General features: G+C 45.2%; 111 protein-coding genes (2 of these 111 only partly in view). 56 read left to right on the forward strand and 55 right to left on the reverse strand.

Annotated elements, in window-relative coordinates; translation table 11 throughout:
• The 4 genes from trxB to AZI86_RS08450 form a co-directional block, all read left to right on the forward strand.
• Nucleotides 1–473: the 3' portion of a thioredoxin-disulfide reductase gene (gene trxB, locus AZI86_RS08435; RefSeq protein WP_061834610.1), read on the forward strand. Its footprint begins 469 nt before the window's first position; the window shows 473 of its 942 coding nt (coding positions 470–942); the start codon falls outside the window, past its left edge; it ends in the stop codon at nucleotides 471–473.
• A gap of 34 nt (nucleotides 474–507) precedes the next feature.
• Nucleotides 508–1005, forward strand: coding sequence for a response regulator (locus tag AZI86_RS08440; protein WP_061834611.1), 498 nt, complete (start codon nucleotides 508–510; stop codon nucleotides 1003–1005).
• Between the two features lie 113 nt (nucleotides 1006–1118).
• Entirely contained in the window at nucleotides 1119–1865 is a 747-nt protein-coding gene (locus AZI86_RS08445) for a hypothetical protein (protein WP_061834612.1), read from the forward strand.
• Nucleotides 1852–3546, forward strand: coding sequence for a S8 family serine peptidase (locus AZI86_RS08450; RefSeq protein WP_081111819.1), 1695 nt, complete (start codon nucleotides 1852–1854; stop codon nucleotides 3544–3546). Before AZI86_RS08445 ends, AZI86_RS08450 begins: the two co-directional genes overlap by 14 nt.
• On the opposite strand, the gene AZI86_RS08455 is transcribed toward AZI86_RS08450, so the two are convergent.
• The 3 genes from AZI86_RS08455 to AZI86_RS08465 all read right to left on the reverse strand — a co-directional run bounded on the left by AZI86_RS08455 (nucleotide 3547) and on the right by AZI86_RS08465 (nucleotide 6402).
• Nucleotides 3547–4689, reverse strand: a complete 1143-nt coding sequence (locus tag AZI86_RS08455) for a hypothetical protein (protein WP_061834613.1) — start codon at nucleotides 4687–4689, stop codon at nucleotides 3547–3549.
• Between the two features lie 101 nt (nucleotides 4690–4790).
• Complete coding sequence (locus AZI86_RS08460) at nucleotides 4791–5666, reverse strand: PilZ domain-containing protein (RefSeq protein WP_061835118.1); 876 nt, start codon at nucleotides 5664–5666, stop codon at nucleotides 4791–4793.
• Between the two features lie 64 nt (nucleotides 5667–5730).
• On the reverse strand, nucleotides 5731–6402 hold the full coding sequence (locus AZI86_RS08465) for an HAD family hydrolase (RefSeq protein WP_061834614.1): 672 nt from the start codon (nucleotides 6400–6402) through the stop codon (nucleotides 5731–5733).
• A gap of 63 nt (nucleotides 6403–6465) precedes the next feature.
• Here AZI86_RS08465 and AZI86_RS08470 point away from each other — a divergent pair, with 63 nt between their 5' ends.
• On the forward strand, nucleotides 6466–7125 hold the full coding sequence (locus AZI86_RS08470) for an O-methyltransferase (RefSeq protein ID WP_061834615.1): 660 nt from the start codon (nucleotides 6466–6468) through the stop codon (nucleotides 7123–7125).
• Here the strand turns inward: AZI86_RS08470 and AZI86_RS08475 are convergent, their stop codons facing one another.
• From AZI86_RS08475 to AZI86_RS08515, 9 genes are all read right to left on the reverse strand, one after another.
• The gene (locus AZI86_RS08475; RefSeq protein ID WP_061834616.1) at nucleotides 7126–7920 is read right to left on the reverse strand and encodes a hypothetical protein; all 795 of its coding nucleotides are present in this window, start codon (nucleotides 7918–7920) and stop codon (nucleotides 7126–7128) included.
• A gap of 27 nt (nucleotides 7921–7947) precedes the next feature.
• Entirely contained in the window at nucleotides 7948–11148 is a 3201-nt protein-coding gene (locus tag AZI86_RS08480; RefSeq protein ID WP_061834617.1) for an error-prone DNA polymerase, read from the reverse strand.
• 17 nt (nucleotides 11149–11165) lie between these two features.
• Nucleotides 11166–12488, reverse strand: coding sequence for a hypothetical protein (locus AZI86_RS08485; protein ID WP_253715831.1), 1323 nt, complete (start codon nucleotides 12486–12488; stop codon nucleotides 11166–11168).
• Nucleotides 12436–13092 carry a recA protein gene (locus AZI86_RS08490; RefSeq protein WP_061834618.1) on the reverse strand — a complete coding sequence of 219 codons (657 nt, stop codon included), beginning with the start codon at nucleotides 13090–13092 and terminating at the stop codon, nucleotides 12436–12438. The genes AZI86_RS08485 and AZI86_RS08490 overlap by 53 nt, the downstream gene beginning before the upstream one ends.
• Before the next feature lie 521 nt (nucleotides 13093–13613).
• Nucleotides 13614–14108 carry a methylated-DNA--[protein]-cysteine S-methyltransferase gene (locus AZI86_RS08495; RefSeq protein ID WP_061834619.1) on the reverse strand — a complete coding sequence of 165 codons (495 nt, stop codon included), beginning with the start codon at nucleotides 14106–14108 and terminating at the stop codon, nucleotides 13614–13616.
• Nucleotides 14109–14165: 57 nt separating this feature from the next.
• Nucleotides 14166–14822, reverse strand: a complete 657-nt coding sequence (locus AZI86_RS08500; protein WP_061834620.1) for a methyltransferase domain-containing protein — start codon at nucleotides 14820–14822, stop codon at nucleotides 14166–14168.
• Complete coding sequence (locus AZI86_RS08505) at nucleotides 14819–15586, reverse strand: alpha/beta hydrolase (RefSeq protein WP_061834621.1); 768 nt, start codon at nucleotides 15584–15586, stop codon at nucleotides 14819–14821. Before AZI86_RS08505 ends, AZI86_RS08500 begins: the two co-directional genes overlap by 4 nt.
• Nucleotides 15587–15619: 33 nt before the next feature.
• Complete coding sequence (locus AZI86_RS08510) at nucleotides 15620–18430, reverse strand: pyruvate dehydrogenase (RefSeq protein ID WP_061834622.1); 2811 nt, start codon at nucleotides 18428–18430, stop codon at nucleotides 15620–15622.
• 192 nt (nucleotides 18431–18622) lie between these two features.
• The gene (locus AZI86_RS08515; RefSeq protein ID WP_061834623.1) at nucleotides 18623–19219 is read right to left on the reverse strand and encodes a hypothetical protein; all 597 of its coding nucleotides are present in this window, start codon (nucleotides 19217–19219) and stop codon (nucleotides 18623–18625) included.
• A gap of 111 nt (nucleotides 19220–19330) precedes the next feature.
• Here AZI86_RS08515 and AZI86_RS08520 point away from each other — a divergent pair, with 111 nt between their 5' ends.
• Nucleotides 19331–20137 carry a TIGR02147 family protein gene (locus AZI86_RS08520; RefSeq protein WP_061834624.1) on the forward strand — a complete coding sequence of 269 codons (807 nt, stop codon included), beginning with the start codon at nucleotides 19331–19333 and terminating at the stop codon, nucleotides 20135–20137.
• Here AZI86_RS08520 and AZI86_RS08525 read toward each other — a convergent pair.
• From AZI86_RS08525 to AZI86_RS08540, 4 genes are all read right to left on the reverse strand, one after another.
• Entirely contained in the window at nucleotides 20134–20910 is a 777-nt protein-coding gene (locus tag AZI86_RS08525) for a hypothetical protein (protein WP_061834625.1), read from the reverse strand. The two genes, AZI86_RS08520 and AZI86_RS08525, sit on opposite strands and share 4 nt — an antisense overlap.
• Nucleotides 20907–21272 (reverse strand): hypothetical protein, encoded by a 366-nt coding sequence (locus AZI86_RS08530; protein WP_061834626.1) that lies wholly within the window; start codon nucleotides 21270–21272, stop codon nucleotides 20907–20909. The genes AZI86_RS08525 and AZI86_RS08530 overlap by 4 nt, the downstream gene beginning before the upstream one ends.
• 12 nt (nucleotides 21273–21284) lie before the next feature.
• Nucleotides 21285–22511, reverse strand: coding sequence for a hypothetical protein (locus AZI86_RS08535; protein WP_157684662.1), 1227 nt, complete (start codon nucleotides 22509–22511; stop codon nucleotides 21285–21287).
• A gap of 262 nt (nucleotides 22512–22773) precedes the next feature.
• On the reverse strand, nucleotides 22774–24024 hold the full coding sequence (locus AZI86_RS08540; RefSeq protein ID WP_061834628.1) for an MFS transporter: 1251 nt from the start codon (nucleotides 24022–24024) through the stop codon (nucleotides 22774–22776).
• A 92-nt stretch (nucleotides 24025–24116) separates the two neighbouring features.
• Here AZI86_RS08540 and AZI86_RS08545 point away from each other — a divergent pair, with 92 nt between their 5' ends.
• Both AZI86_RS08545 and AZI86_RS19455 read left to right on the forward strand, forming a co-directional pair.
• The gene (locus tag AZI86_RS08545) at nucleotides 24117–26756 is read left to right on the forward strand and encodes an adenylate/guanylate cyclase domain-containing protein (protein WP_157684663.1); all 2640 of its coding nucleotides are present in this window, start codon (nucleotides 24117–24119) and stop codon (nucleotides 26754–26756) included.
• A 52-nt stretch (nucleotides 26757–26808) separates the two neighbouring features.
• On the forward strand, nucleotides 26809–29034 hold the full coding sequence (locus AZI86_RS19455; RefSeq protein WP_061834630.1) for a hypothetical protein: 2226 nt from the start codon (nucleotides 26809–26811) through the stop codon (nucleotides 29032–29034).
• Here the strand turns inward: AZI86_RS19455 and AZI86_RS08555 are convergent.
• The 3 genes from AZI86_RS08555 to AZI86_RS08565 all read right to left on the reverse strand — a co-directional run bounded on the left by AZI86_RS08555 (nucleotide 29031) and on the right by AZI86_RS08565 (nucleotide 32944).
• Nucleotides 29031–30917 (reverse strand): tetratricopeptide repeat protein, encoded by a 1887-nt coding sequence (locus AZI86_RS08555; protein ID WP_061834631.1) that lies wholly within the window; start codon nucleotides 30915–30917, stop codon nucleotides 29031–29033. The genes AZI86_RS19455 and AZI86_RS08555 overlap by 4 nt on opposite strands.
• A gap of 11 nt (nucleotides 30918–30928) precedes the next feature.
• The gene (locus AZI86_RS08560) at nucleotides 30929–31897 is read right to left on the reverse strand and encodes a FecR family protein (RefSeq protein WP_061834632.1); all 969 of its coding nucleotides are present in this window, start codon (nucleotides 31895–31897) and stop codon (nucleotides 30929–30931) included.
• A 90-nt stretch (nucleotides 31898–31987) separates the two neighbouring features.
• Complete coding sequence (locus AZI86_RS08565; protein WP_061834633.1) at nucleotides 31988–32944, reverse strand: energy transducer TonB family protein; 957 nt, start codon at nucleotides 32942–32944, stop codon at nucleotides 31988–31990.
• A 134-nt stretch (nucleotides 32945–33078) separates the two neighbouring features.
• On the opposite strand from AZI86_RS08565, the gene AZI86_RS08570 reads away from it, so the two are divergent.
• The 3 genes from AZI86_RS08570 (at nucleotide 33079) to AZI86_RS08580 (ending at nucleotide 35500) form a co-directional block, all read left to right on the forward strand.
• The gene (locus tag AZI86_RS08570; RefSeq protein ID WP_061834634.1) at nucleotides 33079–33804 is read left to right on the forward strand and encodes a Stp1/IreP family PP2C-type Ser/Thr phosphatase; all 726 of its coding nucleotides are present in this window, start codon (nucleotides 33079–33081) and stop codon (nucleotides 33802–33804) included.
• Nucleotides 33805–33834: 30 nt separating this feature from the next.
• Nucleotides 33835–34824: a M23 family metallopeptidase gene (locus AZI86_RS08575; protein ID WP_253715832.1), complete on the forward strand. Its 990-nt coding sequence runs from the start codon at nucleotides 33835–33837 to the stop codon at nucleotides 34822–34824.
• 76 nt (nucleotides 34825–34900) lie between these two features.
• Nucleotides 34901–35500 carry a hypothetical protein gene (locus AZI86_RS08580; protein ID WP_061834636.1) on the forward strand — a complete coding sequence of 200 codons (600 nt, stop codon included), beginning with the start codon at nucleotides 34901–34903 and terminating at the stop codon, nucleotides 35498–35500.
• 3 nt (nucleotides 35501–35503) lie between these two features.
• On the opposite strand, the gene AZI86_RS08585 is transcribed toward AZI86_RS08580, so the two are convergent.
• A complete protein-coding gene (locus AZI86_RS08585) occupies nucleotides 35504–37711 on the reverse strand; it encodes a hypothetical protein (protein ID WP_253715833.1) in 2208 nt (735 codons plus the stop codon).
• Nucleotides 37712–38064: 353 nt separating this feature from the next.
• On the opposite strand from AZI86_RS08585, the gene AZI86_RS08590 reads away from it, so the two are divergent.
• The 4 genes from AZI86_RS08590 to AZI86_RS08605 all read left to right on the forward strand — a co-directional run bounded on the left by AZI86_RS08590 (nucleotide 38065) and on the right by AZI86_RS08605 (nucleotide 41393).
• Entirely contained in the window at nucleotides 38065–38610 is a 546-nt protein-coding gene (locus AZI86_RS08590) for a hypothetical protein (protein ID WP_061834637.1), read from the forward strand.
• A 67-nt stretch (nucleotides 38611–38677) separates the two neighbouring features.
• Nucleotides 38678–39859: an acetyl-CoA C-acetyltransferase gene (locus AZI86_RS08595; RefSeq protein ID WP_061834638.1), complete on the forward strand. Its 1182-nt coding sequence runs from the start codon at nucleotides 38678–38680 to the stop codon at nucleotides 39857–39859.
• An 11-nt stretch (nucleotides 39860–39870) separates the two neighbouring features.
• Nucleotides 39871–40629, forward strand: a complete 759-nt coding sequence (locus AZI86_RS08600) for an SDR family oxidoreductase (RefSeq protein WP_061834639.1) — start codon at nucleotides 39871–39873, stop codon at nucleotides 40627–40629.
• 74 nt (nucleotides 40630–40703) lie between these two features.
• Nucleotides 40704–41393 (forward strand): class I SAM-dependent methyltransferase, encoded by a 690-nt coding sequence (locus AZI86_RS08605; protein ID WP_061834640.1) that lies wholly within the window; start codon nucleotides 40704–40706, stop codon nucleotides 41391–41393.
• On the opposite strand, the gene AZI86_RS08610 is transcribed toward AZI86_RS08605, so the two are convergent.
• Complete coding sequence (locus AZI86_RS08610; RefSeq protein ID WP_061834641.1) at nucleotides 41390–41743, reverse strand: MerR family transcriptional regulator; 354 nt, start codon at nucleotides 41741–41743, stop codon at nucleotides 41390–41392. The genes AZI86_RS08605 and AZI86_RS08610 overlap by 4 nt on opposite strands.
• Nucleotides 41744–41809: 66 nt before the next feature.
• On the opposite strand from AZI86_RS08610, the gene AZI86_RS08615 reads away from it, so the two are divergent.
• Entirely contained in the window at nucleotides 41810–42166 is a 357-nt protein-coding gene (locus AZI86_RS08615) for a GFA family protein (protein ID WP_061834642.1), read from the forward strand.
• An 81-nt stretch (nucleotides 42167–42247) separates the two neighbouring features.
• Here AZI86_RS08615 and AZI86_RS08620 read toward each other — a convergent pair whose 3' ends face one another.
• Entirely contained in the window at nucleotides 42248–44038 is a 1791-nt protein-coding gene (locus AZI86_RS08620) for a protein adenylyltransferase SelO family protein (RefSeq protein ID WP_061834643.1), read from the reverse strand.
• A 309-nt stretch (nucleotides 44039–44347) separates the two neighbouring features.
• Here AZI86_RS08620 and AZI86_RS08625 point away from each other — a divergent pair, with 309 nt between their 5' ends.
• Both AZI86_RS08625 and AZI86_RS08630 read left to right on the forward strand, forming a co-directional pair.
• Nucleotides 44348–44737, forward strand: a complete 390-nt coding sequence (locus tag AZI86_RS08625; protein ID WP_061834644.1) for a hypothetical protein — start codon at nucleotides 44348–44350, stop codon at nucleotides 44735–44737.
• Nucleotides 44738–44871: 134 nt separating this feature from the next.
• Complete coding sequence (locus AZI86_RS08630; RefSeq protein ID WP_061834645.1) at nucleotides 44872–45309, forward strand: hypothetical protein; 438 nt, start codon at nucleotides 44872–44874, stop codon at nucleotides 45307–45309.
• A 50-nt stretch (nucleotides 45310–45359) separates the two neighbouring features.
• On the opposite strand, the gene AZI86_RS08635 is transcribed toward AZI86_RS08630, so the two are convergent.
• Nucleotides 45360–46676, reverse strand: a complete 1317-nt coding sequence (locus AZI86_RS08635) for an HD domain-containing protein (protein ID WP_061834646.1) — start codon at nucleotides 46674–46676, stop codon at nucleotides 45360–45362.
• 268 nt (nucleotides 46677–46944) lie between these two features.
• Here AZI86_RS08635 and AZI86_RS08640 point away from each other — a divergent pair, with 268 nt between their 5' ends.
• The 3 genes from AZI86_RS08640 to AZI86_RS08650 all read left to right on the forward strand — a co-directional run bounded on the left by AZI86_RS08640 (nucleotide 46945) and on the right by AZI86_RS08650 (nucleotide 50494).
• On the forward strand, nucleotides 46945–47790 hold the full coding sequence (locus AZI86_RS08640; RefSeq protein ID WP_061834647.1) for a flagellin: 846 nt from the start codon (nucleotides 46945–46947) through the stop codon (nucleotides 47788–47790).
• Nucleotides 47791–48380: 590 nt separating this feature from the next.
• Entirely contained in the window at nucleotides 48381–49214 is an 834-nt protein-coding gene (locus AZI86_RS08645) for a flagellin (RefSeq protein ID WP_061834648.1), read from the forward strand.
• Between the two features lie 143 nt (nucleotides 49215–49357).
• On the forward strand, nucleotides 49358–50494 hold the full coding sequence (locus AZI86_RS08650) for a hypothetical protein (protein WP_061834649.1): 1137 nt from the start codon (nucleotides 49358–49360) through the stop codon (nucleotides 50492–50494).
• Here the strand turns inward: AZI86_RS08650 and AZI86_RS08655 are convergent.
• The 3 genes from AZI86_RS08655 to rnr are packed head-to-tail and all read right to left on the reverse strand — an operon-like array spanning nucleotide 50491 to nucleotide 55374.
• A complete protein-coding gene (locus AZI86_RS08655) occupies nucleotides 50491–51261 on the reverse strand; it encodes a LysR family transcriptional regulator (RefSeq protein WP_061834650.1) in 771 nt (256 codons plus the stop codon). The genes AZI86_RS08650 and AZI86_RS08655 overlap by 4 nt on opposite strands.
• Before the next feature lie 8 nt (nucleotides 51262–51269).
• A complete protein-coding gene (locus tag AZI86_RS08660) occupies nucleotides 51270–52871 on the reverse strand; it encodes an ABC1 kinase family protein (protein ID WP_253715835.1) in 1602 nt (533 codons plus the stop codon).
• Nucleotides 52819–55374 (reverse strand): ribonuclease R, encoded by a 2556-nt coding sequence (gene rnr, locus AZI86_RS08665; RefSeq protein WP_061834651.1) that lies wholly within the window; start codon nucleotides 55372–55374, stop codon nucleotides 52819–52821. The genes AZI86_RS08660 and rnr overlap by 53 nt, the downstream gene beginning before the upstream one ends.
• 653 nt (nucleotides 55375–56027) lie before the next feature.
• Between rnr and AZI86_RS08670 the strand changes: the two genes are divergently transcribed.
• Both AZI86_RS08670 and AZI86_RS08675 read left to right on the forward strand, forming a co-directional pair.
• The gene (locus AZI86_RS08670) at nucleotides 56028–57116 is read left to right on the forward strand and encodes a hypothetical protein (RefSeq protein ID WP_157684664.1); all 1089 of its coding nucleotides are present in this window, start codon (nucleotides 56028–56030) and stop codon (nucleotides 57114–57116) included.
• A 216-nt stretch (nucleotides 57117–57332) separates the two neighbouring features.
• Nucleotides 57333–57971 carry a response regulator transcription factor gene (locus AZI86_RS08675; protein WP_061834653.1) on the forward strand — a complete coding sequence of 213 codons (639 nt, stop codon included), beginning with the start codon at nucleotides 57333–57335 and terminating at the stop codon, nucleotides 57969–57971.
• Here AZI86_RS08675 and AZI86_RS19205 read toward each other — a convergent pair whose 3' ends face one another.
• On the reverse strand, nucleotides 57972–58142 hold the full coding sequence (locus AZI86_RS19205; RefSeq protein ID WP_157684665.1) for a hypothetical protein: 171 nt from the start codon (nucleotides 58140–58142) through the stop codon (nucleotides 57972–57974).
• 181 nt (nucleotides 58143–58323) lie between these two features.
• On the opposite strand from AZI86_RS19205, the gene AZI86_RS08680 reads away from it, so the two are divergent.
• Nucleotides 58324–59169 carry an EamA family transporter gene (locus AZI86_RS08680; protein WP_061834654.1) on the forward strand — a complete coding sequence of 282 codons (846 nt, stop codon included), beginning with the start codon at nucleotides 58324–58326 and terminating at the stop codon, nucleotides 59167–59169.
• A gap of 3 nt (nucleotides 59170–59172) precedes the next feature.
• On the opposite strand, the gene AZI86_RS08685 is transcribed toward AZI86_RS08680, so the two are convergent.
• From AZI86_RS08685 to AZI86_RS08705, 5 genes are read right to left on the reverse strand one after another with little or no spacing between them, the layout of a single operon-like run.
• On the reverse strand, nucleotides 59173–60246 hold the full coding sequence (locus AZI86_RS08685) for a hypothetical protein (protein ID WP_061834655.1): 1074 nt from the start codon (nucleotides 60244–60246) through the stop codon (nucleotides 59173–59175).
• Between the two features lie 18 nt (nucleotides 60247–60264).
• Nucleotides 60265–61143, reverse strand: coding sequence for an ABC transporter permease (locus AZI86_RS08690; protein WP_061834656.1), 879 nt, complete (start codon nucleotides 61141–61143; stop codon nucleotides 60265–60267).
• Complete coding sequence (locus AZI86_RS08695; protein WP_061834657.1) at nucleotides 61143–62171, reverse strand: ABC transporter permease; 1029 nt, start codon at nucleotides 62169–62171, stop codon at nucleotides 61143–61145. Before AZI86_RS08695 ends, AZI86_RS08690 begins: the two co-directional genes overlap by 1 nt.
• Complete coding sequence (locus tag AZI86_RS08700) at nucleotides 62168–63640, reverse strand: ABC transporter ATP-binding protein (RefSeq protein WP_061834658.1); 1473 nt, start codon at nucleotides 63638–63640, stop codon at nucleotides 62168–62170. The genes AZI86_RS08695 and AZI86_RS08700 overlap by 4 nt, the downstream gene beginning before the upstream one ends.
• 2 nt (nucleotides 63641–63642) lie before the next feature.
• Entirely contained in the window at nucleotides 63643–64593 is a 951-nt protein-coding gene (locus tag AZI86_RS08705) for a BMP family lipoprotein (RefSeq protein ID WP_061835122.1), read from the reverse strand.
• Nucleotides 64594–64880: 287 nt separating this feature from the next.
• On the opposite strand from AZI86_RS08705, the gene AZI86_RS08710 reads away from it, so the two are divergent.
• Nucleotides 64881–65597 (forward strand): Crp/Fnr family transcriptional regulator, encoded by a 717-nt coding sequence (locus AZI86_RS08710; RefSeq protein ID WP_061834659.1) that lies wholly within the window; start codon nucleotides 64881–64883, stop codon nucleotides 65595–65597.
• A gap of 85 nt (nucleotides 65598–65682) precedes the next feature.
• Here AZI86_RS08710 and AZI86_RS08715 read toward each other — a convergent pair whose 3' ends face one another.
• The 7 genes from AZI86_RS08715 to AZI86_RS08745 form a co-directional block, all read right to left on the reverse strand.
• Nucleotides 65683–66342 carry a hypothetical protein gene (locus tag AZI86_RS08715; RefSeq protein ID WP_061834660.1) on the reverse strand — a complete coding sequence of 220 codons (660 nt, stop codon included), beginning with the start codon at nucleotides 66340–66342 and terminating at the stop codon, nucleotides 65683–65685.
• 10 nt (nucleotides 66343–66352) lie between these two features.
• Complete coding sequence (locus tag AZI86_RS08720; protein WP_061834661.1) at nucleotides 66353–67357, reverse strand: serine hydrolase domain-containing protein; 1005 nt, start codon at nucleotides 67355–67357, stop codon at nucleotides 66353–66355.
• Nucleotides 67357–68199, reverse strand: a complete 843-nt coding sequence (locus tag AZI86_RS08725) for an HTTM domain-containing protein (protein WP_061834662.1) — start codon at nucleotides 68197–68199, stop codon at nucleotides 67357–67359. Before AZI86_RS08725 ends, AZI86_RS08720 begins: the two co-directional genes overlap by 1 nt.
• Nucleotides 68190–68738, reverse strand: a complete 549-nt coding sequence (locus AZI86_RS08730) for a DUF5819 family protein (RefSeq protein WP_061834663.1) — start codon at nucleotides 68736–68738, stop codon at nucleotides 68190–68192. Before AZI86_RS08730 ends, AZI86_RS08725 begins: the two co-directional genes overlap by 10 nt.
• Before the next feature lie 134 nt (nucleotides 68739–68872).
• A complete protein-coding gene (locus AZI86_RS08735) occupies nucleotides 68873–69466 on the reverse strand; it encodes a YceI family protein (RefSeq protein WP_061834664.1) in 594 nt (197 codons plus the stop codon).
• 124 nt (nucleotides 69467–69590) lie between these two features.
• A complete protein-coding gene (locus AZI86_RS08740; protein WP_061834665.1) occupies nucleotides 69591–71204 on the reverse strand; it encodes a S8 family serine peptidase in 1614 nt (537 codons plus the stop codon).
• Nucleotides 71205–71270: 66 nt separating this feature from the next.
• Complete coding sequence (locus tag AZI86_RS08745; protein WP_061834666.1) at nucleotides 71271–71675, reverse strand: hypothetical protein; 405 nt, start codon at nucleotides 71673–71675, stop codon at nucleotides 71271–71273.
• A 144-nt stretch (nucleotides 71676–71819) separates the two neighbouring features.
• Between AZI86_RS08745 and tsaA the strand changes: the two genes are divergently transcribed.
• From tsaA to AZI86_RS08760, 3 genes are all read left to right on the forward strand, one after another.
• On the forward strand, nucleotides 71820–72530 hold the full coding sequence (gene tsaA, locus AZI86_RS08750) for a tRNA (N6-threonylcarbamoyladenosine(37)-N6)-methyltransferase TrmO (protein ID WP_253715836.1): 711 nt from the start codon (nucleotides 71820–71822) through the stop codon (nucleotides 72528–72530).
• Between the two features lie 62 nt (nucleotides 72531–72592).
• Nucleotides 72593–73579 (forward strand): isopenicillin N synthase family dioxygenase, encoded by a 987-nt coding sequence (locus AZI86_RS08755; RefSeq protein ID WP_061834668.1) that lies wholly within the window; start codon nucleotides 72593–72595, stop codon nucleotides 73577–73579.
• Nucleotides 73580–73589: 10 nt separating this feature from the next.
• Nucleotides 73590–74345, forward strand: a complete 756-nt coding sequence (locus tag AZI86_RS08760) for a hypothetical protein (RefSeq protein WP_061834669.1) — start codon at nucleotides 73590–73592, stop codon at nucleotides 74343–74345.
• A gap of 1 nt (nucleotide 74346) precedes the next feature.
• Here the strand turns inward: AZI86_RS08760 and AZI86_RS08765 are convergent, their stop codons facing one another.
• Complete coding sequence (locus AZI86_RS08765; protein ID WP_061834670.1) at nucleotides 74347–74766, reverse strand: hypothetical protein; 420 nt, start codon at nucleotides 74764–74766, stop codon at nucleotides 74347–74349.
• Between the two features lie 98 nt (nucleotides 74767–74864).
• Complete coding sequence (locus tag AZI86_RS08770; RefSeq protein WP_061834671.1) at nucleotides 74865–76673, reverse strand: MutS family DNA mismatch repair protein; 1809 nt, start codon at nucleotides 76671–76673, stop codon at nucleotides 74865–74867.
• Between the two features lie 161 nt (nucleotides 76674–76834).
• Between AZI86_RS08770 and AZI86_RS08775 the strand changes: the two genes are divergently transcribed.
• Together AZI86_RS08775 and AZI86_RS08780 are read left to right on the forward strand one after the other, a co-directional pair.
• Nucleotides 76835–77437 carry a DUF4360 domain-containing protein gene (locus AZI86_RS08775; protein ID WP_061834672.1) on the forward strand — a complete coding sequence of 201 codons (603 nt, stop codon included), beginning with the start codon at nucleotides 76835–76837 and terminating at the stop codon, nucleotides 77435–77437.
• Nucleotides 77438–77447: 10 nt separating this feature from the next.
• Nucleotides 77448–78158 carry a DUF4360 domain-containing protein gene (locus AZI86_RS08780; protein WP_061834673.1) on the forward strand — a complete coding sequence of 237 codons (711 nt, stop codon included), beginning with the start codon at nucleotides 77448–77450 and terminating at the stop codon, nucleotides 78156–78158.
• Nucleotides 78159–78230: 72 nt separating this feature from the next.
• On the opposite strand, the gene AZI86_RS08785 is transcribed toward AZI86_RS08780, so the two are convergent.
• From AZI86_RS08785 to AZI86_RS08800, 4 genes are all read right to left on the reverse strand, one after another.
• Complete coding sequence (locus AZI86_RS08785) at nucleotides 78231–80909, reverse strand: valine--tRNA ligase (protein ID WP_061834674.1); 2679 nt, start codon at nucleotides 80907–80909, stop codon at nucleotides 78231–78233.
• 183 nt (nucleotides 80910–81092) lie between these two features.
• On the reverse strand, nucleotides 81093–82184 hold the full coding sequence (locus tag AZI86_RS08790) for a porin (RefSeq protein ID WP_061834675.1): 1092 nt from the start codon (nucleotides 82182–82184) through the stop codon (nucleotides 81093–81095).
• A gap of 134 nt (nucleotides 82185–82318) precedes the next feature.
• Entirely contained in the window at nucleotides 82319–82663 is a 345-nt protein-coding gene (locus AZI86_RS08795) for a hypothetical protein (protein WP_061834676.1), read from the reverse strand.
• Nucleotide 82664: 1 nt separating this feature from the next.
• Nucleotides 82665–83882 carry an MFS transporter gene (locus tag AZI86_RS08800; protein WP_061834677.1) on the reverse strand — a complete coding sequence of 406 codons (1218 nt, stop codon included), beginning with the start codon at nucleotides 83880–83882 and terminating at the stop codon, nucleotides 82665–82667.
• Nucleotides 83883–83917: 35 nt separating this feature from the next.
• Here AZI86_RS08800 and AZI86_RS08805 point away from each other — a divergent pair, with 35 nt between their 5' ends.
• On the forward strand, nucleotides 83918–85051 hold the full coding sequence (locus tag AZI86_RS08805) for a transporter (protein ID WP_253715837.1): 1134 nt from the start codon (nucleotides 83918–83920) through the stop codon (nucleotides 85049–85051).
• A gap of 121 nt (nucleotides 85052–85172) precedes the next feature.
• Nucleotides 85173–85625 carry a hypothetical protein gene (locus tag AZI86_RS08810; RefSeq protein ID WP_061834679.1) on the forward strand — a complete coding sequence of 151 codons (453 nt, stop codon included), beginning with the start codon at nucleotides 85173–85175 and terminating at the stop codon, nucleotides 85623–85625.
• Here AZI86_RS08810 and AZI86_RS08815 read toward each other — a convergent pair.
• The 6 genes from AZI86_RS08815 to AZI86_RS08840 form a co-directional block, all read right to left on the reverse strand.
• Nucleotides 85608–85892: a DUF167 domain-containing protein gene (locus AZI86_RS08815; RefSeq protein ID WP_061834680.1), complete on the reverse strand. Its 285-nt coding sequence runs from the start codon at nucleotides 85890–85892 to the stop codon at nucleotides 85608–85610. The two genes, AZI86_RS08810 and AZI86_RS08815, sit on opposite strands and share 18 nt — an antisense overlap.
• 20 nt (nucleotides 85893–85912) lie before the next feature.
• Complete coding sequence (locus tag AZI86_RS08820) at nucleotides 85913–86458, reverse strand: DivIVA domain-containing protein (protein ID WP_061834681.1); 546 nt, start codon at nucleotides 86456–86458, stop codon at nucleotides 85913–85915.
• Nucleotides 86459–86516: 58 nt separating this feature from the next.
• Nucleotides 86517–87344 (reverse strand): pyrroline-5-carboxylate reductase family protein, encoded by an 828-nt coding sequence (locus tag AZI86_RS08825; RefSeq protein ID WP_061834682.1) that lies wholly within the window; start codon nucleotides 87342–87344, stop codon nucleotides 86517–86519.
• 57 nt (nucleotides 87345–87401) lie between these two features.
• A complete protein-coding gene (locus AZI86_RS08830) occupies nucleotides 87402–88016 on the reverse strand; it encodes a YggS family pyridoxal phosphate-dependent enzyme (RefSeq protein WP_253715838.1) in 615 nt (204 codons plus the stop codon).
• Nucleotides 88017–88047: 31 nt separating this feature from the next.
• Nucleotides 88048–88899: a S1 family peptidase gene (locus tag AZI86_RS08835; protein WP_061834684.1), complete on the reverse strand. Its 852-nt coding sequence runs from the start codon at nucleotides 88897–88899 to the stop codon at nucleotides 88048–88050.
• A gap of 64 nt (nucleotides 88900–88963) precedes the next feature.
• A complete protein-coding gene (locus AZI86_RS08840; protein WP_061834685.1) occupies nucleotides 88964–89557 on the reverse strand; it encodes a Maf family protein in 594 nt (197 codons plus the stop codon).
• Nucleotides 89558–89585: 28 nt separating this feature from the next.
• Here AZI86_RS08840 and AZI86_RS08845 point away from each other — a divergent pair, with 28 nt between their 5' ends.
• Genes AZI86_RS08845 through AZI86_RS08870 form a run of 6 tightly spaced genes read left to right on the forward strand, consistent with a single transcriptional unit; the run spans nucleotide 89586 to nucleotide 96301 of the window.
• Nucleotides 89586–90494: a type II secretion system F family protein gene (locus tag AZI86_RS08845; protein WP_253715839.1), complete on the forward strand. Its 909-nt coding sequence runs from the start codon at nucleotides 89586–89588 to the stop codon at nucleotides 90492–90494.
• A gap of 13 nt (nucleotides 90495–90507) precedes the next feature.
• Entirely contained in the window at nucleotides 90508–90843 is a 336-nt protein-coding gene (locus AZI86_RS08850; protein ID WP_081111872.1) for a DUF192 domain-containing protein, read from the forward strand.
• A complete protein-coding gene (locus AZI86_RS08855; RefSeq protein WP_061834686.1) occupies nucleotides 90830–92491 on the forward strand; it encodes an FHA domain-containing protein in 1662 nt (553 codons plus the stop codon). Before AZI86_RS08850 ends, AZI86_RS08855 begins: the two co-directional genes overlap by 14 nt.
• A complete protein-coding gene (locus AZI86_RS08860; RefSeq protein WP_061834687.1) occupies nucleotides 92491–93600 on the forward strand; it encodes an FHA domain-containing protein in 1110 nt (369 codons plus the stop codon). Before AZI86_RS08855 ends, AZI86_RS08860 begins: the two co-directional genes overlap by 1 nt.
• On the forward strand, nucleotides 93600–95615 hold the full coding sequence (locus tag AZI86_RS08865) for an FHA domain-containing protein (protein WP_061834688.1): 2016 nt from the start codon (nucleotides 93600–93602) through the stop codon (nucleotides 95613–95615). Before AZI86_RS08860 ends, AZI86_RS08865 begins: the two co-directional genes overlap by 1 nt.
• Complete coding sequence (locus AZI86_RS08870) at nucleotides 95615–96301, forward strand: hypothetical protein (RefSeq protein WP_061834689.1); 687 nt, start codon at nucleotides 95615–95617, stop codon at nucleotides 96299–96301. The genes AZI86_RS08865 and AZI86_RS08870 overlap by 1 nt, the downstream gene beginning before the upstream one ends.
• Before the next feature lie 8 nt (nucleotides 96302–96309).
• Here AZI86_RS08870 and AZI86_RS08875 read toward each other — a convergent pair whose 3' ends face one another.
• The gene (locus AZI86_RS08875) at nucleotides 96310–98124 is read right to left on the reverse strand and encodes a sulfatase-like hydrolase/transferase (RefSeq protein ID WP_081111821.1); all 1815 of its coding nucleotides are present in this window, start codon (nucleotides 98122–98124) and stop codon (nucleotides 96310–96312) included.
• 78 nt (nucleotides 98125–98202) lie between these two features.
• On the opposite strand from AZI86_RS08875, the gene AZI86_RS08880 reads away from it, so the two are divergent.
• A complete protein-coding gene (locus tag AZI86_RS08880) occupies nucleotides 98203–98832 on the forward strand; it encodes a MotA/TolQ/ExbB proton channel family protein (RefSeq protein ID WP_061834690.1) in 630 nt (209 codons plus the stop codon).
• 2 nt (nucleotides 98833–98834) lie between these two features.
• Nucleotides 98835–99242, forward strand: coding sequence for an ExbD/TolR family protein (locus tag AZI86_RS08885; RefSeq protein WP_061834691.1), 408 nt, complete (start codon nucleotides 98835–98837; stop codon nucleotides 99240–99242).
• 30 nt (nucleotides 99243–99272) lie between these two features.
• On the opposite strand, the gene AZI86_RS19100 is transcribed toward AZI86_RS08885, so the two are convergent.
• On the reverse strand, nucleotides 99273–100361 hold the full coding sequence (locus tag AZI86_RS19100; RefSeq protein ID WP_061834692.1) for an immunoglobulin domain-containing protein: 1089 nt from the start codon (nucleotides 100359–100361) through the stop codon (nucleotides 99273–99275).
• Between the two features lie 129 nt (nucleotides 100362–100490).
• On the opposite strand from AZI86_RS19100, the gene AZI86_RS08895 reads away from it, so the two are divergent.
• From AZI86_RS08895 to AZI86_RS08920, 6 genes are all read left to right on the forward strand, one after another.
• Nucleotides 100491–100988: a hypothetical protein gene (locus AZI86_RS08895; protein WP_061834693.1), complete on the forward strand. Its 498-nt coding sequence runs from the start codon at nucleotides 100491–100493 to the stop codon at nucleotides 100986–100988.
• A gap of 143 nt (nucleotides 100989–101131) precedes the next feature.
• The gene (locus tag AZI86_RS08900) at nucleotides 101132–101797 is read left to right on the forward strand and encodes a diacylglycerol/polyprenol kinase family protein (RefSeq protein WP_061834694.1); all 666 of its coding nucleotides are present in this window, start codon (nucleotides 101132–101134) and stop codon (nucleotides 101795–101797) included.
• 10 nt (nucleotides 101798–101807) lie between these two features.
• Nucleotides 101808–102662, forward strand: coding sequence for a CDP-diacylglycerol--serine O-phosphatidyltransferase (gene pssA, locus AZI86_RS08905; protein WP_061834695.1), 855 nt, complete (start codon nucleotides 101808–101810; stop codon nucleotides 102660–102662).
• Nucleotides 102646–103653, forward strand: coding sequence for an aspartate-semialdehyde dehydrogenase (locus AZI86_RS08910; RefSeq protein WP_061834696.1), 1008 nt, complete (start codon nucleotides 102646–102648; stop codon nucleotides 103651–103653). The genes pssA and AZI86_RS08910 overlap by 17 nt, the downstream gene beginning before the upstream one ends.
• A 367-nt stretch (nucleotides 103654–104020) precedes the next feature.
• Nucleotides 104021–105370 carry a CFI-box-CTERM domain-containing protein gene (locus AZI86_RS08915; RefSeq protein ID WP_157684666.1) on the forward strand — a complete coding sequence of 450 codons (1350 nt, stop codon included), beginning with the start codon at nucleotides 104021–104023 and terminating at the stop codon, nucleotides 105368–105370.
• Entirely contained in the window at nucleotides 105367–106431 is a 1065-nt protein-coding gene (locus tag AZI86_RS08920) for a hypothetical protein (protein WP_061834698.1), read from the forward strand. Before AZI86_RS08915 ends, AZI86_RS08920 begins: the two co-directional genes overlap by 4 nt.
• Nucleotides 106432–106509: 78 nt before the next feature.
• Here AZI86_RS08920 and AZI86_RS08925 read toward each other — a convergent pair whose 3' ends face one another.
• The gene (locus tag AZI86_RS08925; RefSeq protein WP_061834699.1) at nucleotides 106510–106770 is read right to left on the reverse strand and encodes a hypothetical protein; all 261 of its coding nucleotides are present in this window, start codon (nucleotides 106768–106770) and stop codon (nucleotides 106510–106512) included.
• A gap of 154 nt (nucleotides 106771–106924) precedes the next feature.
• On the opposite strand from AZI86_RS08925, the gene AZI86_RS08930 reads away from it, so the two are divergent.
• The 9 genes from AZI86_RS08930 (at nucleotide 106925) to AZI86_RS08975 (ending at nucleotide 114015) form a co-directional block, all read left to right on the forward strand.
• Nucleotides 106925–107521, forward strand: coding sequence for a hypothetical protein (locus AZI86_RS08930; RefSeq protein ID WP_061834700.1), 597 nt, complete (start codon nucleotides 106925–106927; stop codon nucleotides 107519–107521).
• Nucleotides 107522–107548: 27 nt separating this feature from the next.
• Nucleotides 107549–108340: a tRNA pseudouridine(38-40) synthase TruA gene (truA, locus tag AZI86_RS08935; RefSeq protein ID WP_061834701.1), complete on the forward strand. Its 792-nt coding sequence runs from the start codon at nucleotides 107549–107551 to the stop codon at nucleotides 108338–108340.
• Nucleotides 108341–108451: 111 nt separating this feature from the next.
• Nucleotides 108452–108892 carry a 50S ribosomal protein L13 gene (gene rplM / locus AZI86_RS08940; protein WP_061834702.1) on the forward strand — a complete coding sequence of 147 codons (441 nt, stop codon included), beginning with the start codon at nucleotides 108452–108454 and terminating at the stop codon, nucleotides 108890–108892.
• A 13-nt stretch (nucleotides 108893–108905) separates the two neighbouring features.
• On the forward strand, nucleotides 108906–109304 hold the full coding sequence (gene rpsI, locus AZI86_RS08945) for a 30S ribosomal protein S9 (RefSeq protein WP_061834703.1): 399 nt from the start codon (nucleotides 108906–108908) through the stop codon (nucleotides 109302–109304).
• A gap of 239 nt (nucleotides 109305–109543) precedes the next feature.
• On the forward strand, nucleotides 109544–109810 hold the full coding sequence (locus tag AZI86_RS08955) for a hypothetical protein (RefSeq protein ID WP_253715840.1): 267 nt from the start codon (nucleotides 109544–109546) through the stop codon (nucleotides 109808–109810).
• A gap of 122 nt (nucleotides 109811–109932) precedes the next feature.
• The gene (locus tag AZI86_RS08960) at nucleotides 109933–111783 is read left to right on the forward strand and encodes a tail fiber domain-containing protein (protein WP_081111824.1); all 1851 of its coding nucleotides are present in this window, start codon (nucleotides 109933–109935) and stop codon (nucleotides 111781–111783) included.
• A gap of 149 nt (nucleotides 111784–111932) precedes the next feature.
• Entirely contained in the window at nucleotides 111933–112718 is a 786-nt protein-coding gene (locus tag AZI86_RS08965) for a DUF4423 domain-containing protein (protein WP_061834707.1), read from the forward strand.
• Nucleotides 112715–113635, forward strand: coding sequence for a hypothetical protein (locus tag AZI86_RS08970; RefSeq protein ID WP_157684667.1), 921 nt, complete (start codon nucleotides 112715–112717; stop codon nucleotides 113633–113635). The genes AZI86_RS08965 and AZI86_RS08970 overlap by 4 nt, the downstream gene beginning before the upstream one ends.
• Nucleotides 113632–114015, forward strand: a complete 384-nt coding sequence (locus tag AZI86_RS08975; RefSeq protein WP_061834709.1) for a hypothetical protein — start codon at nucleotides 113632–113634, stop codon at nucleotides 114013–114015. The genes AZI86_RS08970 and AZI86_RS08975 overlap by 4 nt, the downstream gene beginning before the upstream one ends.
• 57 nt (nucleotides 114016–114072) lie before the next feature.
• Here AZI86_RS08975 and AZI86_RS08980 read toward each other — a convergent pair whose 3' ends face one another.
• Nucleotides 114073–114459, reverse strand: a complete 387-nt coding sequence (locus AZI86_RS08980) for a hypothetical protein (RefSeq protein ID WP_061834710.1) — start codon at nucleotides 114457–114459, stop codon at nucleotides 114073–114075.
• Nucleotides 114460–114629: 170 nt separating this feature from the next.
• Here AZI86_RS08980 and AZI86_RS08985 point away from each other — a divergent pair, with 170 nt between their 5' ends.
• A protein-coding gene (locus AZI86_RS08985; protein WP_253715841.1) for a hybrid sensor histidine kinase/response regulator crosses the window boundary here: on the forward strand, nucleotides 114630–115343 show its start. It continues 1578 nt past the right edge of the window; only the first 714 of its 2292 coding nucleotides appear in the window; its start codon is at nucleotides 114630–114632; its stop codon lies off the right edge, out of view.

The raw sequence follows: 115343 nt of genomic DNA on the forward strand, positions 1-115343 counted from the left end.
ACACAGCGATGGAAGAAGCAATGTTCCTCACTCGTTTTGCCAGCAAAGTTATTTTAATGCATCGTCGTGACAGTTTCCGTGCTTCTAAAATCATGGCTGAACGTGTGATGCAAAATCCAAAAATTGAAATTATGTGGAATACCGAAGTCACCGAAGTTTTGGGTGATGGCAAAAGCATGACGGGGGCTAGAATTAAAAACACGGTGAATGGGGAGGTCAAAGAACTTCCTATCACGGGTCTATTCCTAGCCATTGGACATAAGCCTAATACAGAACTGTTCCACGGAATGTTGGATATGGATGAAACAGGGTATTTGATCACCCAGCCTAATTCCACATATACTAAAATTCCTGGTGTCTTTGCCGCTGGGGACGTGCAAGATCATGTGTATCGCCAAGCGATCACGGCGGCCGGTACAGGTTGTATGGCTGCGATCGATGCAGAAAGATGGCTTGAGGGCCAAGAAGCATAAAGCTTCATAAATAGGGTTCTCTTACAAGGATTGTATGAAGGATAAAAGAATCAATACGAAGGATCTAATTAGCAAAATCGAAAAGATGACCAAGGCACGTATTGCCGGTCAGGAAGTCGTTCCGTTGGACTCTTTTCGTGAAGCAAAAAAGAAGTTAGATCCCAAGGTGATTCTGGTCATCGAAGACGACGAAACCATGCGTCTGGCCCTGAAGAGAATCTTAGAGTCTGAAGGTTACGTCACTAAGCTTGCGGCAGATGGTACGGAGCTTTCCACCGCCCTTGATGAACACACCGTTGATTTGATTTTGATGGATGTGGGTCTGCCGTGGGTGAACGGTTTTGAACTTGCGCAACTTCTTAAAGAACACAAAGATCTAAAAAAAATTCCGCTCGTTTTTGTTTCGGGAAAAGCTTCGGATGATGACATGAAGAAAGCTTTTGAGATCGGGGCAGATGATTACATCAAAAAGCCTTTCGACGTTGATAAGCTTAAAAAAACTGTCGATACGCTTTTAAAGCTGAACCGATAACCGCCTTAGGTCCTGTTTCAGTTTGAGAAACCTGGACCCTTCCATAGTTTGACAATAATTCTCTTAGAAAATCAGAGATGTCTGAGAGTTTATTAGCTAAAATGAAAGACTGAATGTCACGTCGTGGAATGATAGTCACAATCTTAGTTATTGGGGCGGCTTTAGCCGTTTTCTTTTTGCGCTCTAACAAAGAGGCGGCGGATATCTTATCTCCGGCAGCTGAAGTTTCCTCGCCGTCTGAAGAGACAACTCAAAATGCAGTCGCAAAATCTGCGCAGAACCCTCGTGATTCTATTTCTTCATCGACTTTTGAAACGACATCTTCATCTTCAAATCCCGCAGGTCCTCCTCCGAGGGGAGCAAGGTCTGCAGATCGACCCTTAGGTGGTAAAAAATCTTACAACACCCAAGGGGCAAAGCTCGTTGAGGATCCAGCTTTTGCGGGAACAGCGTGGAAAATATGGAGTGGCGTTTCAGCCTATCCCAAAACTCAAGGCGAACCTTCGGGAAATCGCTTGGGTGAAGTGAATGGATATTTCTTAGTGACCGAAGGGCAGGTCAATTCTGCGGAAAATTTTGATCCTGCAAAACCTTTGGTGGTTTTAAGAACGGATTTAAATACGGCGGGCGTTGTCACCGGTATGTTTGCGGTGGTTTTAGAAGAAGGGGCTTCGGCAGATTTTCTTTCTCAGTCATCACAGTTAAAACTTGTGAGCTCGTTTCCGAATATTCAAACTTACTATGTCACTTCCAGTGAAGTGCCTTTTAGTTTAAAGGGCCTGCAAGAGGCTTTACGTGAAGCACCTGAAGTTAAAGAAGTGAAAATGGAGATCTTAGATCGTCAGTATGAAAAATTTTAATCGTCGGAAATTTTTCATTTTTACCTTTTTAATTGGAACTTGTATTCCGATGTCGGTGCTATTTACAAACTGCTCTCAAGGCGCATTCGAGGCGGCGGTGGCGTTAGGCGATCCTTTGTTGGAACATGCTTGGCACATCAAGAATACCGGTCAGAAGGCTTTTGCCACCAATGGCGGCACGGCGGGCGTAGATTTAAATATTGCTAAGACCTGGGGTGCTGGTATTACTGGACGTGGCGTGAAAGTTTTAATTTCAGATGATGGCGTCGAAGATTCTCATCAGGATCTGACGGGCAATTATCTGTATGGTACGGTTTCGCGCGATTATTCAAAAGCGTATCCTTATTTGTATAACACTTCAGAACCGAAAACTGCGGACGACAATCACGGTACAGCTGTCGCGGGCCTTGTGGCGGCGGTCGCCGATAACGGGTTTGGCAGTAAGGGGGTTGCTTATGGCGCCTCGATTGTTTCGGCGAATTTTTTGTCTGACGGGGTGACGGCCACCGAAACAACGCTTTTAGATCAAGCCAGTGGCAATATCGATGTTTTTAATATGAGCTGGGGGTCAAAACAAAACACCGTCAGTGTTCCTTTGGCCGTGTTTCAAAATCAATTGCGTTCGGGGGCTTTGACTTTACGCGGTGGTAAAGGTGCCATTTACGTTAAGGCGGCGGGAAATTTTTATTACGTCACCTGTGCGGGAACTTCGGTTGATTGCTTAGGAAATGCTAATTTTGATGGCGATAACTCAAGTCCATTCCTGATTCTAGTCGGAGCTCTTAATGCCAAGGGCGAAGCGGCTTCTTATTCTTCTCCCGGATCAAACGTATGGATCTCTTCTTTTGGTGGAGAATTTGGTGATACGGATCCGGCGATGGTCACGACGGATCGATCCGGTTGTAATTATGGTTTTGCTCTTTCAAATTCTTCTGGGCCCAAATTTGAACGTGGGGCTAATGGAAATATAGGCTGTAGTTACTCTGTCACATTCAATGGAACTTCATCGGCAGCACCGGTTCTTTCCGGGGTGGTGGCTTTACTATTGGAAGCCAATCCGAAACTGACATGGAGAGATGTAAAATATATTTTAGCTAAAACCGCGGTGCAAATTTCTCCAGATGCGACGGCGTTGTATACCCATCCTTTAGGAACGCCTATTCCTGTGGTCATTTATGAATACCCTTGGTTAACAAATAGTGCTGGTTTTAAGTTTCATAACTGGTTTGGTTTTGGCCGTGTTGATGTGGATGCGGCGGTGGCTTACGCCAAAAAATACACTTCGCCGTTTGGGACTTTTATCGAAACTGAATTTGATGACAACGTTCGTGCCGTGACTCGAGCTATTCCGGATAATTCCGGCCCCGGAGTGACCGACTCGATGACCGTGGCAAGTTCGGTGCGAATTGAATCGGTTCAACTTAGATTGACAGTATCCCATGCGGATATTTCTCAAATAGCGGTGGAGTTAACTTCTCCATCGGGGATGAAAAGTTATCTGGTGAATATGAATAACTCGCTCACAAACTTAGCAAATTACACAGACAACGTCTTTTTATCTAATGCCTTTTATCAAGAAAGCTCTGCGGGCGTTTGGACAATCAAGTTGATCGATGCCAAGGCGGGGACGACGGGGAACCTGGTGCGCTGGAGTCTTCGCTTCACAGGTTCCGCCAACTAGTTATTCTTGGGCCGGCGTTTCGGTCACAGTTCCAACCACCATACTCGAGATGCATTTCGTATCGATGCCATAGTTATAAAATGGTAAAGATCCGGATTTGGTCAAAACTGTCGCGTTGTTGGTTCCGATCGCCGCCGCATTATAAGAAAACTTTTCGATCGCATAGTTTACAACTGTTGTCGCCGTTGAAATGGCGGTCGCCACATAAAGTGTGTTTGTCTCGGCATCTAAAGTCATCGCGGAAATTCCGTACAGCAAATAATTATAAGTGGTCGGATAATCGCTTAAGTCATAAATCTTTTGGGCGTTACTGATGACACCTGTTGATTCATCAAAGTTATAAGCATAAATGCTATTTACGTTTACGGTCGTTGCTGAACCCGCATAAGCGACGATTAATTTACTATTCGCTTTATCAAAGACCATCGCCACGGGATAAGTTGTGGTGATAGGGGCGGCCATCGCCGCGGCACAGCTTCCGTTAGCACCCGCTGCTGGAACACTGATCAAGCGATTGTTCGGAGAAGCAGCTCCATTTGCCGTGATCACTCGGCCGGTCGCGGACACCACGACATCTGTTAAAAGAGCATTGGCCGTCCCACAGGTTGCACCCAAGGCATTATTCACAAAAGGAGTTCCGCTACGCACGCCCGAGGCGGTGACTTTTTCAATAAAGCCCGTGCGCACTAAAAGGGCGCCACCATCAGAACTTTTTTGTATTGATTTTGGAGCGGTCGTGATGAAGGTGCTTAAGGCCGGGGTGGTACCAAAGCTATTTCGAGTGCCGCCTTTTTTAGGCAAGGTTTCTAAGCGAGCCGTTGTACCCACACGAACATAGACTAAAAGATTATCCTGGTCCCAATCAACAATCGATGACGGTGTATCACCGGCGGAAGCCGGAGAGGCGGAGAAATCAGCAATGATGCGATCTCGAACTCCCGTTTCGGTATTGATCGTAAAGATCAAATTTGAAGAAGTGGTATTAGAAAAAGTGGTGATACCATTTCCTGAATAGCATTGTCCGCTGGCGACGTACAAAAATTTATGTGCGGTCAAGGCTGCATTATCTACCACCGGCTGCTGGCAAGAGACAGAGAACACCAAAATCGCACCACATAGAACAAAGCGCTTAGAGGCTTTCATTCTAACTCCTTATCTTAGCTCTGCTAAGAATATCGGTATGAGACTGAGGGCTCTTGACAGCTTCTCAACAAATCTAGACTAATTGTGAGAGTCTTTTAATATTAGCCGGCGGATTTTCGTAATTGAGCTTGGTAGGCAACGTAAGCCTTTAACAATGCATCCAAACGCAATGTCATAGCGACATCTTGTTCGATGAACATCAAGCGACGAGCATCGATCAGATCGCCGACAATCTTTGCGCGGAATAACAACCGGGCTTTTGTCGGGTCAGGTTCAAAGGGATTGGTGATGATGAGATCAAAGGGCTTATTTAAAAAGTCTTTTGGGATTTCATCTTCAAGCATAGTTCCGCTTAAAGAAATATTGCGTGAATAAGTTCTGAAAGAGCGAACTTTCGAAACCAACACGACTTCAATCTTAAAATTATGGCGAGGATCTTTGCGGCGATCGGATTCTTTGACGGCCGTTGCGGGCTCTTTAGAATCTTTAGCCTTTGTTGCGATTTTTGCGTTGGTGACACTATGTCCTGAAACTTTCTTTTTCGTAGTTTCAGACTTCGCCATCTTTTGGGCGATTTTTTTTAGATCTAATTGGTCACCATTAAAATCTTGGCGCCAGTATTCATCTACCGATTCATCTTTGATGGGCTCTTCACCAACGACGACTTGGGTATAAACGTTATCAGCGTGATTTGTTGCCGGCGCATTTTGTGTGACGGTGATGGTTTGCGTATCAGGTTTTTCAGGCGCTTCCATGGGTTTTGGAGGTTGAATGATGGCGAAATATTTTTGATCTGAGTCTAAAAACTCGTGAACGCAGATCCATTCATCCCAGCCAGGTGTCCAAATAAAAAAGCGATGAGGATTTTTAGAAGCCACTGAAAGCAGGGTCACTTGAGCTTGAACCACAGACATAGGTTTTGTCTGTGTCTTTGATTCAGCGTCGTAAATGATCCACACCTTACCTTGAGTCTTCAAAGTTCCCCCTAAAACTGATTCTTTTTTATCGGGAGAACCTACCATTGGCTTTATGGATAAAGGTCTAGGTACGCGGGGTTTTTTGCGATTGTTCCCTCAAGATAAGAGGTAAATCGTCATAGTGTCTCAATATCGCTACAGGATCGTGCTCATTTAATAAACTCGTTGCGGTGTAGCCAAAACCAATGGCGATGGATCGAACTCCGGCTCGCAAAGCGGAAAGAACATCGGGAATTCCGTCGCCGATCATAAAGGTTTCTTGTTCTGTTTTTTTGGCAAGCTTCATCATGGTTTGCAAAGGCAGGGGATGGGGCTTTCTCTCTTTTAAGGTGTCGGCCCCAAAGACTTCCACCCACGGATATTTATCCAACCCCAGATGTTTCAAAATTGCTTTTGCGGGCAGTTCATTTTTATTGGTCACGATGCCCATGGGGCCCTCGTAAGTGGCCAGAAAATTTTCGACACCCGGAAAGATATTCGTGCGATTCAGCATTTCTTCTTCATAAATTCTTAGAAATTCCATTTCTAATTCGATGATCGCGGCGGGGGATAGGTTGTCGGCCATAAAGATATCAGCGATTAGTTTTTTTAACCCTTCACCGATATGGGCGATAATCACGTCGTCTTTAAGGCGTTGTTTTCCGTGATTCACCAAAGTGCGGTTCACCGCCACGACAATATCTGGAGCCGAATCAATCAAGGTGCCATCAAGGTCAAAAATCAAAAGTGGATTCATGGCACTATCTTGCCGCTTCCCATAGACGTCGACAACGCCAAAACTGTGTGGCAAAGTGAGTCTATGCGTGAAATAGATCAAACCGCCCAAGATTCGTATATTGCTCAGCTTCTAAAAGAAGAAAACAGCCTCAAAAAGCAGTCCCGTCAGGCCTCTGAAGATCTGGGACTTGCGCGCATCAGTATTTCGCCGGCCGAAGCGACGTTGGTGAAAACTCTTTTAAAAGTTCATGGCGCTAAAAAATTTGTCGAGATCGGCACGTTGACGGGGTTATCGGCGCAATATTTTTTTGAGGCTTTACCCGAAGGCGGGGAGCTTTGGACTTTAGAAAAAGATCCAAAGCACGCGGAAAAAGCGCACAGCGTGTTCAGTCAGTTGGATCAAAGTAAAAAGAAAGTCCACTTGGTTATCGGGGACGCGCGCGAAGAATTGCCAAAGCTTGAGGCTCAAGGCCCTTTTGATGGGGTTTTTATCGACGGCAATAAAGCGGCTTATTTGGATTATCTTTTGTGGGCAGAAAAAAATCTTCGCCGGGGCGGACTTATTTTAGCCGATAATATTTTCTTAAGTGGAGCGGTGTGGGGTGGAACGACCACTCAACGTTTTTCGGAAAAGCAGATTTCGATTATGCAGGAATTCAATCGTCGCTTGGCCGATCCAAATCTTTACGAAGGAGCCGTGGTGCCGACGTTTGAAGGACTTTATATCGCCATCAAAAAGTAATCACGCCTCGTAAGCTTCGACTTTCATTTCAATTGAATACTTATTAGAGGCCTCTTTTAAAGGGGCTAAAAGCCACATCCACTCTTTTACTTTTTTAAAACCCGCAAAAGAAACGGGGTAGAATCCTTCATAGATGATTTCCCCTTGGGGGTCTTTGTAAATCACTTTGCGATCGCAATAAATCAGCTTTTTGCCTTCGCAGTTTTTAAGATTTTTTAAATGCATTTCTGTGACGACCGTCGAAATTTCATCTTTTTCAGACAGCTCTAAGTTCTTTTTTATTTTCTTTTCCACGGCTGACATCGGCAGCAAAGCCAGCTGTGAAAGAATATTACTAGAAACAATGAGGTCGGCTTTAAAGTAGAAAAGTTCTTTATCAGAAATTTTCTTTAAATAAGCTCGTAATTCATCTAAGTTTTTTAAGTTCTCAAGATTTTCCAGGATCATGGAAAGATCTTGAGTGACGAGCTTCAACCGAGGGTTTCTTTTTGCGAGCCAGTGGTGGCGCCAGGGGTGGATCACGTCCACCAAGGTGATCTGTTCAAAGTTTTCCACTAAAAGGTGCAAGGGGATTTCATGTAAATGGGCACTGCCTAAAATCACTACTGATTTTTTTTGCGGCAGATCTTGCAGGCTTTCTAAGAAAACATCCTGACAATTTTTTAGGTGCGGAAGCCAGTGTTTTTTAACGCGTTCAAAGCGTGCTTGCAGTCCGATGGATTCATATAAAAAGCCATATTTTTTAGCTAAAGGTGTTTTGGGAGTAATAAGATACAGAATGGCTTCGCGAATCATGCAAAAACCTTATCATTGGCTTTAGATCTATTGCAAAGGCAAAACCCTTTGCGCACGTACGTTGATCTGGCCGCCGACCTTTTCGACTTGGCCCTGGATTTCTAATAAAGATCGCTCATAAATAGTCACCCGGTCTTTTTCGTAAACATCGGGGTGAATGACGATATTCATAATACCGAATTCATCTTCTAAGCTGATAAAGCACATGCCTTTGGCCGTCGGAGGGCGTTGAGTGATCGCGACAAGACCAGCTAAGCGCACCTTAGATTTGTGTTTGAGAGTTTTTAAATCGGTTGAGCAATAGTAAGGGACAAATCTTTGCGGAATCAGCTCGCGATTTTTTACGTGTAAATAAGACCGTAAAACTGAAATAGGATGTGAATCCACGGAATAACCTTTGCTGTCATATTCGCGACGCAGGCGATCCCAGTTGGACTCAAAAGGCAAATCCTCTGGCTCTTCGTTGTCGTCTTTGGCAAATTGTTCTTTGGGCATGCCCCATAAGAAACTTTTTTGATCTAGGCTTAAAGATTCTAAATGCCAGATCAGTTCGCGGGCATTGGTGTTAAAACATTCAAAAGCGCCGGCGGCGGCCAGTTTGACTAAAGCACTTCGTGGCAGAGAGGTGCGCTGAATAAAATCAGTAAGGCTTTGAAAAGGACCGTCTTTTTTTCGCGCGCTTTCAATTCGCATCATGAGTTCTTCGGGTAAACCATAGAGCGAACGAAGCCCTACGCGCAGGGCTCTGAGTCCTTCTTTAGTGCCGCCCGGAATATCTTCTAGTGTGTAATCATAATGCGAACTTTGCACGCACAAAGGGTGGACTTTTACGTGGTGGCGTTGAGCTTCCGCCACAATTGTGCGAGGAGCATAAAAACCCATGGGTTGGCTATTGAGCAGACTTGCGGCGAAAACATCGGGATGATGTTTTTTAATCCAGCAGCTGGCGTATGTAAGTAAAGCAAAGCTTGCCGCGTGACTTTCAGGAAAGCCATAGTTAGCAAAGCCTTCGATGGTTTTATAGATTTGTTCACCATATTCTAAAGAAATTCCGTTTTGTAAAAATCCATCCAAGATTCTTTGCTTAATACTGTCCATGGTGGATTGTTTGCGCCAAGCTGAGGACATAATTCGGCGCAGTTGATCTGATTCACCCGGAGAAAAATTTGCGGCCGCAATGACAATCTTCATAACTTGCTCTTGGAAAATGGGCACGCCATGAGTTTTTTCTAAGATAGGCCTTAGAATCTCACTGGGATAAGTAACCTTTTCTAAACCTTGGCGTCGTCGTAAATACGGATGCACCATGCCCCCCTGCAGGGGGCCGGGGCGCACAATGGCGACTTCAATAACCAGATCATAAAAACAGCGGGGGCGCATGCGGGGCAAGGTGCTCATCTGCGCGCGTGATTCAATTTGAAAAACCCCGACGGTGTCGGCTTCACAAATCATGTCATAAGTCGGTTTGTCATCATGAGGCAGGCTTGCTAATGTAAAATGCAACCCTTTATGATCCCGCAAAAGCTCAAAACATTTTCTTAAGCACGTCAGCATACCTAAGCTTAAAACGTCAATTTTCATGAGTTTTAGAACGGCGACATCATCTTTATTCCATTGAATAACATAGCGGCCATTCATGGTGGCCTTTTCTACGGGTACCATTTCGGTGATAGGGTCTTGAGTGATTAAAAATCCCCCCGTATGAATGCTTAAGTGACGTGGAAAGCCACGCAATTGTTTGGCAAGATGCAAAAACATTTTCCATTGGGGTAAAGGCAGCCCAAATCTTTCTGCCGCTTCAGGCTCCATCAAGCGACTAAAGCCATCGCGACCCATAAACTTGATCATTGAGTTGATAGTGGCTAAAGGGATTCCAAAAACCTTGGCAGTTTCACGGATGGCCATACGCGAACGGTACCGGATGACCGTGCACACCATGGCGGCATGGCGCTCGTTGTATTTTTCGTAAATATACTGAATCACTTCCTCGCGACGACTGTGTTCAAAGTCGATATCAATATCCGGTGGTTCTTGCCGTTCGCGTGAAATAAATCTTTCAAATAAAAGATTAAATTCAATCGGATTTATTGAGGTTAAGCCAATGCAATAACAAACAACCGAATTGGCAGCCGATCCGCGACCTTGATGAAGAATGCCTTTGCTGTCGGCGAAGTCGCAGATTTCTTTTAACGTCAGAAAGTAATCTTCGTATTCTAACTCTTTAATCAGGGCGAGTTCATGTTCGATTTTCGATAAGATTTCGTCAGTGATATTTTGAAATCTCTTTTTTGCTCCCTCTAAAGAAAGATGTCGTAAATATTCTGACGGCGTCATGCCCTCAGGAAGGTTAGAAGTAGGATAGCGATAACGGATTTCGTTCAAATTAAATTTCACACGTGCGGAGATATCCACCGTTTTTTCCACAAGGTCTAAGCGATCTTGCCAAAGAAATGCAATCTCTTCCAATGTTCTTAAAGAACGTTCGGCATTTTGGATCAATTTATTTTTGGCTTCTGACAAAGTTGTATGATGCAAAATGCAAGTCACCACATCAAATAAAGGTTTGCGGTCATGTGCATGCATGAACGGGCGTTGCGTGACGAACAGTTGGGCTTGAAATTTGTCTTCAAGATTAAAAGCCTGTAAGCAAAATTCATGTGATTCCCACGTGAGATCTCTCCACACGGGAAGATACAGTCGGTCCTCAAATATTTTTTTTAAACTTTCAAAGCGTTCGTCAGTCCATGGGGGCAAAGCGAAACATAAAAGGTCTTCGTTTAACTGGGCGACTTGATCCAAACTTAACTTAGAAAAACCTTTGGCTGCCTGCCGTTTGCCTAATGTCAGGATTTCGCAAAGGTTGGAATAGCCTTTCTTGGTTACGGGGACCAAAGTGATGTTGGTTTCATCCGTCAAGGTCAGTTCTGTTCCGATCAGATATTTAAAACCATCTTTGGCCTTGGGGGCGGCCTCAAAACTTGAAGGGGCGTGCACGGCTTGGTAACCACGAACAACTCCGTATAAACCATTTAAGTCACAAATACCCAGTCCGTCATAGCCAAAATAAATGGCCTGCTGAACCATCTCTTCAGGGGAAGAAGCGCCTTGCAGAAACGAAAAATTCGTTCTTCCTAAAAGTTCCACAAAACCCTTTACCGGAATGGAGGGCAGTTTGGATTTAAACTGCGTCACCGCGGGCAGATTGCGTGGATTAGGCCTAAATAACATGTGCGATCACTTTCAGATTAATCAAAATACCCATGCAGATAGACTTGCGAGTTGATGCGATCCCTGAAAACCCAAAGAAGCTGACCTTGATGTGAAAGCGCAAAATAATAATCTCTGTTTTTTAAATCTTGCACGCTGACTTGCCACCAAGACGATTCAATTCGTTCGCTAGGAAGTGACGAAACAAATTTCAAACTTTGTACTTCCGAAGCATTTAAGGCTTGCGGTTTTTCTAAAAGCAAAGACGGACGAGGGCTTGAGGCTAAACCTTTGGCGTACACGGATTTGACCTGCAAAGCTTGTTCGTTTCGTTCCACTAAGTCTTGGGGCTTAAAATCTTCTGGCCAATCGGTGACTAAGCGAAAACTTTGTTCAGGAAAATGACTGGCTTCTTGTTGCAAAAAACCCATTTCGCAATTGGATTGTCGGGCAAAGCTGATCAGGCGGCGCCAGCGGTCTTCGCTGTTGTCGCGAGGTTCAAAAAAATCCAACTGCTGAATTTTTTCGGCCACATCTAAAACCGAGATTTCGTATTCACGAATCGGATTTTCAAGTTTTAGCTGTGCCAGTTTCTTTTCTAATAAGTCTTCAAACAAAGCTTGATCACGTGTCGGGGTGATCGGCTCAATGACAATATTATAGCGTCTATCTGAATACTCACAGTGCAAGGTCAGCTCAAGCTTTGCGGCATAACGGGAAAGTCCCTCTAGGCGTGCAAACAAAACGTTAAAGTTCGTCTTAAAACGCGCCATCAATAACGACACCGCTCCTATGGGATCGTCAAAGTAGCCATAGCCCACAAGAGGATCGCGAGGAATAAGAGGAGAAATGACTTGAGCGTCTTGAGAGTGCAAACGATTCCAAAGTAAAACACCGAAGTCTCCCCATCTTTCGCGCAGCGAATTTAAACGAAACCCATGCACGCCTTCTAAGCCATGCACGCCCAATGTGTGAAAAAACGAAATCATATGTTCCACCGGGCGTTTTTGTGGCCACGGGTGCAGCCCTTCAAGATCTTTGAGGGCATCTAAACCTAAACCACGAAAGCCTTCGTGTTCTTTGCCCACAGGACAAATAAAAAGCGGGCGCCAGCGTGCAAACACTTGCGCGGCGGCCGGAGTGTCTGAAATTGCCACGGAAGGATCATTAGAAAATTTAACGGCAATTTCTAAAGCTTTAGTTAAAAGACCCTCTTCACCGCCAAAGAGGTACGCGGTAGATTCCATTTCCACAAAGACATAATGTGGATAACGGTACTGCACGCGCGGACTTAAATGGAGAAACGCCTCAGCGCAAGAGCTTTCTTGCGGGGTTTTTAAATTGATGCATAAAGTGCGCATGGACCATGCTCCCAGAAATATTAAATGGTGTTGGACGGTGTAAAGCTCTTTGGATAGTGACGAAGTCGCGTTGAAAGTGAATCATCAGACTGAATAAGGGATTCACGAATTTGGAAACTTTTTGATTTACAAAAACCAAAGCCACTTTGTGCAAGCGACATAGGCGTTTTAATTTTTGCAGCTGATGATTTTTTAAAAACAACTCTTTTAAGTTACAGCCAATCACTTCAAACAGCGAGCTTGTGATCAACTCTTGCAGCAACCAGAAAAGCTGTTCTTTTTCTTGCGGCTCTTTTACCACCAGCAATTTTTTTAAATTGATGTCATGGGATTGCAGGTGCGTGGGAAAAAGTTGTGAATCACCATTAATCCACGCCGCCCATTTGTTTTGGTTATGCACTTGTTTTACTAAGCGCACCCATAATGAAGTCGCACCGGTGCCGGGAAGACCTTGAAATAAACTAAGATCCCCTTGCGGGATACCTCGCCATAAAAGGAAATCATCAAGCACATTCACCCCTGTTGCTAAACCGGGAGGGGGTTGCAGCTGTTCTGCAGAAACAAAGGGAATGTCTTTAAATTCGGGAAGGGCCAAAGACTTCATAACGCTCTCCATTTACATATAAGTTACTATGTAAATTATATGTAAGTCAAAGGGCGTATGTAAATATAGACGAAGGTTTTGATTGTTGCTGAGTTGTTAATAAGTTTAGTGATTTAAGGTGTTTACGCAATATCGCAAACTGCAAAAAGTGAAGTGCCTCCGCCAAGCTGGTCCCTGTATCACTTCCCCCAGGTTATCCCATCCGTTTCCCAGTCACAGGTCCCTGGATGGGTTGTTACTTGGGTTGCTTGGAAAGAGAAACTCCTCTAAGAGCGCTTATCCTCGAATCAGTTTTAAAAGCGTCGCGGTCATAAATAATATGACCAGAACCGCTTTAGTTAGACTCAAAACACGCCGATAACGTAAATAGGTAGATTTACGCATGGATTGTTTCTCCTTCTGCGGAGGAAATTCCACCGAAAGCGAGCTGGCGAAGGCCAAGCTCGCTTTTGCATTTCTGATACTAACTTTTAAAAGAAAATAGGAACCTAGCGACGAAGTGTCGATCCGAATTTCGGTGATTACTTCAACGCGCCTTCGGCACGCAAAAGAACTTCTTTCGTATCCGGTCCCCATTTGTATTTTAATTTGCTCGCCCCTTTGCCCACCACGCGGTGGCAAGGAATCCAATAACATACTGGGTTTTTGGCAATCGCAGAAGCAATCGCGCGAACCGCCGAAGGGCGACGCATTTTTTTTGCGACCTCCGTGTAAGTCCAGGATTTTCCCATAGGGATTTTCAAAAGTTCTAACCACACGCGTACTTGAAACTCAGTACCTTGCAGTTTGATATCATGTTTGCCAGTCCAAAAATTTCCTTTGTTCCATTTTACGGGTGTAAAAGAGCCCAGATGGAAATGATAGTGTTCGTGAAAGAATTCACCCACATCTTCTTCAAGCTTTTTTTTGCCCAGGCTGTAGTTGCCTAAATAGATCAAGTCTTTGCCTTCAAAAACAGCCAGCCAGTCGCCAAACTGTGAAGGAACTTTATAAAGTTTGAATTCTAAATCACCCATGTATCACCCCTAAGATGAGGCAGGTTTAACTCATTCCGGGGCTATACTCAAATAAGATTAAGACCTATATATCGAAAAATGAGCAAAGTGACGGGGCTCGTTGACCTCGGACAACCAAGGGTGATCGGAGTGGATCAATGCGCGACTGAGACGACCGCGAGCGATCACTTCGATAGAATGCTGACGAGCCACTTCTTTCAGATCTTGCAATGTCTTACGCACATCTTGTTCGTGGCCATAGTCGAAAATAAAATAATAGTTAGCGACAGGAAGTTTAAAAGTCGGGCGAGTTAAATCCATTGTCACCATCGATGACGGATCAATACCGTGTTCGCTCATCACGCGTTGGGCTTCCTGCACACGTGCAGATTCAATTTCAAAACCGTAAAACCGAGTTAGCGGATAGTGCCTCGCTAAAACAAATCCCATGCGCCCGTAAGCGGCGCCCAAGTCGACGATGATTTCACCGCTCTTGGGATTTAAAAGATCTAAGATGCCGCGAATTTCCAGGTAGGGTGTTTGAAAAGATTGGGTCGAAAGATGACTCCAGGTTTGGGGCGCGGGCCCCGCCGCCGGGCGCACAGAGCCTTCGGCGTGCTCGCAGTCAAATCCCAACCAGTCGTCCACTAAGGTCGCATGGTCTTTAGCTTCTTGATACGTGTAGGAATCAAAAGCTAACAGAGGATAAGGATCCGATTCTTTAAAATCAATCATACTGGTGTTGCTACGCCCGTAAGAAAACGCTCTAAAATTGGCGCATATTCAGATTTAAAATCGCGCAAGCCCGTTAAGTGCTGTGCTTCGGGAAGGGATAGCTTGCTCCAATGCAGTTGCGTGTGGGGCTCAAAGACCTCGTCGATATGAGTCGGCGGAATCAATTCGTCTTTCCATCCACGAATGGAAAGAATTTTAAAGCCTTCAGGGAAGGTGTTGAGGTCCGGCACTAAATCTTTATGAAAAAAGGGACTCCAGCCCAAACTTAAAAAAGGAGCTAATGCCCATGTTAAGGCCCAAGGTTTTACATGGTAATTGTGGGTAAATAACTTCTGTGCGGAAGGTAAAAAGCGAGCTGTGGGGCCACTATCACAGACTAGGGCTACAGTGTCAGAACACCCTCGGCGCGCCATCGCCTCAATCGCCGAAGCGCTGGGGTTAGAAAAGGTGAACATGATTTTTTGGCCGGGGATCAGGTTTAAAAGATGTTCAATTTGATCGGCGTAAATATGCTTGGTGCCGAATTTGCCTTTTGCGCTAATCGGAAAGTGGAGGTCTTTTAAGTCTTGTAAGGTGCCAGAAAGTTGAAAGGCAAAGGCGTCAAAGCCCAAAGAATTTACTAGTTTTATGTGGCGAAGAAGTTGCTTCTTACTGCCCTCATAAAAATGCACGAAGAAAATCAACTCTTGGAATTTCTTGTTTCGCGCTAAAAAGAACTCCCCTTGGAAGGGGAGTTCTTGGTTGGCAAATTCTGCGTAGTTCATCTAGTCCAGTTCCACATCTTGCGCGTCCGCGCCCTAATGCTTATGAACAGGGGTCTTGCTCGGCCACAAATCTGTCCAGTGACCCGCGCGTCCTTCAGCTTGGTGAGTTTCACCTAAAGCATTTTCAGAAACGATGACTTTTTCAAGAGCTGTTTCTGCAAGAACTTTACCGCAAGCTTCAACGACAGATTCGGCGTCAATGCTGTGGTAAGCATAGATTTCAGAAGGACGACCACACTTAGAGTGTTTACGTACGGCCAAAGCTTCTTGGCGAACACCGATCACCGAACCGATATTATCCAAGATACCGGCTTCACCGTCGGCAACTGAAACTACTGGTACACGTTTACCAGCCACAGTGATCAAATCACCTGTAGAAACGTCATCCGTTTTTCTTAAGTACAAGTTTGAGTTCAAGCCCAAATCCTTTTTCAAATACTCATAATCATTTTCATGAGCCGGGATGCCGCACACAAGATCTTGTGAAGTCACCACGATCACGTTGGCGTAAATGCCACGAGCAAGCAACGCTTCAGAAGCCTTGATCGCTTCTGTCGTCATCGTTCCTAAAGAGAAGATGTTAACAACGTTATCACCTGGCTCATAGCCAGCGTATCCGCGGTAATCGATTAAGTAGTAAGCGCCTTTTAAAACTTCCTCACGGATGGTCGACATCATTTGGCCTTCATCGATGTTGCCAACTTCTTCTTCGTTCGCCGCACCAGTGATAGGGAACTCAGCGCGAGCTAAAGAACCTTCAAGACCGGCTTTGAAGCGAGCTTGTTTTTTCAAGTAATGAACCATGTCTTTTTGTTCTGCGCCGCGAGTGACTAGACGAAGCAATGTACCCGTGCGGCCCGCATTGTCGTTCATCACGTGACGTTTGATTGTATCAACTAAGATCCAATCCAACTCTTGGCAGAAGAACGGCTCCCAAGTGATTTGGTTCGGGATTTGGATATCAGACTTCCAACCGTGCTGCGCCCCTTCAGGAGACAATGTCACACCTGATGGAGTACCAACACAAATGAACGAGCTCTTCCAGTAAAGGTTATAGAAATATTGATCCAACGCACGTTTGATGAAGAAGTCATAAACCGTCATCAAAGGAATGATAGGTACGCCCACGGTGTCGCGCATTTTTCCGAATGCACCCACGCAAGACATTACGTTTCCTTCGGCGATTTCAAAACGCAAGAAGCGATCAGACTCTTCTTCGCCCGGAACTAGATCTGGCAATTTGTGATCTTTTACACCCAACTCAGTTTCCAAATCTTGAACTACGGGGGCACCAAAGATCTTACCATCCATCGCTGGATTTAAGTTCGTTGAAGTTCCCACGTCCGGTGCCATTGAAATGAACAACTCGCCCGGAAGTTTGAATGGTTTTTCATTTGGCGTAAGTGCCTTTTGTTTGTCAGAAAGTTTTTTCTCATCCAGCGGAGTGTTCGCGATACGAGTTAACTTCGCGGTCAACTGACCGAGCATCCATTGCGTATGCGGATAGCTAGTCATTTTCGTGTTGATATCAAGTGAAGTTGGGATCTCGCCCCACTCCATTAGTTTTTTCATGAAATAATCTTGGTTCTTAGATTTCAAAGCGTGCTGCGCTTTGATTTCGCCTAGCAACTTCTCTCCGCGAGCGGCTAAGAATTTACCTTCCGTCGAACCAGCATCGAAGCGTTTATACAAAGTATCGCCAGTGATACCTTGTTTTGCTTTAAGTTCGATCACTTCTTCTTCTTGCGGAAGGGAAGAGTGATTTCCCGGTTGAGCTGCAGACTTCAAGCCCCAGCCTTTCAAAGTATGCGCAATGATGATTGTCGGTTTACGAGTTGATTTTTTAGACTGCAACATGGCATCGGCCAAAGCTAGCATGTCGTGACCACCGAAATCGCGAATCGCATCGAACAATTCTTGGTCCGTGATGCTGTCCAAGAATTTTTTCATGTCTGGATGTTCTTTAGCGATCCCTTTTTTCAAAGCCTTCATGTCTTGAACAAGAAGAAGCGCTTGCAGCTCGTAATCTTCCAATTCTTTCTCTAGGAAATTTTTGAAAGTCGCGCCGTCTTTTTTGGCGAACAATTCTTGGCGTTTAGAACCGTGACGAACTTGGATCACTTCCCAACCGTTGGCAGCCATAGTGCGCTCAACACGGTCAGCATCTGTTCCGTTCATGATATCTTTGTTGGTAATGCGGTGACCATCAAGTGATTGACGGTTGTAATCTAGAATCCAAGTCACAGAACCCAACTCACGCTCTGCAAAGTCAGGAACAGCTTCATACATGGAGCCTTCACGGAACTCAGAGTCTCCACACACCGCCCAGAAGTGAGCATCTGGAACTTCATAACCATGTTCACGCGCGTAACGATACGCCAGCGCCATGTAACCGGCTTCAACTGGTGGAATACCTACAGTACCAGACGGGAAGAAGTTGTGGTGATCTGGATCGTAAGCTGAGTGATAAGATTGGAACACAAACTCACTGCCATCAGTGAATTTACGAAGACCATTCATCGCTTGATCAGCTTGTTCTTGAGTCAATTTGCTAAGATCATTTTTCAAAAGCAAATCTAGAAGATAGTTGTAAGAGTGATCTGTAGGAGAAGCATGGGGCTTGTTCGCGATATGATCAAAACCAGTTTTAACTAACAAATGCAAAGCGCCCATGATGTGCAACGAACTTGCAGAGGCCGCAGGGTGACCGCCCACTTTAGGATCACCTTTTTCTTTATCTGAACGGTGATTGGCTTGCCAGATCATCTGCGTGGCAAGGTAGTGTGCACGGCGTGCGATAGAATCTAGAACGTCAGCTTTGACGTTCTTGAGAGAGTTATCCATGAGGACTCCTTCGGGCTGGTCTGCACTCCGACTTCGTCGGAGTAAAATGGCTTTAAATAGCGTCTGGAAACTAACACTCTATCATAGAGGAGTCCACGACTTGAAGCCCCGCAGCACGAGTCGGGGCTCTATTGCGACAAAAGGAGGAGTCTTTGGTCGTTTACAGAGAGAAAAAGGTCTAATTTGGGGACTTTAGAAGTTGTAGCCAATGTACAAATGAAAGTACTCAAACCGAGTGTTCTTAAGATAAATGCTTTCTTCGTCATGCAGCTGGTGGATTTCCCAGTCCGCACCCGTAGAAACGCGCTCGTCAGAAATCTGCCAAGTCAGCGGAATGCGGACACTGGCCCAGTCGACACCGAGAACCCAAGATCTTTTGCGCCATTCGTGCCCCAGGGCAAAAATCGTGGAGATATTATCCCCCTTAAAACCCAAACCCTTATTCTGGGTAGAGCTATAGTCATTGGCCGAATAGCTCATTTTCATGTACTCTACGCCGCCTTTTAAGAAAAACTCACTCCCAAACCAGAAGTTCTGAAAGTAATGCTTATAATTGGCGTTGATTCTAAATCGGCTCTCGATGTTTGCATCGCGATAAATATTTCCACCGGCTTCCAGTTGGAAAATTCCTTGCGGATGGATGTACTTTCCAAATGTCAGGGTCGGACTCCAGAGGTAGGTCGATACCAGATAGTTTCGGTCTCCAGCCGGAGGAGGGGACTTCTTTTGCGCAAAAGCGACCGTTGTTCCCAGGGTCAACAAGATCATAATCATACTAAGAGTTTTCATATAAACGTGTCCTTTCAATAAATTGACGCAATGTATTACGACCTCACTAGGATCGATAGAGTTATGTAGTAAATAGTTGACGTAATTATTAACTAATTGGTTAATAGTTGTGTGGCAGTGACGATTTACCAATTTCAAGACTACAAAGAGTTTTATAACTCCTGGGTTGAAAATCAGCCTCGCGGGGGGTTTGGTGAATACCGTCGTTTGGCACAAGCCCTCAATGTTTCGACCACGATGGTGAGTCAGGTTTTTAAAGGGGATAAGCATCTCAGTTTAGAACTCGCATCGGAAGTTTGTGACTTCCTAGCTTTGGACGAAGATGAAACAGATTACTTCCTTTTACTTGTCGATCATGGAAGAGCGGGCAGTCACAAGCTGCAACAAAGATTTTTGCGCCAAATTAAATCGCGCCAAGAGAAAGCAAAAAAAACAGAAAATCGCCTTAAAGCCACAGAGCTTGATGAGTCGGCCAAGATGACTTTTTATTCCAGTTGGGTTTATCAAGGTGTGCGCATGCTGGCGGATACTGGCCAGTATAATAATGCGGAAGTTTTAGCGACCCGATTAAATCTGCCGCGCAATCATATTCAAAAAGTTTTAGATTTTTTAATCGATCACCACTTGCTAGTGGAGGAGAAGAATAAGCTCAAGCTGGGCCCCTCCCATATCCACTTGCCTTCTTCTTCTCCACTAGCAAGTCGCCATTTGCAGAACTGGCACATTCAAGCCACCAGTAAGATGACGCAAATTCGCGATGAAGATTTTTTCTTTTCAGGTCCGATGTCGATGTCTGAAGAGGTGGCAGAATGGGTGCGGATGGAGCTTCCAGGCTTTGTTCAGTCCATCACCGCAAAAGTGATTCCGTCAAAGTCAGAGACCGTCCGCTGTTTGAATATCGATTGGTTTGAATACTAATACTTACGGAAGTCGTTGGCGTTAAGCCAGGCATCCAGTTGAACTTTCGAAACTTGTCCTTGGTTGCTCCAAAGCTCTGATCCTAAATCGCGAATAGCGTCATAGTCCTCTTTGGATAACTTGATTCCGCCGCTGCGGTCGCGATTGCTCAGTCCATAAGTCTGTGCGCACTTATCGCGTTGTTGGCGATGTTTGCCCGCGTCTTCTTCTTTAATACCCAGATAAGCGACTTCAGAATAGCAGTTGTCCAAAGAGTTCTTGTAAGCCATCAAACGAATGCCCATTAAGATCTCGTGCAATACAAGCTGGGCGCGATTTTCTTCGCTCATCTCTTTGGCGTTAAAAAGTTTTGAATCCACCCACACCGCACTGAGGTTTTGCAAAGCCATCTGTTGCAAGTCTTTGTCGCCAAAGCTGACACCGATGGCGTGTGCGGGAAGTTTATTTAAATCCACAGGCACGAAATACCATTTACGATTAATCGCGATGTGAACCATGTCTGAAGCAAAGCGGGGATGAGCTTCTTGAACCTTCAAAATAATTGGCAGCACCAATTGCTTAAAGGATCCGGTGCTTTTCATATTCACGGCATACGCCTCTAATGGTTTTCCGTTAACGCCGTTACCGCCACCACCAGTGTCGGCACCACCTTGAGCTTCATTTTGATTGCCTTGTTCGCGTATGACTTCACGAATGGTTTCTTTTTCCGTGCCTTGGCAGGCGATCAGGCTGGAAAGAATTAAAAAAATGAACAGTGTTTTTAACGTATTCATCGGGCACCATGAAGTACGTCAAAACGTTTTAGGTCGTTCAAGTTAAAATACGTTTCTTGCGTGGAGCCGTGTGTTTTGGTGTAAAGCACCAGCTGATTTTCTGAAAGATCAATATATCCCGTGTCGGCTTTTAGAACGGTCTTTTTATTGTTCTTAATTAAAGTAACCACCGGTTTAGTGAGTCGATGAAGTGGGCGCGCTTGGCTGCCTTCAGAAAAAGGCGCTTCAACTTCCAAGCATCCCTGTTCCGATGAACACACGTTCATCTTAAAGGAAGACATCTTTGCCTCAATAGCTGACGCAAAGGCCGGAGCCCCTGCGCTAAGATGTATCATGATTAAAAACTTGGCCAAGTGTTTCATGAATTCTTCCGACTACTTGATTTTCTCTAATAAAGTATTGGCATCTGCTTTCGGTAGTAGACCGCCGATAGAAGCATCTGGGACTTCTTTTGGACGTTGGCCTTCTTCAATCCAAAGAGTCGGCATAACCATGCGTAAATCGAAAATAGGTTTATCTAACAGAACCATGATATTAAAATCTGTCGTGGTTGTTGAGCCGTCTCTTAATTCCACAGGAGCATTGATGATTCCTGCAAGAACGCTATCTAGAACTTGCACGGATTTGTTTGCATTCACGGTATCGACACAAATGTCTTTAGTTAAAAATCCACGGCGGGCCACCATGCGACCGTACTCATCACGTTTACAAAGACTTTCTTGATATTTAATGGCCCATTTCATACCTACGCTTAAATCCGAACCCAGGCTGCGAATGGCTGTTAAGCCTTGAGACTTCATCAAAAGACCAAAATCTTTTGTTTGCTTTGCTGATTCGCCAATGGCTTCCGGAGTCATGTTAGCGGATTTCTTAATAAGCTCATCAATAGTGCCAAAGCTATAGCTTGTGGCTCCGGTGGCGTAAATGATATCTCCTGCAGCCATTTGCTTTAACACTAATAGGTCCGCCATATTTACTTTAACTGTTTCGATTTCTGAAGGATCGCACGTCATCTCCCAACCGTTGCTGTCCTCTTTAATCTCACAGGCATCCCATTTGTTTTGTTCCACGATGTCTTGAAAGAAGTTTGGGTTTAGGTAAAGTTCTAAATTAATATCGGCATTTTCAATAACGAAAGATCTGAAGTCTTCTGCAGCTTTGCGATACTCTAAAAGTAATTTCTGGATATCGGCGACATTCTTGATGAGCTCCGCATCGTCTTTTTTCTTTAATAAAAATTGGCGCGCGGGACCATTGGGAATTTCTTTAAGTCTTTTAGCGAAAACTTCAGGTTCTCCGTATTTATCAACATAAGGTTGGATGCGAGGAACAATACCTTCAAAGATCATCACGCGTTTTAAGAAGGTGTGATAAAAGCGGGCTTTTTTATTTGCGGGATCTTTAGCTAAGGCCATTTCGAAAACTTTATTTGCCAAATGCAAAGATTGAGGAACCATCAATTGCTCACCTGCGTTGGCAAGTTCGTTGGATTCCATTTGCGCATTGACGGTGATCAATTTTTTTTGAACCGGCTCAGAACAAGCGGTCAAAACCAATAACAGACTGCTGCTGATAAGTACGTTTTTGATAAGTGATTTCATAAAGTATCCTTTCGGTTTTAAAACTCGTAAGCGTTTGATGACGCTGTTATACAAAGCTTCAAAACCCATCGACAGATCTGTTTGGTAAATAGTTATCTAAAAAGTTAACCAAATGGTTAATATTTTAAAACTCGTTACTTAACGTTATTCAGCACCCAGCACTTCAAAAATGATGCCTTAGTTTCATGAAACCATAGCGAATATAGGGGGTTAGGTGACGGTAAAGCCGTCTAGATGGACTACATGGGACAAAGAAGGGCGCTTAAGGATTGAGTTTTGCTTCCTCTTTTTGCAGTTCCTCGAGGTCAAGCTTCCTAAGCGCGGGCGACAGGTATCCCACCACCGCGACCGACAGCAGGCACATGATCCCGCCAAAGTACACGGCAGGAACAGTTCCTAAAAGTTTAGCGGCAAGGCCGGATTCGACCTCGCCAATTTCGTTGGATGATCCAATGAAAATAGAATTTACGGCAGAGATTCTTCCGCGCATATGATCCGGTGATGCCAATTGAACGGCCGTCGAACGAATGATCATGCTGACGCTGTCAAACATGCCACTGAGACCCAACGCGATCATTGAAAGATAAAAATTGGTGCTTGCGCCAAAGACAAGAATGCAGACCCCGAATCCGGTCACGGCCGTGAACAGCCATCGGCCTGAATTTTTTTGGACCGGAACGCGGGCGAGATAAATAGTCATCAATGTGGCGCCGATGGCGGGGGCGGCTCTTAGAACTCCTAAGCCTTTAGGGCCCACCATTAAGATGTCGCTAGCAAAAATGGGAAGTAGTGCCGTTACACCACCAAAGAGAACCGAAAACATATCTAACGAAAGGGCCGGAAGTAAAAGTTTGTGCTTAAAGACAAACCGCACGCCGGAAAGAAGTTCGTCTTTGATGGATGCATGCTCAAAACGATTTTCAGGTGGCGCAATTTCAATTTTCATCATCAGCATCGCAGCAATAGCGATCACTAACATCAAACACACCAGAGACGAGGATACGATAGCCCCCATAAATCCAAAGATGATGCCACCCACTGCAGGACCTGCGATGCGGGCCACCTGCATCACCGAACTTGTTAAAGCGGTCGCGCGCGGTAATTCGGATCTTTCAACGATACGTGGAACTGAAGCAAAAATTGCGGGTTGAGAAAATGAACGCGCTAAGCCCGTCAAAAAAGAAGCGGAATAAAGCATCGTCGCTTGTAAGATGATGGGTAAATTCGAAGCAAATAAATGTTCGGCTAAAACTAGCACGCCCGAGAGCAGTGAAAGATAAATGATACGACGATAAACGATCAGTGGACGAGATCTGTCCACGATATAACCTGCGTACAAAGCAAGGCCAATTGCGGGGACCGCCTCCACCAAACCGATCAATCCTAACGCCAAAGGATCTTTTAAAAGTTCATAAATACGCCATCCCAAGATCACGGCCTGCATTTGTACAGCGAAAGTATAAAAGAAACGGGCGGTGAGGAGCTTTTTAAAATCTAAAGGGATCGGTTTCATGATAAGGCCACTGTACGCCTGCGCGCGACCGAAGACTAGGACAATCCTTGGGTCGATTGTCTTTTTGCGTGAATAAAATCATTCTATTTAGAATGAAAACTGACAAAATTTCTTATTTTCTTGGCGTCGCGGTCACCGTTGTTTTCGTCTTCCTTTCCATGCGGTTTTATACCTATCAAACTTTGCGAAACGAAGAAAAAGATCCCAAAAGCATTGTCGGTTTTTTAGAAACCCTCGATTTAAAGATGCTCGATTTAAAAATGCAAATCCGCGGAGTTGAGCCTACTTCAGCACCGGTAGCACTCGTGGCCATTGATGATCCTTCTTTGGAAGAAGTGGGGCGCTGGCCGTGGGCTCGTAAGGTTATAGCGCAGATGACAGATCAGATTTTTACTGATGGCGCAAAATCCATTGGCTATGATGTGATCTTTTCTGAACCCCAAATCGGGGATCCAACATCAGATCAAATGTTGGCTGAGTCTTTAACTAAACATCGCGACAAAGTGGTCACCGGCAGTTTTGCGGAACCCGCGGGGGACTTATGGCTTCCTTATCAAGATTATTGCGTGAACGAAGCTTTTATTCGGGCCAATGGTGGAGACGTTGTGCGTTTAAATGCCTCATTTGTCGTCGAAGATCGTGCTGATTTTTATGAGTCCGTGGACTTCGGAAAACTATTAAATCCTTTCTTTGAAATTTATGAAGGTGTGCAAAAGCCTAAAATCATCAAAGATGAATTAAAAATTTCTGAAGACCGGCTTACCGATGCACAAAAAAGATACGTGCAGATTCAACTGTGGAAAAGAAACTTTGAATTTTGCCGTGATTGGCTGACGGAGCATGATTCATTTCTGCCTGGGCATGATGCCAATATTGATAAAGCTTATGCCGAGGCCTTTAATGTGAAACCGGAAGAATTAAAAACCGCTATCGCAAAATTTAAAAATAAAGTCCTGCGGCATCCCTTGCCGGCTTCATGGAATTGGACAGCGAATCTGCCCAAGATACAAGAAGGTGTGGATTTCAACTCAAGCTTTAATGCTTTCCAAGATACCGACGGAAGTGTCCGTCGAATGCCGTTATTTTATCGAACGGGGAATCGCATGGGAACGTCCTTTGTTCCCACCTTGTCCCTGCAAACATATTTAACGGGCATGGGCTATCGGGCTCAGGTGGTCGTGGACCGAAGTTCTCGCAATCCAAAAATGAAAGAGATTGTGGGATTTGATATCTTTGATCCATCGCAAGAGCCTGAAAAGAAAGTTTTCTCTCTTTCCACGGATAAATACAGCTTTATGCGTATTAACTATTACGGTGGAACCTATTCTATTCCCCATGTTTCTGCGCGAGAAATTTTGCGGCAAGGCCCCACCATTAAAGTGATTCAAAGGGAGTGGGATCAAGCTAACAACCGCTGGAAGGTCGATCAAAAAGAAATGGATCGTAAAGCTTTTTTCAAAGATCGCATGGTCATCATCGGCGCCACGGCGACCGGCGTTTATGACTTGCGTGTCACTCCGTTTGAAAAGAATTTTCCGGGGCCTGAAATCCACGTTCAGGCCTTAGCCCAAATGTTTGATCAAAAATTCCTCGTCCCTTGGGAAATGGAAGGCAAGGTCATGCCATGGGTGATCTTGGTGCTAGGGATCTTGCTCAGTATCTTGTGGACCCAAACGGGGGCGGTCGCTGGAATCGTTGTATCGATGTCAGCGATAGTCTTGATCGTCGGCGTGGACTTATTAATGTTCTTAAAATTCCACGTGATGCTTTCGGCCGTTATTCCGCTGTTCCTTTTGGTGTTCTTAAATTTTACGGTCTTACAGACTTTTAAATACCTGACCGAAGAACGAAAAAAGAAAGAGCTAAAAAGCACGTTTGCCAAATACGTTTCACCGGCCATCGTGGATGAAGTTCTAAAAGCTCCTGAAAACTTAGAACTAGGTGGTCGTAAACAGCGTATGACAGTTTTCTTTTCAGATGTCCGCGGTTTCACGACGTTGTCCGAGTCCTTAGAGCCGCAAAAGCTTTCAGAGATCCTAAGTCGGTACTTATCGCCTATGACCGAGATTGTTTTTAAAAACAAAGGGACCTTGGATAAGTATATGGGCGATGCTTTGATGGCCTTCTTTGGTGCGCCCATTCCTTATCCACAACATGCTCAAGAAGCTTGTCGAACAGCTTTGCAGCACCTCGTGAAACTAGCAGAGCTTCAAGAGGAGTTCAAAAAAGAAGGAATACCTACGATCGATATCGGTATTGGGATTAATACGGGGGATATGAGCGTAGGTAATATGGGGTCGAACATCGTGCGCAGCTATACCGTCATGGGCGATGCGGTGAATTTGGGTTCGCGCTTAGAAGGTATCAACAAAGAATATGGCACTCGAGTTATTATTAGCGAATTTACTTATGCCGAAGTGAAAGAAAAATTCGTCTGCCGCGAGATAGATCAAGTAAAAGTAAAAGGGAAAACCAAACCCGTGCGGATTTTTGAACTGGTGGCGGAAGGCAACGTCTCTGAAGATAAGAAAAAGCGGCTAGATATTTTTGAAGAAGCATATCGTAAGTATGAACAGAAGAAATTTGCCGAGGCTTTGATTCAGTTTGAGACACTGGTCCAAGGTGAAACCGTTGACCCGGTCGCCGAGGTTTATGTCGAGCGCTGCCAAGAATTCATTACAAATCCTCCTCCCGAAAACTGGGATGGTGTATTTGTAATGACCAAGAAATAGAAAGTCCAACCCTACGACTTTATTTCTAAATGTGAGAGCCCGAAAAGATATCATGGACCACAAAATTCTTTTCGCTCTTACAAGTTTTTTGGTTTTACTTAACGCCTGTGAACGTAATGCCGGGGGCAAGTCTAAACTCTCCATCCAATTTCCCGAAGTTGTACAGACTGGTAAAATATCAGCATTGGTTTCAAACGGATCAACGGATGATTGGTCCTTAGTGATCCCGACGGGCTTTTCCGGTAATGCGCCCTTTAACTGCTTTGGTGTCTATATCTCAGGTCCCGAAGCTGCATTAAGAACTAATCAGTGCTATAAAAATCAAGCATCGACGATCCCAATGAAAGTTTTTGGAAAATGGAAGGGTGGCGTTTTACAGGGAAAAACTTTAGATTTTGAAGTCGAAGCCGGCAAGGACCGCGTCGTCGGCGTTTTTGGTTTTTATGCAGCAGATCCCAGTGCTTGTAAGGATTTTACGGGCACGGCAGATATGGATAAATCTCAACTTTCAAAACCTTATTTTTTGGGCGAAGCAGGACAGCTGGAGTTTATCGGTGGTCAAACCAAGGAAGTTGCAGTTAATTTAACGTTTGATGCCAATCAATCCTTTGAAGAATGCAAAGGCCCGGATTTTCAAAATGGAAGTGGCGGCGGTGGAGGCGGATCAACACCCAGTTACGGTGATTTCGGAACGGGTGCTGATGGAAACTTCATAGTAAGTTCGGGGATGACAGATCCACGGAATGTTAACAGTCCTTTAAAAGCCGTGCCTCTTATTACCACCACGCGGGTGATGTCCCTAAACGTGGGCAGCAGTGCAAAAAATCTTGTTATCGGAACGAAACTGACGGGCTTAGCATCCAAATTTGTGGTCGGTGATGAAGTCGCGCTTTATGTCGCCGCCGGTAACAGCTGTGGCAATACGGTGGTCGGATTTAGAACTCGTGGAATAGTTCAAACGGTGGCGTCAGCAGAGCTAAATATCAATGTCGATGATGAGCGTTTTTCCACTATTACCACCTCGGCTTTGGCGGCCACTGCGGGCGGAGTGGTGGCGTCTCGAAATTTCTGTCGACTCGTAATTACTCGTGTTCCCAATTTCAATACTTTGACTTTTAACGGCAGTAACGGCGCGAACATCGCATTTAATGCGGCAGGATTCGGTGATCTTAGTAATGACAGTGCCGATCATGAGGCCGGGATCGTGATTATCCGTGTGAAAGATAAAGTTGTACTTACCACGAGTGGTGGAATTGATGTCGCGACTCGTGGTTACAACGGTGGCGCTTACAGCAAAGACGGCCAAGGTTATGACGGTGCAAATACGGATACGCCGACGACTTTTGCGGTCAATGGTTCGGGGGGATCTGGTGGATTGTCATCACCCTCAATTCATCCAGGTGGCGGCGGGCACGGTGGTACCGGCGGAAATGGCTTAGCAAATGGTTTTGGTGGTCTTGTTGTTGGAGATCAATATGGATGTGGTTATGGAGTTGTGGATACTTCGTGCTTGTTTGGCAAGGTCTTTATGGGTGGCGGAGGCGGCGGAGGATACGATGCAGCCGGCGGATCAGGTGGTGGCTTGATTCTTTTAGATGCAAAAACCATCGAGCTTAATGGGAATAGTTTTGTCTTAAATGCCGATGGCGCTAATTCGTTTGGTGGTTCAACCATGGGGGGCGCCGGTGGAGCTGGCGGATCTGTGCGCGTGATCACGCAAAACGTGACGGGTTCTGGATCAGCAGAAATGAAACTGCGTTCGAACGGCGGTTATGCGAAAACCTCTTCGGGTCTTGGGCTAGGGCGTGGTGGCAGTGGAGGCGGTGGCAGAAATCATCTTCACGTGACGGGCTCATGCAGTGTTCCTAGTACCGCCATTGCCTTAGAGGCTTATTCTCCAAGTCAGTATGATAATACTATTCAAGGATTTGGCGGCGGCGCTGGCTCGAATCGGGCGGACGGAGCGGGAATCGGGACGTGTAACGGCATCGCTCAAAATATTACTCCCTTTATCGCTCGGTTTTACCCAACATCGGCGACGGCTGATATAACGTTCGGTGCAACGGTGACAGTGTACGGGGAATCTCTAGGTAGCGTGACCAGTGCGGTTTTGCAAAACACCGTGACACCGGCTTCTCAATATAATTGTACTATCTCAAATCAGACGGCGACGAAGTTTGATTGTTTAACCATGGCCCCCGCGGCTCAGTATCATTTGATTGTGACCGGAGCCGGTGGGCGAAAAACAACATATCAGGCGGCGATCACTTTGAATTAGAACGCGCCTGAGTACGTGTACATATTCGAGATTGTGATCTTGTCGTATTTATAGGCGTCAACGTTCGAAGTGTTGTCGCTCCAACCTAAACTTACAGACGTATTCCACTGTTTTGTAAGCGGCTTACTTGCAGAAAAAGTCAGACCATAGTTTGAATCTTTTCTGCCAGCCGAAGAATCGGGATAGTCCGCGGTGCCAAAATCAATACGAGCTGCACCTTGAGTTTGCCAGTAAAAATTTTGCGCATAAGTCAGGCCTAAATTGATGCGGTTGTATCTCTGATTATCACCTTTAGCGGCATTGTTGATCAGAAACAGATCAGCAATATATGTTTTGCCAGTTTTTAGATCCCCGATGAAAATCTGCGTGGTACCTATCGAGGTTTTTAGGGCCGTTTGATCATCGGCTTCAGTGGCGTCAATATTTGAAATATCATTGCGAATATCAAGATCATAGTTTGCGACCCATTTTTCCGAATGAAAGAATGTGTTACTAACCGTTAGATAAGTGGAGTTGTTGGTATTTTCGCGCGCCCCTTCACCGTCCACATTCATCATGATGGATTCAAGCCCCGGGGTGAGTGTCAAAGAGTAACTCTTATCGAATAAACTCGTCTTCCATTTAAACGGAGCTTTTAGTCCGAACACCAAAGGATCGGCGTTCTGAAGGTCTTCTTTTGCTTCAAGACTTGTGCTGGTTGAATAGATATCACTGATGCTACCAACAATCGAAAACTCTTTGAAGTAATCGTAAATCAGTCGACGCTCTAAGCTTGCTCCGTACATGAAACGAAGTCCGGCCAAATCAGTGGGTGCATTTGCGGCAGCAATATTGAGGACATTGGAGTCATACATCACGCCGCCATAAAGATCATAGGCCCATTTGTCTTTGAATTTTGCGTTAAACTCTTCAATGGCATCAATTTTCTCGATGTAAGATTCCGCCGTATTATCCATGCTTGGATCTTTAGATCGATCTAAAACATATCCAAAGGAGTCTTTGGCTTCAGAAAATCGGGAAGAGTTGTACTGCAACATACCCGCGTAATAGGCGGCCGTCGCACTGAGCATTTCATCATTTTCATCGCGAACTTCGATAAAATATTTTAAGGCACTTTCCGGTTCGTTCATGCGGTAGTAATTCATGCCGATGAAGTAGTTTTTATCGACGCGAGAATAATCACCGTCTTCAGCCATTGATAAGGCGACCAGGGATTTTTGATATTCTTCTTCTTGAAAAAGCGAAACACCGTATTGGAAATAGTATTTGTTATTAGAAGGATCCATTTCGATGGCTTCTTTAAACTTTGTGGTGGCTTGCTTGTAGTCTTTATTTTGATAAAAGGTCATGGCGGCCGCGGCGGCGTTTTGTGCTTTGAGCTGTCGATTTTTGCGTTCTTGCTCAGACATCGCCAGGGCTTTCTTTTCAAGTTCTTCACGACGTTTAGATTCTGCTAGTTCATAAGCAATGCGTTCTTTTTCTTGTTGATTGCTTTGCAAAAGAATTAGGTTTGCTTTGCGGATATCTGTGCTTGGGGCCATCTTCGTGCTGGTGGCGCGGATCGGATAAACATCAAGAGTGATGTTGGTCACGCCTTTAGGAGCATCTTCCTCTTTTTCATCAAAGACGATGACGAATGTTCCTTCATAAAGGCCTTCCTTATTATTCACCAGAGGCAATGCAATAAGGGCGCGTTTTCCGGTTTGTTTGTCTTTTATAAGAACCGTTTTTGAGTCGCCTTTGTGTCTTTTTGAAGTGTAGCGAATTTTTACGGGTTTACCTTGTTTTACATCAACGGTCAGGCTGGATTCTTGAGCTTTTACAAATACCGGAGCCCCCAAAAGGAGGCTCATGGTCATGAGGGTGCAAAGGATGGTTTTCATGTGACTCACGATTATTGAGGTTTAGGCGTAACGATCACTTTGGTTTTTGTACCTTTATTTTGAATGGCTTCGGTCGCAGTTTTAGGAATTGGCGTCGGTGTCGCCAGAGGTGCAGCTACAACAGGTTTTGGAGGCGGTTTGATTTCAGGTGCCGGAGGTGGGGCATTTTTTGGATTCGAGACAGCAGTCCCCCCATGATCTTCCGAAGTCACCATGCGCTCAGCGGGCTTTGCTTCAGAACTGGGCATTCTTGAATCGTCTTTTTTCGGCTCATCATTTTTACTTGAATCAGGCGTGCCACCGCTTTGAGGAGCCGCGGCTGGCGCTTCTTTTTGAATGGCGTCCATTGATTTGGTGTCAGACATGTTTGAGAAACTATTCATTTGTTCTTTGGAGACAGAGAATGTTTCTAATTTTGCCGTGGATGATCCCACATTAACTCCTTGATTCGGAGTCACGGGGATAGCGGGTGCGCCTGCCGTAACCGGAGCGACCATAACCTTACCACTCATAACCATGATTGATGTCATGGCCGTCGTGGGATTGTATTGAACAACGTATTGAGTGCCCCGAACCCCAGCAACCGCCGTGGGTGTGCGCATTTCAAATTTATTTTTTTCGCCGTATTTTTGTTCGACCTGGGCGCGAACTTTACCTTGCATCAAAGCCAGTTGAGCCGTTCTTTCGCTTTCGATTTCACTGGTTTTATAGTTGGTGATTTCAAACTTTGTATCCGGGGAAAGTTGTAAGACGTTGCGATCCGCCATGACGATTTTAGCTCTTGAGTCTTTTTCGGTAACAACGGTGTCGCCTGAAAAAACTTTGGAACCGACTTTTGCGATATTTGTGGACTTGTCTTTACCCGAAATGACTTTGACCGAACCTTTAACCACCATGAACAAGCCATTATCAGCGGCGTGAACAGGGCCTACCCAAAGACACATCGACGCAACCACCACACTAAGTGTGAACTTAGACATACTCTTATCTCCTTCACCGGATCTCTTTATATTATTGTCAAAGGTGGTAAGTAGTAAGTCTCGTTAATGATAAGTCTAGGTAGAGTTATTTTAAACTTCGAGGACAAAATCCCAACGGATTTTGACGGTGCCGTCAGTTTCGACAATCCCTTTAGGTGGATTGGGAAATGGAGCCGCGTCACGGAAGGCTTCGATCGCAGCATCATCAAGATCGCGCACACCAGAATCGCTAAGAACTTGCACACGGACTAAAGTCCCGGCGTCGTTTAAAACGATAAGCACTTTGGTCACACGGTCTTTATTAGTGGCTGCGGGGGCGCGACCTTCTTTAAAAAGCTTAGTGAGTTTTTCACGCACGCGTCCTTCCCAGTGCTGGGAAAGCTGTTTGCGGATTCGATTATAGTACGAATAATACTTAAACTCGCGGGTATTCAAAAGCGTCTCTAAACCTTGATCAACATCTTTAAGATAGTCATTGGTTTGACTGGTTTCGCCACCCACGCCGGAATTTTGGGAACCTTGACCTTCACCTAGGCCCTTATCCACTTTTTCTTCGGCAAGTTTTTGGTTATCCAAGGCGGCCGTTGAGTCAAAGCCTTTAAAGATGTCTTTTTCGATCATCTTTTTAGACTCTTCTTTAACTTCGGCTACTTTTTTACGGCCATCGCCCTTAGCGCCTGCTTTTTCAGCAGACGGCTTTTTTAAGTTTTGAAACTCACCACGGTTTTTCGCCACGGTTTGTTTTTCGACTTTTTGGTTTTTAGCGCTTAGGAAACGAGAATCCTCTGGCGCAACATTGTTGGCCGTGTCTTCGTTTTGCTCAACCACTTGATTATTCGGGGTATGACGTTCACGACGCTGCTTTACCGCTTCCTCAATCTGAGCCATCTTTTGTAGGTCTTCCGGAGTCAGAAAGTTGATGCTTACAGTTTCTTTTGGTTGGTCCGACGGAGTTAATTTCTCCGCTACCAGCAAAGAAGCAACTACGATCGCATGGGCGACCAGGGACAGCAGCATGTACATTCTGAAAGACGGTGACTTCTTCATAGGACCTCACCCCTTTCTATCGGTATTATGACACCCGAACGTGAGATCTGGGTGAAACTAGTCCGCAGAATTCGACACAAGTCTAGGACCAGACTTTGACTCTTTTGTCAGGTATAGGTGAGAATGAACCATCTATGAAGTTTGACTCCTGGTATCTGACAGATAAGGGCCTTAGGCGTGAATCAAATCAAGATTCTTGTTTAATTAACAAGGACTTGGGATTGTTCATCGTTGCCGACGGCATGGGTGGACATTCAGGCGGGGAAGTCGCTTCCAGCATGGCCGTGGAAACGGTGGAAGAGATCATGCTGCAACCTGAATCTCCTAAGAAATCTCCTCGAGAATTGATTTTGCATTCTTACGAAGAAGCTTCACGCCGAATTTTTGATAAGGCCGCCAACGAAAGACCCGAGCTCGCCGGCATGGGCACAACAATGGTTATGGCTCACATCCGCGGAAAGTATCTTTATGTTGGTAATGTTGGAGATTCGCGCTGTTATTTATTTAAGAAACCCAACTTGTGGCAAATTACTGAAGACCATTCGTTGCTAAACGAACAATTGCGCGCTGGTGTCATGAGCGAGGAACAAGTTCGTCAATTTGTGGGGCGAAATGTCATCACGCGAAGCGTGGGATATGAACGCGATGTTTATCCTGATGTGATTGAAAGAGAAATTTTTCCGGGCGAAATTTATCTGCTTTGTTCGGATGGACTTTCAAGTTTAGTCGAAGACAAAGTGATTTCTGAGATTTTAAATCAAAATCCACCTGACAAAGCAGTCAAAGCGTGTGTAGAACAAGCTTTAGCCAATGGTGGGGACGATAATGTAACGGTCATGCTGTTGCATTTTCACGAGTAAGTAAGGGACTGCGATTTGGACAAAAAAAAGGTGACGCTTTTTGTAGTGAGCAATCAGACGGGAAAAACCCGTAAGATTGTTCTCTCGGCAGCTTGGGTTAAAGCCGCCTCTTTTGTCGCAGCCATCGTTTTAGTGATTGTTGCCGCGGGTCTAGTTGATTATTTCGGACTTCTTCTTCAAGCCATGGAAAATAAACGTCTTAAAGCTGAAAATGCGCAGCTGATTAAGCAGTTCCAAGTGGTTGAAAGTAAAGTCAGCGCCTTAGAAAATTCCTTAGAGCGTGTTAAAACATTCACCACGAAGTTAAAATTGATCACCAACGTTGATGCGGATGATCGTATCAGTAAGCTGACCATGGGGCCAAAACCTTCAGCGGGACAGCCAGTAGAAGAATACGAACCAATGGAAGCGCGTGAAGGAACTGATGTCTTAGAAGAGCAAGACGAAGTTTTTTCAAACAAAAAGCCACTTAATGATCAAGTGGGAGAACTGGCGAACGAATCCACGGATAAAGATTATGCCTCTCTTGTGGTGCGCATCGATAAGGCTGTTAAGGAAACTCAGTTAAAAGAACAAAGTGTTATCGACTTGTGGGAAAGTCTTTCAGAACGTCAAAGTTTGTTGAATGCAACCCCGAATATGAAACCGGCAAAGGGATGGATCACGTCTCGTTTCGGTTATCGTATTTCTCCATTTTCTGGAAAATCCGCTCTGCATGCCGGTCTTGATATCGCAGCGGCCCCGGGCTCTCCAGTTTATGCGCCCGCTGATGGAGTCGTCGTTTTTGCCAGTTATGATGAATCTTACGGTAAGTTGATTTCGATTGATTATGGTTATGGTGTGACGACTCGTTTTGCCCATTTATCGCAGATCTATGTTCAGGTCGGTCAGCGAGTAAATAAGTGGGATGTCGTGGGTGCCGTGGGTAACACGGGCCGTTCGACGGGTCCGCATCTGCACTATGAGGTCCGAATCAACGGAACACCGGTGGATCCTATCAATTTCATTCTTGATGAATAGTTTGTTGAAATACAGCCCTAAAGTTTAAGGATCTTTCCTCCTCACAGTTTAAGATGATAAACGTGTGGGAGGTCCTATGAAAGCCGTCGTAATTTCTATATTATTTTTGTTCTTTGGAATGTGGGCCCAGGCGGCTTTGCCTCCGCAATTTTCTGAATGTCTTAGTGATTTAAGTTCAACCAATATGAGCGCCGCCGATGTCAAAGAGATCGCCAAGGTTTCGCGTGTCACCTATTGCCAAAACCAAGTCAGTTTGGTGGGAAAAGTCGAAACTCAAGATCTGCTGACCAATCCTAACATACAAATCGGGATTTCCGTGGCGAAGACGGCCTATTCCTATACTGATTTCTTAGACATGGCTCGATCGGGTAAATACGTTCTGTACGTCGATGGCTCGCGCATCTCAAGAGATAATTTGATCAGTCTTTCTCAAGCTGGAGTTCAGCTGGTGGTACTAGCGAGTTCATCAGGATTATCAAAAGCGGATTTGCTGCAAATGGCCTCTGCAAAAAGTTTTATTCTGAATGTGAATGCAACGACGACTCAAGCAGACTTGCGGGATTATTTAACGGCGGGAATTCAGTTAGTGATTCGAACGTCACAGGTGGGCTTAAGTGGAGCAGCCATTGGTGAAGTGGCTGCCCTCAACTCGGCCCTTGTGACCATTATGCCTTAAAGGCTATTCATTCATAACGGATACAGGTGGAAGTGGGCATTCAAGCTCTTCCATTTTTTCGTTAAGAAGCTTAGCGTCTTTTTGGAAACCTTTAGTAACAAGTTTAGAAACGGCACCGTCAACAAGTGATTTAGAAACGACAGTTCCATTCAATTCAACATTACCACGGCAAGCTTCCAAGACGCTTGAATCCATTTTCGGATCAAGAACGGGATCAATCATGTTACAGAAAAGTTGGATCGCACCTAAGTGATCCAATGATGCTGACCAATCCAACCACGCGGATTCCAATTGTTGGCAGGCAATTTCATTTTCACGAGAACCCACTGGCAATTGAGATTTGTTGAAGGTCGCCAGGTTTTGGCTGGCCGTATAGCTGTCGTATTGGATGTTGTAATCGATACGCATTTTACCATCGGTACCGAAATTAACTGCGCCACCGCGACCCATGGCAGTCAATGTGTAAGCGCTATCACGAAGTGTCGCCATGCCTGTACTTAGCGCGGCTACCGCTTGATCGTGAATTTTCTTAGTGTGGTTGATCCAAGCCAATACAGGAGGTTTTCCAAAACCCCAAGCACTACGTGAACCAAAAAGACCTGATTTCAAAATTCTCATGCGTTGATCAAGTTCTGAACGATCAATGACTGAAGTGTCTTTTGCTAGCTCTTCCATCGCTTTTTCTACGCGAGAGATAGTGACTCTTTCCGTTTGGATGCGATTGAATTGAGCTTTCCAGCGAGTGTACTCTGGGCGGCTGGACAATTCAGTTTCAAGTTCATTTCGTGATTTGTTTGTCAGCTCGTAAGTCATCGTGATGGCTTGGCGTACACCCGCAATCCATGAACGACCTGCTTGGGCACATGTTTTCAACGATGCTTCATCTTCGTAAGCTTTCGCTGAAGCATCGGTAATGCGTTTCATCGATGTCAAATTTAAAGCTTTAAGACTTGCGGATTGAAGTTTCACGGCGCGCTCGCTTTGTGAAGCCGCAGCTTCTAAGTTAGCAAATGCAGAAGTCGGGAAGGTTTTTCCGTCCTTTGCCCATGTCGCAAGTTCTGTCGCCAACGTACAAACCATCAAGTCGTCACTGTCTTTACCCATTTGAGTTTCAACAGAAGACAAATCATTACGGTCTGCTTTGTATTGGTTTTCGATGGCCAAGTTGTATTTACTTTTAGAATCGCGATAGTTTAACAAGCTTCTTAACTCGTTGCTTGGAGCGCCGAAATCTTGTTTATAAAGGTCAATTCTTTTTTCAAGCTCTTGCGTGATGGTTTTAATACGACCACTTTGAGCAAGTTGCATGAAGCGAACTTTAGCCGCTATTTTGGTGTATTGACATGTGTTCTGAAGAACCGCTTTACGATGTTCAGGGATGTCCATTTCTAAAGTTTTTGAATCAATCATTTTTGCAACGGCTGAAATACCCGCACTGGCAACGACACCACCGATAACAAATGGTAATGCTGGTGCTAAAGCGGCATTCATCGAAACGGCAAAAAGAGCATAAGGTGAAAAGCCATTGATGATGTCATTCACTGCTAACAACACTTTACCGGTCGACATTGATTGGCGACCGCATTTTGAATTTAAAAATTCGTTGTTATTGATGACGCTGCCAAGATTAGAAATGGCGCCCAAAGCGGACGTCATTGTTTGTTCAATTTGCGCTGGGTTCACAGTCGCTGCATCCTGGGATTGCATAACGGCTTGAATGGCAGCAAGACTTTCTTTTAAAGTTTTACCATTTTCTTCAATCGTTTTTGCTGAGGGAGCACCCGAACACTCTGGAACGACGGTGACTTCTTTGATCATCAAGTCGATGGCGCTGATCAATTCAGCATGAGGGCGATTTTCAAAAACAGGACATTGATAATCCGCGCTGACCTTAGCCACATTCATCGATAGCTTGCCATTACTATTAATGGTTACCGGAGTACCGGGGCGCGTGTTGTTATTATTATTTTTATTACCATTGGCTCCGGGGATTGGTTTTACCGTTGAGTCCCCACCTTGGCCATTATTGGCGTTGCCACCGTTGTTGTTGTCGCTATTCCCGCCCGTGCTAGGCATGACCGGGCTTGATGGAAATAGATCCGCCAAAACTCCGTTAGATGCCAATTGGGCATGGGCCGAAGTCGGAGGAAGTACGAAACCCATGGACACAACCAGGGCTACTGCACATCGTTGAACGTTCTTAATACTCATGGGTTCTCCACTCATGTTTAACTTTTGGTCAAACTAGCAAATATTATAGTTATCCATTTCGTAACGACGGCGGCACTTAAGCTAACTTCCTGTAAGCACAAGCCTCTTTCCTGATCACGATTTTTCAAACCTTACGCGGAATCCAGCTTTGCAAAGATGGTGCTAGCTTGTCTCATCTTGAGAAGCTTTGGGGTCATTTTGACTTCGGGGGGTTACGAAAATAGACACCATTTTAGGGTCTTTTCAGCCCTGTCAAACTTCTTTAGGCCCACTTTGTTTTAATACTATTTCAAGTCGTATTTATGCGGCCCCAGGTTTTCAGTGTTGGAACAGGTTTTGTATAGTACTAAGGTATGAGAAGACTTTTATCTTTTCTTATTCTATTTGGCTTTTCGTGCACTTGCCCTGCGAAGGTGGCTTTGAAGTCCACCAAGCGTCTTATTATCCCGGTGGACAACGTCACACCCAAAATCACTTCGGAAGATGTCGCCAAGGTCATTCCTTTAGATTTAAAAGAAGGCGATAGCCAAGGCACTGTTTTTGGTCGTATTGCCGATCGGGGCTTTTCTTTGTGGTTTAATTCTTCATTTGTTAAATCGTCCGCTTTAGGTCAGATGGCTGAGCGCACTCAGGAAAAACTAAAAACCGATGTCGTGGTTCCTGCGGGCACCCCGAATGGAGTCAGTCATAAGTTTTCATTCCGTGTTGAAGCCTTCCAGGCTTTAGCAAAATTAGAATATTCGGGTTGGTTAAAAGCGTCAGTGAATTACGATGCAAAAGCCTCGTGTACGGATATTTTATTTAAAGAAAAAGTTCTAGAAAACAAAGACCTTGTGGTAAGTCACAAGGTATCAAAAGAAGAAGGCTTATCCATGGTAGGCCTTGGCTGGTCCTTCTAATTTTATCCTAGTCTAGTTCCCACTTGCGTCGTGACGAATCCCCTGATGAAAGCATACCCTTTTGGGTATGGAAAATATCGTATTTATCGCTGGAAAAAGAACTCCATTTGGGGCATTTGGTGGGTCCCTTAAGGATGTATCAGGAACAGAGCTTACAGTCGTTGCTGCCAAAGCAACGCTTGAGCAAGCCGGAGTCTCTGCGGACAAAGTAGATCACGTTATCATCGGTAACGTTGTTCAGTCCGGTGCCGACGCTGCTTATCTTCCACGACATGTGGGTTTGAAGTCAGGTGTACCGGTCGGTGTGGGCGCTTTGGGTGTTAACCGCCTGTGTGGCAGTGGTTTTCAATCATGGGTTGATGCTGTGCAAATGATCCGTTGCGGGGACGCTTCAATCGTTCTTGCTGGTGGTGTTGAGCAGATGTCACAGATTCCCTACGTTGCACGCAAAGTTCGTTTCGATGGAATGCGTATGGGAAATTTTGAACTTGAAGACTTAATGACTTCAGCCCTGACTGACGCTTACGCAAAAATGCCGATGGCGATCACTGCTGAAAACCTGGGTGAAAAATACGGCATTACGCGTGAACAGTGTGATAAGTATGCGATCCAAACACAAACACGCTTTAAAGCGGCCTTAGACAAAGGCTATTTTGCCGAAGAGATCACGCCAGTCACGGTTGAAGGCCGCAAAGGTACCGTGGTTGTTGATAAAGACGAACATCCAAAGCCAGATTCAACTTTAGAGAAATTAGCTACATTAAAATCACTTTTCAAAAAAGAGGGCTTGGTCACGGCGGCGACGGCTTCAGGCATCGTGGATGGTGCGGCTTGTTCACTTTTAATGAGTGAATCAAAAGCGAAATCGTTAGGTCTTAAGCCTTTGGCTCGCATCGTGAGTTATGCTTCTGTGGGTTGTGATCCAACGATCATGGGCATTGGCCCAGCAGGGGCCGCGCGTATGGCACTGGATAAAGCCGGATTAAAGCTAGAACAAATGGATCTAGTTGAAGTGAACGAAGCATTTGCCGCACAGTACTTGGCTGTTGAAAAAGAATTAAAACTCAATCCTGAAAAAACCAATGTGAATGGCGGCGCGATCGCTGTCGGCCATCCATTGGGAGCATCAGGAACACGTATCATGAATCACTTGGTGTATGAACTGCACCGTCGCAGTGGCAAGTATGCCTTGGGTTCAGCGTGTATTGGTGGCGGTCAAGGGATCGCAATTATTATTGAAAAAATGTAGTCGGGGGAAAAGTGGAAGCAAATTTTAACTTAAGAGAGCGCACGGCTCTAATTGTAGGGCCTTTTACTTCCACTGTTCAAAACCTGATGATGGGTTTAACCCAACTTGGTTCCGATGTCGTGCTGCTAGATTTTGACAATGCCGGCAGCCAACGTTTTTGTAATCAAATCAATGATTCCCGCGAAGTGAATCCTAAATTTGGTCGCGCCTTAGGTATTAAATCGCCAATGCAAACCGCAGACGATTTTAAAAATGCAATTGGTGATGCCGCGCATGCGTTTGGCAGCGTGGATCTTTTCATTGATGCGCAAACTTATGATCGTCCGAATAAATTTGTAATCGGGCAACCATTAGAACAACTTGAAGAGGACGTACAAAAAAACTTCAAAAGTTCGGTCATGCTTACTCACGGAGTTTTGAACTTTCTAAAAAATCGTAAGCGTGGACGCATCTTGTACATGCTTAATGAGTCTTACCCAGATCCCATCGTGGCCGGTGCGCGGGGGGCATTGATTCCCTTTGCCCACACTTTGTCAAAACAAGTCGCCGAACACAACATCACGGTGAATGTGTTAAAGCTGGGGTTGACCGAAGAGTTTATATTGAATCAATATCCCGAAGCGAAATCCATTAAAGAAGCCGTTGAAAAAATGCGGTTGGTTCAACCGCATTTAAGAATCACCGAACCTGAAAAAATCACCAACACCGTCACGTACTTGGTAAGCCAGTATGGGGCGGCGGTGAACGGTCAGGTCATTTCGTTGTCTTAATTGATACTTAGCAAGTATCAATGCGGTCCCAAAATAGAAATAATCATACAGCAAGGTAGTGATATACTGCCTGCATGGAAAAATCAGATCTTTTAACATTTTTTGGTGAAGCCCAAGCGAAAAGTTACGACGAGCGTTGGAATAAGCTTGCGCCCGTCGCGAACTCTCTTCATTTTTTAATTCGTATCGTCTTAGGAAATCTTCCGGCCAAGGCCCGCATTTTGTGCGTGGGCGCTGGGACAGGGGCGGAAGTTTTATTTTTAGCTGAACATTTTCCTCAATGGACATTTACATTGGTGGAACCCTCTGGACCGATGTTAAAAGTGGCTCGCGAAAAAATGAAAGCAGCAGGAATCAGCGATCGCTGTGACTTTCACGAAGACTTCCTGCACACGCATGTGTCAGCGGATTTATATGATGCCGCTACGACTTTGTTTGTTTCGCAATTTTTGACAGTCAAAACAGAACGCGAAGATTTCTTTAAAGAGATTGCTAAGCGCCTACGTCCTGGTGGGATATTAATCAATTCAGAACTGACCACACCGGCACTATGCGAAGAGTTTGACAGAATGTTCGATGTCTGGTTGCGGGCTCAGAACTTAGCGCCCGCGGAGGGTGTGCTTTTACGTGAAGCTTGGAATACGCAATTGGCAGTGTCCAGTGATGAGCAGATTCAGTCGGTGGTGCAAGCGGGGGGCTTTGATAGGCCCGTTCGTTTTTTCCAGGCGCTCTTTATGTGCGCCTGGTTTTCAAAAAAGATTTAATTTACAAGTACACTGTTTTTTAACGTCTTATCTAAAAGACGCCTGCTCTCCTTCAAGGCTTCGATTTCCTCATCTATTCTTCGAAGCTCGTCCTCAAATAGGCTTTTTAGATCATGACACATCAAAATCTTAGTCTCTTGCAGAGTGCAAGGAACAATGAACTTAATTTTTTTTAAACTCAGACGAGCTTTCAATAACCATTGAATCTGTTCAATCGTATCGGCCTGAGACTTGTTATACTCCCGATATCCATTTGAATTTCTCAAAGGAACGATAAGTCCCAACTTCTCATAATGGCGAAGGCTTCTTGCAGAAGTTCCACAGAATTTTGCGAATTCGTTGATTTTCATGGCTTAATCCTATTGACCTTGACATTGGTGTCAAGGTGTAAACTTTCCCGTAGATAGGAGAAGCCCATGATTCGTGGAAGCTGTTGCTGTGGAAGTATCCAATTTGAATTAAATAAAAATCCCAGTTCAATGGGAACTTGTTACTGTTCAAGGTGCAGAAAGGCCGGAGCAAGCCTCATGGTCTTTGTTCAATCCGAAGACATTAAATGGATTCAAGGAAAAGAGCTGGTAGCGTCGTATCGCCCGGAGCCACCATTTACATACGTAAGAAATTTCTGTTCCCGGTGTGGGACGTCCTTGGGAGAGATTCTTTCGCAAGAGAAAAGCTTCCCCTTGGCGGCCAACTGTTTAGATGACGATCCGGGAGTGAGAAATACGTTTTACGAGCACATGGAAAGTAAACCCGCATGGTACGAAAACTAGCTTAAATGTGGTACTGCCTCCGAAGTCGAAACTTATATATCTATTGATTAAAAAGAATGACCGGCGATTCCGCCGGTCCAACTAACCAGCAAACACGGATCGGCAAGAGCCTCCGTGGACAGAGTCATTTAAAACTTTTATCGGTGCTTGGACTTTCATCGTCTTGCCAAGCTTAGCATCAAACACGGTGCGCTCATACTTACCATTCACGCGGCGTTCGCTGATCACCAAGGTGTAAGGTTTGGCATCATGGAAATCACGACGGCTTTGTTCAATAGTTGAATCAATCAAAGTTTGAACTGAGCTGATTTTACCGCCTTTTTCTTTAAATTCGTCGTTTACGGCCCAAATTTTCTTTTCGTTATCTACCGTAGAAAAAAGTTCCGTCATCTTTTTGTTACGAATCTTCGCGGCTTCTAAACGATATTTTCCCTCGGCTTGGCCTGAAATGCCTACTTGCGCTAGCATATCTTGTTGCATACGGAAAGTTCGCACATACCACTCAATAAGCTGCGCCCTTAAAGCGGAGTCTGGCACCAAGGCCATCAGTTTTGCGGTGTCGGCGGGTGCACTTAAGTTCAACTCTGCTAATGCTGTCATGACTTTTTCAAGACTGTAAGTTCCTTGTTTAAAATAATCTTCTGCAAACCCAGGAAGTTTCCACTTCTCAATTTCCTTCTCATTGCCAGCTTCCGCCATGGACTTAACTAGCTTGGCTAACTGCAAACCTTCATGAGTATTTAATAAAGCCGAAGTCGTTTCGTTAAATGAGCCGGCTAGGCGCAACATTTCTAGCAGCTGCGTGCGCTCGAACGTTTGATCAAATCTCTCAAACCATTCTTGCTCTGAAGGCATGGCGCGAGCCAATTCTGGTGGTAACGTTTTAACCAAACTGTCACGCATGTCCTTTAAAAGATCTGTTTTATATACCTTTGTTTCGCCATTAAACCCATCATCATGAATAACACGGATTTTTTGGTAACCGTCTAAGGCTTGATAAGTTCCAAAGTCCAAGGCGCGACCATCCATACCTGCATTTGACGGGCTGGTTCCGCCGTGGAAAAGACTGTGTGCCCAACCGTAAGAATGCATTTGCGCTTGGCGATCGATCATTTCAAAGATCCCTGAGCGGAAACGCTCAGCTTCCGTTCGTGCGGTGGAATTTTTAGGTTGAGGCAAAGCATTGGTAATATGTTTCATAGCATCACTGATGCGATTTTTTTCGCGTTCAGTGCCGCGCTTTTGTCCATTTTCATTCACGACAAAGTGAGCAGGGCGAATCGGGGCTTCACGAACGATAAGTACGCGAGGTTCACCGTCGGGACCACCAACTCGGGTGCCGGTGGCGATGATCGCTAAAACGCGATGGGCCCCTCGAGGCAACTCATCAGCTAAAAGGTTGGACCAAATGGCCTCATGAATTCCTTCAGGCAATAACGAGGCTCCGTTGCGATGGCTGGCTTCGGATGTCGCGGCAACAAAAGGTGTGATACCTCCACCTTTATTTTCCCACATCGAATCCACGGTGAAAGTACGTCCGTTGCCTTCGTTTCCATTTAATCCAATACCGCCATACCCATCGGCATAGACAGTCTTTGTTTTATTCGTATATCCACCGGCTGTTTCCCCTGAAACCGGGGCGGCAAAAGCGGTCATCTCTAAAACTTTTTGCAGATCAAGACCTTGTTCGGCCATAAGCTTATGATTTAGGTAAATGGCGTTGGGATTTGCGAGCTGTTTGGCTTGCATCGGTACGAAGGCTCCCGCGCCGATAATCTTTGCGGCGTCTGGCAGTGGAGCTTTTTGGGCATAAGCCATGGGTTGGAAAGCCATAGTGAATGCGACTAGTGATAAAACAGATCGTGCTTTCATGAGCATGCCTTTCAATAGATCGGTTTTTACGGCGTTGCCATTTTTCGCGACGACTTGATCAAACTGCCAACAGTGATCATGCGCTATAATTTACGCCGTAGTCAAAAGACCGATTCATCCAAGAAGAATGCAAGGGCAGGCCCAAAAGATCGTGTCTCATATTGAGATAGGAGTTTTCACCACCGCAGCGGTTCTGCATGGAGTCATATTGCTTTGGTTGTGCTAAAAAGCTCATCCATCTTGAATTTGCGGTGGGTTAAAAGGTTTTCCTATGTTGATCGAGCAGTCAGGGCTGTTTAATCTAAGTGCATGAGAGCATCGATTCTTCTTTTCTTTATTGTCTTAGGTGGTTGCGGCACTTTTGGTCTAAAAAACATTCGTAAATCGGAAGCCTCATTGGAATATGCCAAGCAAGTGTTTTCGCGAGTTAACTATCAAAATATTCTTCAGAGGACGAATCCGCAAATGCCCCCACTAAAAGCTGTTGGGCCAGTTAGACTTTATTCTGCGACAAATGACTTTCTCAGCGTTGAACAGTCAGGATGGAACTACATCCAAAGCATTAGACTTGTCAGCGGAAGAGAGTGCTACAGCTATCTTTTGGTTGAGTCTGATGACTCGAAATCTTTCAAACATACTATGGGAAGCCTTTACTGTTTTCACGACGATGATTCGTTTTTGAAAATTCCGCTTCAGTAGCTGGTTATCTGACCGTTTCGCGGTCATTAAAGTTCAGAGAAGGCGACCGAGAGTATGGTTTAGCTTTTTCAGTCGTTGATTTAATTGAAGCTTAGGCCATATTCTGTATTTACAGACCTGGGTGGGGAGTGAAAATGAAATTCGCTTTGGCTATTCTATTGATGTTTGCTGGAAATGCTCATGGGAAGACTGCTCCCCAAGAGATGACTGAGTTTAACAAAACTTGTCCGGCTCCCACAATATGCGTAGAACTTTCTGAGAGCCTCTATGCTTGTGAAAGTGGAGAAAAAAAGAGCTGTGACAGTTTTGTAGATTACTTTAAAAAAGCACTGCCAGAATATGATTGTCAGCGCAAGTTAGACTCTAAACAAACTGCTAAATATATAGTGCCCGCCTATTGGTTATGTGATTCGCATGATATCTATGTTAATGCCTTATCGAAATTAAAATCTAAAAAAGCCCAAAGACTCTATGGGAGCAAAGAATTGCGAGCAACTCTAGATGGGCACATCGCTGAAGATCATTTGGAAAAATCTAAAAAGGTGGGAAGGAAGTTAAAGCTTCCCAAGTAGTCCATTTTCTTTGACTCCTCCGGATATGCACTCTGCGCGGCAAGGGGCGCTTAAAACTTCAAACTCTTTAAAATAGAATCGGCCTGCGCCATATTTTCCGGCGCCACGTAAATACGATCAATAATACGCGCCCCTTCATAACGTTGAAAAATTTCGGTCGTTTGATTGATCGGGGCAGGTTTTGCCCAGCGGTCGTATTGATCAACCACGTAAATCTGCAAAGCACGCTCTTCAGGTGAAGCCGTGTGATATTTCGACAAACGAGCTTTAGAGCTCGTGTGAATCACTTCAATGCCATCAGCTTCGATCGCTTTTTTAATTTTTTCGGGCTGATCCGATTCGTGGGTGTTGTGCTGTTCGATTAAAACTTTAAATGGTTTTCTTTGGGCAATTCTTTGCGCCCAAGAGTTGTCCGCTTGGGTCAAGTGCTCATGCAGGCGATAGTCGTTGTACTTAGAGTACTCTTTGATATCGCCAGGTAAAACGAAAGTACAGTCAGGCGAAGTCAGATAACGATTCAGCATTTCTTCGTAAATAATGCTTTTGTGATGCGAATAAACCATCAAATGCATGTGGTGGCGTGAAATCAAAAAGTCGTCGAATGAATAAAGCGCACGGCGGTTTAAAGCCAAATACATTTTATTTTCACGGCGATGGAAGGTTAGATTTTGCATCAACCATGCAAGATCGATCTTACCGTAATTGGTTCCACAGAAATAACTGTCGCGTTCTAAGTAATCCATGCGATCCACGTCCAGTTCACTTGAAACCAGCTGTGAAAGGATAGGGCGGAAGTCGACACCCCCGTCAATAAAGAAGTCATCCGGGCAGTGCAGGGCTTTATCAATCAAACATGCAACATGAATAGGTAAAATATCTGGGAACTGACTTAAAATGGTCTCGGCAATATTGGAATCAGTGACATACTTAATCGTATAGTCTTCGTGATTCGCGCGACGATTGTGATTCATCACCGTGTGCGCTTCTTCACCGAACTTTTCTTGCTCTTTATATAACTTGATATCCAGTTCTGACAAATGAGGCATCACTTGTTCAGTGGTGTGACTTAATGGACCGTGACCCACATCGTGAAGCAATGATCCTAAGCGCAAGACTTGGCGAAAACGCGTTTTCACTGAAGGTTTGCTAAATGGATAAACTTTGAAAATAGAATCAAACGCCACACCGGCAAGATGGCAAACGCCCACAGAGTGTAAGTATCTATTGTGAGTCGCCCCCGGGAAAGAAAACTCCGCATAACCTAATTGTTTGATCGCGCGCAGACGTTGAAACTCAGGCGTATCTAAGATCGCCACTTCAGCATCAGAATAATAGACAGAACCATGTACGGGATCGCGAATTTCCATGAATTTCCCCTAGGATTTCCCCGTTTTCGCCTTTGGCAGCAGGCTTGTCAATCGGGGAGCGACTATCTGAGTCGTCTTATAAGCGATTTAAGGGGTTTTGAGGCCTGATTTGCCCGCCTTTAGCCCAGAAATGTAAAAAATTGAGACGTATCACTTTAGGAATCTCACAACGAGCCGATCAGTACATTAAGCAACACCATATCAGGCCATGATGGCTTGACGGAGTTTCAAGGATCGAAACTCTGGAAATCTTCAAGGAGGAGGAATTATGGGGTTAAGAATTAACACGAACACAGCTTCGTTGAACGCACAGAGAGTTCTGTGGGGAACGAAGATTGGTCTAGACAAGAGTATGGAAAAACTCGCGTCTGGATTCCGCATCAACCGCGCCGGTGACGATGCCGCAGGTCTAGCGATCTCTGAGAACTTAAAAGCTCAAGTTCGCGGTCTAAAGCAAGCATCACGAAATGCGCAAGACGGTATCTCTCTAGTCCAAGTGGCAGAGGGTTCAATGAATGAGATCTCTTCGATCTTAATCCGTCTCAGAGAGTTGTCTGTACAAGCAGCTTCTGACACTGTCGGACCGACAGAGCGTCAGTTCCTGAATGTAGAGTACGATCAACTGGTATCAGAGATCGACCGTATCTCAGAAGGTACAGAGTTCAACGGAACTCAACTTCTAGCAGGTGTCGGATCTATCTTGGATTTCCAAGTTGGAACTAGAAATAATCCTGAAATTGACCGTATCTCTTTTGATGCTTCTAAAGCAGACGCAAACTCTGCAGCATTGGGAGTGAACTTGACATCAGTTGCGGATAAAGCTTCGGCACAAAATGCCTTAGCAGCGATTGACCAAGCGATCGTGAGCGTTTCTGCGATGCGCGCCGACTTCGGTGCGATCCAAAATCGTCTTCAATCGACTGTATCAAACATCCAAGTGTCAGTTGAGAACATGTCAGCCGCGAACTCTCGTATCAGAGATGTAGACGTCGCTGAAGAGACATCTGAAATGACTAGAAATAATATCTTGTTGCAAGCGGGTACTAGTGTACTAGCACAAGCGAACCAACAAGCGAACGTAGCCCTAGGACTCTTGAACAAGTCGTTCTCTTAAGCCGAATAACTCCAGCACCGCTGGAGTCGGTTGAATGAAATGACTTTGGTTCCCGATCTTGATTAAAAATCTTCAAGATCACCCTCAAGTGAACCCGAGGCTCTACGTGAGCGTTGACCCTATAGAATCTGTTTCCTGCGTTGAATCCCGTCGCTTTGACGGCGGGATTCTTTTTCAAAAGGAAAAAAGAGACAGGGAATTGACCGCGATTTTGGTTTGATATTTGTGAGGCCCCTAGAGGGTTGTTAGGTGAAGACATTGATCTTCAAGTTTTGAAATTTTGTGACTGGTGACGACGTATTTTTGTCGACGGATAAGTCTTCTTTTAGAAAAAGAGCTCTCTCTTTTTCGCTTAAATGTTTCTGTGCGCACATCTTCGCGCAAAGAAAAATTTCTTCTAAAAAATAATTTTAAAAATTAAAAAAAAATGGAAAATCTGGACTCAAAAATGTGGGCATTTTTTCCGAAAAGAAAATAGGAACTTTGTATCGCAAGTTCCAGTTTATTAATTAACAGGTGCACGGATCGCGCCTTATGCCAATGGATGGCAGTTTTCACGGAAGAAGAGGGAAATATGCAGGGAGGATAGAATGGGATTAAGAATTGGTACAAACGTGTCGGCGTTGAATGCACAAAAGAATCTATACATGACACGCATTAATGCAGACCGTTCGATGGCACGATTGGCTTCTGGACAAAGAATCAATCAAGCAGCTGATGATGCCGCCGGACTTGCGATCAGCGAAAACCTCAAAGGTCAAATTAGAGGGATGAGACAAGCAAATAGAAATGCCAACGATGGTATCTCTCTTGTTCAAGTCGCTGAGGGAAGTTTGAATGAAGTTTCCAACATGCTTATTCGTTTAAGAGAGTTGGGTGTTCAAGCCGCTTCCGATACGATTGGTGAAACTGAAAGAAAATTTTTGGATGTTGAGTATCAACAGTTAAAATCAGAGATTCAACGTGTAACGGAGTCGACGAAATTTAACGGTTACGATTTACTTAACGGTACTGGCGGAATGATCGATATCCAGGTCGGCGTAAACAACGACCCTTTCCAAGATCGTATCAGCTTTAATGCGGGTGCGGCGAATTCTTCACTAGAGGCTTTGGGATTGACGGCCGAAACAGTGGGATCGAAAGAGGGAGCACAGTTGTCACTGACAACGATCGATCAGGCTTTGACTTCAGTAAATGCGATTAGAGCAAACTTCGGTGCGCTACAAAATCGTCTAGTATCAACATCAAATAACTTGTTGATCGCCGACGAAAACTTGTCAGCCGCGAACTCTCGAATCAGAGATACTGACGTCGCTGCAGAGACATCTGAAATGACAAGAAATAACATCTTGTTGCAAGCAGGTGTGTCGGTCCTAGGCCAAGCCAACCAGTCACAACAATTGGCTTTGAAATTATTAGGTTAATTTTTAAGTAGTACGTTGTTACTAAAAGGTCCCCTTAAAAAAGGGACCTTTTTCTATTTTCAACAAGTTTTCACTAAGGGTCTAGCCAGCAGGATTAATAAAAAATCATTGAATTGTGAAAGCCAAAAAGGCACCTAGAGCGAATGAAAATCATCGCTCTTTTTTTATGCCTTTTTGCTCTGAAAACTCAGGCGGCTTGGGATCTTAACGACGTTTCTTATTTGATGCCTTTGCCCCAAACCATGCAAGACACGGGTTTGCTTAAAATTTCAGCAAAAGGACGAGGTGGGGACCTCATCCCCGGTATTTTAATCGATCAGATTCCTTTTTTAAGCCCGAACATCAATAAAGAAAGTGCTAAACAGGTTCTGCGCGTTTTTGGCGTTCGTATTGACCCCTGCTTTCCGTTGCCAACCCCGCAATCTTGCCAACGGCAACTTCGCATTGTGTGGCAGCCGATCGAAAAAGATTTTGATGGAAATATCCGAGCTGTCGATGCGGCTTTGCACAGTTTTTACATTCTGACAGATAAAGAATTTAATGCGCTATTAACCGACATCGCCGTTTGGAAAAAGAATTACTCCGTGCAAACGGAATATCTTCCTTTGCAAGTTCATCCGGCATGGCAAGATCTTGGCACGCAAAGTCCTCCGCTGGCAGCGTTTCATCAAATCGTGTTAAAGTACGCCGGCAAAGAAAACCTATCCCGTGTGACAGCCATGCTTTTACGTCGCGGCGGTTTGATGTGGACTTTCGCAGGATATGAGGTCGTCGGTGATGACTTACAAGTGTTAGAAATTCCGCGTCTTGAGGGAAAGAAATCCCAAACATTTATTAATCTGGCGTATCCCCCGGACAAGTTTTCTAACGGCGGCATCAATCCTCTTCCGCAAGGCAGTGACGTGATCAATACGCTGGTGCTGGGATCTGACCTTTTGGAGGAGCGCCACGAAGAAACTATTCGTAATGAATCCCGTGCGGCTTATCGCATGGAAAATCCCAAGGCATTCAATCCTGAAAATATGGATTGTGCCAGCTGTCACGTGGCTCAACCCGCTATTCACTGGGTTTTAAACCAAAGACCGAACCTAAAAGTGGACCAGATTTGGAATGCCGATATTTACAAAAATCTTAGATATAATCTTGAAAACAAAAGCCCTGGCGTCGCGAACACTCGAATCATCCGTGCCTTTGGTTATTTTGATGCCGATATGGCGATCAGCCAACGCGTGATCAACGAATCTGCCGAAGTGGCAGACTCATTGAACCAGTTAAACTAAACGTCTAAAGCTGAAGTGATATTCGTCCATAAAACAGGATTTAAAAGCTCTGAACCGATTAATAAGACCGGCTCAGCGTCTTTCGCGCGACCGCGTTTGGCTTCGGTCGGTAGATGTCCGGTGCCCCCATTTTTTTCTAACCAGCCACGGCGAATTGACAAAGAGTTAGAAACAAAAAGGTGCGGAAAAGACTCTAGTTCTTTTTTATTCGCTCTGCCGTATTCAAAAGTACTTAAAACCGCAAAGTCTTTAGAAGAGTTGATCTCCTCTAGTTTTTGGAATCCCAGCTCTGCCAAGTATTTAAACTTCTGACGGCCCGGGGATTTAGAAGTAAAGATCAAATCCAAGTTGCCCGACATAAAGTTGGCTTCGAGTTCATTCAGATCAAAAATATCCAAAGTGATTTTCTTTACACCGACTTCTTCAAAACAAAGGCGCGTGGTGTTTAATGCAAAATCTGAAAGACCTTCCAGTGTTCCAATGTGCAGTTCGCCCACCACTTGATTGTTGCTGATGCCCTGAAGTTCGGTTTCTAAACGACGAATAGATTTTTCAAAAATCTCAGACAGTTGAAACGCCACGGGGGTCCAACCTGATTTACGTTTTGCGGAACGATCTAATAATACAATCTTTAAGTCATCTTCGATGCGTGCGATAATTCGCGAAAGTTGAGGCTGACTCAGCCCCACGTGCAATGCTGCCGCCGAAAGATTTTTAAAATGGATGGCTTTAGCAAGAACGCTCATTTCATAATAAATTTGCTGCATAAATCCGCCTACGGTTTTCGAATATAGTTAATAAAAGCAATCATACTTACAAGCAGGGCGATGCCATAACCTATAAAGCTCATTGTCGGCATACCCATGACGTGATTTTCCGTCGGATGAACAAAAATAAAGGACGAGCTTAAAATCAAAGATCCGATAATCAAACCCAAGAATAACAAGTTGGCTGAACTCTCGACAGAACGCTTCAGATCTGTGACCTCGTTTAACTTTAAACGAAACGCGTGATTAGGACTGTTGATCTTGCGTAAAAAGAAATTCAGCTGACGAGGAAGCGCATTTAAAAACATTTTTGATTCGCGCGCCATTTGCGTCATGTCATTCATCATGCGCTGCGGACCGAAGTGAGTTTTGGCGATGTCTTCTGCAAACTGCAGGGAGTATTTTAAAACGTCAAAATCCGGATTGATCTTACGACCCATGCCTTCAATGGAAATAATGGATTTAAAGAACAGCATTAAATCCGGAGGAACCTGCAGATGATGGCGAGCCGCAATCCCGGCGGACTTCATTAAGACTTTGCCTAAGTTCACATTTCTTAAGGTCAACCCAAAATAGGGGGCAATCAGCTCCCGTAAATCTTTGGCGAAAACATCAATATTCACACGGTCCGTGAACGGCGCTAAATCGACGTACTCGTAAGCCAGGCGTTCATAGTCTTCTTTCGACATTGCCAAAAGCATATTGGCAATGGCGGCCTGGGTGCGTGTGTTTAAACGGCCCACAACGCCGAAATCAATCAGCCCGATCTTATTGTGCGGCAATATAAAAAAATTCCCCGCGTGCAGATCGCCGTGGAAAATGCCGTCGTCAAAAACCATTTTCAGATAGGCTTTTAATCCCAAACGAATTACTTCGTCGGTGTTAATGCCCTCTTGGCGAAGAGCTCCCTCTTGGCTTAACGGGATGCCTGGCAAGGCTTCCATGACCAGGACTCTTTCCGTCGTGTGTTGCATGTACATCTGCGGAATCACGATATGTTCGTCAGCTTTAAAGTTTTCTTGAAAGCGGCGGATGTTATTGGCCTCAACGACAAAGTTTGTTTCGAATTCCAAGGTACGGAAGTATTCATCCACAATGCCGCGAGGGTTGTAAGGATGACTTTCCGGGATATAGGTTTCAATTAACTCCGCCAAAAGATAAAGCACGTTCAGATCGTCGTTGATCTTTTGGATAATCCCTGGGCGTTGAACCTTAATAACGACGTGTTCGCCGGTCTTAAGCTGGGCCTTATGAACTTGCGCGATACTTGCAGATCCTAAGGGTTCAGCATCAATACTTTCAAATTTTTGATAAAGAGAGTTTCCGTATTCTTCACGTAAAACTTCTTCGATAATATTAAATGGAAGCGGCTGCACGCGATCGTGCAGCTTTTCGAATTCGTTGATGTATTCTTCAGGAACTAAATCGGGGCGGGTCGCAAGAACTTGACCTAGTTTAACAAACGTCGGTCCCAATTCCTCAAAACTCATGCGCAATCGGACGGGCATCGAAAGTTTTTCGATCTCGTCGCTGGAATTTAGGCGCTCGATGATGAATCTACCGAGCTTTACCTTTTCCGCGATTTGATGAAACCCGTGCCTTGCGAACACTCCCACGATTGTTCGCAGTCTTGCCGCGTTTTTTAGCGTTTTGCCTATCTGAGTCCCGGTCTTTAAGGCTGTCACTGTTTCTCTCCGAATTGTCGTCATTATCCCGGAGTTTCGAAGTTTCGGCAAACATCAATTTCTTACTTAATTTTGGCTTGTCCTTCGAAGAGGTTTCGCCCGTTTCTTGACGATAACGGTCGGGTCCTAGGATCATTTCCAGCAACTTTTTATCAGGGCCTTGACTGTCTTGTCGTGGCTCGGGTCTTAAACGGTGCTTTTCTGCCTTCTGCTGTTTTTCGAACTGACCTTTTTCTTCTTTGCGAGAGTCATGGAAGAATTTTGATTTCTGTCCCGGAGCCATTTTTGGTGGTTCCCGTTTTTCAAATCGTTTTGGACCTTTATCTTTGCGATCGTCTTCACGACGTCCACCTTTACGGCGATCACCACCGCGACGACGATCTTCCAAGATCTCTTCTTCTTCGCGTGATTTCTTACCTTTTGAATGCAGTTTCTTTAAATATCTTTCGGCATTTCTTTGCGCCGATGTGGTCTTATCGTCCTCATCTTCGTCCATCCCTTTTTCAAGGTCTGCGCCGGCTAAGGCAAAGTTGATTTGTCCTAGCTCAGGATCAGCGGCGACGATTTGGATTTTAACTGTGTCCCCGATGGCATAAGTGAATCCTGAACGTTTAGCGACCAGACGCAGATTTTCTTCATCGTATTCAAAGTATTCTTTGCCCAAATCATCCACGCGAACCAAGCCATCGATGTCGTATTCGCGCAATAAAACGAAAATACCAAACTTAGCCACAGAACTGATCATGCCTTCAAATTCTTGACCCACAAAACGTTGGGCAAATCGGGCTTTTTTTATGGATTGAACTTGGCGTTCGGCTTTAACGGATCTTTGCTCTGCTGCGGATAAAATAGTTCCCGCGGAAGAAAGATCGTCTTCAGTCATAAGACGGTACTGCGAATTTTTCATCACTTGAGTTTTAATCAGGCGATGCACGATTAAATCCGGGTAACGGCGAATGGGTGAGGTGAAATGAGTGTAGTACTCAAAACCCAAACCAAAGTGACCGACGTTGTTCATGCTGTATTTGGCCTGACTCATAGATCTTAAAGTTAAGATATTTAAGATTTGCGCTTCGGGCCTTCCTTCAAACTCTTCCAAAGCTTTGGTTAAACGCTTTTGCAGTTTGCCTTGGTTGAGTTTGGTGGTCCCACCAAAGTTAGCCAAATATTTTTCTAAAATACGGATGGCCTGTTCGTTTGGCGGTTCATGGATACGATAAAGTGCGGGGATATTTTTGCCATGAAGGAACTTTGCCACGGCAACATTGGCCGCCAACATCATTTCTTCAATCAAACGGTGAGAGAAAAGTCGTTCTGATCTTTGGATGTCCACGGGAACACCGGCGCCATCGATAACAAGTTCCGTATCGGGGATTTCGAGATCCAAAGAGCCTTCCTTAAAGCGTTTCGCCATCAGGATCTTAGCTAAATCTGATAAACGAAGGATGGCATCTTTCACATGCGCAAATTTAGGAACGTCATTGCCGTCGATCACCTCTTGGGCCTCGCCGTAAGTGACGCGTGCTTTACTTTCCATCACGGCTTCATAGAAATCAGAGCGTTTCATTTCGCCGGTATAATCAAAAAGCATTTCCGCCACCAAACAAAGGCGGGGAACATGAGGATTTAATGAGCACAGGCCATTACTCAAAACCTCCGGCAGCATCGGAACGACATAATTAGGGAAATACACCGATGTTCCGCGCTCGTAAGCATCCCGATCAATCGCAGAGCCCACACGAACATAGTGGCTGACGTCAGCAATTGCGACATATAATAAGAAGCCTTCATCTGTCGTTTCAACATAAACGGCGTCGTCAAAGTCTTTCGCGGTCGCCCCGTCAATGGTGATAAGAGACATGTCGCGCAAGTCTTTACGTCCCTTAAAGTCTTTTTCGTCAGGCGTTTCAGTAAAGTGCGCAGCCTCATCAAGCGCTGCTTTTGAAAACTCTAAAGGAATATTATTAGATCGGATGACGCGCTTGATGTCCGTTAAAGGATCTAAAGCATCGCCGATGATTTCGGTGACCTTGCCTGAAAAAGATTTTCCTTCGTCGGGATAGGATAGGATTTGCGCGGCCACCAATTCTTTGTCTTTGGCGTTCATCGAGTCTTCGGTTTTGATCTTAAGATCTTGCCCCCAGCCTTTTCCTTCGTCGCGAATAAGGCCGGTGTGTTCGTTCATCTTAAAGAAGCGGCCGACAACGGTGCGAGTGCCCCTTTCAAGAACTTTGATAATTTCGCCGCGAAAGCGTTCGCCACCTTTTTCCGGAAAGACTTCAATCATGACTTTATCATTGGTCATGATGCCTTCCATCGAGTTGCGAGGAATATAGACGTCAGGATGATCCATTTTTTCTGGGATAAAAAATCCGAAGCCGTCAGGGTGTCGTTTGATAGTGCCGTTCAGGAGTTTCTTTTTTTGCATTTTCTAGATGAAGTCCTTATATATGCGAGCGTAACACAACTCGAAAGAGGAAGAAGAATTATCTTGTCTGTGATCCTTGCGGATTTATTTGCGAGGAGTGTTGCGAAGTTGATTGTTAGATTATTGATAAGAGATTTTTTGATTTAATTTTGTCCGCATGTAGGGTTGTTTGATCTGTCTTTGTATTTAATCTGATCTCAAAAGGCTGGGCGAAGGTCTAGTTTATGACGAAACGCACAGTTATGATCTAGTGCGCCAACTCTATTTTGAAATTTCGCGTCAATTTCACTTTCCACGATCTTTTCACATGTTTTTTTATCTGAACCAAAGATCTTTTTAGCAAAAATACGGCGAAGACAAAAAGTCACGCTTCAAACAAAACCCGCACTAGCAAAGGGTTTCAAGGACGTCGCAAAAAAGCTGCTAGCCTAAGATGCATGTTTCGTAAGGTTCTAACTTCAACTGTTGTTTTGGTGCAACAAAAATATTTTTTGGTTATCAACATGAGGGGGGCCTCGCGCTTGATGAAATTTTTGTTGTTGATCTTGTTGAACGTCCTCATTAGCATTTTTTATGTAAACAAATTAGTAAAGTTACGAAAGTTACGACTTTTACAAAGTAATACGATTGCAACGAAACGAAAGGATGCAACTATGAATAAACTTTTAGTATTAGCAGCTTTGACTGTAGCAGCAGCTCCAGCGATGGCTTCTAAAGCTCGTTTGACAGCATTGGGTAACGCGAATCATTTGATCGACACTCAAACTGTTTTCACTAACGCAGCGGACATCAACTACCTTGGTGACTACGCGACTATCGAGTTCGGCTCTAACGCGAACAACTCTGGTTCTGGCGTAACTACTCCACGCGCAGAAGGCGGTTTCACTCGCACTTCTTCTATGGGTAAATGGGGTGCTTACCTTGGTCGTCAAAGCTCAACTGTTAATGAATTCATCGCTGGCGTGAACGCAGCTCCAACAAATGCAGGTCTATTGACTGAGCAAAATGCTTTGGACCTTATGTACGGAACAGAAATGGCCGGACAAAAATGGGGTTTCGGAGCTCACTACTCTGCAGCTAAACTTGAGTCAACTTCTCAAGAAGTTAACACTCTAGGTGTTTCTGCGGGTGTTCGTAACGACGTTTGGGATGCTTACCTACGTGTTGGTTTGGGTGGCGAATCTAAAGTAAGTGGCGCTTCAGAATTGAAACAAAAAGGTCTTTATGACGTTGGTTTCGGTTACTGGTTAGACACAGTTTACTTGTCAGCTAAGTACATCACTACAAAAGGTACTTTGTCAGGTAACCCAGTTCTTGGTGGTACTGATCTAGATATCGAGAAAAACGCTTGGTCTGTAAGCGCTATCGATAACATGAAAGTTGAAGGCGGAAACTTCTTCTACGGTATCTCTTACACTTCTAACGAAGTTAAAAAAGGTAACAACAAAGAAACTACAACTGGTCTTCCTTTGATCGCTGGTATGGAAATCGATGCTGCTTCTTGGATGGTTCTACGTGGATCTATCTCTCAAAACGTATTCGTTGGAGAAGTTAAAAACGATCCAGGTTCAACTGACAAAATGGCTAACAACACCGTTGTTGCAGCTGGTGCAGGTATCAAATTCGGTAAAATGACTATGGATGCTACTATCTCTGGTTCAGGAACTACTTCTGGAACAGCTGACGGTACTGTGAACGGCAACAACTTGTTCACACAAGGTTCTTTGACTTACATGTTCTAATCGAACAAGTAATAAAGAAACTCGAAAAGCCCGGGGTGACCCGGGCTTTTTTTTTGTCTATGCTCATTGTCAAATATCCCTTTTTGAAAACTCAAAAAAAACTCAAAATGCTATTCAACTACTAGGAGATATCAAAAACGCAATGTAACTTATGTTTATTGAGCGTGTTTGGTTTAAAGACCAGCACTTGCAGGGAATCGGAATACAAAGGGCACCATGCAAAAAAACATTCTTCTTGTCGACGATAATGAAGACTTCGCAGCATACTTCATTTCTAAATTTTCATATTTAGGAAAATTAGTTCATACGAAATCTCATTCGGACGCGACCCAACTTATTAAAGAAAATCCGTGGGATTTAGTTTTCTTAGATCATACGTTAGATAATGACAAAACTTGTTTCGATCTTATTCCCTTGGTTCGCACCTCCCATCCCCGCAGTCATGTTTTAATCGTCACAGGTAACGCGGATAAGGCCATGGCGATTCGTGCCGCTAATTCCGGGGTCAGTGGCTTCCTAGAAAAACCTATCTTAGAAGACGAGCTTACGCGCCGTTTGCAAGAAATCGGTTGGTTTGACTCAAGATTTCATCTTGATGATAAAAGTCGTGAGCTCTTTGTGGGGGATAAAGTCTATCATCTCACTCAAGTAGAATACGTTGTTTTAAGACGACTTTTAGATCGCAAAAATCAGCTAGTGACTCGCGCTGACTTAGAACAAGATATTTGGAATGGCCGTCATGTGGCGAAGAATGCTTTAGATACCCATCTGTATAATCTGAAGAAGAAGATTCCTGAACTTAAGAATTGTCTGTCTTCCGTGCACGGCACGGGCTATCTTTTAAAAGTTCAATAATTAGCGAGTAGCAGCTTGCGTGTTTGAAGTTGCAGCCTTCACCGTTTTAACAACGGGGTTGGTGTTAGCAAACATGCTGTTGCGGTCTTTGTGTGGGCAGTATGTACCAGCCATTGAAGTGCTTGCTACTACTGTGATCAAAGCTGCGATTGTGATTTTTGCGAATGTCATTTTGAACTCCTTCATAACAAGCGGTATACATAACCCTAATGCGAAGCTTGTGCCAGGCAGGCTGTTTCTTCTTGAGAATCAGTCATCCAGCCTTCAATAACTTAGCAAGGTCTCTTCTCACGCTGAGACAGCGGTGACCAAGAGTGCCGGACAGCGCGCGCACCTGTTAGAGGATTAACACATGCTCAGATCAGTCTTGCTTTTGCTTCTTGCGATGTTCTCAATTCAATACGGAGCTTCTTTAGCAAAGCAACTTTTCCCAGTCTTAGGGGCGGCGGGAACCACAACATTGCGGGTTTTGTTTTCCGCGATCGTGTTAACCGTGATGGCTCGCCCTTGGAAAACCAAAATCCCTATAAAAAGCTGGCAAGTCATCGCGCTGTATGGATTAAGCCTAGGAAGCATGAATTTGCTCTTCTATATGGCGCTTCAAAAAATTCCGTTGGGTATTGCCGTGGCTTTAGAGTTTGTGGGCCCTTTGGGTGTATCCCTTTATTATTCACGAAAAAAAATCGATCTGTTATGGATTGGTTTGGCCTTGCTGGGAATCATCGTACTGATTCCGTTTGATATGACTTCGGCGCATGCTTTGAATTTAAAAGGAATTGCTTTGGCTTTGGCGGCAGGATTTTTCTGGGGATTGTATATCATCTTCGGTCGTAAAGCCGCACAGGCCGGGCCCGGGTTGACTGTGACCGCTTGGGGTATGTGGTTTGCGGTGTTAGCCGTTACGCCTTGGGGAGTATCTTGGGACAGCGAGAAAATATCCAACATCAGTTTATGGCCGGTCGCTTTGGCTGTGGCCTTGCTTTCAAGTACGATCCCTTATGCTTTAGAAATGCAGGCACTTAAAAAAATCCCTGCGAAAACATTTGGCGTGATGATGAGTATGGAGCCTGCGATCGCAACTTTAATTGGATTTATATTTTTACAAGAGATGTTAACAGGTCTGCAGTGGGTGGCGGTAGCGAGTGTCGCTATTGCGAGCGCAGGGAGCGCTCGCAGCAGTCAGCAAAATTCGAAATAGAAACTATTTGGTTTCTTCTTTTTTTTCTGTCGTATCGAAATAGTCAGGAGCCACGAAATCCACAGTGAATGGATATTTGTAGGACTTGTAAGCTCCCAATTTGGGTTTACCCGCGGAACGGTAAGCTTCGTCCCACAGGTTTGCTAACAACAAAGAACCACGCGCCATTTGTTCAACGATCATCGGACTCATTTTTTTGAAAGCTTCGCTTGCCGGTTTTCTTTCGGCGGGCGTTTTAATATCCATGCCGCGTTCTTTAACCAAAGTAGATTTTTTTGTGATCGGATCGAGCTTTAAGATCTTGGGGATTTCTTTATTAGAAATCACGCTAAGAACTTTCATTTTTTCGATCGTGGTTTTTGGCTTTAAGAACTCGGGATTTTTCATGGAACGTGCTTTTTTCAAGATCAAAGCCTCAAGATCTCCATCAAAGCGTCCAACCACTTGATCTTCATAATAAGCATGAATCCCGCCGTGACCCGTCGCCCAGCCGTCATAATCAGCAGAGGTATGGAAGGGTTGCGCGTTGTCCCCCACGAAGTGTCCCAACAAACCCATAGAGACAATCATCTGGTACGCAAGTTTGTTATAAGGAAGATCATTGTTTTGTTCTTCTTTAAAATTTGCGGGAGGTGGTGCCAAGGCAAATTCTTTTTCTAAAGCGGCCACGATGCGCATGAATTGATCCGCTCGCCACCAAGACGAGCCGAATTCTGTCGGAATGGATTTAATCGTGGTGCCATCGTTTTTAAATTTATCTGGCTTGCCGGTGAAATCCGCCATCAATTTTTTAAAATCCGTGGGGATGTCTTTGACTTCAAGGCCGATGATTTCAATATCAATAAAATGCGTTGGATTGCCGAATTTATTGGCGTCTCCACCAAGGCTTTTCCAATAAAAATCGGGCATGTTGCACAGATGGCCCATCATTTGGGGCTTGTGCTCTAGGTATTCTTTTAAGCCCGGCTCTTTAACTAAGAAACTGGCGGCACTGCAAATGCTGTGGTGGCCGCGACCGCCCCAAGCCCATACTTGGGAAGCGGAAAACACGATTAATAAACTTAAAAGACATTTCATACGAACACCTCGTTAATGCTAATGCAGCTCTTGTCCCAATGCTTTCGGCGCCTGGCTTTTTCCGATAAAGCCCGCTAAGGCCACAACCGTAACAACATAAGGTAAAATTTGAATAAATTGGACAGGGACCTCAAACGATCCGATATGCAAGCCCTGCAAGCGCATTTGCAAAGCATCAACAAACGCAAAAAATAAACACGCCATCAATGCCGGGATCGGCTTCCATTTACCAAATATCAAGGCCGCTAATGCCATATAACCGCGACCGCTGGTCATCATCGGTGAATACGAAGAGGCTAAGAATAAAGATAAACTTGCGCCACCCCAAGCGGCGATAAAACCACTCAGAGTCACGGCCATCCAACGCACTTTCGCCGGTGACACTCCACTGGTCGCTAGCGCTTCAGGATGTTCGCCTGCAAATAAAACCCACAAGCCAGAACGAGTTTTATAAAGCCACCACGCGATCAATCCTACCATGGCGATGGCCATAATCGTTGGTTCAAACGTGAAGCGATCATCCACCAAAAGCGATGGTGTTGAGCCTGTCGAATTAAACAAGATTTTCGTTAAAAACGGAATCAATCCCATGACTAAAAGATTGAAAGCCATGCCCGTGATGACCTGCTCTGCTTTAAGAGCAATAACAAAGAAAGCGTAAAGCAAACCAATCATCAAGCCCACGGCGCCCGCGGCAAACCAACCAGCCCAAGCAGATTCAAAATAGTATCCAACAACTGCACCTGTAAAAGCGCCCATCAACATGAAGCCTTCCAAGGCTAAGTTGATAACGCCGGAGCGTTCGCTCATCAATCCACCCATGGCGGCAAAAATCAAAGGAGTCGCTAAACGCAAAGTCGCTAAGGCAAAAGCGGAAACTAAAAGAATATATTCCATTATTGCTTCTTCCTTTTGTGCTTAATCCAAGCCCAGTATCCTTGGGCAGTCACACCTAAGATGATCAAAGCTTGCAGGATGCGCGAAAAATCTCGAGTGATGGTCGTTGTCTCTAAATCAAGGTCGGTCGCTCCCTTATGAAGCGCGCCCATCAAAAACGCCGAAATAATAATTCCCAACGGGTTGTTGTTCGCCATCAGCGCCACCGCAATCCCGATAAAGCCGTAGTCAGGTGAAAATCCGATACGATATTGTCCGGCGCTACCTAAAACTTCTGAAAGTGCGACGCCGCCGGCTAAGGCCCCGGCCATGGCCATGGCCATGATCTGCCAACGCTTTTCTGAAATCCCTGCACGATGAGCCGCATCTGGATTTGTTCCCGCGGCCCGCAACTCATAACCCCAAGAGGTTTTCCACAAGAAAACCCACAACAGCACCGCTGTCACCAAAGCAACCCCCAGTGAGGCATTAGCCGGAGTGTCGGGAAAGAAGCGCGCAATTAAATCATAATCTTTAAACATGTATTGTGGAGCAACCATGGCTGATTCTGGATTCTGCGAATCTGAACTTGGAATGATGTGCAAAGTAAACCAGCTTGCTAAACCGGCGGCGATAAAGTTCATCATGATCGTGATGATGACTTCATGACTGCCGCGATAAGCGCGCAACATGCCGACAATCCAACCCCAAAAGCCCGAAACTAAGATGGCGGCAAAAAATGCGAACAGGGGAGCCAAAGGAAACGGAACATTCGGAAATAAAACCCCGATAGCCGCCGCAGTCACAACCGCCATGGTCAGCTGTCCTTCAGCCCCGATATTAAATAATCCCGCATGGAAGGCGATCGCCACGGAAAGACCACAAAACAACAAAGGAGTCGTGTAAGAAAGCGTAATCCCCAGATCATAAGTTGATCCAAAGGCACTACGAAGTAAAACCATAAAGATATTAATCGGATTTTCACCCGCAAATAAAGTCAGTAACAAAGCCAGGGTTAGTCCTAAAAGGAAACCGAATATACGTTTCATCGGCATCCTCCCATAGCGGCACCCAAGGCGATTTCATTAAATTCCGCACGCGTAAATTCTTTGATTAATTCCCCGTGGTATATCACGACGATGCGATCTGCGAGTGTCATGAGTTCGTCAAGTTCAGAGGAGATCAATAAAACTCCTGAACCTTGATCACGTTGGGCCCGAAGTTTCCCATGAATGAATTCAATCGCCCCGATATCCACACCACGCGTAGGCTGAGCGGCGATCACGATATCGGGATTTGGCCAAAGGGCTCTAGCGACTACAAGTTTCTGTTGGTTGCCGCCTGAAAATTGGGAAAAAGTTTGGCGCGGCTTTAACGGACGGACGTCAAATTCTTTCATCGCTTTTTCTGTTTCCGCTAATGCCGCCGAGTCAGAAATAAATCCATTCTTATAAAAAGGAGTTCGACGATGATGACCTAGGATGAAATTTTCCACCGCCGTTTTTGTCGGCAAAACCCCGAAACGCAAACGGTCTTCGGGGAAGGACTCTAAAGATCCTTTTTGCTGGATATCACCACTCCAGCAGCCTTTTTTTAGCGAATGACGATCTAAAAGAACGCGCATTAAAACATCTTGGCCATTGCCCTCAACACCCGCGACACCGACGATCTCTTTAGCGCGGATTTGTAAGTTTACGTTTTGCAGTTTGCGATTGCCGATGTTGGCTGAAACATTCGTCAACGACAGAAGAACTTTGTCATCAATCGCCGTTTTACGTTCTTCATTTTTTTGCAATAAACGACCGACCATCAATTCCGCCAGGGAGTCAGATTGGACTTCCGCTGTTTTGCGATTGGCGACCACCGTGCCCGTGCGGAAGACAGTCACGTTATCACTGATGGCGATCACCTCTTTAAGTTTGTGGGTGATAATTAGGATCGTTTTACCTTCGGCTTTTAACAAACGCAGATTTTTAAACAAATCTTGAACTTCTTGGGGAGTTAAGACGGCCGTGGGCTCATCTAAGATAATGATCTCTGAATCTTGAGAAAGGATTTTTAGAATCTCTAAACGCTGTTGTTCGCCCACAGATAGATCTTCGACCTTTGATTCAAGGTTTAAGATCATGCCGTAACGTTTTGCCAGTTCTTCTAGCTTTTGCTTCTGCTCTTTGCGTGGAAGCCTTTGAAAAGGACTGCCTTTTTGCATCAGCAAGATATTATCAAGCGCCGTCAAAGACCCTGCGAGCATAAAATGCTGATGGACCATGCCCACACCTTCAGCCATGGCATCCATCGGTGAATTAAATTGCACTTCTTTACCGCGGATAAAAAACCGGCCTTCATCGGGTTGATAAAGGCCAAAAAGAATTTTCATCGCAGTGGATTTGCCAGCGCCGTTTTCCCCGACGATGGCATGGATGCTGCCCCGGGGGACAGCGAAAGAGATATTATGATTTGCTTTAACGGGACCGAAGGACTTGGCGATATTTCGAAATTCAATCGCAGTTTCAGACATCGTTATTTCTTTTTGTAATAGTCAGGGACAGTGATTTTGCCATCAACGATCTGTTTTTTCAGATCATCAACTTTCTTTTTCATCTCTGGAGTGATCAACTTTTCGTTGTATTTATCTAAGGTATAATCAACGCCATTGTTTTTAAGGCCAAAGCGTGAAATGCCACCCGAAAATTTGCCCGCTTGAGTTTCTTTGATAGTGTCGTAAACCGCCACATCCACCGATTTCAACATGCTTGTTAAAATCACGCCTGGTTTGATCCAGTTCTGATTTGAATCCACACCGATCGCGTAGATTTTCTTTTCTTCAGCCGCATCAAATACCCCGGTGCCCGAAGCGCCCGCTGCGACAAAGATCACATCCGCTTTTTGAGAGAACTGTGAAAGCGCAAGTTCTTTAGCTTTTGCTGGGTTATTCCAAGCTTCGCCCGTAACGCCAACATAATTTTCAATGACCTTAATATTTGGATTTACGTGTTTTGCGCCAGCGGCATAACCCATCGCAAAGCGACGGATCAAAGGAATATCCATTCCGCCGACAAAACCCACAGTATTGTTTTTTGATTTCATCGCAGCAAGAGCACCGACAAGGAAAGAGCCTTCATGCTCTTCAAATAACAAAGAGCGAACATTGGGTGCTGTCACTTCACCGTCGATAAGTGCAAATTTCATCTTGGGAAATTGAGCGGCCACTTTGCGAACCGCTTCTTTTTGTGCAAAACCAATTCCGATAATCAGATCAAAGTTTTTACGAGCAAAAGAGCGATGTAGATTTTCGACAGCATTGGTGTCGGTGGCTTCAACGTATTTAAGATCGATTTTCAGATCTTTTTCGGCGCGGGTTGCTCCCGCATAAGCGGCGGCATTAAAAGACTTATCGTCCTTGCCTCCTTTATCTAACACCAGAGCGACTTTAAGTGCTTCGGCGTACGAAAAAATGCTGAATAACATCATTAACGAGACTGTAACGATACTTTTTAACACGGTTTCCACTCACATTTCCGGGCAAACTCCATGCCTTTTAGCATGGATTAAGCCGCTGATTTTACGAAAAAATTCTAAAATTGAGGTCCTCGGGAACCTAGTTGAAGCGGGACTGTGAGTCAAGACAAAAGGTCAGGAAACGCCGTTTTCTGACCCGTTACAAACAGATCATAACAGGATTGAAATTTTGAGTTGTCGCCTACCAGGTTTAGGATGACCTCAACATCTAACCCACAGAAAGTGCGGAGGTAATGAGTATGGAATCTCAAACAATCTTAAACGGCGGAGTCAATTCACTAGGTTTCATGGGCGGTCAAAATATCACTGTTCCAAGTACCTCAAACGTCCCTTACGAAGTCATCCATGTAAAAGAAGAAGAGATGATCTTTAAAGAGGGCGAGTTGTCTCGCGGCCTTTATTATGTTCAATCGGGATGTGTTAAAGTTGTAGTAAATCGCTCACATGCACGTGGACGCACCACAACAAACGAATACGTCACTAAATTAGTCTCTCCTGGAGAATACTTTGGTTACAAATCCCTAGTAAAAGGCTCAATGACTCAAAGTCATGCAAAAGCCGTCAAATCAACGGTGTTGTGGTTGTACCCACGCGAGTTGATCCAAGTGGCGATGAACCAAGCAAGCCCATTGCTTAAACTTTTGTTGAATCAAGCCGTTGGTGACTTGGAATCGTTTGAAAACATCAGCCAGTTACATTATTTGGCTTCTGTTCAAGAGCGTATCGCTTATCAGTTAGTACTGTTGGCAGATAAATTCGGCGTACAAACTCCGAATGGCATTTCTTTGAACCTGAAGCTGACACGCAATGAATTTGCTCAGCTTGCAAGCACGATCAATGAATCATTGTCTCGTCACTTAACAGAGTTCAAAAATGAAGGTCTTATTGATCTTAACGGTAAAGAGATCATCATCAAAAATAAAGATGGTTTGATGAAACGCTCTGGGAACTTCTAGTCCCATTTAGTATTTATTGTTACTTCATGCAGGAAGTTTATTTAAGATGTTGAAAACCCGCGAGCAAAACTCGCGGGTTTTTTAATTAGTAACCTCTTCGCTGAAATTGATTGTTTTGCAAATCAAACATCTCCGGTCGGACTTTCAAGTTAGGCATGCGTGAGTTGGGATCTCCGAAAGCCTTTCTTAAGCTGTATTCTGCGGCCTTGTAAGCTGCTGCACCAGCCACCGCCGTTGCCACCGCGGGTGTTAAAGCAACGGGATCGACATTTCGGCGCAACGGAGGCATTACACCACCTGCCGCTTTAAAATCTTTAGGCACATTGGGATATCGTGGAACTTGAGGCAAGTCGAATTGGCCTTCGTCAATAACCCATTTGTCTTTACCACCGTTACCCACATATTTATCCCATACATAGTCGACCACCGCGGCGGCGGCACCTGCGGCGGCTGCAGCTACATAAGCATTCGCATAAATCTGATGTTTATCCAATTTAGAATACTGCTCCAAAGACCTCAATGTGCTTTCACCTAAGATTTGACTCACCTTAGAGTCTTCGTGGCGTTGACGGATTTCTTCTAAAAACTTGCGCACGTCGTCTGGCGATCTTAGCGGAGTCTCTTGTGGCGATGACGAATTGGACGACATTATCCAAGGGCTTGGATTGCAGCGAGGCAGTTCGCCAGCAAAAGATGTTGGGCCAAGCAAAAGCAGGGCCGGAAGGATCAAAGAAACTTTTTTCATTTTTACTCCTTTAGTAAAAGTGTTGTTCAAATTGTTCGGCCATTTCTGACCACTGTTTGGTGAATTTAAAATTATCGATGGAAAGCGCGACACGGATATTTTCATCAGGCAAAACTGCGATCAAAGTATATGACCCAAAGGTGGCGCCATTGTGCCAGTACGCCTTATAGCTTTGCTTCTTGGTGCGCACCCAGCCGCGGGCATAGTCTTGATCACTGTTGCGATATGAAAAATCAATCCACTGGATAAGGTCTTGCACCGAAGACTTAAGCCCGCCAGCACCCGCAGCGTGGTAGACGGAGTTTTCAATATTCCAGGCGAAACCCCATCGTGAAAACGGCATCAAGATATAAATGGGCAAGACGTCACCTCTTTGCACGGTCGATGTTTTGTGTAAGTGCGCTCGGCGCGCAAGATCCTGGATGATGACGGAAAAACTTTTTTGTTCGATAATCTCTAGCAATCGAGATAAAACCAGATAACCAAAATTCGAATACTGCATTTTGCTTCCCGGATCTGAATGCAAATAACTATCGTCCAGTTTTTGGATGTCGATATCTTGAATAGTCCAGCTTGTATTTACGGTGCGCTTTGCAAATTGCAAAAAGCTTAAGTCACGTCCAAATCCGGCTTGGTGGTTTAATAGGTGCTCGATTGTGATGTGGGCCAGTCGTCCTTTGCAAAAGTTTTTAAGCCACTGGCAAACGGGTGCGTTTAGATCTAAGCCTGATTTTTCTAACTCTGTAAAACGTGCGCCCACAAAGGATTTAGAAACACTGGCAATAGAGTACTGCAGATCTAAGGGTCCGTCAGAGAAAACCACGCGGTCCCCTTGGGTGATCAAAAGACTTCCGTGAAGAAGATTTTTTTCTTTCAATCTTTTCCAGGTGTCCTGAATTTCGGCAGCTAAATTTGCGGCAGGGACCTTTTTGATTTCTGTCGGAAAAGACACAAACTGCAAAACGACCCACATGCTCAATAAGCCCGCAATAAGTCGGTCTAAAAATTTACGCATTAGACACCTTCCTTATCTTCGGAAAAGAACGAATAGCTTACGCACATCGCAAATCCGAACATGAAAAGGCCCATCACAAATGAAATAGATAAGTGCAAACAGGTGCCTGCAAGCACCACATAAGGGCGCCATGGGCGAAGCCAAATAAGATAGGGTAAAGAGATTTGAAAAAGGACGGTTCCCAAGGTCATTAATGCTAAAAAAGCTGCATTTTCAGAAAGCAGTTTGAACAGGAAAGGATTGCCGTATTCGTTAACTCCCATGGTGTAATACAAAGCAACACCCTTGTTCCATAAAGGCCCCATGACCTTTAATAAACCGGCCGTGGCATAGACGAAAGTGACCTGGATCTTGATCATCAAGACTGAAAGATTGGTCAAGGTTGTGGAAAATGCAGATTGAGACTTGCGAGGGTTTACAAAGATCAGATAGAACCCAATCAAATGCATTAAGTTGTTGCCGCCGTCTAAGATAACACCAGCTTTATTATCCAGATTTATCATGAGGAAATAGACGGCAAGTGCAGAGGCGCGGGGCCATTTTTCTAAAAAAGCTAAGACCGAAAAAATCAAAATCGCGACAAGAAAAACAGGATAGGCCGACTGCAAGATATCCCAATGTAATAGATTGAAGACCTTTTCAAATAGTCCTAAATCGGTGAAGTTTTTTGTGGGAATGTAAGAGTCCTTTGAGTAAAAATAAGAACCATCACTAGAAAGAATCAGATAATTCACAAACATCCATGCGTAAACCAAGCGTCGGGCCCAACGCAGGGACTGTAGTGATTTAACTTGCACATGAAGAGTTTCATAAAATCGGATAAGTATTTTGATTAGTTCCATACCATTCCATCCTGTTGCATTCTAAATTCATAAACTTCGTCAGAGCCCTTGGGGGCCGTGAAACGTTGTGAATAATTTGTGGTGAAAGTGCGTTTGATCTGCACTTCAGAAAGGGCGTAACGACCGCATTGGTCATGCAAAAACTTTTTTAACAGAGGCAGCTCGGGAATCTGCGCGTCTTCTTTCTGCAAAAGTTTGGCGTTATATATTTCACGCGCAAGGTTTTGCAGCACATAGGTTTTTTTTCCTTTTGCGGTTATTGGCCATGACTTGTGTTCAGAAAGAAGACCATCAATCGGTAGCTTCCAGTTCTGTAAATTATTGCAGCGATAAGCCAGCTGCAGGCTTGAGGTGGCCGGTTCGGGTGCGAACAGGTGCCAGTTTTGTGAAAAGAAAGAGTTCATGTAGGTGTCCACCATTTCCGAGTATTGGTAGGTGGCGGGATTGGCAGGGGCTAAATATAGGACGTGCATGCTAAGGTGAATCCCCAGAATTCCCAGCAAGGTGACCTTCATCGCATTTAAATAGTAAGTGTTCATTTCTAACCTCGATCCGACGGGAGGTCCGAAATGCAGACGCGGGGCCAGGCTATAAACGAATTAAATGAAAAAGGAGGCCTTAGCGGCCTCCTAAATATTAGAAATAAGATTTTCTAATTGGATGGAAAGGGGGATTACTTTTTAGCTAGTGGTCTACCGGCTTGGATTTTGATTTTTAAGGTCACTTCATCGCCAACTACGGGGCCGGCTTCGACCACGTTGTTCCAGCTTAAACCGAAATCTTTGCGATTGATTTTACCTTCGGCCGTGAAAGCGATTTTTTGATTCCCGTAAGCGTCGTTCACGTCACCTAAGTATTTGGCATCCAAGGTTACAGATTTCGTTTTACCTTTGATCGTCAAGTCGCCGGTCAACTTTAAAGCTTCAGGTGTGCCGGAGATTTTTTTTACCACGAAAGTCAGCTTTGGATTTTTTGCGACGTCAAAGAAGTCCGCACTGCGCAAGTGGTCGTCGCGGTCTTTGTTGTTGGTATCAATCGATGATACGTCGACATTCAAGTTAGCTTTGGATTTTTCTAATTTATCTTCGATGGTGACAGAGCCATCGAAGGTTGAAAATCGACCTTCCACACTGGAAATCACTAAGTGAGGAATCTCAAAACCGATCTTAGAATGGGCTGGGTCTACGGAATAAGTACCAGCAGGGATAGATTTCGCCACTGCGGAAACGCTCGCCAAAGTGATGAGAGATAAAACAAGCTTCTTCATAAGTTCTCCTTATCAGGGGTTTTATAAACCGACCTAATAAGTATCGACTTGAAATTATCTATGCAAAAGGTGACACAATCGGGAAACACTGTTCCTTTAATAGAACAGTGCTTACGATATAGGACTAAAAAAGGCTAAAAGATTTGCCGTTAGTGCCGCCCGTAGAGCGGCAAAGACCCGACTCTATCGGGCGTTGGAAGATTTCTACCGCACCTTGTGGAATCATCGCTTGGCGAGGATAAACTGTGTAACCACCTTGAGGTAAAGCCACGATCATGTCGTTAAAGTAAGTGCGCATCAGATATCTTTCGATCGTGATTGGATCAAACGGAACCATAATACGAATGCCGAAAGTAGTTCTGACGGGAACTCCGCCACGAGCCAAGATATCCGTGACGTAAGCGGGTGCCGGATTGAAGGCCACTTCTTCAAAGCAAGGGCTTAGATTTGCCGGCGAGAAACCTAAAACTGTCAGGGAAAGACCGGTCTGATTCCAATCACCATTGTTGGCTGAGCCTCCGCGAGCAATACGTTTTAGAACTGCAGTGCGATTCATGGAAGGATCAATGCCCTTCACCATCGCGACACCTGCGGCAACTATGGCCGCCGAATTAGAGCTGCCACGGAATTCTTCGTTTGTTCCTGCCAAAATCAAAGACGAAGGAGCAAAAAGATCTGGTTTTTTAAAACCCGCCGCAGACGAAGAGCGATCGGAATCTGATGCGCCCACGGTAATAACGGAGGCGTTATCCGCAGGATTTAAAAGAGTGTTGTCATTAGTGTGCGAAGGCATCTTTACGCCGTCACCGTCCACAGTGATGCGCAAGCGATCTTTGCTGCCGAAATTATTAGAACGATTTTTTACGCGCAGATAGTAAGTGCCCGGCGTTAATTCGGCGGTGATAATTTCGCGGGGGTACTTAGAAAATCCGGGGCGGTCTTCTTTAGCATCAGCACTTTGTTTTAAAGAGCTGGATTGGATCACGTTTAAAAAATCATCGGTTAACGCGATGTCTAGGTCTTTGTCGGTCCCAAGTTCGACATCGTCTTTAAAATCATTCCAAGAAAGAACGATTTTTACTGGGCATTTACCGGACTTAGTTGATTCGCAACGAAGTTCCAAGGCGTTGTTGCGATCAGGAAGGCGAACCAAAGAATCATTTACGGTTTGTACAACAGAGTTGTAAGTCGTTTGACCAAAGTTCCCTGCCGCATTCACCCAAATGATACCGGCTTTAGCGGCGCGGGAAACTTCACGGTTGATAAAACCTTTGCCGTCAGAGTTTCCGCCGTATTCCCATACTTCAGAATACAGAACCACATCGTATTTTTTGGCAATGACATCATCAATCGCGGCTTTGAAATTTGAATATCCGAAAACATTATAAAGGGCGAATTCTGGAACCCAGTCCGCGTGTTGTAGATCGTCCGTCAACATGCCAATCAGGATCTGCGCCATACGTAAGCCATGATCAACTTTGTTATCAGCAGGTTCAGCGACCGGCCCGGGGATGTAACGAGTGTTTGCTGGCAAGGTCACGCCGATTTGTTCTTTATAGCCGTAAAAGCCCTTGTCCAGAACCGCGACTTTTAAACGACGGCTTGGAGATTCATTTTGATAGATTTTGTTGAAACCTAAAGATTCTTTGTAGTTTTCAAGATTGGTAAAAGGCGAAGAAGCAAAAGCGAAATGAAAAGAAAAAGTAGCCGCTAAACTTAAGAAAAAATATTTACCCACAAAACACCTCTTCACTTCAAACCTCGACGGGGTTTACCCCGCCGAAGCTTTTAGCGAAGGAGGGGATTACCACCAGTAGTTTGAGTAGTAGTAATAGCTGTAATAGCTATAGCTATATTGGTAGTACGGACGGTACCAGTTACCGTACCAATTCACGCAACCGTAGTAATTATTGTAACCATTGTAAAAATACCAGCTTGATGCTCCACCATCTTGGTCCAACTCGCCTTTAACGTGTTTGCCATCGATGTTTTGGAAAGAGCCAGTTTCTACAAGGTTTTGGGCTTCTTGACCCGCACGTGCTGGGGCTTGAGAAGTCATAACCGCTGTTTTGTTAGTGCGTGAGTCTACACGTACTACAACTGTTCCGTTCATTGACTGATTTGTAACGGAAGATTCGTTATCCAACTCTCCCGCAAAAGTACTGCCAGCAAGGAAAACCATTGCGGCTGCAAGAATTAAGCTTTTCATAAGCATCTCCTTTAAATTTGTTGGCTCTTTCTCATCCCAACCGCGAGCCAAGTCATCTTAAAAATGGGCAAGTGTCATTCTGCGTGACGCGGAATTTCAGAATCTTATTGACGCTCGGCAACTGGGGAATGTAACCACAGGCCTATGATGGAACCGATCGGTTTTTTAGAGAGCTGTTTTCGAGATAAATTCGGCACCCCCAGGCAGCCGGGCCTGGTGAAAGATGCGTGGGCCCGCTTGCGTTTGCGCGCTGATTTGCAGCCCGAAGAGTCTTTGCAGGGCCTCGAAGGATTTAGCCATGTGTGGCTGATTTGGGTTTTCCATCAAAATAAATCCGCGCGTTTTCACGCCAAAGTCCATCCACCGCGTTTAGGTGGCCAAACTCAAGGGGTGTTTGCGACTCGCAGTCCGCATCGTCCCAATCCCATCGGTCTTTCCTTAGTGGAGTTGGTTCGGGTGGAAAAGGATGGGATCGTCGTTGCCGGCGTGGATCTGGTTGATGGCACACCTATTTTGGACATCAAACCTTATCTTCCGGCCGTGGAAGCGTTGCCAGAAGCTAAAACCGGCTGGCCCGCAGAAATCCCTGCCGAACAGATCCGTGTAGAATTTACCGTGGAAGCAGAGAGTCTAATGGGGGAGTGGCAGAAGCGCCGAGCGGAAAATAATCTGCGCACGATCGTCGAAGACACCTTGCGTTTGGATCCGCGTCCGGTGGTTTATCGGGGTTATGAGGCCGGGGATTCTCCCTATAGAAACGAGCATGCGGTCCGTCTTTTTGATGGGGATGTGCACTTCCGTTTTGAAAGCCCCACCCTCGTTCGAGTTTTCAATATTCTTTTTGTGCATAATTAGTTGCTGTTGCCTTTTAAACACGCGCTTTGCTACAGTCCGGGCAACCAATCAGAGGGGGAAATATGAGAACAATGGAGACGACTTCTCATTCAGAAACCAGCACACTTCGCAAAGTTCCGACTTTAAGCCTTGCAAGTTACACTCATGGTACCGATAGCGATCGCGCAAAGTTTATTGATCAACTTTTTACGGGTCTAAAAGAATACGGTTTTATTATTCTTAAAGATCACAACGTAAAAGCAGCGGATCTGCACAAAGCTTACGAGATTCTTAAATCGTTCTATGCTTTACCAACTGAGGTAAAAAAATCATACATTTCCCCCAATGCGGGCTTCCAACGTGGTTACACACCATTTGGGCAAGAGCACGCTAAAGACTCTCCAGTGATGGATTTAAAAGAATTCTGGCACGTAGGGCGCGTTCTTCCGGCTAACAGCCCATTGCAAGGACGTTATCCAGAAAACGTATGGCCAACAAATGAGATTCCTGAATTCCAAGCTCACTTCGTGAAACTTTTTAATGCGCTAGAGCAAGCCGGCGAGATCATGCTGGAAGCATTGACGATCCCATTGAAAGTTGAAAAAGATTTCTTCGCAAAAATGACTAAAGATGGAAATTCAATCTTACGTCTTTTGCACTATCCACCAATCCCAGAAGGAACAGATCCACGTTGCGTGCGCGCGGCGGCTCATGAAGACATTAACTTCATCACCATTCTGCCGGCGGCGACGTCGTCAGGTCTTCAATTGAAAGACCGTGATGGTACTTGGTTAGATATTGAATCAGAACCAGATACTTTGATCGTGGACGTGGGGGATATGTTGGCTCGTCTAACTAACGATGTTTTGCCTTCAACTACTCACCGTGTGATCAACCCGCAAGACGGCACAAATCAAAGCCGTTATTCTATGCCGTTTTTCATGCATCCACATCCAGATGCCATGCTTAGCTGCTTGCCTTCGTGTATTGGGACAGGTGCTAAGTATCCGGATATCACGGGTCATGATTTCTTGATGCAACGCTTGCGCGAGATCGGCTTGATCAAGTAAGCTTCCAGACATGAAAAAACAGACGCAAATACTTGCGATCGCAATTTTGGCAGTAGTAGGGACTCTTACTTACTGCCATTTTCGTTCAAGCACTCCCGAAGTTCCAGCCGTGAATCCTGAAGAGATCGGATCGCTGCCCCCATCTAATGACGAGCATTCAAAATCGGCGGTTCCGCCGATGGTTTCCGCAAATAATAATGCCAGCGGATTTTTACCGACCGAAATGGAAGATCCCGACAAGTTCGCTGCCATTCAAAAATCTATCAAAGACATGAATGAGTGTTTGGGTACGAACATCCCGCCGCTTTCAGTAAATGCGGAATTTAATTTGTCAGTTTTTGGGGGAATGATTGCGCCGTTCATGGGTGAGCCAGTAATGACCACCAATGAGTGGACGGCGACCGATATCCAAACTAGCAGCGGCGAAACTCGCCGTATTTTTTTAGAGTATAAAACCGATATCATGTCGGATGCGGCGACATCGTTAAAATATTATTCGATTTCCGCTGAAGGCGAGCAAAAAGAAATCCCACTGACACCAGAACAAATGAATGATCCCTCGGATACTTTAGTGGCAAGTCTCGAGTCTGATGGCACCGTGATTGGCAACTCTCGCTCGCAGCGGGCGTTCTTTCAAGGCGGCGGGAATGTTCTGACCGTGGAAAGAAACGGAAAGATTTATTCTTTAGATATTCCGTTTGAAGGAAAGCGCTTTCGTTGCGAAGGGATGGATGCCTCCGCAACGTTGAAATGCCATTGTCTTTAGATCAGCGACACAGATTGTTAAAAAAGTGTGGATCTAATTTGTCATCTTTTAAAACTTCGGGTCTTTTGAAAAGGCCCTGGCTGCTTGAAAGTTGGAAGTCTCCATTCTTCATTGAAACTAGACGAAATAACTCTGTTCCTTCGGCGTTCATGTAGCTATGGGTGGCGCCATCTTCGACAACTGTCAGCATGTCCGATGTGTAGCTAGCCATCTCTGTACAAGCACGACTGCGCGAGGTGGCAAGTCCACAGCGATTCACGTCGTGAAAGACGACAACTTTATTCGGTGAGCAATAGGCAACAATCGTATCTTGGTATTTTTCCGCTAAAGTTGTCGGCATCGACGACGGCATACGGTGGGTTCTTGATGCGCAACCAACTGCAAACATCACAGCAACAAGTACTACGCAGCGAATGATCATGAGGACTCCTTATTTCTTATATTAAAATGACGAGGAGACCCTAAAGGCAAGAACGGGTTGTATGGAGGGTCCCGACAACGGGACCTTGGCCTGGGAAATTACAGCGCGGACTCTTCGACGTTGATGCCTTCGGCTTTCATAATTCGCAGGGCATTCGTTGTCGGACAAGGTCCATGTTTAAGTTGATATGAGAAAATCATTTCGCCGCGCTCATTGATGTCTTCACGGAAGTGGAGATTGATCAATGTGGGATGAGATTGCTCTAAATTTGTGAGTTCCAAGTCATGAGTCGAAATAAATCCGATGGCCGTAGGTAGTTCGGCCAAAGTTTTAATAACCGCGCGACTGCCGATCTGTCTTTCGCGATTATTTGTTCCGCGGAAGATTTCATCGATAAGAAATAGCATGGGAGATCCCGTGGCGGCGACTTTTAGAATGTCACGCAGGCGGCGAACTTCGGCATAAAAATAGGAATACCCGTCGCGCAAAGAATCGCTGACTTCAATACATGTTTCTACTTTTAAAGGCACGGTTACAAATTTTTGCGCAAAGACGGGGGCTCCCATGTTCGCAAGAATTTGATTTACACCGACCGTGCGTAAGAAAGTCGATTTGCCAGACATATTAGATCCGGTTAAAAGTCCCAAGGTCTGCTTGGATGGAAAATAAAAATCATTGGCCACGGCTTTAGATCGCTCTAACAAGGGGTGAAAGATCTGTTCGCATTGTAAAGTCGTGCTGTCAGAAAATTCGGGGTACGTTTGGGTTTGGTATTTATCAAACACCAACATAGATCCCAAGACTTCAAGCTCAGAAAGTTCTTCGATGCATTTTGGGAACCCTAAAGAAATTTTTTGGCGCTGTCTTTCTAAAAAATAAACGGCCGTTAACGTCCATGGCATCAGCCCGTTAAGTAAGAAGTGCAACAACGGGTTGGTCTGTGTTCCTAAAAATCCTAAAATGAATTCGAGTCGATTGACTGCGCGTGATGGAGATTCACGTAAGATTTCGGCGCTGACTTCGCGCAAGTATTTGTCTTGCTGGGCACGTTTTTCAATGCTGGCAAATAAGGGACCTAAAACTTGCAAGTGATGCGAAAGTCCCGTTCCTTGAGAAAAAGCTTTTACTGAAGTACCCAAGCTGACCCAACTGACTAAAGTAAATGCCATCAGCACTGGTGATGGTACTGATAAGATCTCCATTTTTGTTAAGACAAATAAAGCGGCCACGGCAATCCACAAAATTAAATTGGCGGCAAAGATTTTATAAAAACCTGCCGTAACGAAAGGTTCTTTAAGGAAATCGCGAATCTGTGAAGTAGAGACGTTGAACTCTTCTTCTTTGATGTTCAATCCTAAGCGCGTGTAAAACCACGTTTGCGGGCGCAAAGATTTAATACGCTCTTGGCGGCGCTTTAGAAAATCTTTGTTTAACGGAGCTGTGCTCATCCATGCCAGCAGTCGCTTGCGCCCACCTTCGGTCAGTGTTTCGTCTAAAAGTGTCCAGACGGAATGTTGTCCAGTAAGTCCCAAGTCGCGAATCAGTGGGAAATCGCCCTCGATATCTTCGAGATGTTTCCATGCACGTCCGGATGGCAACCCTAAGCAACGCTTTTCTTGACGCAACGTAAACTGATGCCAGCGTTGCAAACGACGCACGTGTTCTTTTAATGAACGCGTCCGGAGCACTAAAAATATAAATACAATAAGAAGTGCGGCGCAAATTGCATATTCCCATTGTGCACCGGGATTCATCGCAGGATGAATCAAACTTGCAAAAAATAACAAAGCAGTGACTAAACGCGACCGTTGATGTGAGTGGAGTCTTTTTGTCCAGGTGTCAATATGGTGGGCCAATTTGGCTTGGCGTTTTTGTAATCTTGGAATCATCATTGCTGTTTTCATCATTATTATATGATGCCCGTAATCTTGTTGCTTGAGCAATCAAATACAGTTTCTTTTTGCCACCGAAATATGTTGGCAGATCTTTTGCTCTTAAGTTTTTCCACGAGGTCACAACGGACTTCGAAAAAATTTAAGTGGAAAACCACATTCCTGGAGGGGAATTTATGAAATCAATGATGATCAAGGCATTGCTATTTGCAGGCACAGTTATGGGAGCACTTTCTGCGAACGCACAATTACGGTTGGGTGAAGCTTCTTATGGCGGGACCGGTTGTCCGGCGGGAACTGCCAGTGTGATGTTAAGCCCGGACTCTACCGCGTTAAGTATTTTGTTTGATAGCTACGTCGCTGAAGCGGGAAATACAACCGGCAGACGAGTCGACCGAAAATCTTGTAACATCACGGTGCCTGTGGCCGTGCCGAACGGTTATTCCGTGGCGATCTTTCAAGTGGATTATCGTGGCTTTAATTTAGTTCCACGTGGTGCGCAAAATCGTTTTGATGTGGAGTATTTTTGGGCGGGCGCTCGCGGACCAAGAATTTCTAGAATCTTTAACGGACCGAACAGTGAGAACTTCACTTTAACAGATCAGCTTATCGCAAGCACCGTGATCTGGTCCCCATGCGGTCAAAGCGTCAACTTACGCGTGAACAGCTCAATGATGGCGCAATCAAATGCGCGCATGGAACAGACGATGGGAATCTTAGATAGTGCCGATGTTTCTTCGGGCCTTGTTTACCATCTTCAATTCCGTCGCTGCCAATAGCGGGTGATGTATGAAAAAGCTGTACCTTGTTTTAGTTTTAACGACCCTGATTCTTTTTACCGCGCTCGCCAAAGCACAGTCACAGACAGAGCCTTTGGAGCCGGGTGAAGAAGATTTCGCGGATTCATCTGCGGGTGATTTTGGAAATGACGATTCAGATCCTGTCACCGGGGTGCAATTAGGACAAGTGCAGCTTGCCGGCAGTGGATGCAGTGGGGACACGGCCAGAGCTGTGTTAAGCCCGGACGGAAAAGCAGTTTCAATTTTGTTTGATAACTTTGTGGCGCAAGCGGGAGGAAATGCGCCACGCCGGACCGAGCTTTCTTGCACCACGCGGATTCCCATTCAAACTCCACCAGGATATCAAGCCATGGTCACGCGATTGGATTATCGCGGCTTTGCCAGCGTCGCACCTTCGGGTGGGCGAGCCGTGCTAAAAACATTTTTCCAGATTTTAAATTGGAATAACGCAAGACCCTTGTCGCCGGTGATAAAACGCCGCAAGGTTTTTAATCAACAAAGACAAGGAGGCTTCGTTACCACGTCACGTCTAAGAGTGCGAAACTTCTATCATGGTTGTGGGGAAAAGTTTTTGTTAAACGTGGATACACGGTTGATCGGTGTGTCCCGCACAGGGCGCGACGAAACTTTCATCGCGTTAGATACGACCGATGTGTCTTCGAAAGTAACCTATTTTTTACGTTGGAAACGTTGTCGATAAAAAAGGAGTGTCATTTACGACACTCCTTTTTTGAATTTTATGTTCCAAATTTACACGAAAAGAAGCTGGTACCTACTGAAAACGAGTCAAAGCATCGCGCAAAGAATCTAGGTGCACTTTTGATTGTGCAAGTAAGACCTTATCTGCCGCGACAACATCTTCATCGGCATTGGCGATGAATTTTTCGTTCGAAAGCTTGTTTGAAAGCATGCCGATATCTTTTTGCAGCTTTTCCATTGTCTTGTTAATGCGTTTTACTTCCTCATCAAAGTCGACAAGTCCTTCCAGCGGAATGATGACTTTCACTTGGGCATCTTTAACGACGACAGGAGCAACCGCACATTTCATCATGTTGCCGTCTTCACCGATTTCAAGATTTTCGATACGACCCAAGGTCACAATCGCTGAACGATTATTGCCTAAGATTTTTTGCGTTTGTTCGCTTGTAATACCCAGACGGACGTTGATTTTAACGGCCGGGCTGATACGGTTTTCACCGCGGATATTACGAATCGCGCTGATCACTTCTTTCACCAAATCAATTTCCATCGCCGCGGACGCAGATCCCAACGAAAGGAATTCGCGGTCGTTGCGAGTGTTTGGATATTGATCGATCACGCAAGCTTCACCTTTAATAGGCAGCTTTTGATAGATCTCTTCCGTGATAAACGGGGTGAACGGGTGAAGCAAACGCATGATACGATTTAAAACTTGAGCGATGACTAATTGGGTCGCCTTTTTTTCTGCCGCATTTGTACCGTTCATGATGGGTTTTGTGAATTCGATATACCAGTCACAGAATTGATTCCAAACGAACTGGTAAAGTGCGACGGCGGCGTCAGAGAATTTTTCATGCTCTAACGCTTCTTCCACTTCTTTGGTCACTTCCGCCAATTTTGAAATAATCCACTGATCAAAGACGCTGATGTCGGCTTTATTTGGTAAGGCTTTTACGCCTTCTTTCGGCGCTTCAAAATCCTGAAGATTAGAAAGTGCGAAACGAGCCGCGTTCCAGATCTTGTTCATAAAGTTGCGATAGCCCTCTAGGCGCTGTTCGCTGAATTTGAAATCCTTACCGCTGAATAAGTGCGCCGCAAAAGAGAAGCGCAAAGCATCGGCTCCGTACTTGTCGATCATTTCAATCGGGTCAATCGAGTTGCCTAAAGATTTAGACATTTTGCGACCTTGAGAATCACGAACCAAGCCATGAATATAGACTGTGCGGAAAGGAACATCCCGTTTAAATTCCAAGCCCAGCATAATCATGCGTGCGACCCAGAAGAAAATGATGTCATGACCCGTGACCAAATAATTGGTCGGATAGAATGTTTTTAAGGTTTCAGTCTCGTTGGGCCAACCCATGGTTGAAAATGGCCAAAGACCCGAACTGAACCAAGTATCTAAAACGTCATTGTCTTGTTGAATATGGGTTTTGCCACACTTTTCACACGCTGTTGGATCGACTTCGGCCACCGTTTGATGTCCGCAATCATTGCAATACCATACCGGAATACGGTGTCCCCACCACAATTGGCGCGAAATACACCAGTCTTCGATATTGTTCATCCAATGCAAGTAAACCTTGGTCCAAGATTCTGGTTCAAAACGGATCGTTCCATTTTCCACAACGCGTTTTGCAGGAGTGGCAAGGCCGTCCATCTTGATAAACCATTGTTCGGACAAGAAAGGTTCGACCACGGCACCTGAACGTTCACAGTGTCCTACAGAGTGAACATAGGGTTCTTCTTTGGCTAAAAGATTTTGTGCTTTTAAATCTTCTAATACACGTTTACGGGCCTCTTGAACTTTAAGTCCTTGGTAAGGACCGGCATTTTCATTCAGCTCGGCTTTTTTGTTTAAGATGTTAATAAACTCTAGGTGATGAGTTTTACCGATCTTATAATCGTTAAAGTCATGTGCCGGCGTGATCTTAACTACGCCTGAACCAAATGCGGGATCCACATAAGCATCCGCAATGATCTTAATCTTGCGATTGATCAAAGGAACAATAACATTTTTACCGATCAAGTGTTTATATCGCTCATCTTCAGGATTCACACACAAAGCGGTATCACCCAACATTGTTTCGGGACGAGTCGTGGCGACTGTTAAAACGCCTGAGCCATCTTCCAAAGGGTAGTTAATATGGAAAAGCGAACCTTTGATTTGTCTATGCTCAACTTCTAAGTCAGAAATCGCCGTTTCTAACGGACCAGACCAATTCACCAAGCGTTGACCGCGATAGATCAAACCTTTTTTGTGAAGGGTGACGAAGACTTTACGAACAGCCTTTGATACGCCTTCATCTAAAGTGAAAACGGCGCGATCCCAATCACAAGAATCACCCAAGCGGCGCATTTGTGAGTAAATACGATTGCCGTATTGGTGTTTCCACTCCCATACCTTTTCGACAAATTTTTCGCGGCCCAGCTCGTGACGAGTCACGCCTGTTTTTTTAAGTTCACGTTCTACCACCGATTGTGTGGCGATACCGGCATGGTCCGTCCCAGGCAGCCACATGGTGTTGTAACCATTCATACGCTTCCAACGAATCAGCATGTCTTGAATCGTGTGATCAAGCGCATGTCCAATATGCAAAAATCCAGTGACATTTGGCGGTGGAAGAATAATTGAAAATGGAGGTTTGGTGGATTGATCTTGGGCTTTGAAATACCCAGCGTTTTCCCACCATTGATAGGTTCTGTTTTCTACATCTGCGGGATTGTAGCGATCCGATAATTGCTCTGACATATCCTTGAGGTCCTCTGCAGTTAAAATGAGAAGAAAGAGAACCCCCACACTAGCAAATTATGCTTGGTTTGGATACCGACCCCAGACCAAGATGCGCCGCACAAACAAAAAGGCTGACCCTTGGGTCAGCCTTTTTCGCCTGTTTGCACTCCGGCATCACCGGAATATTTTGGCCGTCACAAATTATTTTAGGAAATCGCCTAAGAAGCGAGTGCCTACGATAACTTCATGACGAGTGATATCGTTAGCCGCTCCATCTGGAGATTCTTTGATGTTGTTATAAGCAACATGGTAACGGAAGTTTTTGTCATTGTATGGTTTGTACTCAAGAACCGCGCCGTAACCGATCCATTTAGTATCAACCGCTGTTGAAAGTTCGTCTTTACGCTCTGAAGAGAAGAAGTCCAGACGCGGAACCCATTGCTCAAGGCCTGTGTAAGCTGCTTTAACAACGATAGAAGACAATTCGTTTTTGCCCCCCGCTCCTGCATCATTTTTTTCATCGTTCAAAAGATAATCTACAGAGATAGTCACTGGATCTGCCGCCCATTGAACGCCGGCTGCCATCCATTGATATTTCGTGTCTACGATCGGTCCTTCAGATGTGTGATAGCTCGCGATAAAATTCAAAGATTTTTCCATGAAAGAACCTTTGTACACGATACCCATCAACAATTGATTTTGGTCCATCGTTCCCGCAGTTGTTGAACCCTCATCATTTTTTTGGTCCATGCCCATAAGTTGGATAGAGTTTGTGCCTTCAGCAAAAGACATCGTCAGTTTAGCACCAGTCATATATAGCATGTTTGAAGTGCCGTAGTATGCCGCAGGTGCCGCTCCGCCGAAAGATCCAGATGCTGTCTGGCCGGTGTAAAGGTTGTAGTTCGAAGATAGAAGATACAAATCAGAGCCTGAAGTCGTTCCTTCAAAACCACCGATATCGGTGTTCATTCTCCCGATAGTCAACGCAAACATATCGCTCATTTTATGAGTCAAGTAAGCAAATTCTAAAGCTTGTTGAGCAGAGTCAGTGCCATTTTGCGACGCAGATTTTGCAAAAGACCAACGAACGCGGAAAGACACGTCTTCAAATGCTTTTCCTTGGTAATCCAAGCGTCCCGTACGTAGGTAAAAACGATTGCTGTCGGGAAGAACCGTCGACTTGTCATAAGTTGTCGCGCTGTAATCAGCACGCAAATCTAAATTGATGGGGCCTGCTTGTGCCGCAGAGGCAACTGCAGTGATTGCAAGTGCCGACATGAAAAACTTTTTCATCAGTACATCCTTTTGTAAGTTTATATTGGTGAATAAAGTATGTTGGAATCTTGTTATTCTGCCAAGCAAGGTTTTCAAAAGAATGTCAGGTGTTGGTTAGGACCTAAGGCAGTGAAGGCTTTGCGGGCAAAAATCTATGAGTTTGTGTTTTGACGTTCGGCGACTAAAGCGTTCCATCCACCTTGGATATAATAGGCATTGATATAGCCTAGCTTTTCAAGCTCTTGGACGACTGTGGGGCTTTTTGATTCATCTAAATCAAGCACGACGACTGCAAAATGATTAGGCAGTTTTTTATCCTGAACTGCGGCCACGGCTTCTGCGGCGGTAGTGACCACAGAGATGTTATCAATGTGCATTTTTACGATGGAGTTGTACCAAGATTTTAACGGAACCTCGTCCAACAAAACCAAAATGAGCGGTACGCGAGATTGCATTAAGTTGTCGAATTGAAAATATCCAATACTATTGAAGCTCATATTATGCCTGTCGCGCGTGTTCCGGAATAGATTTATAAATCATCATGATAACGATGAAACCTGTAAAAGCTAAAATACCTGAGGCCCAGAAGGGTGAAGTGATCGAAATATGCTGATACAAAAGACCGCCAATAAGTGGTCCGACGATACGACCTAAGGAAGCCATGCTTTGCGTGACACCCATGGTGGCACCCTGTTCTTGCGATGATGTCAGTAAGCTGATACTGCCAAGATTCGCGGGATTTGCTAAGCCGTTACCCAAAGCTAGTAAGGTCATCGTGATTCCCATCGCGGCCATATTTCCTGAAATGGCAATGCCACCCAAGCCCAAGGCCAACAGCAAAACACCCAGGCGCAAAACTTTTCTTTCGCCCCATTTAGGTAAAAGACGGCGTACTAAAAAGCCTTGAGTGAAGATCATGATCACGCCGATGTAAGCAAAACCAAAACTGACTTGTTTTACATCCCAGTGAAACTTTTCACCCATGAATAAAATCAAGGTCGCTTCCATCGACGACATCGCTAAAGATGAAAGCATAAATACCGCCATTAAAGGTCCGATAGTTTTGGCGTTAAGGTAATGCCACATGATGGAAAATCTTTTTTTCTTTGCGGCGGATTCGCTGGTTTCGCTTAAAGATTCAGTTAGAAACTTAATTCCGAATAAAAAATTGGCCAAGCACAGGCCGGCCACCCAATAGGCCGCAAAAGACGTGTCGAAATGTGGTTCTGAATTGATGGAGGCTCCCCATACCGCAAGTCCTCCGCCCAAGGCGGGTCCAACCACAAAACCTAATCCAAATGCGACGCCAATTAAAGCCATGCCTTTAGAGCGCTCATGTTTTGGGGTGATATCCGAAATATAAGCCGATGCTGTCGAAATGCTGGCGCCGAAAAATCCCGCCAAAATACGAGCAACAAAAAGCCATTCCAACGAGCGAGCTTGAGCAAAAAGAATATAAGAGAAAACTTCACCTAAAAGACACAGCAACAAAATAGGGCGGCGACCATAGCGATCACTTAATTTTCCCCAAAAGGGAGCGAACAAAAACTGCATCAAGGAATAGACTGAGAGTAAAAGCCCTGTTTGAACGGCCGTCGCGCCGAAATTACGACTTAAGATGGGTAAAATTGGAATGACTACACCAAAGCCCACTAAATACAGAAAAACGGTGAAAAAGATGATCGCGAGCCGCGATTTGTTTGATGTCTCAGTCATAGGCTTGTTAATATTAGGATCTGATGAAAATAGCAATGAATCTTCGGCATTGGGGCCTTATCTTTCTGGCAGTTTTAGTCTGTGGACCGGCGTGGGCTCTGGATAACTTTAAAGAGTTCAAACGGGACCACCTAGATGCCGAGGCCGCAACGAATTTCTTCTATTCTGAGGCTAATTACCCCCAAGATGGTGGATCTATCACCAATCTTCCAAATGGAAATCACTATCAACTTTTAGATGTCACCTTAGGCACTCGCTATGTGCCTAAAAGAAGCTGGTCGGTTTTTGGTTGGGCCAATATTGGAAATGCGGAAAGCAAAGACAGTTTGGCAACCAGATCTAACAGTTCTTTAAGCGAAGCGGCCATTGGGGCGGACTTTTTAATGTATTCGGAAGCGTTTCAATTAATTCCGGAATTTACGTTTGTCATGCCGTTTGAAAAAATCAACCCCAGCAGTGATAACGTGCCGAATTCTGAAGGTGTGATGGAGTTTCGATCGCGCTTGATCGCGCAGATGAATTTGGGAACAAGTCGTCCTTATGGTTGGTTGGGATTTACTTACCGTGCAGAGGGACGTTCTTTTTTGATGCCTTGGGGTGTGGGCTTACAATTTAAATTATCAAGCTTGGTGTTAGGCGCAGAGCTTTTCGGTTATCAAAGTGTTTCGGATGACACTGACAGTTCGGCATTAAGAACGGCTTACATCAATAGTGTGAATGCGGGTTCACTTAAATTTTACGGAAAAAATCCATCGCTCATGGATTCACAAGTGTACGGCACTTGGAACATCAACCGTAAATGGTCCCTGCAAGCAAATGGTGGGGTGACATTAACCGGATCAAATTCGGCAGCTGGGTATCATGTGGGTGGATTCTTGCGATACAGTTTTGATTTCACCGAAGGCTATTTGCGTGATGATGGATATACACCGATGGATTCAGATGTGCCTGGCGGACGCAGTCAGATGTATGATCGTTCAGACTCAATGACGTCTGAAAAAGTTCGGGATTTCCGAGAGGAAACCGAGGATGGTGTCGATCAAAATTTATTTAAACCAAAACCCACACCCAAAAAACGCATCAACGATAAACAGCTGCAACAACAGCTAGATCAGACGGAATTCCAAGTCGAATTGCGTTCTAACAAAAAAAAGAAACGCAAAAAATAATCTGCACAATTATGACGCACACTAGTCACGATGGAGTCAAAATGCTTCCATCGTGCTTGGCATTCGTCTTGCTTTGATGAATGCTTGAGTAACACATCAGAGAACAAGGAGGGGGTTTTCTATGAGAGGTGCAAAATTATCAATCGTGGCGGCGTTAATGACACTGGTGCCATTATTTTCAAATGCAGCACAAACGCCTGCTAAATGCGTGGAACGCGAAGATCAAATTCAAGACGTCGCAAAGATTAAAAACTTCGTCGCTAAAATGGGTGGCATGCGTGCCATCGAAGGCGATTGGAAGTTGGGCGGTTTGGCGGGATCATTTAAGCGTGTGATCGTCAGCTTCGAATCAGCCAATGACGGCTTAAAAGCGAAGATTGATGGCATGGACGACGTAACGCCTACTTGGGGCGCAATCAAAATTTGCGACACCGTAAGAGCGGATACTTTATTCGTCCAAGTTATCAAAACAAAAGACGCTATTTACATCCGCGAAGGAAGCAAAGGTTCGATGCAACTTGCTGAAATCAAAGACGGCAAAGTGGGCACTTTCTATTCATTCTACAAGCAGTAGTTTTTGAGCTTGTTCGGGGGAAACATTCACAATCTCCACAGTTTTGTGGCGGTTGGTTTCCCCCTTTAAAATCGTGATTTGCCTTTTAGGCACTGAAAAAATCTCGGACAAAAAATCAATCAATTCTTCATTGGCTTTGCCGTCAACGGGTGGCGCACTTAATTTTATTTTTATTTCGCCATTGTGCGGTCCCACGATTTCATTGCGAGAGGCTTTGGGCTGAATAAAAAGGTGGAGTCTGACTCCACCTCTTATTGCTTCAATCATTTCAGGCACGGATCTAAAAACTACTCTGCAGAAAGCGGAGAGATGTTAGAAGTGCGTTGTGGTGTCGCGGCACTTTGGCCGTTTACCAAATTGTGACCAGGCAATTGCATTTGCGGCATGTACTTTTCGCCTTGTTCTAAAAGTGACAAATGAGCTTGGGCTAACGCTTTTAGGTTGGCTTCAAACTGCATGCGAGCACGTTTTAGCTCGGTGACCTCTTGATACATTTTTTTCAAAGAGTCGCGCGAGTCACGAGTGATGATTTCGGCTTTTTGTTGAGCATCGGCCACGATCAATTTAGCTTCGCGATCTGCATCTTGGCGCAGACGTTCTGCCATTTGTGTTGCCGTTTGAATAGTTTCTTTCAAAACTTGATCGCGCTCTTTGTATTCCATCAAGGAGAGATCTTTTTCACGAAGCGCTTCTTTAAGGCTATTGCGTTCCTGAATAAGTGCTTCCATTTGCGAAGCCACTTGTTGAAGGAAATCCATCACTTCATCGGCATCCAAACCCATCATGCGTTTGCCAAAGGATTTATGCGCGATATCGATAGGAGTTATTCTCATTATGTTCCTCCTTGAACAATATGATTTAGGATAAAGTCCTTGCGGTCACCCGGGCAAGCTATTTGATTTCGCGAGCCATTTCTTTGTTTCTCATCGCGGCCTTTTCGAAGCTGATGCGAAGAGCGCGTTCGATTTCAAGTTCTCTCATGGACTGAAGTCCAGCTGCGGTCACACCTTTTTTAGATGTCACCTTGGCTTGAAGATCCTCAACACCTTCTTGGGCTTGGGAGGCGAGCAATGAAGCGCCGACGAATGTTTCAATCGTCATCAATCGAGCTTCTTCCGGTGAAAAGCCGTGCTCTTCAATCCAATCTTGCCAGTACATCATCATTTCAAAAACAAATCCGGTGCCGCTTGAACATGAAATCATCAAAGCTTCAAATTGGTCTTCGTCGAAAACTTTGATCACGCGACCCAGTGGGGTGAAGAGATCTTCTACCGTACTATCTAAAGCGTTATCATCGTCATCATTAAGCAGGTATCCAATCAGACCTCGTCCAATTAAAGACGGTGTGTTGGGCATGACACGCGCAAGTCTGGCACCATGAATATAACGTTCCAATTTTTCCATACGAATGCCGGCTGCCACGCTGATCACGATGGTGTTATCATCAAACGCGCGTGAAACCGGCTCTAATGCGGCCAAAAGATCTTGCGGTTTTACCGCCAAAATCACGATGTCGCAGATATCAATCAACTCGTTGTTGCTGGAAACCGGATTTACGCCAAAAGACTCTTGAAGCTTTTGCAGTTTACCTGGTGTTCTGTTGGTGACGTAAATATTTTTAGACGGAATGCCACCCTCTACAAGTCCTTTGATCATAGCTTGAGCCATGTTCCCGGCGCCTAAAAAACCAATTTTCTGTGATTTTAAAAAGGGATTCATTCCATTAACTCCCGACTGCAATAAGTGAAGGGTGTCGGTAACACCACTTTCTAAATACTACCGAGCCGTGGGGCGTTCGCCAAATAAAATAGTCCCAAGGCGCACGATTGTCGCTCCCTCTTCGATGGCGACCCGATAATCATGACTCGTCCCCATGGAAAGTTCTTTCATGGGGTGCTGGGGAGGGGCGGTTTTTTTAAGCTCGTCTCGCAATTGACATAATTGCTTAAAGTAAGGACGTACTTCGGCCCCAGTTTCGGTTAATGGAGGCATTGTCATGAGCCCCTGAATGCTTAAATTCGAAAGGGTGAGCAATTCAGGCCAAAGGCGGCGAAGGGCTGTCAGGGTAAACCCTTCTTTAGAATCTTCATTGGCCACGTTGATTTGCAGCAGAATGTTTTGCGTGACATTTTTCTGAGCGCAGTGCCGATTTAAAACTTGGGCGAGCTCTAAAGAATCGATCGAATGAATCAGCGCGAATTGGCCAGCAACAAGTTTTGCCTTATTTTTTTGCAAATGCCCGATCAAATGCCATTGAATATCGGATAGGCCCTCGAGGTTTTTTTGTTTGGTCAGGGCTTCTTGAACATAGTTTTCCGCAAAAGCACGTTGCCCTTGGGAATACAACAGCCGGATTTTTTCTTCCGGCTGAAGTTTAGAAACGGCTAACATTTGCGCAGGCGCGCATGATTTTACAATCGAATTATAGTCCTGCTGGAGCATCAACAAATACCGGAGCTTCCGCACCCATTTTTTGGGCTGATTCTAAGATATGATCTTTAAAGCGAGATGCATAAGTGTACTCACCCCAATGACGGCAATCGCGAGCCAAGTTGTGGGGACCCCGAGTGATACCCAAAACGATCAGGCCATTTTCAGTCTCAAGATACGCCGGTCCGCCAGAATCACCCGCGCAAGCACCTTGAGCATTTGATTGTTCTGTCACGATGATGTTGGAAAATAATTTTGCAATCGTCACATGAACAAAGTTTAAACCTGTTGCTTTTTGAGCGGGCACAGAAACTTCATTCACTAAACCGTAACCCGCTAGCAAAAGTTTTTGGCCAATTGATAATAACGTGTCGTTTAAAATTGCCACAGGTTTTGCAAATGACGGCGCTTCACCTTCGATCATCACGAGTCCAATGTCGTTAAATCCGGTGAAAACATTTTCTACGGGATCTAGTTCAAACTTATAACCTGGGTGAGTGACCGCGGCCTTCACTTTGCGAATGTTCACGTCATCAAATGACTGCGGTAATGTCTCGCCAAAAAAGATGCCAAACTTATCGATGTCCATGTCTTGTAAGCAGTGGGTGGCCGTTAAAACTAGGTTTTCAGAAATCAAAGTGCCCGTACAAAAGCTGTGCGCGCGACCCATATAGTTCATCACTAAAGAAACAGTCGATGCCGTTACGGCGTCAGTGCTTTTTGCGGCTTCGCCCCCAATAATTCCAGTTGGATTTTGCGTTTGAATTGTTGAAGTGTGAGTGGGCTTAGAGCAACCCGCAATCACTGTAAATAAAGATGCTAAAATTAAAAGATTTTTTTTCAAGTTTCCCCCTCTTGAAACGAACGACCTAGCAGGGGAATTAGTCGAACTTATTTGCAATGTCAGCTTAGGAATTCTTTACGCTGTAGGGCGCCAGCATTTTATTTACCAATGTCATCGGCAGACCCACTATATTGTCGAAGGCGCCATCATAACGCAGCACAAAATTTCCACCGAGACCCTGAATGCCGTAAGCGCCGGCTTTATCCATGGGTTCGCCGGTCTGGATGTAATTCCAGATTTCTTCATCGGTCAGATTTTTAAAATGAACTTTGGTTGTCTCAGATTGAGAAATTTCTTTTCCTGACAGACTGTCGATAACGCAGACACCGGTGATCACATCATGACTAATGCCCGACAAAAGTCGCAGGATGCGATAGGCGTCTTCTGGACTTTGGGGCTTTCCTAAAGGGGAATTTTCGAAAATCACCTCGGTATCGGCGGCTAAAATGATAAACGGCTCGTTTTTTTGAGCTTTGACCTGGTCAAAAGCCGCGCGCGCTTTTCGTGCTGAGATATCTAAAATTTGGTCATGAACATTTAGGTTTTTGTTAGGAATTTCCGATACTTTAGAAGGAACCACGTCAAAGTTGTAGCCAGCTTTTTTTAGAAGTTCGCGACGGCGTGGAGACTCTGATGCCAGAATAAGTTTCGGTGTCATGAAGTAACTTGATCACAAAGAGGCCAAAATGGGAAGTGCAGAGTTAATGCTCATTCTAGGTCTGCTCCTTGCGGGAGTAGCGGTCTTTCTATTTGTGAATTCCATCTTCGCCAGCAACAGCGATAAGCAACAGCTCTCTTGGGCGAATAACACCGAACCCGCAAAATCAAAAAACGCGATCATCAACTTCTCGCGTCCGCTGGTGCATCAGTTCACTCTGCAACATGCTTTAAGAATTCGCAGTGAAAGTTATCGCAAGCGGGTTCGTAAGTACATTCTGACGTCCGGATTGTCGGCAGAGCTGAATGAAGATGAATTTATCGGCTTGCAGCTTTTATGGGGAATCATGTTCCCGATCTTCATGTTGGTGATGAATTTTTCTCTGCAATTAGGTTTTTCACCTTACATCATGATCGGTGTGGGATTTATTGGCTTTTACTTGCCGCAAATTCATGCGCGTGGAGCAAAGAAGAAACGTGAGCTCTCGGTGCGTGCCGATCTGCCATTTTTTATCGATCTTTTGGCCTTGTCAGTAGAAGCGGGTCTGGACTTTTTTTCGGCGATTCAAAAAATCGTGGATAAATCACGCAATACCGACAGCGTCTTGGCAGATGAACTAGGAACTGTTTTGAAAGATATCAAAGTCGGTGCTTCTAAGTCACAAGCTTTGAAAGACATGGGTGAGCGGTTGGATATGAACGAAATCACCAGCTTCGTGGCCGTCTTAGTTGATGCCGAAGCGACCGGGGCCAGTATTGCCCAGGTCTTAAAAGATCAGTCCGTGCAGATGCGTTTGGAAAGATTCGTTCGCGCAGAAAAAGCAGGAGCAAGAGCTTCGCAAACGATCCTGATTCCTTTGATGTTATTTATTTTGCCAGCGGTATTCATTGTGGTCTTTGGACCGGTCGCCGTTGGGTTTATGTATGGTGGTAAGTAAAATGACAGCGTTGATGAACAAAACCACAAATACGACATTGATTCCTCACTTGGGAGTTGCTGACAACTTCTTTACGCGGGGTAAGGGCCTTTTGGGGCGAAGCACGCTTTCGGCGGAAGAAGCTCTGTGGATTCATCGTTGTAACAGCATTCATACTTATTTTATGAAATTTCCGATCGACTGTGTTTTCGTGGATCGTGATTTGAAAGTAAAAAAAATCTATCGCAACGTCGGCCCTTGGAGATTTATTTTTCCGGTATGGGGAGCAAGCTCGGTGATTGAAATGTCAGCCGGGACGGCGGCGGATTTAAAAATCAACGTAGGGGATCAACTGCATGTGGGCACTTAGGATTTTGACCGGCCCTCAAGCGGGGCAACTGATAGAGCTTAAGTTAGGTAAGAACCTGATTGGTCGGGCTCCGCAGTGTGATATTAAATTAGTTAGCCCGGGTGTTTCTAAGGAACACACCGAGGTCGCGGTTTTTAAAGATAAGATCGTGGTGACGGATTTAAAATCCAGCAACGGGACCTACTTAAACGGTATTCGTATTCAAAACAGTCTGATGCGCTTGGGTGATAAACTGGGTGTGCATGACGTATTACTAGATGTGATTCCGGCGCCCGAAGCACGCGCGACCAGTCCCCGTACGACGACAACTCACACAGGGACCGGAGTTCCGGCCCCGATGATGTATCAAGATGGTGGAGCGGCTGCGCAGATGCCACCGATGGGGATGACTCAACCAGGAATGCCTCACGGAATGCCGCAAGCTATGGGTGGAATGCCTGGCGCAGGTCCGGCCCCCGCGCCCGCATACTCGCAAGGTGGTATTAAAGGCCTTATGGATAAGTTCCATGAATACATGGATCGTGTTGCGTTGCCAGGTGTTTACAAACTGCCACAGTTTGTAGAATTCAAATTAGTCCTTTTAGGATTTGTGGTTTTATTTATCTTCACGACCACTTTGCTTTCGATGATTCCGATGGTCGCGATTACCAGAGCCAGCATTATTAACGAAAGTAAGCGTCGCGCGGCATCGATTGCTCGTACGATTGCGACGATCAATCAAGCGGCACTGTTGCAGAATAACTATTCATCACTAAGTACGAATGCGGCTGAATCTGAAGAAGGTGTTACACAAGTTTTAATTGTGCAACAGTCTGATGGATTAATTTTAGCACCGGCGACTCGTGCGGGCACCACGCCGGATTTGCCGTTTGTACACACGGCACGTAGAGAGATGCGCCCGCAAGCCGTTGAAATTGATAGCTCAACTATTGGGGCGAGCTTCCCGATAGGTTTATTTGACCCCAGTACGGGTGAGCAATCAGTGAAAGCCCATGCGATCGTTCTTTACGATATCGGAAGCTTGGCTTTTGATGATGGTCGCGCCATCAGTTTATTTATGCAGACCCTCGTGATTGCTTCGATTGTGGGATTGTTGATTTATTTCTTTATGTATAAGTTGATTGAATTTCCAATCAATTCCTTAAATGCGCAGTTAGACACCGCGATGAGAGAAAAACAAGATAACACACAAGTGAACTTCTTATTTCCTCCTCTGCAAGCTTTGATTGGCAATATCAATAGTTTGCTAACTCGGTATATCCACGGGGATACCGAAGGGGGCTCGTCGGCGGCGGGATTTGTTAATAAAGACGGTGAAGCTGAAAACCTAGTGCAAATCGTAGGCTTCCCCTGTATCGCGATTTCACGCGAAGGTCGTATTATCGCTTGTAATGCCGCCTTTAGCCAAGTGGCGCGTGCCGAAGTCTCGCAATTGCAGGGTCAGCCCTTTAAATCTTTACCGGATTTAGCTTTGCAAAAAAATATTGAGGGCCTTGTCGGGCGGACTCTTGAAAACTTACGTGGGATCCACACGGATCAGTTGGAATTCAGCGGACACTTGTGCGTGCTAAGTTGCCAAGCAATGGCGACCGGAGAAAATGTAGATTATTTCTTGATCACGGTTTCACCCACTGAGGGAGGCTCTTGATGGGGGCTGCCAATCAGTTAAAAGAAGCTTTGAAGTTTGATATTGAGGTCACAAAAGGCCCTCATACGGGCATGCGTTTAAGCTTCTCAAAACAGATTGTCGGTATCGGGCGCGGACCTGAAAACGATATTATTTTATCGTCAGATCCTCGTAGCAGCCGTAAGCATGCTGAGATTCGTCAGCGTGATAGTGATTTTGTGATCGTCAATTTAAGTGAAAAGAACTTTATCTTGGTCAATGGCCAAACTGTTCAAACCGAAATCCTGACTCCAGGTTCGGTCATTCAAATTGGTGATTCAGAAATTCGTTTCAACCAAGAGATCTCGCAAATCAAGCCAGATCTTGCGGCCGTGCCATCGGTTTTTTCAACGCCGACGCCTCCGCCAATGCCATCGACACCTCCGCCAGCACCGATGGCTTCACCCAAAGCGCAAATGCCTGCGCGCCCCCAAGTGGCTTCCGCCCCGGCGATGCCTCGTCCGCAGACTCAGAATATGGGTTATGGTGGTTATCAACCACCGCCAGCTCGTCCGGCAGGTGCGGGTGTGGGTGGAGGGCCGTTATCAAATCCGAAAGTTCGTTTTTATGGAATCATCGCGATCATTGGGTTGGTGGGATATTATCTGTTCTTTTCGGACAGCCCTAAAGCTAAAAAAGATCCGAATGCTTTCCGTACTTCAGCCATTTCAATGCAAGAAGTGGCGGCGGCGCAAAAACGAACTGAAGAGATCATGACCACCAAAAAAGAAAAATATGATTCCGTTCAATATCGTCGTGCCCAGGAAAACTTTATCAAAGGTTTCCGAGACTATCAGCAAGGTCAGTACGCCCGAGCACGCGAAGCTTTCCAAGTGGTGTTAAACTTAGATCCGGAAAATGAGTTGGCAAAACGATACTATCATTTAGCCAAAATCAAATTTGATGAGTTAGTTAAATTTAATATGATTCAAGGAAACCGTTATCGAGAAAAACGCAACTGGAGAATGTGCCAGTCCAATTACTCAAACGTTATGACTATGCTGCAGCACCGTAAGGATGACCCAAGTTACAAAGAAGCCAAACAATTCTTTGAAGAATGCACATTGAACTTAGAAGGAGGACGATACTAATGGCTCGCCTCCGTGTACGACTTCGTGGAAAACCCATCTATGATATCACCCTTTCTGAAGACCGCTCCTACGTTGCGGGCCGTAAGGAAGATTGCGATATCGTATTACAACCTGAAAAAGGTATTTCGCGCGAGCATTTCAAAGTCTCTTACGTTGACGGTGTTTGGCAGGTAGAGGTTGTTTCTCGTTATGGTGAAGTGATTCACAACGGGGAACAGATTCAGCACTTAGACCTGACTCATGGAGTGCTATTTTCTTTACCTCCGTATGAGTTTGATTATTTAAACACGACAGATGAAGTGGCCAAAGTGGACTCTTCATCAAATCTTCCGGCCTTGACGGGCGTGCATGAAGGGGCTGATTTCAGTGGCAGTGAAGAAAAAACTGTTATTGGTGTGGCCCCTACATCGGCCTATATAAAAATGGTGGATGTCGATAATGAAACCCAAGAAATGATTCGCCTCGATGCGGGGGATTCGTGGGTTGCGGGGCGGGAATCTAGCTGCCATATTCATATTCGTGATCCTCGTGTCAGCCGACGCCAGTTTGAAATCCGTCGCGCGGGCTCGCAATACGTGATTATTGACTTGGGCAGCGTGAATGGAACTTTGGTGAACGGCAGTCCGATTTCATCAACTGAAACCACGCCAATTCGCAGTGGCGACGCGATCAGTGTTTTAACCAATTATCTTTATTTTGAGTTGCATGATTCTCACTTCCAAAACCGTTTGGATATGGTGGATTTACCGCCGCCAAACCCTTTGGTCCCGGTGGGAGGGCAAGATTCCGCGCCAGTGGAATATCAACAGCAATCTCCGCATGAACTCATGCCTTATCACAATCATGCGGGCGTGCCGATGCAATATGATCCGCATGGACAGCCTTATCCGCTAGGGCCGGTGACCCCACCGCAACCGGTGGGGAAGCAAAAGTTTGATTTCCAAAAAAATCGCCCTAAGCTCATTATTGGGGCGGTGGCGCTGTTATTGGTGGCGTACTTGTTTAGCGACACCGGCGGTGGGCCAACACCCACCGGACCGGTAGGGGCCGCCCCAGGTTCCCCGGCAGAAGTTTTTAATAAACTTAAACCTGAGCAGCAGGCTTTGGTTCGTCAGCGATATAAGGATGCGAAAAACTTGTACATGCAAGGAAAGTATCAATTAGCGCAAGATGAAATCGTAAAAATTCAGGAACTGGTTCCGGATTATGAAGACATCAAAGAAATTGAGCGTCTTTCGAAAGAAGCGATTTACATTCAAAATGAAGCTATTCGCCAAGCACAAATAGAAAAAGACAAAGCAGAAGCGGAAGAAAAATTTCAAAAACAAGCGACGGTCTGTGAAAAACAAATCAATTCACAAACCACGATCGCGCAGCTTGAGGACTGTATCAGCCCGGTCTTGCAGTTCAATCCTGAACATCCTAGATATCTGGCAATGAGAATGCGGGTTGAAAGCTTCATGGCGCAAAAAGAAGCCCAGGATGCACAACGCTTGGCTCATCAGTCCCAAGTGGCACAGTTACGAGGAATGTATAGCCGAGCTCAAGATGTGCATAAAAAGGGAAAACCTTTGGATGCCATCACCGCTTATGAAAAAGTGGCGGATTCAAGATTGCCGGACCCTTCAGGATTAAAGGCCCAATCAAAACGTGCTATTGCGACGATTCGTCAGCAAATGAACTCCAAGACCGCCAGCTTGCAAAGTGAAGCGCAAAAGTTCTATGAGTCGCAAAATTTAAAAGGCGCGATCATGGCTTTGCGTAAAGCTCGTATCATGGATCCCAACAATCCAGAGCTGCCAGAAAAAATCGAACTTTACACCACCGAACTGCGTAAGCAGATGATGAATATCTATCAAGAAGGAATTCTTGAAGAAAGCTTTGGTAACGTCGATGGTGGTGAGTCTAAAGCGGGGGCCAAAGACAAGTGGAAAAAAATCATGGAACTTGATGTGACAGATGGTGAGTACTATAAAAAGGCCTACATCAAGTTAAAAAAATACGGAGCTCTTTAATGAAAATTCAAGATCGCTCGTATAGCACCAAGATTTTTAGACCAAAACCTTTGATTCATAAAGAAGATGATGGCTCCTTGATCGTCATTGCAACCTCATGGGGTCAGCCAGAGCATGCCGAGCGCGCTAAAGAGGAAGTGGTTAAATACGTCACGGCAGCAAAATCCGACGTCGAGGTGACTTCGCCGTTTGAATTCCTCACGTGTTTGTCTGACGAAGTGAATTACGTGCGCACGGGCGTTTTGATTGCTAATGATATTCTTTATCGAGGCGAAAATCGCAATGAATACTTTTCGGGTGTGGAGCTTTTAGCGGTATTTAAGCGCGGTCCACAGGTCGCTTGGGCGCAGGTGGGATGTCCTAGCTTATTTATTCGTCGAGCGCGTCAAGGGATGCAGCCTTTATCTATCGGACAAGACCTTTCGGCAGAGATGTCAAACGCGGATGAAACATTGCCACCCTTGCCTTCGCAATTATTGGGATTAGATCCCACTTGCTATGTGCAGTGCGGGCATACTTATGTGAAAGACGAAGATCAGCTGGTGTTATTGGCAAGCACCGCTGTTTCAACTTCATTATGGGTTCAGAACTATGAAGATCTGCAGTTGTCGTCGGTCACTCAAAAAATGATTCAGGAAAATCCAGAGTCGCCATTTTGGTTGGGCTTAATCAACATGACGGAATAAGCCCGTCCTTAGTCAAAGTTTTCTTCGGTTGCAATTGATTTATAAACGGTATTTTTGATCTTGGCGTATTCGGGCAGGGATAACGCGAGTTCGGTCCGCGAAGGAGCATAGATATTATCGCGTGAGGTATCCCAAATCAGGCCCGTTGCGATGTTGGTGCGTTGAATTTGTTGATCCAACATATAATTTCGGAATGAGCGCTCAAATCTTTTTCTTTGCGCATCTTTGTTTAAACCACGCACGTCGGCACGCAACCAATCAATCATTTCTAAAAATAAGGGATCAGAGCAGGCTTTGAGCTGAGCTGTTTCGAAGGTTTTGCTTGAAAGTAAAAGGAAGCAAGGATCGGTCAGGTGAAGATTTTTGGCATTTAAATGGCGATCAGCCACATACTGCCAAAGCTCGACATTATTTTTAGATCCCAGTTGCTTTAGGGTGTCCCAACTTTTTTGGTTTAAAGCAATTTGCGCGGTCCAATTTAAAAGATCTACGCTGCGAGGTTGTTGGGCCGAAAGTCGTTTTAAATCTTTAAGTAAAAGGCCTTCTTGATCGGCGCGCATCCATCGCGAGAAGGACAGGCTTAATTTTGCCGTCCATTCGTTTTCGGGAGGTGAAAATGCCGGGAACTGAAGTTTGCTTAAAAGATTTTGCAGTCGAGTGGTCGTGGGCAGAATACTTTCCTGTAACAAAGGCAACGGATTGATTTCAAAGCGATCAACCAGCGTATTATAAAGCAACGGCTTTTCGTCATTGATGTAAAGCACGTGATTTGAAATGGCGGCCGTACGTAAAGGCCCCGCTTTTCTCCAAAGACCCCAGCCGGTTTCTAATAATATCGGGCGATCATCAGGCCAGGTGGCGTTCGGACTTTTCAGTACGCCGGATAAAGACGTCGCGGGGAATGAAGAGTCTGAATCCACACTGCTTGTGCCTAAAATTTCATACAAGGTGCGACCGACATCTACCAAGGAAACGTTTTGGTCGATTTTCCAGTGAATGGCTTGATCGCGTTTGCGCGGTTGTGACGGCTTAATAAACAAAGCGACTTGTGTATTTTCCCCGTGCAAGTTTAACGGCGAAAGCTCTTTATACCGGTCACTCGTGGTATGACCGTTAAGTCCCATTAAAACCACGGTGGTTGAATCCCAGCGCTTGGATTTTTTTAGGTTTTGAATCAGTTCGTAAAGTGTTTCGTCCAGTTCGTCGAGCTGACTTTCTAGGCTGAGGTTTCGGGCTTCTCCCAATTCGGTGACCGTTTGGGTGTTGGTGAAAATCAAATCCGGAACGTAAATAACCGTAAAAAAAGAATCACCCGCGACCTCTTGTTTAAGCCAGGTTGTAAAGGCGTCGGAATTTTTTTTGAAAGGGCGAAATAAAGCAGGAAAGTTTGGAATAACATTGTCGTCAAACAATTCAAATCCCTGGTGCAGTCCGGATCGACGAAATACCGGAGCGCCACCGGAAAAAAAGCTAGTGCGATAATCTTGCCGTAATGCGATTTCGGCGGCGGTTTCAAATTCCGGTGCCAGTCCAGGCGCACCGTTGTGACGCACTTTGTGCTGATAAGGGTAAAGGCCCGTTAAAACTGACGCCAATGCAGGAACGGAAAGTGTAGAGGGGGTGTAGGCATGAGTAAAGCGAACGGACTCGTTGCAAAACAATTGAAAACCAGACCTCTCTGCATCTTCTTGACGGCATGTGATATCCGTAAAGGTCAATTCGTCAACCGCGATAACGAGCACCGATGTCCTGTCAGAGGTTTTGCAGGAAATCTGGACTAAGCTCAGTGCTGTTAGAAGAAGAATCAAAATGATGTTCTGCATACCTTGACCGGGTGTAATGGTTCTATAGATAATGATGCAATAACTTTGCTCAGTCAAAGACCTTGGAGGAAAAGGCCCATGCTCACGGAAAAAATTTTTGCAGTCGCTCATCTTGCGGATCAAGTCATTCTTTGGATTCTTTTAGTTCTCAGCGTATTGAGCATCGGGATGATATTAGAGCGCTTTTTCGCGCTTAAAAGAATTTCAAATGAATCTAATCGTGTGCGTGGACGTATCAAATTAGCTTTGCAAAGTAACAGTCTTGAAGATGTCGAAGATCTGGCAAAAGATCATTCTTCGATTGAAGGACGGGCGGCAAGTTACGCGATGAAACACATGAGAGACGCTGGTAGCAAGGGTCTTGAGCAAGTCTTTAATACATTTGCACTGACGGAGCGCCCAGAACTTGAAAAGTTTTTGGGTTTCTTAGCGACGGTGGGATCAAATGCCCCTTACATCGGTCTTTTCGGAACCGTACTTGGTATCATGAAAGCGTTTAATGATTTGGCGACAGCTCCCGAAGCGGGTCAACAAACAGTGATGGCGGGTATTTCGATGGCCTTAGTGGCGACGGCCGCCGGTCTTTTCGTGGCGATCCCGGCGGTTGCGGCTTACAACTATTACAGCAAGCAAGTTCGTGGCATTTTCTTGAACATCGAATCGGTGAAAGAGTTGTGCGTTGCTTACGCTAAGAAAAAAGGTGTGTAATCATGGCTTTTAAGTCTTTGCATGACGACAACGACGCCATCGCGGACATTAACGTTGTTCCGCTGGTGGATATCATTCTGGTGGTTTTGATCATCTTCATGGTCACGGCCCCGATGTTTATGAAGCCGACCATCAATGTTAATTTACCGAAGGCCGCGAGCGGTGATCAGACGGCGCCAAGTAAATTGAATATTGCTTTAACGGCGGACGGTCGCATTAATCTAAATGGTACTTTTGTAAGTGAAGAAGATGTGCGCGCCAAAGCGACTGAAGAGGTCGCGAAAAATGCCGATGTCCAAGCCATCATCTCTGCGGATAAAGACGTTCCGCACGGAAAAGTCGTAGGACTGCTTGATGTGGTTAAAGGTGTTGGCGTTAAGAAATTCGCGATCAGTATTGATAAAAAATAGATTTTTAAAAACTCCGGTGTCTTGCCGGAGTTATCTTGAAGAGCCGCGTGGTGGTGGCGTGTAGGTCCATTTACACGTATTCTGTTTTAATAAAAGCTTTTTGTTACGACATTCAAAATTGACTTGGCCGGTGTATGTATAGCCGTTGCCGTCGGCATATTGATTATAAAAACCACTATCGGCGCCGCTTGGATTTGGTTGCGGCGTATGAATGCGCGGGATCGCAGTGCGACAGCTGATGAAAGTTGTTCCGCCATAACCGATGTTCGCGGACACATTAAACGTAGAAACACCGGCATATTTCGCCAATGAATAAAGATTATAAGTGTCATAACTTTGATGCAGCAAAAATTTTCCGCGAGGACCATCAAAGTATTCCGTAAAATATTTCGGCTCAAGAACATCGTAGGTGGCGTTGGTGAAAGTAAAATAACTGCCCGCCGCGCAACCCACTTGCGGCTCGACGATGTTGACGGCGGCTCTTTCACTGCGAACGGTGCGACCGGTGGCATCCGTAACTTCTACGGCATAAAAGCCTGCTTTTTTATAGCTATCAGCATTGTCAGAGATGAATTGGTACTGACCCAAGACGTGATCCATCGCGACGCCATCTTTGAACCACTGGTATTTTAACGGAGATTTCCCGCCTGCGGTTTGTACACTCAACTCAAAGCCTTGTCCTTCTTGTACGTTCACACTCGCTGGTGGAGTTGAAATACGCAGAAGGTCACTTCCTGTGCCTCCCGTTCCGCCACTCGTAGATCCTCCGCCCGTGCTACCTCCGGAACTTCCACCTGTGTTGCCGCCACCGCCGACAGAAATGCCTCCGCCACCGCCTGCGCTGGCATTAGAACCGTTGGTGGAAACACTGCCGCCGCCTCCGCCCGCAAACCCAGAGCTAGAGCCACTGCCGCTGCCTGAGCTCCAAAGGCTTGAATTGCCGTTATTAGATGTTGAGGAAGAAGATTTGGACTCTTCGGAAGTACAGTTTTTCGAGCTATCAGAGCAAGCTTGAGGAGCGGGCGCACAGTTTTGAAAGCTGAGAATGGTTAGTAACGCGATCAGAAGACCGGACATAAGTCGGAAATTTCGAATCTTTTTGAGAAAACGACGACTCATCAGTAAAGCTCCCCTTTGCGTTACTAGACTTTTATACGGCAGAAATGTGGAAAAACTTAACTGCGCAAGGCTACATTCTCAGAATGATACGGCTAAAGTCCTGTAACTGCTCTCCGATGAAGAAGCATAATGTTTAAGTTTCAAATTACAGAAAACAAAATGATCGCTATGACCGCTTTATTGGTGGTAGCAATGGCCTTCCCGACTTACCAAACGTTGGCGCAAAACGACGAGGTAAAAAAGGAAGAGGTTGCCGTGGTCACTTTGGATTCTGATCGCAAGCCGGCAAGCATTGCAAGCCCCGGTTTAAAGGATCATAAACCGCGTGCGCAATTTCAAACGGTGGATTTGAAGTGCACAAAAAAAATGTTCAGCCCCTTGAGCATCGCGGGTGGTTACGTTCAATTCCAAGGTAAGAATTGCCTGAATAATTTCAAAGAGGGTGATGTTGAGATCATCAATAAAAGTAACGGTTTTACCGCTTCGATCTTTTTGCGCGGCAGCGATAAATACCAAACCGATCTGATCCAGCTTCAACAAGGGGACAATGAAATTGCGATTCGCTATCGCGAAAGTTCTGGAAAGTCCGTTGAAGAGATCATCCGCATTCACGCGTCTTCGATTTAATCTTAAAATATCAACGTCTTAATGCAATTAGCCAGCTTGGTCTGTATTTAATTGATCTTAGTCACTTGAGCCTTTAAGTTACGTTCGCTGTGTTCTTTAGGGCACATGTGCGTTAAAAACTGGAACGTTTAAAAGAGCAAGCAATGTTGACCGAGGAATTTTTAAGACCCGTGGATTTGAAAAAACGCTCAGACATTCACTATGCGCGTAAGATTTGGCACATGTCTGCGGTCTTTACGATGTTTTTGGGTTACATCTTCATGCCGCCAGCTCTTTCCATGACCGTTCTTGTGGTGGCTTGGGTGCTTTTTGTTCCTTTTGATTTCTTGCGACATAAATACCCCGCTTTGAATGATTGGGCGATTCACGCGTTTAAGCCGATCATGCGCCAAAGCGAAATCAAAAAGCTTGCGGGCACGACCTACCTTCTGACGGGAGTTCTGATTGTTGACGTCATCTTTCCTCGTCCTGTCGTGGCTTTGACTTTGTTGTTCTTAGCCTTCGCGGATCCCATTGCTAGTTATTTTGGAATTTTGTATGGGAAGGATAAGATCTTTGGTCATAAATCCATGCAAGGATTTATGGCGGCCTTCTTTGTCTGCACCGGGTTGACCTTTTTATTTCTTTTGTATCACAACTATCTGATTGATCGCATCGTGATTGTCAGTCTGTTCGCCGGTCTTGTGGGGGCTTTTGCTGAATTGATTCCCATTGGCAAACTTGACGATAACTTAACGTTGCCATTGATGAGTGCCACGGGATTAACGATCCTATTTTATTTCTTTGGATTTTTCGCCGTAGTCGGATAGAGTTTGGCCCATGGCTGAACCAATTAATTTGGACAAATTAGACTCAGAAGATGTCAGAGCACAACGCCTGGCAATGTACATTTATATCCTTCCTAACTTGATGACGACGGGAAACTTGTTTTCCGGATTCTTTGCGGTCATTCAAGCTATCAACGGAAAATTCGATTGGGCTGCTTACGCGATTGTCGTGGCTGCTATCTTTGACCAGCTTGACGGTCGTTTGGCGCGTTTGACTCGTTCGACCAGTAAGTTCGGTGCGGAATACGATTCACTTTGCGACTTGGTCAGTTTCGGGATGGCTCCCGGAATCATGTTGTTCTTGTGGGCCTTGCAACCATTTGGTCGTTTGGGTTGGGTGGCGTGCTTTTTATTTGTCGCTTGCGGAGCCCTTCGTTTAGCGCGTTTTAACGTGCAAGCTAATGTCGTCGAAAAAAATTATTTCCAAGGTCTGCCGATTCCAATGGCGGCGGGAATCGTGGCGTCTTCCGTATTGGCATTCCAAGATTTAGAGTGGGACCCAACGGGAAATATCGGCTTGCTGATCATGGCGATTCTTTTAGCTTTCGTGATGGTTTCTAATTTCCGTTTCCGTAGCTTTAAGGATTTAGATCTTAAAGAGCGCTTACCGTTCCGTTACCTTATTCTTGGGGTTGCTTTACTGGTTATCGTAGCTTTGCGTCCGGAAGTGATGCTCTTTGTGGTATTTATGAGCTATGCCGTTTTGGGTGCGGTATTCGGTATCTTTAGACTTGGAAAAAATATTCGCAAGATCAAACCTAGCGTTTATGCTCCTGCGGCGGTTCACGAAAGCGATTTAGTCCTCGAAGAGGAAGAAGAAACACATCCCAATGAAAAGAAAACTTAAAGTCGGAGTCGTTGGTGCGACCGGCATGGTCGGTCAAACCTTCATGAATATCCTGGCAGAGCGCGATTTTCCAATTGCAGAATTGCGCCCCTTTGCTTCTGAAAATTCACTAGGAAAAAAGATTGAACTGCAGGGCACGGCGTGGCCGGTGCAAGTTCTTAAAGAAGGCTGCTTTGACGGCCTTGATCTTGTTTTCTTTTCGTCGGGCGACGACATCTCGGCGGAGTGGGCTCCTAAAGCTGTTAAGGCGGGCGCATTTGCCGTGGATAACTCTGCTGCTTTCCGTATGGATCCGAACACTGTTTTGATCGTTCCGGAAGTAAATGGGCATTTGATCAATAAAGATTCAAAACCCCAAGTGATTGCCAACCCGAATTGTTCGACCATTCAGTTGGTCGTTGCTTTGAAACCGCTTTTAGAAAAATTCGGCTTAGAGGAAGTGCGTGTCAGCACGTATCAAGCGGTGAGCGGTGCTGGTCAAGGTGGCCATGACGAATTGATCGAACAAACTTCGAATCATAAAAAAGATCACACACCTGCGACGTTTCCGCACACCATTCTTTTTAACTGCATCCCGCAAATTGGTTCATTCAATGATGACGGCTATTGCAGTGAAGAAGTCAAAATCATGAAAGAAACGCGCAAAATTTTAGAGCAAGAAAGTTTGAAAGTTTCGGCGTTCACCGTTCGTATTCCTGCATTAAACGCGCACAGTGAATCTGTGTGGGTGACTTTGAAAAAAGAGGCGACCCGCGAACAAGTTCTGGGGGCGCTTGAGTCTTTTGAGGGCATCGTTTTGCAAGACGAGCCTAAAAGAAGTGTCTATCCTTTAGCTCGCGACGTTTCTGGGAAAGATCCGGTTTATGTGGGGCGAGTGCATCGGGATATGGAGAATCCTAAGATGTGGCTCATGTGGGTTGTTTCTGACAATATCCGCAAAGGGGCTGCTTTGAACGGAATCCAGATTGCTGAGAAGATTTTCTTTTCTTAATTCGTTTGGGGTTTGAGGCTTCGAGCGACGGATGTCTTGTTTTAGGGGTTATGGCTTTCCGCCATTCCGGGGACACGGCATCCGGCCTCTGTTGCCGCCGCCCGTTCGGGCGGTTCGCGCCGTCGTGGCGCCGGCAAAGGTCCCCTTCATGACGAAAATCCATAACCCCTAAAACAAGACATCTTTGCTGAACTCCTAAATCAATCACTTCGAATAAATTCAAATTTCTTTTATTGGGTCCTTTCTTGGGGCTTTGTGGAGTTGTTTTCCATAAAGGCGTTTCTTGTTGGGTTAAATCGACGCGGGGGCTCTGGGATTTTTTGACAATGGGTCTGGGGCGTGGTTCGATTTGTTTATGGGTTTACAGTTGCTTCGGAAAATTTTATTTGTTTCGGCCTTGGTGGTGGCGCCTTCGGCGTTTGCGGCTTTGACCTTGGGGACTATTAGTGGGGTTTCTAGTCAGGATTTGACGGATCTTACTAAGCCGATCATTTACGGTGGATTTACCGGGGGTTGTACTACCGATGGTAGTAATAACACTACTACTTGCGACAGTTGCGCCGTTGCGCCTACGACCGATATGACGGTTTGTAACCAGACGAATGCTTATGACAATTTGATTGTGACATTCACGCTGACCACGACAACTGCGGGATTTGCTTACACGGACGCGAGAGTCGTGGTGGGCAGTGGCACTCCAAAAACGGGGTTCACCAATCCTCCGCAGTATGATGCGGCTTCCGGAACCCTGACGCTTTTTATGACTTGGTCGGAAATCTGTGGTCTGTTTTCCGGAGGGACTGGGGCTACGACTTGTACGAATAATATTTCTGGAGAGATGGTGATCTCTCTTAAAAATAGCACTAGTGAAGAATCCATCACGGTCCTTGTTCGTACACGAGTTGAGGCGGCAGGCCCTAAAGATTATGAAGATTGCAATGACACTTCTGTTGCTTTAAGTGCCAACTGGGGTGTTTGCCATTTTGAAGCTTTCCGTGGTGACGGAAAAATTTATGCAAAGAACTTGGTTTATACTCCAACATATCCAACGAATGCCATTGTTGCTGGCGTTCCTTATGACGGCGTGGTTTTCTTTTATGAAGAAGACGACACGGGTTCTGGAAATCAAACAGCGCTTTTAGCGAAAGTGTCCAGCCGATCTAAGTCGCACTCTATCTTGGCCAACACCAGCAGCTCGAAGCTTTCTGATAACCGCGTAACCGGGTTAAAAAATGACGTCGAATATTGCATGCTGATGGGAAATCGCGATAAGTCGGGAATTATTTCGGGATTTACTCCACGACCTAGCACGGGACAGACAACCATTGATCAACTTTGTCAGATGCCTTCTTTAGTTGTGGGTTTGTTAGATGATAAAAAATGTTTTATCGCGACGGCGGCTTTTGGTTCGCCCATGGCTCCCGAAGTGGAAAGCTTCCGTGAATTCCGCAACCATTTTCTTTTGACCAATCCTATCGGTAAAGCTTTTGTTCGCGCCTACTATAAACACAGTCCTTACTTTGCCAACCTGATTGCGGAAAGTGAGATCGCGAAAGCTGTCGTGCGCGCCGCTCTGTGGCCGCTCTTGGTATTTGCACGTGTTTCTTTAGTATTTGGATTTTGGATGACTTTATTTTTCACGGCGGTTTCGGGTTTGGGTATTTACGAAGTCTACCGACGCTTCTTTGTAAATCGTCGTTTCCGAGGTGAGCTGTGAAAATTATTTTTCTTCTGCTTATAGCTCAGCTCGGTTTTGCGTCTTGGGTTTATGCTCAAGAAGGGGCACCGCAAGAAGCACCTTATGTCCAAGATGAAAACGAATTTGACGTTTTTTCTAACGAAGGGGCCATGAGCGAAGAGGCCGATGCCGCAGGAATTGAAAATGAAATTTCAAAGCCCGGGGAAGCTAAAGACGTCATCAACCTTAATGAAGCTTCCGATAAAAAAATCGAAGATGAATTGATTTTAGAAGAAGACAACAAAGTCGCGATTCCCCAAGAGGCCGCGCCTTATCAAGAGCCCGTTGTTGAAGAAGTTAAGCCGGCGCAAAAAATTCGTCGTTCTGGAAAAACGACGAGATCGGCGAAAGGTGGAGTGGAATACATCCACCACCCCCAAGCCGAAAAAGGTTTGGTTTTAATCACTAAAGAAGGCGCTTACATTTATAAAACCGAAGAATCGAATAGCTATAAACACTCGGGCGCTTTCCGTTTTGGAACTATGGATGCTCCTCAGATCACGGCGGCCGATGGCACCACCACGTTTGCACAAATGTATTCTGGAAGTCAGCTGCCGGTGATCAGTTTTGATTTTGATTGGCAGCCGTTTCAAGGTTTTGGCAAGTTGGGAATGCAAACGGGCTTTAGCTTGATGTTTGCTTCCGGCAATGGTCGCTTTGCCAATGATGGTCAGCAAGCCGAAGAAAAATACACCTTCATCGCGGTGCCTTTGAATTTGGGTTTGACCTATCGTTTGGAGATCTGGGATCGCCAATGGTTGGCGCCTTATATTTCAGGTGGGGGAACTTATATCGGTGTCATGGAAATGCGTGACGACGGAAAATCTCCAAATATCGTGGGGACCCCAGGGGCTTATGGCGGTGGCGGTTTGATGTTTAACGTGTCGGCGGTCAGTCGCGAAACTCGATACACGCTGCGCACGGAATATGGAATTCAGAATCTGTGGGTGTCGGCGGATTTTAAATATCTAAAAACGTTCAGTGAAGATCTGGATTTTTCGTCAGCAATTGTGGGTGGCGGATTGGTCTTGGATTACTAAATATTCCTTTTAAATTTTAAAATAAAAAAAGCCCGAGTTTCCTCGGGCTTTTAATTTTTCGAATCTGAAAATTCAAAACTATTTTTTATCGCAAGCTGCAGAATAGATCACGCGACCAAATTGGTAAGCGTCATAGACTTTACAAACTTTGCCTTCGTCAGCGCAGTTGAAACGCTCGTAAGGTTTGCCTTCTTGAGTTTGCGCCATAACTTTAGTTCCTTCGCACCAGCTCAAGAAATCAATTTGCATGTCATCGCGGAAAGCGGTTGTAAAACCATCAGAAGCCAAAGCAGGGGCAGCAGTCATAACTAGCGCGATTGCAGCGATCAAAGATTTCATATTTTATCTCCTTAGTTGTCTTTTCATCTTAAACGGATGGGAGTGTTTACGACGCCGCGCATTCAAGGTCAAGAAACCGTGAAAAACGAACATGGTAAAGCCTTTGACAGGCCCCGAGGCTGTTTTAAACTCTTTACATAGAAAAGGGGAAAATATGGGGTTCTTAGGAGCGTTCGTCCTATTAGGCAGCTTAGGATTTTCAACACGGGCTGCTCTTCCGCCCCAGTTTTCTGAATGTCTTTACGGTGACAGCAGTAACGCTTCGGTGAGCGACCTCCAGGCCATTGCGCAATCTACACCCGTGACTTATTGCCAAACTAAGACGGGAATGGGGGATAAATATTCCGTCATTGATCTTTTAAAAACTAAGAATGTGCAGCTGGGAATTTCGTTAGCCAAGACCAACTATCAGCGAGAAGACCTCATAGAGCTTGCGGGAGTTGGAAGCTACCTCCTTTATGTCGATAGCGGCCGTTTGGATAAGGTTTATTTAGCAGATCTTTTATCTAAAGGGGTTCAGCTGGTGGTCAGCAGTGGTGATTCTTCACTAAGTAAATATGACCTTCTTCATCTGGCGAAGACGAAATCTTTTATTTATCACGTCAACTCTATCGCCACGAAAGAAGAACTTTTAGATTTGGCCAAGGCCGGGGTGCAGTTGGTGCTGCGCTCGGGGAAAACCTTTTTACCCAAAGAATATATTGTGGAGATTTCCAAGCAGCATCCCGGCTTAGTTATGTTAGTGCCATAGCCTGTAATTTCTGTTACATACGCCCCCATGAAGACAACAAAGGTGCGTTTCACGGTTGCCTATGACGGAACGGGTTACTGCGGATGGCAAAAGCAGAAGCAAGAAGGCCAGATTTCAGTAGCCTCTTTAATAGAGAAGGCTTTAGAACGCGTATTTAATGAAAAGATCACATTGTTCGCCTCGGGAAGAACTGATGCGGGAGTTCATGCCTTTAATCAGGTTTGCCACTTTTCTACGCACCGCAAGCTAGATCCGGCTAAAAAATGGGATATTTGTTGGGCCCTGAACTCTCATCTGCCGTCCTCCATTGTGGTGAAGAAAGCTTGGATTGCTCCCGAAGAATTCCATGCGACGATTTCCGCGACTCATAAAACATACCGTTACTTTATATTGAATCGTCCTCGCCCCAGTGCGCACTTGGCGCGGCACATGGATTGGGTGCGTAAGCCCCTGGATATCGATATTCTGCAGGTAAGTACTCAATATCTTGTGGGAAATTACGATTTTAAAAGTTTTCAATCCGTGGGAACTCCGATCACCGATACGGTGCGAGAGGTCTTTCAGGCGGATTGGAAGTGGCGCAAACCCGATGTATTGCAGTTCACGATCACCGGTGACGGGTTTTTAAAACAAATGGTGCGTAATATCGTCGGAACAGCCCTGATGATTGAACGCCGCCAAGAAAACCCAGTCCGGATGAAGGAGATTTTGGACAGCATGGATCGCCGTCAGGCCGGGCCTCCGGCGCCCGCGGCGGGTCTTTATTTGCTGCGAGTTTATTATCCTCAGGACCTTGACAAGCAGTGTATAGAACTTTAAAACATCCCTTCCCGCAAAACAGTGTAAGAGCCCGTTGTTAAACTCAAACATATTTTGCCGAATGTCCGGACGGTAAAACCGCGACGTTCACTAAGAAACTGGAGACCTTAAATGAAAACTTTCAATGCAAAAGCAGAAGAAGTTGAAAGAAAATGGTGGATCGTTGATGCCGCTGACCAAAAAGTCGGTCGTGTTGCGACTCACGTAGCGAATATCCTTCGCGGAAAAAACAAAGCCATCTACACTCCGAACGTAGACACAGGCGATTTCGTCGTTGTGATCAACACGGACAAGATGGAACTTTCTGGGACTAAATGGGATGACAAAAAGTACTATCGTCACTCTCGTTTCTTCGGTTCTATGAAAGAAATGACAGCAGCTCAAGCTAAAGAGAAAGATTCTACTTTCATCATGCACGAAGCTGTTCGCGGAATGCTTCCTACAAACAAGCTTTCTCGTCATGTAATCATGAAAATGAAAACCTACACTGGTGCTGAGCATCCTCATTCTGCTCAAAAGCCAGCTCTTTTCACACTTCCAAACAAGAAGTAATCGGAGTTAGAAGATGGCAGCAGCAGAAAGATTCTATTATGCAACTGGAAGAAGAAAAACAAGCTCAGCGCGTGTTTTCCTTAAACCTGGTAAAGGCACAATCACAATCAACGGCAAAAAAGCTGAAGATTACCTAACTCGTATGCAATCACGCATGGTTATCGTTCAAGCTTTGGACCTTTTAGGCCAAGTTGGCAAGTTCGATGCTAAAGTGACTGTTGCAGGTGGTGGTGAGTCTGGACAAGCTGGAGCAATCCGTTTGGGCATCACTCGTGCATTGATCGCTTTCAATCCTGAATTCAAAGGCACTTTGAAAAAAGCAGGATTTGTTACTCGTGATCCTCGTATGGTTGAGCGTAAAAAATACGGTAAAGCCGGCGCTCGTCGTAGATTCCAATACTCTAAACGTTAGAATCGGCTCTGCCGAGAATGCGCGCAAAGATCCAAGATCTTTGCCGCTGGACTGGCGAAGACGACAATGTTTTCAGAGAAAAAAGGGAGCTGTTTCAGCTCCCTTTTTTTATTCTTTCGGTGTTCCATTCGCCATAAATTAAACCAAATCTGATGCAAAAAATTGTTTAGAAGTCTGGGTAACATGTAATCGTACATTCATTGCAACTCCTGGCCGCAGGTTGCAGTATGTGAGTACTTATGATGTTGAGATTTTTTTGTGCAGGATTGATGAGTGTTTTGGTGTTGAACACGCCGGTCGTCGCTTTTGCCAGCAAGATTGAAAAAATTCAGAAAGCGTTAAAAGAAGAATGCCAGGTGGGTGTGAGTTCAAAAAAAGCGCTGACTTTAATCCGCCCTCTTTATCTGACGTGTGTCCCGGGAACAAAAGTTTCATTACAGTCAGATGAAGACCGCTGTGATGTGAAATGTTTAAAAGGAAATTCAAACGTCATCGTCGAAAGATAACAGCGTTCCTATTTTGAGTATCTCTCATTAAAATCAAACCGTGGCCTGCCTCACTTTTTGCGGGACACGCAATCTTGTTAGAAATCCTTAAGACCTTCTTTCCCCCTTCCGATAAGTAAGACATGAAGTCTTTGTACGTTTTGATCACGACTCTTCTTATCGCCATTGAGGCTATAGCTTCACCGAGTACCATTAATTACCAGGGTCGGATCTTGCGCACTGACGGTACGCCTCTAGAGGGCTCAAATATTTCATTTAGATTCTCGGTTCTAAATTCGCAAGGAAACTGCGTATTGTTTCGTGAGCAGAAAGACGGCGTAGACTTACAAAGTTCCAAGGGTCTGTTTGATGTGCCCCTGGGCACGGGAATAAAACAATTTCCGAGCGATGCCACCTCTTTAATTGATGTCTTTAACAATGCCTCAACTCTGAATTGCGAAAATGGCGGGACTTATCAGCCGTCTCTCGATTCAACAAGATTACTTCGCGTTCAGTTTCATGACGGCCACGGCTGGAAAGTGGTCTCGCCCGATAGTACTATCCGATCTATTCCTTTTGCCACCTTTGCCCGAAATGCAGCGACAGCGACGAAGTTAGGATCAAATACCGCGGCTGACTTTATATTGAAATCCGACGTGCCCGTTACGGATCCCGGAGAGTTCCTACGTCATAATGGCACGACCTGGGAAAAGATGAAAATCCGTTACTCTGATTTAGTGAATGGAGCGGGCAACTCTCCTTGGCCTACAAGTTCATGTCTTTCGGGACAATTCTTAACGTGGGTTTCCGCCAATGATGGTTTTAGTTGTACAAGTTTGGATTTAGGCTCGGGAGCCAATCAAATACCACAACTTGATAGCAGTGGAAAAATAGGGGAGGCCTTAATGCCGACATCCTATTCCGATGCGAAATGGACCGCCTCTGGCAGCCATATCTATCGGGCCTCAGGGAATGTCGGCATTGGGACCACCACTCCGAGCTACGGTTTGGATATGACCGGAAGCGTGCGGGCTAAGAATGTTTCACCGGGATTTTTACTGCCCATGCAGGCAGCCACTGGACAGTGGATACGTTTAGCTCGGGTGCGCACGACGGTTATATACGCCAACTCGTTCATTCTTTTTTCGCTTGTTGGGGGAAATACCGCCGACGCAAATTCCCCTTCTGCGCTGGTCAGTTGGCGCGTCAAGCAAGGCGGAGTTATGGGAGTCAATCCTACGGTCAATTTGAACCTTTTAAGTAGCTCCGATTCGCTTTTGGCTCCCGGAGATCTGTCGAGTGTTATAACCACGGTCAGCTCTTCAGAAAGTATCGTGGAGTTATGGCTGCGAGTGAATCGCGCCTGGGATGGTGTTTTATATCAACCACTCACCCAAAGTATTAATTACGGGGCGGCGGTTGAATACGCGAATGCTTGGACTCCGGCATTTAGTGCTGCGCTCCCGACAGGCACCGCAGCCACGGCCACCCAAGCAAGCTTTACGACGACGGCATCGGGGGGCATTTCATATACCGGCAATGTCGGTATTGGCACCTCTTCCCCGGGATATAAACTTCACGTGGTGGGAACGGCGGGCCTCAGTTCGGGAACTTCTTGGACCAATGCCTCGGATTTAAGACTGAAAGATATCGAGGGAGACTACACGAGGGGATTGGCCGAAATCTTGAAGCTGCATACGGTGAAGTATCGATATAAAAAAGAGAATCCTTTAAAGCTGCCCTCTGATTTTAGCAAAACCGGTTTTATCGCCCAGGAAGTAGAAAAAGTCCTGCCGGAAGCAGTACACAGACGAGAAGATGGTTATTTAGAGCTCAACGTAGATCCCATTCATTGGGCGGCGGTGAATGCCATTCAAGAACTGGCCACCGAGGTCCAAGTTTTAAGGGAACAAGACAAAGCGAAAGATCGTGAGTTGCAGGACTTGCGACAGCAAGTTCAGGAAATAAAAGAGCGTTTAGACAATCCAAGATAGCCTTTTCCATTGTGTGTCTTTGATCGACCTTGGGAAGACACAGTTTTCTGAAACCTTTTCAGTAAGCCCCCCTTTGCACATCAATTTCAGTAGCTCAAATTTCCGAAAAAGTTTAGGATCGGCCGTCTTTTAATCTTTGGTAATTTCTTATGAAAAATTCCTTCGTCGAGGCGTTAAATCAGATATTTGCAGACCGTGTGACAGGAAATCCCCGTTATTCGTTGCGGGCATTTGCTCGTGATTGCGGTCTTGATGCGTCGTCATTGCGTAAAATCTTAGCGGGCGAACGCACAACCACCGGGGCGCTCATCGCGGTCATCGCTGAAGGCTTGAAAATAGATGAGGCCATCGCCCAGAATTGGATTCGAGAAAATGAAATGTTCCGAATCTATCAAAAAAACGAAGCCTTTCTGGCGGCCTCGGGTTACACGCCCATACAAATGGAAGAGTTCCGTTTTATTTCTGAAAGCAGTCATTTTGCGATTTTAGAATGCATTAAGCTTAAAGACTTCGATCATTCTTTAAATTACTTAGAACGAAAATTGGGATTGCCCCACCAAACCGTTCAAATAATGGTGGAACGTCTGCAAAAATTTGAATTCCTTAAAATCGATGAAAATGGAAAATTTCATCTTTTAAAAGGGAACACGTCCTTATTTTCGTTGCCTCCCAGAGCAGAAGAACCGCTTAAAAAAATGCAGATTGAAATTTTAAATAAGGCGGTGACAGCGGTTGAAGAAATTCCGTTTGCGGAGCGAAGTCAAAGCGCACTCATTTTTTCATTTTCCCGATCCGAGCTGCCCCGGTTGGTGGACCAGCTCAACAAGTTTCGTCGCGACATAAATGCGCAAAGCAATGAAACCACTCTAGAGGCCGACAGTGTTTATTGTTTGAGTCTTTCTCTATTTCCAATGACCGGGCAAGGTCCCTCGTGAAAATAATAAATTGGTGTGTTCTTATAAGTCTGATGGGTTCTGTCGCCTCTGCTGAAAGTGGAGTTTCGGCTTATGATCTTGAAAGCATGTCTGATGGGGCCGAAAGTTTTCATTTTTCCTTTATCGCCAAGGAAGCTTTGGTCTATTTGAAGCGGCTGCCGAGCGGTGCCTTTCCTTCCGAAGATTTTTTATCTCGTTTTGAGCAGTATTTGAACGAGCTCAGTGTTTTTCAGGTTCCAGACCTTGAAGGTGACAACGAGTTTCATTATACGGCGATTAACTTTCCAGATAAATGGGATAAAATTATTGTCGTCGCCGAAGACGACTGGCGCGAAATGGGCGCTTTGGATCGTTGGGGCGTTGTCCTTCATGAGATCTTGCCCGGCCTGGGATATAATGACGAGAATTATTATTTAAGCGGAAAAATTTTAAGGCAGATATGGGCGTTGCGGGGCGAGGGGTCTTTGGCCGAAAAAATCGTGCAAACGAATATGACCTGCGATGATCAAGAATTGGATGATCTCGCTACACTCCTTGGCGGCAACACGGCTTCCCTGGAGGATCAGGAGCAATTTTTAGAGGCCGCTCTTAAGACAAAATGTCGAAAAGCGATTCCTTTATTTAAGAAATTTTCTTCAGACCCAAGTTCTATAAAAATTAAAGACATCTCTTTTTTAGCAAGAGTGATGGAAGACCTTTACTGGAGGCTCCGTGGCGATCCTAAAGGTATGTACAGATATGACGACAGCTTGATTTTTACGCGCGAATTTTTAAGCGCGGGTTACCCTCTGGATGGCTTGTATAAGTTTAGCAGATCGGATTTGGAGGGGCGACCTACAAGCCTCAAGCAGTGGTTGGACACTATGCCTGATGAAGGACAGAAACGTGATTTGGGAGAATTAGGGGTTTTAAAATGAAAATAGTTTTATTTCTTTCGGCTCTATTTTTGGGGGGACAATGTGTTTTTGCTTATCCCCGATTCCAAGGACATGAATCTTTTGGCGGCGGGGGCGTCAGTTTTGAATTTTCTTTCCTTTTTAGGAGTCAGTTAGCCTTGTTGCCCCAAGATGACCGGGTTTCTTGGCTGGATCACGAATCGGAATTTTATCAGGTGCGATCTTTATCACAAGAACTCGTCAAATTTTGTGAATCTCGTGAGACGGGTCGAATGATTTTTGTGGTGGCGAAAGAGACCTGGCTGCCATTGACGAAGGAAGAGAAAATCGAAGTGGTTGATGAGGTGCAGGAGATGATTTTAGCAAAGCCTCGCGGCACTCATCCGGATTGTCAAAATTAATAAAAAAAAGGACTCTGAAAGAGTCCTTTTTTAGTTTCATTTTTTGAAAGAGAAAAATTACTTCGTGCAAGTCAATGGATAGATGTTTCCTTGAGCCGCTAAGAAACCGCCGAAAGAACCGTCTGTATCTTTGCTAAGACCCAAGAAGCCTGTGTTTACGATAACACCGTCAACTTGTGCGGACTTGTCAGTCAGCGCTAGTAAGTTCAGGTAACCGGCGTCGATTTGGTCTTGAACAGTGCCCTTATCCATTTGTGAGAAGAACAATACTTGTTTTGCTTTTTCAACAAGGACAACAGTGACGAAATCCACGGATTGGTCATCACCAAGTGCGATGTTTAAAGAAACTGAAGTGCTGTTCGGAACTTTACAAGATAAAACTTGTGTGTCCGCAAATGCTGATGTTCCGGCGAAAATAAGTGCTGCTACGATGAATGCTTTCATTGTTAAACCCTCCTATAGGTGCGTGAGGGAGGCTATGTCATGCGGGCAAGTGTAGCAACCTCGGGTGCGCTGGGTCTAAGTCGGGCTCATCACTGTGTATTACCGTTAAGTAAGAAAGCGGCTTAACGCCATTGCTATATTGACCCCACAAATGACATGTTTATCCTTAAATGAGCACAATGAAAAAGACCCTGACTCTGGTACATATCTTCTTTCTTAATCAGGTGGTAACGGCGGTTACCGTCGCGTTGATTATCATTATTTATGGAACCCATCTGTATTTTTCGGAACAGGGGGCCATTCGGGAGCGAATGGAGCCGGCCCTCACGCGGGAGACGGAGCGGTTAAGCAGTGATATCTTGGTCTTAGAGGGAAATATCCATCGACTTAAGAATATAGTCGAGATGATGGATGTGATTCCGCCCGGCTTGCGTCTGGAAAAGTTTCGTCATGTGGCTTCAACAACAATTGCGCCTTTTTCCTCCCAATTTAATGCCTATTTTGCGCTTTCACCGCAGTGGGCAAAGAAACTTTTTAAGCGGCCGTCATATGTGTATGTGGTTTTGCGCGATCATTCGCTTAAAGGAACCTCACGCTTCCATGACCCTAAATTTTTAATCGCGGAAGAATTTTTGACTCCGGGTTACACGCAAGATCCCGAGGCCGAATGGTGGTCGATCAACGAAAAAAGTGCGGGGCTTAATTTTTCAGAATTCTATTACGACAAGGGCTATATGGAGCAGGTGATGTTTAGCACCACCATGGGCCTTTATGAAAAAGGCAAACTGCAGGCCGTGGTGGGGATTGACACCCTCGCCAGTGATATTGCTTTACGCATGGGAACCTTCCAATTTGGCAAGACGGGGGGAGCGATCATTGTGGAT

Origin of the sequence: Bdellovibrio bacteriovorus (assembly GCF_001592735.1) — a bacterium.
In the GTDB taxonomy this organism is placed as follows: Bacteria; Bdellovibrionota; Bdellovibrionia; order Bdellovibrionales; family Bdellovibrionaceae; genus Bdellovibrio; species Bdellovibrio bacteriovorus_D.

Coding starts and splice junctions, on each gene's coding strand:
- AZI86_RS08440 (WP_061834611.1), top strand. CDS start 508: ATGAAGGATAAAAGAATCAATACGAAGGATCTAATTAGCAAAATCGAA.
- AZI86_RS08445 (WP_061834612.1), top strand. CDS start 1,119: ATGTCACGTCGTGGAATGATAGTCACAATCTTAGTTATTGGGGCGGCT.
- AZI86_RS08450 (WP_081111819.1), top strand. CDS start 1,852: ATGAAAAATTTTAATCGTCGGAAATTTTTCATTTTTACCTTTTTAATT.
- AZI86_RS08455 (WP_061834613.1), bottom strand. CDS start 4,689: ATGAAAGCCTCTAAGCGCTTTGTTCTATGTGGTGCGATTTTGGTGTTC.
- AZI86_RS08465 (WP_061834614.1), bottom strand. CDS start 6,402: ATGAATCCACTTTTGATTTTTGACCTTGATGGCACCTTGATTGATTCG.
- AZI86_RS08470 (WP_061834615.1), top strand. CDS start 6,466: ATGCGTGAAATAGATCAAACCGCCCAAGATTCGTATATTGCTCAGCTT.
- AZI86_RS08475 (WP_061834616.1), bottom strand. CDS start 7,920: ATGATTCGCGAAGCCATTCTGTATCTTATTACTCCCAAAACACCTTTA.
- AZI86_RS08480 (WP_061834617.1), bottom strand. CDS start 11,148: ATGTTATTTAGGCCTAATCCACGCAATCTGCCCGCGGTGACGCAGTTT.
- AZI86_RS08485 (WP_253715831.1), bottom strand. CDS start 12,488: ATGCGCACTTTATGCATCAATTTAAAAACCCCGCAAGAAAGCTCTTGC.
- AZI86_RS08490 (WP_061834618.1), bottom strand. CDS start 13,092: ATGAAGTCTTTGGCCCTTCCCGAATTTAAAGACATTCCCTTTGTTTCT.
- AZI86_RS08495 (WP_061834619.1), bottom strand. CDS start 14,108: ATGGGTGATTTAGAATTCAAACTTTATAAAGTTCCTTCACAGTTTGGC.
- AZI86_RS08500 (WP_061834620.1), bottom strand. CDS start 14,822: ATGATTGATTTTAAAGAATCGGATCCTTATCCTCTGTTAGCTTTTGAT.
- AZI86_RS08505 (WP_061834621.1), bottom strand. CDS start 15,586: ATGAACTACGCAGAATTTGCCAACCAAGAACTCCCCTTCCAAGGGGAG.
- AZI86_RS08510 (WP_061834622.1), bottom strand. CDS start 18,430: ATGGATAACTCTCTCAAGAACGTCAAAGCTGACGTTCTAGATTCTATC.
- AZI86_RS08515 (WP_061834623.1), bottom strand. CDS start 19,219: ATGAAAACTCTTAGTATGATTATGATCTTGTTGACCCTGGGAACAACG.
- AZI86_RS08525 (WP_061834625.1), bottom strand. CDS start 20,910: ATGAATACGTTAAAAACACTGTTCATTTTTTTAATTCTTTCCAGCCTG.
- AZI86_RS08530 (WP_061834626.1), bottom strand. CDS start 21,272: ATGAAACACTTGGCCAAGTTTTTAATCATGATACATCTTAGCGCAGGG.
- AZI86_RS08535 (WP_157684662.1), bottom strand. CDS start 22,511: ATGAAATCACTTATCAAAAACGTACTTATCAGCAGCAGTCTGTTATTG.
- AZI86_RS08540 (WP_061834628.1), bottom strand. CDS start 24,024: ATGAAACCGATCCCTTTAGATTTTAAAAAGCTCCTCACCGCCCGTTTC.
- AZI86_RS08545 (WP_157684663.1), top strand. CDS start 24,117: ATGAAAACTGACAAAATTTCTTATTTTCTTGGCGTCGCGGTCACCGTT.
- AZI86_RS19455 (WP_061834630.1), top strand. CDS start 26,809: ATGGACCACAAAATTCTTTTCGCTCTTACAAGTTTTTTGGTTTTACTT.
- AZI86_RS08555 (WP_061834631.1), bottom strand. CDS start 30,917: ATGAAAACCATCCTTTGCACCCTCATGACCATGAGCCTCCTTTTGGGG.
- AZI86_RS08560 (WP_061834632.1), bottom strand. CDS start 31,897: ATGTCTAAGTTCACACTTAGTGTGGTGGTTGCGTCGATGTGTCTTTGG.
- AZI86_RS08565 (WP_061834633.1), bottom strand. CDS start 32,944: ATGAAGAAGTCACCGTCTTTCAGAATGTACATGCTGCTGTCCCTGGTC.
- AZI86_RS08570 (WP_061834634.1), top strand. CDS start 33,079: ATGAAGTTTGACTCCTGGTATCTGACAGATAAGGGCCTTAGGCGTGAA.
- AZI86_RS08580 (WP_061834636.1), top strand. CDS start 34,901: ATGAAAGCCGTCGTAATTTCTATATTATTTTTGTTCTTTGGAATGTGG.
- AZI86_RS08585 (WP_253715833.1), bottom strand. CDS start 37,711: ATGAGTATTAAGAACGTTCAACGATGTGCAGTAGCCCTGGTTGTGTCC.
- AZI86_RS08590 (WP_061834637.1), top strand. CDS start 38,065: ATGAGAAGACTTTTATCTTTTCTTATTCTATTTGGCTTTTCGTGCACT.
- AZI86_RS08595 (WP_061834638.1), top strand. CDS start 38,678: ATGGAAAATATCGTATTTATCGCTGGAAAAAGAACTCCATTTGGGGCA.
- AZI86_RS08605 (WP_061834640.1), top strand. CDS start 40,704: ATGGAAAAATCAGATCTTTTAACATTTTTTGGTGAAGCCCAAGCGAAA.
- AZI86_RS08610 (WP_061834641.1), bottom strand. CDS start 41,743: ATGAAAATCAACGAATTCGCAAAATTCTGTGGAACTTCTGCAAGAAGC.
- AZI86_RS08615 (WP_061834642.1), top strand. CDS start 41,810: ATGATTCGTGGAAGCTGTTGCTGTGGAAGTATCCAATTTGAATTAAAT.
- AZI86_RS08620 (WP_061834643.1), bottom strand. CDS start 44,038: ATGAAAGCACGATCTGTTTTATCACTAGTCGCATTCACTATGGCTTTC.
- AZI86_RS08625 (WP_061834644.1), top strand. CDS start 44,348: ATGAGAGCATCGATTCTTCTTTTCTTTATTGTCTTAGGTGGTTGCGGC.
- AZI86_RS08630 (WP_061834645.1), top strand. CDS start 44,872: ATGAAATTCGCTTTGGCTATTCTATTGATGTTTGCTGGAAATGCTCAT.
- AZI86_RS08635 (WP_061834646.1), bottom strand. CDS start 46,676: ATGGAAATTCGCGATCCCGTACATGGTTCTGTCTATTATTCTGATGCT.
- AZI86_RS08640 (WP_061834647.1), top strand. CDS start 46,945: ATGGGGTTAAGAATTAACACGAACACAGCTTCGTTGAACGCACAGAGA.
- AZI86_RS08645 (WP_061834648.1), top strand. CDS start 48,381: ATGGGATTAAGAATTGGTACAAACGTGTCGGCGTTGAATGCACAAAAG.
- AZI86_RS08650 (WP_061834649.1), top strand. CDS start 49,358: ATGAAAATCATCGCTCTTTTTTTATGCCTTTTTGCTCTGAAAACTCAG.
- AZI86_RS08655 (WP_061834650.1), bottom strand. CDS start 51,261: ATGCAGCAAATTTATTATGAAATGAGCGTTCTTGCTAAAGCCATCCAT.
- rnr (WP_061834651.1), bottom strand. CDS start 55,374: ATGCAAAAAAAGAAACTCCTGAACGGCACTATCAAACGACACCCTGAC.
- AZI86_RS08670 (WP_157684664.1), top strand. CDS start 56,028: ATGAATAAACTTTTAGTATTAGCAGCTTTGACTGTAGCAGCAGCTCCA.
- AZI86_RS08675 (WP_061834653.1), top strand. CDS start 57,333: ATGCAAAAAAACATTCTTCTTGTCGACGATAATGAAGACTTCGCAGCA.
- AZI86_RS19205 (WP_157684665.1), bottom strand. CDS start 58,142: ATGACATTCGCAAAAATCACAATCGCAGCTTTGATCACAGTAGTAGCA.
- AZI86_RS08680 (WP_061834654.1), top strand. CDS start 58,324: ATGCTCAGATCAGTCTTGCTTTTGCTTCTTGCGATGTTCTCAATTCAA.
- AZI86_RS08685 (WP_061834655.1), bottom strand. CDS start 60,246: ATGAAATGTCTTTTAAGTTTATTAATCGTGTTTTCCGCTTCCCAAGTA.
- AZI86_RS08690 (WP_061834656.1), bottom strand. CDS start 61,143: ATGGAATATATTCTTTTAGTTTCCGCTTTTGCCTTAGCGACTTTGCGT.
- AZI86_RS08695 (WP_061834657.1), bottom strand. CDS start 62,171: ATGAAACGTATATTCGGTTTCCTTTTAGGACTAACCCTGGCTTTGTTA.
- AZI86_RS08700 (WP_061834658.1), bottom strand. CDS start 63,640: ATGTCTGAAACTGCGATTGAATTTCGAAATATCGCCAAGTCCTTCGGT.
- AZI86_RS08705 (WP_061835122.1), bottom strand. CDS start 64,593: ATGATGTTATTCAGCATTTTTTCGTACGCCGAAGCACTTAAAGTCGCT.
- AZI86_RS08710 (WP_061834659.1), top strand. CDS start 64,881: ATGGAATCTCAAACAATCTTAAACGGCGGAGTCAATTCACTAGGTTTC.
- AZI86_RS08715 (WP_061834660.1), bottom strand. CDS start 66,342: ATGAAAAAAGTTTCTTTGATCCTTCCGGCCCTGCTTTTGCTTGGCCCA.
- AZI86_RS08720 (WP_061834661.1), bottom strand. CDS start 67,357: ATGCGTAAATTTTTAGACCGACTTATTGCGGGCTTATTGAGCATGTGG.
- AZI86_RS08725 (WP_061834662.1), bottom strand. CDS start 68,199: ATGGAACTAATCAAAATACTTATCCGATTTTATGAAACTCTTCATGTG.
- AZI86_RS08730 (WP_061834663.1), bottom strand. CDS start 68,738: ATGAACACTTACTATTTAAATGCGATGAAGGTCACCTTGCTGGGAATT.
- AZI86_RS08735 (WP_061834664.1), bottom strand. CDS start 69,466: ATGAAGAAGCTTGTTTTATCTCTCATCACTTTGGCGAGCGTTTCCGCA.
- AZI86_RS08745 (WP_061834666.1), bottom strand. CDS start 71,675: ATGAAAAGCTTAATTCTTGCAGCCGCAATGGTTTTCCTTGCTGGCAGT.
- tsaA (WP_253715836.1), top strand. CDS start 71,820: ATGATGGAACCGATCGGTTTTTTAGAGAGCTGTTTTCGAGATAAATTC.
- AZI86_RS08755 (WP_061834668.1), top strand. CDS start 72,593: ATGAGAACAATGGAGACGACTTCTCATTCAGAAACCAGCACACTTCGC.
- AZI86_RS08760 (WP_061834669.1), top strand. CDS start 73,590: ATGAAAAAACAGACGCAAATACTTGCGATCGCAATTTTGGCAGTAGTA.
- AZI86_RS08765 (WP_061834670.1), bottom strand. CDS start 74,766: ATGATCATTCGCTGCGTAGTACTTGTTGCTGTGATGTTTGCAGTTGGT.
- AZI86_RS08770 (WP_061834671.1), bottom strand. CDS start 76,673: ATGATGAAAACAGCAATGATGATTCCAAGATTACAAAAACGCCAAGCC.
- AZI86_RS08775 (WP_061834672.1), top strand. CDS start 76,835: ATGAAATCAATGATGATCAAGGCATTGCTATTTGCAGGCACAGTTATG.
- AZI86_RS08780 (WP_061834673.1), top strand. CDS start 77,448: ATGAAAAAGCTGTACCTTGTTTTAGTTTTAACGACCCTGATTCTTTTT.
- AZI86_RS08785 (WP_061834674.1), bottom strand. CDS start 80,909: ATGTCAGAGCAATTATCGGATCGCTACAATCCCGCAGATGTAGAAAAC.
- AZI86_RS08790 (WP_061834675.1), bottom strand. CDS start 82,184: ATGAAAAAGTTTTTCATGTCGGCACTTGCAATCACTGCAGTTGCCTCT.
- AZI86_RS08795 (WP_061834676.1), bottom strand. CDS start 82,663: ATGAGCTTCAATAGTATTGGATATTTTCAATTCGACAACTTAATGCAA.
- AZI86_RS08800 (WP_061834677.1), bottom strand. CDS start 83,882: ATGACTGAGACATCAAACAAATCGCGGCTCGCGATCATCTTTTTCACC.
- AZI86_RS08805 (WP_253715837.1), top strand. CDS start 83,918: ATGAATCTTCGGCATTGGGGCCTTATCTTTCTGGCAGTTTTAGTCTGT.
- AZI86_RS08810 (WP_061834679.1), top strand. CDS start 85,173: ATGAGAGGTGCAAAATTATCAATCGTGGCGGCGTTAATGACACTGGTG.
- AZI86_RS08815 (WP_061834680.1), bottom strand. CDS start 85,892: ATGATTGAAGCAATAAGAGGTGGAGTCAGACTCCACCTTTTTATTCAG.
- AZI86_RS08820 (WP_061834681.1), bottom strand. CDS start 86,458: ATGAGAATAACTCCTATCGATATCGCGCATAAATCCTTTGGCAAACGC.
- AZI86_RS08825 (WP_061834682.1), bottom strand. CDS start 87,344: ATGAATCCCTTTTTAAAATCACAGAAAATTGGTTTTTTAGGCGCCGGG.
- AZI86_RS08830 (WP_253715838.1), bottom strand. CDS start 88,016: ATGTTAGCCGTTTCTAAACTTCAGCCGGAAGAAAAAATCCGGCTGTTG.
- AZI86_RS08840 (WP_061834685.1), bottom strand. CDS start 89,557: ATGACACCGAAACTTATTCTGGCATCAGAGTCTCCACGCCGTCGCGAA.
- AZI86_RS08845 (WP_253715839.1), top strand. CDS start 89,586: ATGGGAAGTGCAGAGTTAATGCTCATTCTAGGTCTGCTCCTTGCGGGA.
- AZI86_RS08850 (WP_081111872.1), top strand. CDS start 90,508: ATGAACAAAACCACAAATACGACATTGATTCCTCACTTGGGAGTTGCT.
- AZI86_RS08855 (WP_061834686.1), top strand. CDS start 90,830: ATGTGGGCACTTAGGATTTTGACCGGCCCTCAAGCGGGGCAACTGATA.
- AZI86_RS08860 (WP_061834687.1), top strand. CDS start 92,491: ATGGGGGCTGCCAATCAGTTAAAAGAAGCTTTGAAGTTTGATATTGAG.
- AZI86_RS08865 (WP_061834688.1), top strand. CDS start 93,600: ATGGCTCGCCTCCGTGTACGACTTCGTGGAAAACCCATCTATGATATC.
- AZI86_RS08870 (WP_061834689.1), top strand. CDS start 95,615: ATGAAAATTCAAGATCGCTCGTATAGCACCAAGATTTTTAGACCAAAA.
- AZI86_RS08875 (WP_081111821.1), bottom strand. CDS start 98,124: ATGCAGAACATCATTTTGATTCTTCTTCTAACAGCACTGAGCTTAGTC.
- AZI86_RS08880 (WP_061834690.1), top strand. CDS start 98,203: ATGCTCACGGAAAAAATTTTTGCAGTCGCTCATCTTGCGGATCAAGTC.
- AZI86_RS08885 (WP_061834691.1), top strand. CDS start 98,835: ATGGCTTTTAAGTCTTTGCATGACGACAACGACGCCATCGCGGACATT.
- AZI86_RS19100 (WP_061834692.1), bottom strand. CDS start 100,361: ATGAGTCGTCGTTTTCTCAAAAAGATTCGAAATTTCCGACTTATGTCC.
- AZI86_RS08895 (WP_061834693.1), top strand. CDS start 100,491: ATGTTTAAGTTTCAAATTACAGAAAACAAAATGATCGCTATGACCGCT.
- AZI86_RS08900 (WP_061834694.1), top strand. CDS start 101,132: ATGTTGACCGAGGAATTTTTAAGACCCGTGGATTTGAAAAAACGCTCA.
- pssA (WP_061834695.1), top strand. CDS start 101,808: ATGGCTGAACCAATTAATTTGGACAAATTAGACTCAGAAGATGTCAGA.
- AZI86_RS08910 (WP_061834696.1), top strand. CDS start 102,646: ATGAAAAGAAAACTTAAAGTCGGAGTCGTTGGTGCGACCGGCATGGTC.
- AZI86_RS08925 (WP_061834699.1), bottom strand. CDS start 106,770: ATGAAATCTTTGATCGCTGCAATCGCGCTAGTTATGACTGCTGCCCCT.
- AZI86_RS08930 (WP_061834700.1), top strand. CDS start 106,925: ATGGGGTTCTTAGGAGCGTTCGTCCTATTAGGCAGCTTAGGATTTTCA.
- truA (WP_061834701.1), top strand. CDS start 107,549: ATGAAGACAACAAAGGTGCGTTTCACGGTTGCCTATGACGGAACGGGT.
- rplM (WP_061834702.1), top strand. CDS start 108,452: ATGAAAACTTTCAATGCAAAAGCAGAAGAAGTTGAAAGAAAATGGTGG.
- rpsI (WP_061834703.1), top strand. CDS start 108,906: ATGGCAGCAGCAGAAAGATTCTATTATGCAACTGGAAGAAGAAAAACA.
- AZI86_RS08955 (WP_253715840.1), top strand. CDS start 109,544: ATGATGTTGAGATTTTTTTGTGCAGGATTGATGAGTGTTTTGGTGTTG.
- AZI86_RS08960 (WP_081111824.1), top strand. CDS start 109,933: ATGAAGTCTTTGTACGTTTTGATCACGACTCTTCTTATCGCCATTGAG.
- AZI86_RS08965 (WP_061834707.1), top strand. CDS start 111,933: ATGAAAAATTCCTTCGTCGAGGCGTTAAATCAGATATTTGCAGACCGT.
- AZI86_RS08975 (WP_061834709.1), top strand. CDS start 113,632: ATGAAAATAGTTTTATTTCTTTCGGCTCTATTTTTGGGGGGACAATGT.
- AZI86_RS08980 (WP_061834710.1), bottom strand. CDS start 114,459: ATGAAAGCATTCATCGTAGCAGCACTTATTTTCGCCGGAACATCAGCA.